The sequence below is a fragment of the Flavobacterium sp. HNIBRBA15423 genome, from assembly GCF_052655965.1.
Genome location: NZ_CP199751.1, coordinates 2,133,845 through 2,249,187, shown reverse-complemented (window position 1 = coordinate 2,249,187; position 115,343 = coordinate 2,133,845). Strand labels below are relative to the sequence as shown.

At 30.0% G+C, this 115,343-nt stretch carries 79 protein-coding genes and 1 other RNA gene (2 of these 80 running past the window's edge); 53 read left to right on the top strand and 27 right to left on the bottom strand.

Annotated elements, in window-relative coordinates; translation table 11 throughout:
• The 10 genes from sbnA to ACULEV_RS10120 all read left to right on the top strand — a co-directional run.
• A protein-coding gene (gene sbnA, locus ACULEV_RS10165; RefSeq protein ID WP_445454943.1) for a 2,3-diaminopropionate biosynthesis protein SbnA crosses the window boundary here: on the top strand, nt 1-813 show its 3' portion. 156 nt of this gene lie to the left of the window's left edge; the window shows 813 of its 969 coding nt (coding positions 157-969); its start codon lies beyond the left edge, outside the window; the stop codon is at nt 811-813.
• A gap of 194 nt (nt 814-1,007) precedes the next feature.
• Nucleotides 1,008-1,979: a 2,3-diaminopropionate biosynthesis protein SbnB gene (locus ACULEV_RS10160; protein WP_445454942.1), complete on the top strand. Its 972-nt coding sequence runs from the start codon at nt 1,008-1,010 to the stop codon at nt 1,977-1,979.
• A gap of 129 nt (nt 1,980-2,108) precedes the next feature.
• A complete protein-coding gene (locus ACULEV_RS10155) occupies nt 2,109-4,037 on the top strand; it encodes a cyclic peptide export ABC transporter (protein ID WP_445454941.1) in 1,929 nt (642 codons plus the stop codon).
• Nucleotides 4,038-4,896: 859 nt separating this feature from the next.
• Nucleotides 4,897-11,256, top strand: coding sequence for a type I polyketide synthase (locus ACULEV_RS10150; RefSeq protein ID WP_445454940.1), 6,360 nt, complete (start codon nt 4,897-4,899; stop codon nt 11,254-11,256).
• Nucleotides 11,257-11,274: 18 nt separating this feature from the next.
• The gene (locus ACULEV_RS10145; protein ID WP_445454939.1) at nt 11,275-19,566 is read left to right on the top strand and encodes an amino acid adenylation domain-containing protein; all 8,292 of its coding nucleotides are present in this window, start codon (nt 11,275-11,277) and stop codon (nt 19,564-19,566) included.
• A 314-nt stretch (nt 19,567-19,880) separates the two neighbouring features.
• Nucleotides 19,881-29,717, top strand: a complete 9,837-nt coding sequence (locus ACULEV_RS10140; protein WP_445454938.1) for an amino acid adenylation domain-containing protein — start codon at nt 19,881-19,883, stop codon at nt 29,715-29,717.
• A complete protein-coding gene (locus ACULEV_RS10135) occupies nt 29,714-43,102 on the top strand; it encodes an amino acid adenylation domain-containing protein (RefSeq protein WP_445454937.1) in 13,389 nt (4,462 codons plus the stop codon). The genes ACULEV_RS10140 and ACULEV_RS10135 overlap by 4 nt, the downstream gene beginning before the upstream one ends.
• A 24-nt stretch (nt 43,103-43,126) precedes the next feature.
• A complete protein-coding gene (locus tag ACULEV_RS10130) occupies nt 43,127-43,861 on the top strand; it encodes a thioesterase II family protein (RefSeq protein WP_445454936.1) in 735 nt (244 codons plus the stop codon).
• A 137-nt stretch (nt 43,862-43,998) separates the two neighbouring features.
• Nucleotides 43,999-46,449 carry an outer membrane beta-barrel protein gene (locus ACULEV_RS10125; RefSeq protein WP_445454935.1) on the top strand — a complete coding sequence of 817 codons (2,451 nt, stop codon included), beginning with the start codon at nt 43,999-44,001 and terminating at the stop codon, nt 46,447-46,449.
• A gap of 370 nt (nt 46,450-46,819) precedes the next feature.
• Nucleotides 46,820-47,755 (top strand): ornithine carbamoyltransferase, encoded by a 936-nt coding sequence (locus tag ACULEV_RS10120; RefSeq protein WP_445454934.1) that lies wholly within the window; start codon nt 46,820-46,822, stop codon nt 47,753-47,755.
• Between the two features lie 622 nt (nt 47,756-48,377).
• Here the strand turns inward: ACULEV_RS10120 and ssrA are convergent.
• Nucleotides 48,378-48,776, bottom strand: a transfer-messenger RNA (tmRNA) gene (ssrA, locus tag ACULEV_RS10115).
• A 182-nt stretch (nt 48,777-48,958) separates the two neighbouring features.
• Between ssrA and ACULEV_RS10110 the strand changes: the two genes are divergently transcribed.
• The 10 genes from ACULEV_RS10110 to ACULEV_RS10065 all read left to right on the top strand — a co-directional run bounded on the left by ACULEV_RS10110 (nt 48,959) and on the right by ACULEV_RS10065 (nt 65,875).
• Nucleotides 48,959-50,164 (top strand): NAD(P)-dependent oxidoreductase, encoded by a 1,206-nt coding sequence (locus ACULEV_RS10110; protein WP_445454933.1) that lies wholly within the window; start codon nt 48,959-48,961, stop codon nt 50,162-50,164.
• 95 nt (nt 50,165-50,259) lie between these two features.
• On the top strand, nt 50,260-53,013 hold the full coding sequence (locus tag ACULEV_RS10105) for a histidine kinase (RefSeq protein ID WP_445454932.1): 2,754 nt from the start codon (nt 50,260-50,262) through the stop codon (nt 53,011-53,013).
• A 253-nt stretch (nt 53,014-53,266) separates the two neighbouring features.
• A complete protein-coding gene (locus tag ACULEV_RS10100; RefSeq protein ID WP_445454931.1) occupies nt 53,267-56,266 on the top strand; it encodes a SusC/RagA family TonB-linked outer membrane protein in 3,000 nt (999 codons plus the stop codon).
• A gap of 10 nt (nt 56,267-56,276) precedes the next feature.
• Nucleotides 56,277-57,755, top strand: coding sequence for a RagB/SusD family nutrient uptake outer membrane protein (locus ACULEV_RS10095; RefSeq protein ID WP_445454930.1), 1,479 nt, complete (start codon nt 56,277-56,279; stop codon nt 57,753-57,755).
• Nucleotides 57,756-57,811: 56 nt separating this feature from the next.
• A complete protein-coding gene (locus ACULEV_RS10090) occupies nt 57,812-58,681 on the top strand; it encodes a LamG domain-containing protein (RefSeq protein WP_445454929.1) in 870 nt (289 codons plus the stop codon).
• A gap of 46 nt (nt 58,682-58,727) precedes the next feature.
• Complete coding sequence (locus ACULEV_RS10085) at nt 58,728-60,092, top strand: glucoamylase family protein (RefSeq protein WP_445454928.1); 1,365 nt, start codon at nt 58,728-58,730, stop codon at nt 60,090-60,092.
• 22 nt (nt 60,093-60,114) lie between these two features.
• Nucleotides 60,115-60,789 (top strand): carboxylesterase family protein, encoded by a 675-nt coding sequence (locus tag ACULEV_RS10080; protein ID WP_445454927.1) that lies wholly within the window; start codon nt 60,115-60,117, stop codon nt 60,787-60,789.
• Nucleotides 60,790-60,792: 3 nt separating this feature from the next.
• On the top strand, nt 60,793-63,090 hold the full coding sequence (gene bglX, locus ACULEV_RS10075; protein WP_445454926.1) for a beta-glucosidase BglX: 2,298 nt from the start codon (nt 60,793-60,795) through the stop codon (nt 63,088-63,090).
• A 186-nt stretch (nt 63,091-63,276) separates the two neighbouring features.
• Nucleotides 63,277-65,040, top strand: a complete 1,764-nt coding sequence (locus ACULEV_RS10070; RefSeq protein ID WP_445454925.1) for a discoidin domain-containing protein — start codon at nt 63,277-63,279, stop codon at nt 65,038-65,040.
• A gap of 1 nt (nt 65,041) precedes the next feature.
• Nucleotides 65,042-65,875, top strand: a complete 834-nt coding sequence (locus ACULEV_RS10065; RefSeq protein WP_445454924.1) for an endonuclease/exonuclease/phosphatase family protein — start codon at nt 65,042-65,044, stop codon at nt 65,873-65,875.
• Nucleotides 65,876-65,914: 39 nt separating this feature from the next.
• Here the strand turns inward: ACULEV_RS10065 and ACULEV_RS10060 are convergent, their stop codons facing one another.
• Genes ACULEV_RS10060 through ACULEV_RS10020 form a run of 9 tightly spaced genes read right to left on the bottom strand, consistent with a single transcriptional unit; the run spans nt 65,915 to nt 71,351 of the window.
• Nucleotides 65,915-66,229 carry a potassium transporter KefB gene (locus tag ACULEV_RS10060; protein ID WP_445454923.1) on the bottom strand — a complete coding sequence of 105 codons (315 nt, stop codon included), beginning with the start codon at nt 66,227-66,229 and terminating at the stop codon, nt 65,915-65,917.
• Nucleotides 66,230-66,240: 11 nt separating this feature from the next.
• Nucleotides 66,241-67,599 (bottom strand): cell envelope integrity protein CreD, encoded by a 1,359-nt coding sequence (gene creD, locus ACULEV_RS10055; protein ID WP_445454922.1) that lies wholly within the window; start codon nt 67,597-67,599, stop codon nt 66,241-66,243.
• A gap of 29 nt (nt 67,600-67,628) precedes the next feature.
• Nucleotides 67,629-67,937: a hypothetical protein gene (locus tag ACULEV_RS10050; RefSeq protein ID WP_445454921.1), complete on the bottom strand. Its 309-nt coding sequence runs from the start codon at nt 67,935-67,937 to the stop codon at nt 67,629-67,631.
• Nucleotides 67,924-68,577 carry a DUF1361 domain-containing protein gene (locus ACULEV_RS10045; RefSeq protein ID WP_445454920.1) on the bottom strand — a complete coding sequence of 218 codons (654 nt, stop codon included), beginning with the start codon at nt 68,575-68,577 and terminating at the stop codon, nt 67,924-67,926. The genes ACULEV_RS10050 and ACULEV_RS10045 overlap by 14 nt, the downstream gene beginning before the upstream one ends.
• A gap of 1 nt (nt 68,578) precedes the next feature.
• The gene (locus ACULEV_RS10040; RefSeq protein ID WP_445454919.1) at nt 68,579-69,034 is read right to left on the bottom strand and encodes a hypothetical protein; all 456 of its coding nucleotides are present in this window, start codon (nt 69,032-69,034) and stop codon (nt 68,579-68,581) included.
• A 52-nt stretch (nt 69,035-69,086) separates the two neighbouring features.
• A complete protein-coding gene (locus ACULEV_RS10035; RefSeq protein WP_140958964.1) occupies nt 69,087-69,383 on the bottom strand; it encodes a winged helix-turn-helix domain-containing protein in 297 nt (98 codons plus the stop codon).
• 9 nt (nt 69,384-69,392) lie between these two features.
• Complete coding sequence (locus ACULEV_RS10030) at nt 69,393-70,013, bottom strand: SanA/YdcF family protein (protein ID WP_445454918.1); 621 nt, start codon at nt 70,011-70,013, stop codon at nt 69,393-69,395.
• 56 nt (nt 70,014-70,069) lie between these two features.
• Nucleotides 70,070-70,729, bottom strand: a complete 660-nt coding sequence (locus tag ACULEV_RS10025; RefSeq protein ID WP_445454917.1) for a YiiX family permuted papain-like enzyme — start codon at nt 70,727-70,729, stop codon at nt 70,070-70,072.
• Between the two features lie 10 nt (nt 70,730-70,739).
• On the bottom strand, nt 70,740-71,351 hold the full coding sequence (locus ACULEV_RS10020; RefSeq protein WP_445454916.1) for a hypothetical protein: 612 nt from the start codon (nt 71,349-71,351) through the stop codon (nt 70,740-70,742).
• Nucleotides 71,352-71,498: 147 nt separating this feature from the next.
• Here ACULEV_RS10020 and ACULEV_RS10015 point away from each other — a divergent pair, with 147 nt between their 5' ends.
• Complete coding sequence (locus ACULEV_RS10015; RefSeq protein ID WP_445454915.1) at nt 71,499-72,875, top strand: M28 family peptidase; 1,377 nt, start codon at nt 71,499-71,501, stop codon at nt 72,873-72,875.
• Nucleotides 72,875-73,225 carry a DUF1801 domain-containing protein gene (locus ACULEV_RS10010; RefSeq protein ID WP_445454914.1) on the top strand — a complete coding sequence of 117 codons (351 nt, stop codon included), beginning with the start codon at nt 72,875-72,877 and terminating at the stop codon, nt 73,223-73,225. Before ACULEV_RS10015 ends, ACULEV_RS10010 begins: the two co-directional genes overlap by 1 nt.
• Before the next feature lie 53 nt (nt 73,226-73,278).
• Here the strand turns inward: ACULEV_RS10010 and ACULEV_RS10005 are convergent, their stop codons facing one another.
• The 4 genes from ACULEV_RS10005 to ACULEV_RS09990 form a co-directional block, all read right to left on the bottom strand.
• Nucleotides 73,279-74,127, bottom strand: a complete 849-nt coding sequence (locus tag ACULEV_RS10005; protein ID WP_445454913.1) for a hypothetical protein — start codon at nt 74,125-74,127, stop codon at nt 73,279-73,281.
• Between the two features lie 110 nt (nt 74,128-74,237).
• Entirely contained in the window at nt 74,238-75,056 is an 819-nt protein-coding gene (gene kdsA, locus ACULEV_RS10000) for a 3-deoxy-8-phosphooctulonate synthase (protein WP_445454912.1), read from the bottom strand.
• 95 nt (nt 75,057-75,151) lie between these two features.
• Nucleotides 75,152-75,610 (bottom strand): 2-dehydro-3-deoxyphosphooctonate aldolase, encoded by a 459-nt coding sequence (locus tag ACULEV_RS09995; protein ID WP_445454911.1) that lies wholly within the window; start codon nt 75,608-75,610, stop codon nt 75,152-75,154.
• 3 nt (nt 75,611-75,613) lie between these two features.
• Complete coding sequence (locus ACULEV_RS09990) at nt 75,614-76,096, bottom strand: DUF4199 domain-containing protein (protein ID WP_445454910.1); 483 nt, start codon at nt 76,094-76,096, stop codon at nt 75,614-75,616.
• An 89-nt stretch (nt 76,097-76,185) separates the two neighbouring features.
• Here ACULEV_RS09990 and ACULEV_RS09985 point away from each other — a divergent pair, with 89 nt between their 5' ends.
• From ACULEV_RS09985 to ACULEV_RS09975, 3 genes are all read left to right on the top strand, one after another.
• A complete protein-coding gene (locus tag ACULEV_RS09985) occupies nt 76,186-76,743 on the top strand; it encodes a YeeE/YedE family protein (protein WP_445454909.1) in 558 nt (185 codons plus the stop codon).
• A gap of 1 nt (nt 76,744) precedes the next feature.
• The gene (locus ACULEV_RS09980) at nt 76,745-77,158 is read left to right on the top strand and encodes a DUF6691 family protein (RefSeq protein ID WP_445454908.1); all 414 of its coding nucleotides are present in this window, start codon (nt 76,745-76,747) and stop codon (nt 77,156-77,158) included.
• A 176-nt stretch (nt 77,159-77,334) separates the two neighbouring features.
• Entirely contained in the window at nt 77,335-77,754 is a 420-nt protein-coding gene (locus tag ACULEV_RS09975) for a lipocalin family protein (RefSeq protein WP_445454907.1), read from the top strand.
• Between the two features lie 64 nt (nt 77,755-77,818).
• Here ACULEV_RS09975 and ACULEV_RS09970 read toward each other — a convergent pair whose 3' ends face one another.
• Nucleotides 77,819-78,094 carry an ATP-dependent Clp protease adaptor ClpS gene (locus ACULEV_RS09970; RefSeq protein ID WP_445454906.1) on the bottom strand — a complete coding sequence of 92 codons (276 nt, stop codon included), beginning with the start codon at nt 78,092-78,094 and terminating at the stop codon, nt 77,819-77,821.
• 111 nt (nt 78,095-78,205) lie between these two features.
• The gene (gene prmA, locus ACULEV_RS09965; protein ID WP_445454905.1) at nt 78,206-79,039 is read right to left on the bottom strand and encodes a 50S ribosomal protein L11 methyltransferase; all 834 of its coding nucleotides are present in this window, start codon (nt 79,037-79,039) and stop codon (nt 78,206-78,208) included.
• A 94-nt stretch (nt 79,040-79,133) separates the two neighbouring features.
• Here prmA and ACULEV_RS09960 point away from each other — a divergent pair, with 94 nt between their 5' ends.
• From ACULEV_RS09960 to ygiD, 9 genes are all read left to right on the top strand, one after another.
• Entirely contained in the window at nt 79,134-80,351 is a 1,218-nt protein-coding gene (locus tag ACULEV_RS09960) for a porin (RefSeq protein ID WP_445454904.1), read from the top strand.
• A gap of 38 nt (nt 80,352-80,389) precedes the next feature.
• Nucleotides 80,390-81,226: a CvfB family protein gene (locus ACULEV_RS09955; RefSeq protein WP_445454903.1), complete on the top strand. Its 837-nt coding sequence runs from the start codon at nt 80,390-80,392 to the stop codon at nt 81,224-81,226.
• The gene (locus ACULEV_RS09950; RefSeq protein WP_445454902.1) at nt 81,226-81,507 is read left to right on the top strand and encodes a hypothetical protein; all 282 of its coding nucleotides are present in this window, start codon (nt 81,226-81,228) and stop codon (nt 81,505-81,507) included. The genes ACULEV_RS09955 and ACULEV_RS09950 overlap by 1 nt, the downstream gene beginning before the upstream one ends.
• Before the next feature lie 2 nt (nt 81,508-81,509).
• Entirely contained in the window at nt 81,510-82,478 is a 969-nt protein-coding gene (locus ACULEV_RS09945) for a YheT family hydrolase (protein WP_445454901.1), read from the top strand.
• Nucleotides 82,479-82,556: 78 nt separating this feature from the next.
• Nucleotides 82,557-82,970 (top strand): hypothetical protein, encoded by a 414-nt coding sequence (locus tag ACULEV_RS09940; RefSeq protein WP_445454900.1) that lies wholly within the window; start codon nt 82,557-82,559, stop codon nt 82,968-82,970.
• 166 nt (nt 82,971-83,136) lie between these two features.
• Nucleotides 83,137-84,219, top strand: a complete 1,083-nt coding sequence (locus ACULEV_RS09935) for an efflux RND transporter periplasmic adaptor subunit (protein ID WP_445454899.1) — start codon at nt 83,137-83,139, stop codon at nt 84,217-84,219.
• A gap of 24 nt (nt 84,220-84,243) precedes the next feature.
• Nucleotides 84,244-87,432: an efflux RND transporter permease subunit gene (locus ACULEV_RS09930; protein ID WP_445454898.1), complete on the top strand. Its 3,189-nt coding sequence runs from the start codon at nt 84,244-84,246 to the stop codon at nt 87,430-87,432.
• Nucleotides 87,433-87,462: 30 nt separating this feature from the next.
• Nucleotides 87,463-88,896, top strand: coding sequence for a TolC family protein (locus ACULEV_RS09925; protein ID WP_445454897.1), 1,434 nt, complete (start codon nt 87,463-87,465; stop codon nt 88,894-88,896).
• Nucleotides 88,897-89,065: 169 nt separating this feature from the next.
• Entirely contained in the window at nt 89,066-89,899 is an 834-nt protein-coding gene (ygiD, locus tag ACULEV_RS09920; protein ID WP_445458537.1) for a 4,5-DOPA-extradiol-dioxygenase, read from the top strand.
• A 66-nt stretch (nt 89,900-89,965) separates the two neighbouring features.
• Here ygiD and ACULEV_RS09915 read toward each other — a convergent pair whose 3' ends face one another.
• From ACULEV_RS09915 to ACULEV_RS09895, 5 genes are all read right to left on the bottom strand, one after another.
• Nucleotides 89,966-90,757 (bottom strand): carbonic anhydrase family protein, encoded by a 792-nt coding sequence (locus ACULEV_RS09915; protein ID WP_445454896.1) that lies wholly within the window; start codon nt 90,755-90,757, stop codon nt 89,966-89,968.
• 854 nt (nt 90,758-91,611) lie between these two features.
• Nucleotides 91,612-92,019 carry a hypothetical protein gene (locus ACULEV_RS09910; protein ID WP_445454895.1) on the bottom strand — a complete coding sequence of 136 codons (408 nt, stop codon included), beginning with the start codon at nt 92,017-92,019 and terminating at the stop codon, nt 91,612-91,614.
• A gap of 61 nt (nt 92,020-92,080) precedes the next feature.
• Entirely contained in the window at nt 92,081-93,250 is a 1,170-nt protein-coding gene (locus ACULEV_RS09905) for a serine hydrolase domain-containing protein (protein ID WP_445454894.1), read from the bottom strand.
• On the bottom strand, nt 93,240-93,686 hold the full coding sequence (locus tag ACULEV_RS09900) for a PH domain-containing protein (protein WP_445454893.1): 447 nt from the start codon (nt 93,684-93,686) through the stop codon (nt 93,240-93,242). The genes ACULEV_RS09905 and ACULEV_RS09900 overlap by 11 nt, the downstream gene beginning before the upstream one ends.
• A 1-nt stretch (nt 93,687) precedes the next feature.
• Complete coding sequence (locus ACULEV_RS09895) at nt 93,688-94,806, bottom strand: C1 family peptidase (RefSeq protein ID WP_445454892.1); 1,119 nt, start codon at nt 94,804-94,806, stop codon at nt 93,688-93,690.
• A 176-nt stretch (nt 94,807-94,982) separates the two neighbouring features.
• Between ACULEV_RS09895 and ACULEV_RS09890 the strand changes: the two genes are divergently transcribed.
• The 8 genes from ACULEV_RS09890 to ACULEV_RS09855 all read left to right on the top strand — a co-directional run bounded on the left by ACULEV_RS09890 (nt 94,983) and on the right by ACULEV_RS09855 (nt 102,818).
• A complete protein-coding gene (locus ACULEV_RS09890) occupies nt 94,983-95,816 on the top strand; it encodes a 1,4-dihydroxy-2-naphthoyl-CoA synthase (protein ID WP_445454891.1) in 834 nt (277 codons plus the stop codon).
• Between the two features lie 25 nt (nt 95,817-95,841).
• Nucleotides 95,842-96,450, top strand: coding sequence for a PH domain-containing protein (locus tag ACULEV_RS09885; protein WP_445454890.1), 609 nt, complete (start codon nt 95,842-95,844; stop codon nt 96,448-96,450).
• Nucleotides 96,443-97,945: a PH domain-containing protein gene (locus tag ACULEV_RS09880; protein WP_445454889.1), complete on the top strand. Its 1,503-nt coding sequence runs from the start codon at nt 96,443-96,445 to the stop codon at nt 97,943-97,945. Before ACULEV_RS09885 ends, ACULEV_RS09880 begins: the two co-directional genes overlap by 8 nt.
• Nucleotides 97,946-97,962: 17 nt before the next feature.
• On the top strand, nt 97,963-98,352 hold the full coding sequence (locus ACULEV_RS09875) for a hypothetical protein (RefSeq protein WP_445454888.1): 390 nt from the start codon (nt 97,963-97,965) through the stop codon (nt 98,350-98,352).
• A gap of 7 nt (nt 98,353-98,359) precedes the next feature.
• A complete protein-coding gene (gene menA, locus ACULEV_RS09870; protein ID WP_445454887.1) occupies nt 98,360-99,247 on the top strand; it encodes a 1,4-dihydroxy-2-naphthoate octaprenyltransferase in 888 nt (295 codons plus the stop codon).
• Nucleotides 99,248-99,275: 28 nt separating this feature from the next.
• Nucleotides 99,276-100,991 carry a T9SS type A sorting domain-containing protein gene (locus ACULEV_RS09865; RefSeq protein ID WP_445458504.1) on the top strand — a complete coding sequence of 572 codons (1,716 nt, stop codon included), beginning with the start codon at nt 99,276-99,278 and terminating at the stop codon, nt 100,989-100,991.
• 30 nt (nt 100,992-101,021) lie between these two features.
• A complete protein-coding gene (locus ACULEV_RS09860; protein ID WP_445458503.1) occupies nt 101,022-101,699 on the top strand; it encodes a metal-dependent hydrolase in 678 nt (225 codons plus the stop codon).
• Nucleotides 101,700-101,777: 78 nt separating this feature from the next.
• Entirely contained in the window at nt 101,778-102,818 is a 1,041-nt protein-coding gene (locus ACULEV_RS09855; protein ID WP_445458502.1) for an o-succinylbenzoate synthase, read from the top strand.
• A 60-nt stretch (nt 102,819-102,878) separates the two neighbouring features.
• On the opposite strand, the gene ACULEV_RS09850 is transcribed toward ACULEV_RS09855, so the two are convergent.
• On the bottom strand, nt 102,879-103,112 hold the full coding sequence (locus ACULEV_RS09850) for a hypothetical protein (protein ID WP_445458501.1): 234 nt from the start codon (nt 103,110-103,112) through the stop codon (nt 102,879-102,881).
• Nucleotides 103,113-103,256: 144 nt separating this feature from the next.
• Between ACULEV_RS09850 and ACULEV_RS09845 the strand changes: the two genes are divergently transcribed.
• Both ACULEV_RS09845 and ACULEV_RS09840 read left to right on the top strand, forming a co-directional pair.
• A complete protein-coding gene (locus ACULEV_RS09845) occupies nt 103,257-103,715 on the top strand; it encodes a hypothetical protein (RefSeq protein ID WP_445458500.1) in 459 nt (152 codons plus the stop codon).
• Between the two features lie 41 nt (nt 103,716-103,756).
• On the top strand, nt 103,757-104,338 hold the full coding sequence (locus tag ACULEV_RS09840; protein ID WP_445458499.1) for a tRNA-(ms[2]io[6]A)-hydroxylase: 582 nt from the start codon (nt 103,757-103,759) through the stop codon (nt 104,336-104,338).
• A 100-nt stretch (nt 104,339-104,438) separates the two neighbouring features.
• Here ACULEV_RS09840 and ACULEV_RS09835 read toward each other — a convergent pair whose 3' ends face one another.
• On the bottom strand, nt 104,439-105,674 hold the full coding sequence (locus ACULEV_RS09835; protein ID WP_445458498.1) for a glycosyltransferase: 1,236 nt from the start codon (nt 105,672-105,674) through the stop codon (nt 104,439-104,441).
• 95 nt (nt 105,675-105,769) lie between these two features.
• Between ACULEV_RS09835 and ACULEV_RS09830 the strand changes: the two genes are divergently transcribed.
• A complete protein-coding gene (locus ACULEV_RS09830; protein WP_445458497.1) occupies nt 105,770-106,288 on the top strand; it encodes an NUDIX domain-containing protein in 519 nt (172 codons plus the stop codon).
• A gap of 230 nt (nt 106,289-106,518) precedes the next feature.
• Here the strand turns inward: ACULEV_RS09830 and ACULEV_RS09825 are convergent, their stop codons facing one another.
• Together ACULEV_RS09825 and ACULEV_RS09820 are read right to left on the bottom strand one after the other, a co-directional pair.
• Nucleotides 106,519-107,127, bottom strand: coding sequence for a YkgJ family cysteine cluster protein (locus ACULEV_RS09825; protein ID WP_445458496.1), 609 nt, complete (start codon nt 107,125-107,127; stop codon nt 106,519-106,521).
• 69 nt (nt 107,128-107,196) lie between these two features.
• On the bottom strand, nt 107,197-108,279 hold the full coding sequence (locus tag ACULEV_RS09820; RefSeq protein ID WP_445458495.1) for a hypothetical protein: 1,083 nt from the start codon (nt 108,277-108,279) through the stop codon (nt 107,197-107,199).
• 300 nt (nt 108,280-108,579) lie between these two features.
• Here ACULEV_RS09820 and ACULEV_RS09815 point away from each other — a divergent pair, with 300 nt between their 5' ends.
• The gene (locus tag ACULEV_RS09815) at nt 108,580-108,963 is read left to right on the top strand and encodes a hypothetical protein (protein WP_445458494.1); all 384 of its coding nucleotides are present in this window, start codon (nt 108,580-108,582) and stop codon (nt 108,961-108,963) included.
• An 86-nt stretch (nt 108,964-109,049) separates the two neighbouring features.
• Here the strand turns inward: ACULEV_RS09815 and ACULEV_RS09810 are convergent, their stop codons facing one another.
• Nucleotides 109,050-110,117 carry a branched-chain amino acid aminotransferase gene (locus ACULEV_RS09810; RefSeq protein ID WP_445458493.1) on the bottom strand — a complete coding sequence of 356 codons (1,068 nt, stop codon included), beginning with the start codon at nt 110,115-110,117 and terminating at the stop codon, nt 109,050-109,052.
• A gap of 193 nt (nt 110,118-110,310) precedes the next feature.
• Between ACULEV_RS09810 and ACULEV_RS09805 the strand changes: the two genes are divergently transcribed.
• From ACULEV_RS09805 to ACULEV_RS09790, 4 genes are all read left to right on the top strand, one after another.
• Nucleotides 110,311-110,814 (top strand): DUF4920 domain-containing protein, encoded by a 504-nt coding sequence (locus ACULEV_RS09805; protein WP_445458492.1) that lies wholly within the window; start codon nt 110,311-110,313, stop codon nt 110,812-110,814.
• Nucleotides 110,814-111,242 (top strand): hypothetical protein, encoded by a 429-nt coding sequence (locus ACULEV_RS09800; RefSeq protein WP_445458491.1) that lies wholly within the window; start codon nt 110,814-110,816, stop codon nt 111,240-111,242. The genes ACULEV_RS09805 and ACULEV_RS09800 overlap by 1 nt, the downstream gene beginning before the upstream one ends.
• A gap of 57 nt (nt 111,243-111,299) precedes the next feature.
• The gene (gene mnmD, locus ACULEV_RS09795; RefSeq protein WP_445458490.1) at nt 111,300-111,965 is read left to right on the top strand and encodes a tRNA (5-methylaminomethyl-2-thiouridine)(34)-methyltransferase MnmD; all 666 of its coding nucleotides are present in this window, start codon (nt 111,300-111,302) and stop codon (nt 111,963-111,965) included.
• Between the two features lie 164 nt (nt 111,966-112,129).
• The gene (locus tag ACULEV_RS09790; RefSeq protein ID WP_445458489.1) at nt 112,130-112,324 is read left to right on the top strand and encodes a hypothetical protein; all 195 of its coding nucleotides are present in this window, start codon (nt 112,130-112,132) and stop codon (nt 112,322-112,324) included.
• Nucleotides 112,325-112,351: 27 nt separating this feature from the next.
• Here ACULEV_RS09790 and ACULEV_RS09785 read toward each other — a convergent pair whose 3' ends face one another.
• Nucleotides 112,352-113,293 carry a LysR substrate-binding domain-containing protein gene (locus ACULEV_RS09785; protein ID WP_445458488.1) on the bottom strand — a complete coding sequence of 314 codons (942 nt, stop codon included), beginning with the start codon at nt 113,291-113,293 and terminating at the stop codon, nt 112,352-112,354.
• A 108-nt stretch (nt 113,294-113,401) separates the two neighbouring features.
• Between ACULEV_RS09785 and ACULEV_RS09780 the strand changes: the two genes are divergently transcribed.
• The 3 genes from ACULEV_RS09780 to ACULEV_RS09770 all read left to right on the top strand — a co-directional run.
• Complete coding sequence (locus tag ACULEV_RS09780) at nt 113,402-113,875, top strand: Dps family protein (protein ID WP_445458487.1); 474 nt, start codon at nt 113,402-113,404, stop codon at nt 113,873-113,875.
• A gap of 102 nt (nt 113,876-113,977) precedes the next feature.
• Nucleotides 113,978-114,229, top strand: a complete 252-nt coding sequence (locus ACULEV_RS09775) for a hypothetical protein (RefSeq protein WP_445458486.1) — start codon at nt 113,978-113,980, stop codon at nt 114,227-114,229.
• A gap of 43 nt (nt 114,230-114,272) precedes the next feature.
• Nucleotides 114,273-115,343, top strand: partial view of a SulP family inorganic anion transporter gene (locus ACULEV_RS09770; protein ID WP_445458485.1) — the 5' portion only. It continues 510 nt past the right edge of the window; the window shows 1,071 of its 1,581 coding nt (coding positions 1-1,071); its start codon is at nt 114,273-114,275; its stop codon lies beyond the right edge, outside the window.

Here is a 115,343-nt window from a genome sequence, read left to right as displayed (position 1 = left end):
TTAAATCAGGGAGTTATAAATTCGGAAACAACAATCATAGAGTCTTCTTCTGGCAATTTTGGAATTTCATTATCTGCTTATGCCAAACAAAAAGGGTTAAAATTTATTTGTGTTATTGATAATACTACCTTACCCGTCAATGAAATGATGATTAGATTGCAAGGAGCAGAGGTTATAAAAATATCAGAACCCGATGAACGTGGAGGTTATTTATTGAATAGAATTAGAAAAGTTAAAGAAATTGTTGAAAATACCGATAATATATACTGGGTAAATCAATATGAAAATCCATTAAATGCTCAAGCCTATTATAACTCACTTGGGAATGAAATTTGTCTAGAAATACCAAGGCAAAAATTAGATTATTTATTTATGGGAGTAAGTTCTGGAGGAACAATAACAGGAGTCTCTCAAAAAGTAAAGAAACAATATCCAAACGCAAAAATTATTGCAGTAGATGTGGAAGGATCTGTAATTTTCGGAGGACAATCTAGAAAACGATTTATACCCGGTATAGGTTCAAGTTTAAGACCCAAAATATTAGATTCCGCACAGATAGATGATGTGATAACAGTCGATGAAAGAGAAACGGTGAGTGCTTGTATTGAATTATTAGAAAAATATAATATATACGCTGGAGGCTCTTCTGGATCTGTTTACGCTGCAGTGAATAAATATTTTCAAATGCATAAAGTAGATAGATCTGTAAACATAATGTGTGTATTTGCAGATAAAGGAGAAAGATATATAACGACCATATATAATCCTGAATGGAGAGAGATGATTGAGTCTTATAATTTGACACTTGCCTAAATCTAAATCATCAATTATAAGTCTTCTAGGAAAGATCGTTACTATAAATTTTTTCAATACTCATTTTTGCGTCCCCATTCTAGCTTTTGTAGGTAAATAAATCTGCATTTGACTACTATTTTGCTACAATTGTTCCTAAAATAAACTAATTTGGATAATAAATATAAACTCTTTAAAAAATAAATTAATACAAGATGATATACTTAAATGATAAAAACGTTCGAGAATTAAACTTAGATTGGAATAATAATATTAAGGTAATTGCAGATGCAATTAATTGTTTAAGTTTAAATGATTCAGCACAACCAATTAAACCCTATTTGCGTTATGGGAATGCTAAAAATAGAATAATAGCTATGCCAGCATTTGTTGGAGGTAATATCAATAAGGCTGGTATTAAATGGATTGCAAGTTTCCCAGATAACATTAATAAAGGAATCGCAAGAGCACATAGTGTTATAACCTTGAACGAAGCGGAAACAGGTATTCCTGTTGGTGTTATAAATAGTGGAGCTATTTCAGCAATTAGAACAGCATCTGTAAGTGGCTATATTATGAAATTATTCATAGAACAACGAAAGTCACAAAATTTTAAAATAGGTATTATTGGTTTTGGTCCAATTGGACAAATGCATTTGGCAATGTGTAATGCCTTACTTGGTGAAAATATTGAAAGTATAATGCTTTATGATTTAAAAGGTGTAGATAGAGATTTAATCGATGTAAATTTAAATAAAAATGTTACTGTTGTTTCTAGCTGGGAAGAAGCCTATGCCGATGCTGACATATTTATTACATGTACAGTATCTAATGATCGATATATTGATAAACAACCCAAAGCAGGTTCTTTGCATTTAAATGTTTCTTTGAGAGATTATAAGTCGGAAGTATTCCCTTGGTTTTCAAAGGCTATAATTGTTGATGATTGGGATGAAGTGTGCAGAGAAAATACAGACATAGAGATGTTTCATAAGACTAATGCATTACAAAAGGAAGCTGTGATAGAAATTAAAAACCTTTTAACGGAAGAGTATTTTTCCTCGTTAGATAACGAACAAGCTTTTATGTTTAATCCTATGGGAATGGCAATTTTTGATATTGCTATAGCAAATAATTTTTTAAAATTGGCAGACCAGCGAAAAATTGGTGTCTTGCTTGAAGATTAATTTTTTGAAAAGCACATTTGATTTGTTTTCTCGAAAATTAGATAACATTTTTATTCTAATTTGTTGATTAGGATGGATATTTATAATTAAAAAATCAAAATAATATTAACAACTCTAAAGAAAAACTTGATGGAAAAAACAGTTTTCACAATTAAAATATTAATTACAGTACTTGCTTTAATTGGTGTTGTATACTCAACAATAGCAATTATTCAAATGAAAAATAAAAAGCGGAAAAAAGAGATATCGCTTGCGAAAGCGACAGATTATTTTTTAGGTTTTGTAGCCATTTTGCCTTTGTTTTTATTCTTATACATTTTGCCAATTGCAATGTTTGATGAAAATTTTTGGAACATTCAGTCTGAAACTTATCTTGCCTTGGGTAATGCTATTAAATTATTAGGAATTGTAGTGTCAGCATTTTATTTTTTAACCAGAGTCACTTTATTCTTTCCACACAAGAATGAATACCAAAACGTTCTTTCGTCGTTACTTCTCATGTCATTAATTCCTGGAATTGCAAATGCATTGATTGTGATGATTATTGGAGAATTTGTGGGAGGAAATACAGAAACTAAATATTTATTAATGTTTTTCACATTAGCCACATATTTTTATATAGTTACAATTAGACTTAGTAAAAGAAAAACGGCTTATTTAGGCTCTTTAGTTGCAAAAAGTTTTAATTCAATGATTCTTAAGAATGTGTTTAAAATTCCATTTCAGAAATATGAAAAAATTGAAAGTGGAAAAATTTATACTATTTTGGATAGAGACATTGGTGACATATTTTATTTCTCGCAAGTTGCTATTCATATCTTCTCTCACATGCTTACAGCAATCATCATATTTATATACCTCTTCACTTTAGACATTTTAAATGCTTCTGTTTTAGTTGGTTCAATGGCTTTTGTTTTTGTTCTTTATAGTTTTTTAGGAGCACCTTTAAATAAGGCTATTTTAGATACTAGAGATAAAAGAGAAAGTTTTACAAATTTAGTTACTGGGTTGGTTAATGGTTTTAAAGAATTAGTATTGCATAATATTAAACGAGTAGAGTATCATAAAGATATGGAAGAAAGAAACACAACTCTTTATCAATACCAACTTAAAACAGCATATATTGAGATAAACAAGACGCTTCTTTCAGAGCTCTCATTCACGGTTGCTGTTGGGGCTACCTGTTTAGTTTCGCCAATGATTTTTGAATTTGACAAAAGACTTATTACAACTTTTGTGGTGGGAACACTGTATTTGTGGGGGCCTTTCAATAATATGCTAGCAGGAATACCAGGAATTATTAATGCAAAAATTGCTTGGCAAAGAATTAGAGAGTTTCTTAAAAACACAGACACAAAGGATCTGTTACTTTCTGAAGATGAAGTAGCTTTTAATGTTTCGTCTGTTGAAAAATTGGAAGTGAAAGATGTGTATTTCAATTATGAAAAAACCGATCAACGAGAAGAAAATACCTATGGAATTGGACCTATTAATTTTGAAGTTTCCCAAGGTGATATAGTCTTTATAATTGGAGGGAATGGTAGTGGAAAAACAACTTTTTTAAAGACATTAACTGGACTTTATCCTGCTGATTCTGGACAAATTTTAGTAAACGGAAAATCAGTAGAACCAAAAATGCTTGGAGAACATTTTTCAGTAATCTATAGTGATTTTTATCTATTCAAAAAAATATATGGTATTAAGACAGAGCGTTTAGGTCAAGTATATGAATGGTTGGAAATGTTTGGACTTTTAGATAAAGTGACAATTAAAGACGGTGCATATAGTACTATTGATCTTTCTAAAGGACAGCGTAAACGATTGGCAATTTTAAAATCTTATTTAGAAGATCGCCCTATCTATTTCTTCGATGAATGTGCAGCTGATCTTGATCCAGATTTTAAAGATTTCTTCTATAATGAATTGCTTGTGAAAATGAGAGATGAAGGTAAATTATTAATAGTAATTACCCATGATGACAAATATTTTTATGTAGCAAACAAAGTTTATAAAATGGAAATGGGAACGATTTTAGAGCTTGAAAGTAACCTGATATAGTTATTTCTCAATATCGTTTCATGTTTTAAAAAAACAAGCAAAAAAACAAGCAAATAATTATCAAAAAATATAACAATTTGAAAAATAATTTTTTAGTATAGATTATATATCAGAAATTTAAAAATGAAACTACCAAAATGGTTTTATATTATATGATTTTCTATCTGTAACCTTTAGGAACCTCCTTTTATATTGTCACTCAAGACATCTATAATTGATCGTTTAATTTTTTACAATCTATTTGGAGAGTATAATTTTCAATATTTTTGATTAAAATTGCATCTTCTTAATCAGGATTTTAAAAAAAAATCTTAATTGAATTTTCAATATGTGAATTAAATCTAATTGAGGAATTAAAAATTGCTAAGAAAAATTATTATTTAATTTTTGTTTAGTATTCCATCTTCATTTCTTAATATTCCAATTGTGATTAAAGATTATTCTTTAATATTCAGCAATTTAAAATAGAAAATATAGTTGGTAAAGACTTAAATAATGATTGCTTTATTATTTGTAATTTTTATGTCAAAAACTACTATTTCTATACTTTGAAAATAGACTAAGTACCCTAATCTCACTTTTTAAATAAATTACAAAAGCGTAAAACCTACTAATTGTTTTACAGTGATTATTATGCATGGTTAAAAAAGTAAGGATTGTTTTTCAATGCATGATAATGAAATTTTGCTATAGAAAATATTACTAAGGTTAAAATATTAGTATGTGGGTTATAGCATAATCTATTCATTTGAACATTTGCTTCATTTCGGAATTTCATATTCCATTACAAAAATAAAATAGCACTGTTCCAAGTGGTTTTAAATTAAAAAAAGTATAAAAAAAAATAATTATTTAAATTATGAATACTAAAAATCAACCAATAGCAATTGTAGGTATAGGGTGTAAATTCCCTGGATCAAGTTCATCTGCGGAGAAGTTTTGGGAAATGATGATGAATGAAACAGATGCTATTATAGACGTTCCTCAGGATAGATGGGACAGTAAAAAATATTACAGCAAAAATGATGCACGATCAGGAAAAATAAGAGCACAACAAGGTGGATTTCTAACAGAAAACACTTTTGAGTTTGATTCTTTGTTTTTCGATATGTCACCAAGAGAGTCAGAATCTTTAGATCCTCAGCAACGAATGCTTATGGAAGTTGCATATGAAGCTTTAGAAAATGCTGGAATGACATTAGAAAGTGTTAAAGGTAGCAATACGGGTGTATTTGTTGGAGGATTTATGCTTGATAATTTATTGATACAAACATCTTCAAAAAACAAATATCATATTGATTCACATACCATTAGTGGTGTTGCTATGACTATGTTATCTAATAGATTGTCTTATGTTTTTGATTTGAAAGGGCCATCCTTAACGATTGATACAGCATGTTCGTCTTCATTAACAGCTGCTCACTATGCCTGTCAAAGTATTTGGAATGGAGAATCATCAATGGCAATGGTTGGAGGTGTAAATTATATGCTTTCACCCGAAAGTTCTGTTCTAATGAGTAAAGGAAAATTTCTTTCAAAACACAGTCGTTGCAAAGCTTTTGATAAAGATGCGGCAGGTTATGTTAGAGGGGAAGGAGCAGGTATTGTAATATTAAAACCACTTGCAGATGCTATAAAAGATAATGATAGAATTTATGCAACAATTGTTGGAACTGGAGCAAATCAAGATGGTAGAACTAACGGAATTACTGTCCCTAATCCAGATTCTCAATTGGAATTAATTCGTAAAATATATAAGGAAAATAATATAGACAGAAATAAAATACATTACGTAGAAGCACATGGAACTGGAACTGCGGTAGGAGATCCAATAGAGTTTAAAACTTTAAACAAAGCCCTTTCTGAGCATGGTAATAGAGATTCTAAATGTTTATTAGGTTCTGTAAAAACAAATATTGGCCATTTAGAAGCCGCTTCAGGTATTGCAGGACTTATAAAAACTGCATTATGTCTTAATAATAATAAAGTTCCGCCGAACTTACATTTCAAGAATCCAAACCCTGCGTTAAACTATGAAGAAAGTAATCTAAAGATCCCAATAAGTATCACATCCTTACCAGAAGGTGAAGATTCATATGCTTCTATTAATTCTTTTGGTTTTGGAGGAGCAAATGCACATCTGGTATTGAAACAATATAATACTAGTGTTGCAGAAATAAATGAAAACAAAATAAAAAAGGACCAATTCCTATTTCCAATTGGTGCTAAAAGTATACCAGCACTTAAAGAACTTGCTTCAAAATATAAAGAGTATATTTTAAACAACGAAGATAAGTTTGAACAAGTACTCAGTAACGTTATCTATAGAAGAAGTAACCATCAGGAACGGTTAACTATTTTTGCAACTTCCAGAGAAGATCTTATTGAAAAATTAGAGGCTTATGAAGAAGATATTTTATTAAAAGGTGTACATCAAGGAAGTTCCTTAGATAAAAAGCCTAAAATAGTTTTTGTATATACTGGTATGGGACCTCAATGGTGGAAAATGGGAAGAGAACTCATGGAAACTGAACCGGTTTTTAAGAATGCAATAAAAGAGTGTGACGCTGAGTTTTTTGCTATTTCTGGTTGGTCTATTTATGAAGAATTATTAAAACCAGAGGAAAGTTCAATTATTAAAGAAACAAATGTTGCTCAACCTGCAAATTTTGTTATTCAAGCAGCACTCACGCAATTACTTGCCCATTATGGTGTTACTCCAGATGCGGTTGTGGGACACAGTGTTGGGGAAGTTGCTTCGGTATATGCATCTGGTGTTTTATCATTGAAAGAGGCATTGATTGTGAGCTATTATAGAAGTAAATTGCAACATTTGTTAACGCAAGGAAAAGGAACCATGTTGGCTGTAGGGCTTTCAGAATCTGTTGTACTAGATAGTATTAGCTCATATGAAGATGTGTCGATCGCAGCTATTAACGGTCCAACCTCTATAACCATATCGGGTAACACGGATTCACTGAATGAATTGCATGCAAAGTATAATGAAATGGGGGTATTTAATCAATTATTAGATGTAAGTGTTCCTTATCATAGCCCAATAATGAAATTAGTTAAAGAACAATTATTAGATTCTTTAAAAACCATTAGAGGAAACAAATCAAACATTGCTCTATATTCTACCGTAACAGGACATTTAATCGAAGGAGAACAAATAGATAATAATTATTGGTATGACAATGTGCGTGAACCAGTCTTATTTTCAAAGTCAATAGAAACGATTCTAAAAGATGAATATAAAGTTTTTGTAGAGGTAGGACCTCATCCTGTACTGAGAAACTCAATACTTGAATGTCTTAATAACAGAAAAGATTGCCATATATTACAAACATTAAACAAAAGAGAAGGGGAACAAATTAACTTTTTTGAAAATCTTTCAAAACTTTATACACTTGGTTATCCAATTGCTTGGAATAACTGGATTGATAAGTTACCGTTTATGCCTCTACCTACTTATCCTTGGCAAAAAAAACATTTATGGAGAGCATCTATGACACTATCTCTAGATAAATTTAATGGTATTGATAGTTTATCTTTCAGAGAAAAAGTTAATAGTCCTTTAAATGCCTATGTCTATGAATTGAATGAGTATCTTTTTCCTTTTTTAAATGATCACATAGTTCATGGAAAAGTTGTTTTTCCTGGTGCAGGATATATTGGTGTTGCAATAGATATGTTTCAACATGATATAAACCAAAAAGTGCCTTTCATATTAGAAAATATACAATTTCTTCAGGTACTAGTCATAGATGAAGACGAAATTCAAAAATTGCATATCTCTATGCACCCTCAAAACGGTAAATATAGTCTTCAAAGTAAAAATGGAGATGAAGAGGCCTATTGGACAGAAGTTTCATCTGGGAAGTTTGCTATAGGAAATTTTGAAGAGAAGACTCCTGTTATTGCTATAAAAGACATAATGGAACGTTTAGATACTATTATAAGCGAAACAGATGTTTATGATAGATTGAGTGAATCAAAACTTGACTATGGGCCTCATTTTAGATGTATTAAAGAAATAAAACAAGGAAATGAAGAATTGATTGCTACAATCAAAATCCATGAAGAAATGGTTGAATCTTCCCAAGATTATTTCATTCATCCCACATTACTTGATGCTTGCTTCCAAACAACAATTGCTCTTGTAAGTAAGGACGTTGTGCCAGTATCAATCAATAAAGTTCAATGCTATGCAAAACCTAAACATGAAATATTTTGTCATTCTGTATTAAAATTTGCTGATGACAACTGTATCATTGCAGATTTAACTATCTGTAATGAATTGGGAGATGTTTTAATGTTCTTAGAAGGATTTAAATGTAAACAACTTGTTAAAAATGAATCCCAAACAGATGAGGTGTTAACAAAAAACTTATTCGAAACTAAGTGGATACAGGAAGAAAGAATTTTAGACTATAATGAAGTTCCAAAAGATAGTCTAACCTATATTTTTATTAACGATTATGTAACTAATTTGCCTTTTCAAGAATTATTGAGGGGAAATAAAATCACACTAGAATTAGGAAGTGAATATAAAGAACTAGGTGAAAATCATAATGTAATAAATTTAGGAGATAAAAATGCCCTTAGTTCTATATGGAATGATGATTATAAAGAAGTTAACATTGTTTTGATGCCATCTGTTGGTTTTCATCCCATTGAAAATCAATTGCAGATGAGTGAAAAGTGTTTACATCAAATAATGCCACTTTTTAATATTGTTAAGTTTTTGTCTCAAAAAAATGATATTAAAATTAAATTATCCATTCTTACTAAAGCAAGTCAAATGGCTATCGAAGGTGATATAATATTATCCTTAGAAGATAGTGCACTTCATGGAATGGGAAGATTAATTGTAAATGAGTTTTCTAATTGTCAAGTTCAAATGATAGACATTGAAGATAACCTATCTCGCGAGGCTGCAGAAAATATGTGGGAAACAGTTGCAAACATTATCAATAATAGTCATGCTTCTTTTGAAGAAATAGCCATTCGAAATGGTGATATTTATAATAAGAAAATGGTGAATTTAGAGATTGATGAGAAAAACAAGTTAAAAACAATCAATTTTGATTCAAAATCACTCAAATTAAAAAACCCTACGACACCTGGATTTGAAAATTTACTCTTTGAAAATCTACAACGTCGAGAGCCGAGACCAAATGAAATTGAAATCTTAGTTAAAAATACTGTATTTAGTGATTTTGATTGTCAAAAACTGGATAACAAAATTACAGATGAGCTCATTGAAGGCACATTTGCTGGAAAAAATTTAGGTTGTGAATGTTCAGGAACAATTGTAAGAGTAGGCTCTGAAGTTACTAATTTTAAAGTAGGAGATAACGTATTAGCATTAGCTTCAGGCACTTTTCAATCGTTCGCTGTAACTTCGGAACATCTAGCAATAAAATGCCCTTCTAACTTAAATGTTGTAGAATCTGGTCTACTTATGAGTTACTTGACAGCTATTTATTGCTTGAGAGATAAGGCTGGTTTAGGAAAAGATGATACGATACTTATTCAAAATGCTACTGACGCCATCGGTTTAGCTGCGATTAATTATGCCAAACATGTTGGAGCAGAAATTTTTGCCACAACGAACTCTACTGATAAAAATTCATTATTACAATCATTAGGAGTGAGTCATATTTATAATTCTGATAATTTAGATTTTCCAGCTCAAATAAAATCTGTTACAAATGGTAAGGGAGTTAATGTAGTTTTAAGTTCTCAATCCGGAGAAATAGCTTTTCAGAATTTTTCATGCTTGGCACCTTGCGGAATTTATGTAGATATCAGTAAAAAAGATATTATTAGTAATACTTCTATAGATATGAAGTTTTTTAATCATAATCTATCTTATATCGCAGTTGATATTGATAAAATGCTGATTGAGAAAAAGGAAAAAATAGCTAATCTCATGAATGATTTATTAAATTATTTAGAAACAGGTGTATTGTCTTCTATACCTGTGACTGTTTACTCAGTTAATAATATTTATGAAGCATTTAATCAAATTAAATATAATAAACCACTTGGGAATGTTGTAATTGATTTTTCGAATCAACCAGTTCAAGTTATTAATACTAATGAAAGTAGTATAAAAGCAAATGAAACTTATTTAATTACTGGAGGAACTAGAGGTCTTGGATTAGTGATAAGTAAATGGCTTGTTGAAAAAGGAGCCAAAAATCTTGCACTACTTAGTAGAAGCGGATTAAAAACTGAAAACGCTATAGTTGAAGTTGAAAAAATGAAGAAGAAAGGAGTTAATGTGAAAGTATATACTGCTGATATTGCTAAGTTGGATGAAGTGCAACAGGTATTTAATAGCATAAAAGAGGACTTACCAACTCTCACTGGAATTTTTCATGGTGCTATGGTCTTAGATGATGGCTATCTTTTAGACATGGATGAAGATAGATTTAGGAAAGTGCTACAACCAAAAGTAGATGGAGCGATGCATCTTCATCATTTAAGTAAGGGAATGAATCTCGATAATTTTGTAGTATTTTCTTCAATATCTTCATTAATTGGAAATATTGGTCAAGCAAACTATGTAGCTGCTAATGCTTTTTTAGACGCCTTTGCTCACTGGAGAAAATCTATGAATTTGGCAGTAACTACAGTAAATCTTGGAGTTTTAAAAGAATCTGGTGTTGTTTCTAGAAATGAAAATATAGAAAAAATCCTAGAAGGTACAGGAATTCATGGTTTTACTGATAAACAAGTAATGCAAGGAATTGATTTTATAATTAAAGAAAAGCCAACACAACTTGGGTTTTTCGATCTGAATTGGAGTGTAATCTCAAAAAGTTTTGGAAAAAGTGGGATAGCACTTTTTAATGAAATTGATAAACTGCACACAGATGAAGAGTTAACCCTAACTGAAATTCAGGCAACTAATAGGGAAAAAATTGCAAACTTAGATCCAACTGCTCAACACGAATTTATACAAACACTATTAAAAGAACAATTAGGAAAAATTCTGAGAATTCCAATTGCAAGTATAAAATCGGATAAAGGAATAAATTTATTAGGAGTGGATTCAATTTTAACCATAGAATTCATGAGAATGATTAAAGAGAGTCTTGCCGTAGAAATTGCACCAATAGAATTTCTTACAGGACCATCCGTGAGACAATTATCTAGTAAAATAATCGAAAATTCCTTTCAAATAGTAAGTGAGGAATTGGTTTAATCTACATGTATATAAAAAATGGTAAAACAATTAACGATACAAGAAATCTTTGAAAAGAATATTAAATTAGGTGATCAAGCAGGGATTACCTTTTTAGAGAGTGAAAACAACATGGAATACATATCGTATAAAAAACTCTTCATGGAGGCGAGATGTATGCTACATGTTTTACAAGAAAAGGGAATTCGACCTGGTGATGAATTAATTTTTCAGTTTTTATCGAACAAAAACTTCCTAGTTACTTTTTGGGCATGTGTTTTTGGAAAAATTATTCCAGTTCCAATTGTTTTTGGAGTGACGGTTGATATTATGAAAAAAATAGGTAAAGTTTGGGATAAATTAGAAAACCCATACTTAATTACAGATTTAGAAACGTTAAAAGATAGCTGGAAAGAATATATTGAAAGTCAGTCAGAAACTTCTATTGATGTTGATAAGAAATTCATTTCTTTTAATGAAATAACCTATTCAAAGCTAGCTAAAGTTTTGCCAGGAACTATTGATGATATTGTGTTTATTCAATTTTCTTCTGGTTCAACAGGTAACCCAAAAGGAATTGTTAACAAGCAAGATAGTATTCTTTACAATGTAGAGACAATGACTAATTTAATTCAGTTAACAGAAACAGACTCATTTCTTGGATGGATGCCATTAACGCACGATTTAGGATTAGTATTTTTTCACATACTACCTTTATTAAGAAATGTGCCTCAGTTTTTGATGCCACCAATGGAATTTTTTGCATATCCTAATTTATGGTTAAAAAGTTTAGCCAAAAACAATATTACCATTTCTGGTTCTCCAAACTTTGGGTTTAAACACACTATTGATAATGTAGTTACCAAAGATTTGGATGGATTATCTTTTGAAAGTTTAAGATTAATCATTAATGGAGCAGAACCTGTGTCTATTGCGATTTGTGATGAATTTGAACGTATGCTTGCTCCTTATGATTTTGTAAAGGGGACTATAGGTCCTGCCTATGGCTTGGCTGAATCTGTTCTTGGTGTATCTTTTACATTGAAGAACAGACAGCAAACTAGAGAATATATTTTAAATCGACACAAATTAAAAGTTGGAGATGAAATAGAAGAAGTAGATGCAGATTCTGTAAATGCTGTTTCATTTGCCAATTTAGGATCTTATACTGGTACGGACATAAAAATAACGGATAGAAATTTGCAGACGCTATCAGAAAGAAAACTAGGGATAGTACATTTAAAAAGTAAAGCAGTCACATCTGAATTTTATAATGATCCAGAAAAAACAGCAGCAACAATATCTGAAGATGGTTGGTTAAATACCGGAGATTTAGGTTTTATAGATGATAATCATTTGATCTTGACAGGTAGGGAAAAAGAAATGATTTTAATAAATGGACAAAATTATTTTCCAAATGATCTTGATGATTTAATTGATGAGTTACCAGAAATACAGTTTCAGCAAGCCGTTACTTGCAGTTTGTTTAATGAAGAAAAATTTCAAGATGATATATATGTATTTGTAGTTTATAACGGTCTAGTTTCAGAATTTTTGTCACTTGAAAAATCGATAAAAGAACATTTAGGACAAAGAACAGGATTAACAGTCGAAAAAGTAATTGCAGTGGATAAAATCCCTAGAACAACAAGTGGGAAAATTCAACGCTTTGTTTTGCTTAATGATTATTTGGAGGGTAAAAATGACAATTTTTTAAAAGAACTAGAAACTGAAAAAATCAAGCTAAAGAGCGCTTCAAAAGTAAATAATGATGAGGGTGTAGCATCAGATTTTCAAATTACTTCAGATTCAGATATTGAGCAAAAATTAGTTAACATTTGGAAAGAAGTATTAGGTGTTACTTCTATAGGTTTACAAGATGATTTTTTTCAATTAGGCGGAAACTCTCTAAATTTAATTAGACTAATATCTAGAATTCATCAATCTTTTGGGATTGAACTCAATATTGGTGATGCTTTTAAAAACCGAACTATTAATAATCAATTATTACTTATTACAAATGCTCCAAAAGTAAATTTTGATCCTATACCTGCCGCAGAAATCAATGACTATTATCCACAGTCTGACACTCAAAAAAGAATGTTCATTATGGATCAAATGAATCCTGAAATGGTTGCATATAATGTCCCAATAGTCTTTAAAATAGTAGGTGATATTGATATTGATTTATTAGAAAAAGCATTTAGACGTATCATAGATAGACATGAAGCTCTAAGAACGTCATTTGAATTAATAAACGGAGAAGCATATCAAAGAATTCTTGATGTTGTTAGCTTTACTATAGAAAACATACCAAATGCGAGAAGTTTAGATGAATCAATGAATGTATTCATCAGAAGTTTTGATTTGAGCGCACCTCCTTTACTTAGAGTTGGAATCAAAAGAGAAGGAAGCGATGTTGCATATTTATTAATAGACATGCACCATATTGTATCTGATGGAGTCTCTTATGTTAATATGATGCAAGAGTTGATGGATATTCTCAATGATCAGCCATTAAAATCATTAATAATTCAATACAAAGATTATGCAGTTTGGCAACAAAATGAAGAAATAGCACATCTACTAGAGAAACCGAAAGAGTTTTGGATTAATCAGTTTAAAAGTTTACCAGTAGGACTTCATTTATCAACTGATTTTGCTAGGCCTCCAATTAACAGCTTTAAAGGAGCTACCGCAACTTTCACATTAAATGAACAAGAAATGCAGGTGTTAGCAGATGTCTGTTCAAACCAGAAAGTTACCATGTACAATTTACTACTAGCGTCTTTTATAGTTTTATTATCCAAATTATCTGGTCAAGAAGATGTCGTTATCGGTACTTCAACAGCTGCTCGTCAACATATAGATTTGGAAAAATTGATAGGAGTTTTTATCAATACATTAGCCATAAGAAACTTTCCCAAAGGCAATTTAAATTTTTCAGATTTCCTTGAGAAAGTAAAAGAGAATATCATTAGCTGTTTTGCAAACCAAGAATATTCATATGAAAAGTTAATTGCTCAGTTAGGGTTAAAAACGGATTTAAGTCACAATCCCTTGTTTGATATAATGTTTGAATATTACAATTTTGATTTGTCAGAATTTAAATCTGATAATCTACATTTAACACATGTAGATTATAATAATATAAGCTCTAAACTCGACTTATCATTTCGAATTTTCGAAAAAGAAAACAGTCATACATTTTACATAGATTATAGAACAGACCTTTTCAAAAAAGAAACAATAGAGCGCTTTGTTTCATACTACAAAAATATTTTAAAAGCAATTGTAAAAAATATAGATATTAGATTATCAGATATTAATATGTTACCAAATGAAGAGTATAAACTATTAATTGAAGATTACAATGCAACAAAGTTAAACTATGCATCAACAACCAATTTGGTATCTTTATTTGAAGAAGAGGTGCATAGACATCCAAACCGACTTGCAGTATGTTTTGGAGAGCAAAAATTAACCTATGAGGAGTTGAATGAACAGTCTAATAAAATTGCCAATTATTTAATTTCCCAAGGAATTGTTCATGGAAATACTATTGGTCTTATGTTTGAACGCTCTGTAAATATGATAGTTTCTATTTTTGGAGTATTAAAAACAGGAGCAGCTTATTTGCCAATAGATCCAGGACTACCAGAACAACGTATTGGTTACATGTTAAATCAAAGTAGAGCTAATTATTTATTAACACAGAATAATTTTATAGATCGATTCACAGCCTATCTACCAGTTCAAGCAATAGATTCGTCAAAAATCAAGTCACAAAGTTCAAAAAATCCTTCAGTAGAAATTCATTCTACCGATATGGCCTATTGTATATTCACTTCCGGCTCTAGTGGAAAACCAAAAGGAGTAATGATGAATCATCAAAGTGTAGTTAATCTAGTGAAAGGTTTGGAGGAGAGAGTTTATGATTCTTATGAAGACAAGATTCTGAATGTCGCTTTAGTCGCTTCTTTTTCTTTTGATGCATCTGTGCAACAAATTTACGGTTGTTTGTTACAGGGACATAGTTTATATGTTGTAGATGATGAAAGTCGTAGAGATGGTTTTAAGTTAAAATCATACTATAGAGTTAATAGCATTGATGTATCAGATGGTACTCCAACACATCTCCGTTTGCTTCTTGATACTTTAGAAAAAGGAGAAACATTAGGAAATCTTTCTTCATGGATTTTAGCAGGTGAGGCGTTACCTAAAGAATTAGTAAAAAAATTCTATGATATAGTAACTGACAATATTATACTTTATAATTTCTATGGTCCAACAGAAACCTGTGTAGATTCTACAAGTTATAAAGTAGAAAGAGAGAGACTAGATGATTATTCCTTCATTCCAATAGGGAAACCACTACCAAATGAACGCATTTATATTGTTGATGCATATGGTAATTTAGTTCCTAAAGGTGTTATTGGAGAACTTTGTATTGCTGGAGATGGCTTAGCACAATACTATGTTGGTGATATTGATACAAGTTCAGAAAAATTCAGAAACGATTGGATTACTGCAGAAGAACGGGTATATCTTACGGGCGATATGGCTCGATGGTTGCCAGATGGAAATTTGGAATATTGTGGTCGTATAGATGATCAGATTAAATTAAGAGGCTATAGAATTGAACTATCTGAAATAGAACATCAACTCAACACATTCAAAGAGATCATGCATTCTGTGGTAGTATTAAAAGAATCTGAAGATGATAAATATTTAGTTGCTTACTATGAATCTTCAACAACATATCGAGTAGGTGAACTTCGAAATCATTTGTCGGAATATTTGCCAGATTACATGGTACCGCTGTATTATGTTCAACTCGAAAAATTACCATTAAATTCTAATGGGAAAATTGACCGCAATTCATTACCTGAATATAAAATAGAGATTGAAGATAATTATGTAGCTCCTGAAACAGAAACAGAGGCAAAGTTAATAGCAATATGGGCAGAAGTTTTAAAACTTGATAGTAAAGTAATTGGAACCAAAAGCAACTTCTTTGATTTGGGAGGACAATCTTTAAAGCTAGTGTTTTTAGCAAATCGCATTAAGGAAGCATTTAAAGTCACTCTTAGTTTATCAAAATTAATTACTATTAAAAACATTCAAGAATTAGCTAAAAACATTGAGGCAAGTTTGCAAGATGAATATTTAAAAATTCCACAAGCACCAAAAATGGATTTTTATCCGTTGACTACTACTCAAAAAAAGTTTTATTTTCTAAATCTGCTCAATAAAAAATCAACGGTATATAATCAACCGTTAGCTTTCATGGTAACAGGGGCTATTAATAAAGAAAAATTAACTAAAGCTTTTCAAGAAGTTATTAAACATCATGAAATTTTTAGAGTTAGTTTCACCTTATTAGATGATTCACCAGTACAGTTTTTCACAGAAAATGTATTTTTCGAAATAGAGTTTTTTAGAGCTACATTAGAAGAAAGCACAAAAATAGTTTCAGAATTTATTCGTCCATTCGATTTAAGTAAAGCTCCGCTTTTACGAGTAGGATTAATTCAGATAACAGAGGATAAACATCTTTTAATTACAGATAGACATCATATTATTTCAGATGGGGTGAGTCTGGAAATTTTTATCCGTGATGTAATGCGTTCTTATGAAGGAAAAGAATTATTACCAATTAAATTAAATTATAAAGACTATTCAGTTTGGCAACAAAGTAAATTTTTCAAGGAGAATTTAGAGCGTCAAAAACAATATTGGAAAACAATATTTGAAACACCACCAACAATACTGAAACTACAAACAGATTTTGAACGTCCATCGGTAATTAGCTATAACGGTGCTGGATTTAATTTTGAAATTGGACTTCAACAAACCAAAGAGTTATATGATTTAGCAAAAGCATTGAATACTACTATATTTTCAGTAATTCTTGGGGCATTTAAAGTAATGCTATACAAACTTACTAATCAAAAAGATATTATTGTTGGAACTCCAGTTGCTGGACGTAGGCATGCAGATTTAGAAGGAATGATGGGCGTTTTTATTAATGTACTGGCATTACGCAACCATATTGATGATAATGATACTTTGCACACATTCTTAAAAAGAATACATCAAACTTCTATTAATAGTCTAGAATTTCAGGATTATCCTTACGAAAAATTAGTAGAAGATTTAAATGCTACTAGAGACACAAGTCGTAATCCCTTATTTGATGTAATGTTCGTCTATAAAGATGCGATACCGATAACGATGAAGACTTCTAATTTAGAACTTAAAGAACATACACTCGAAGCAGATACTTCTCAAATGGACTTAATTTTCCATGTGAATACTACCGAAACCAATATTCAACTAAGTTTTCAATATGCCACTGATTTATTTGAAGAATCAACCATTAAAAAGTTTGCAAAATATTTCAAAAAAATAATTAGTCAAATTCGTTCAAACATGTCTTTAGGAGATGTAAGCATACTTGATGAAAAAGAAATATCACTCATCAGAGAATTTAGTAAATCTGAAATTTCTGTTGAGGTAAAAGATACTATTGTTGCAGCATTTGAAAAACAAGTGCAATGTTTCCCAAACAAGATGGCATTGGTGCATAACAATTCTAGCTTAACCTATAAAGAACTCAATGAACGCAGTAATCAATTAGCTGATTATTTAAGGAAACAAGGTGTAAGAAAAGGAGATTTAATAGGGTTAATATTAAATAGATCCGAAGAAATCATTATTGGTATCTTAGGGATACTTAAAAGTGGTGGTGCTTATTTACCAATTGATTCTAAATTACCCGAAAATAGAATAACCTATATGTTAGAGTCTAGTAATGCTAAATTATTGCTTGGACATGCAGAACATTTAGATACATACAAAAATATTATTCCTACTCATGATATTCTAAATGAAAATATTAAAGAGTATTCTATAGAGAATATAGTTAGTGATCGATCTATTTCAGATTTAGCGTATTGTATTTTTACTTCGGGTTCAACTGGAATGCCTAAAGGTGTTTTAATGGAAGACAATGCTGTAATTAACCTCGTAGAAGGACTTTCACAAACGGTTTACAAAAATTTTGAAACAGGACTTCGTGTAGGGCTTATTGCTTCCTATTATTTTGACGCCTCTTGCCAACAGATTTTTGCTGCCCTTTTAAAAGGACATTGTTTATATGTCTCGAACGAAAAAGAGCGAATGGATGGAGAGGAACTCTACAATTTTTACAAAAGTAACAAGATCGAGTTGAGTGATGGTACCCCAACGCATTTAGGAATGTTGCTAAGAAGTAAACAAGGGGCAATAGACTTACCAGAATTTAAAGTATGGTTATTGGCAGGGGAGGCATTACCAAAAGGTTTGGTTAGAGATTTTTATGAACGTTTAGAGTTATCAGATACTATTATATATAATTTATATGGTCCAACAGAAACTTGTGTAGATTCTACTTTTTATAAAGTAACACCAGAAAACCTAGATAAATATGACACAATACCAATTGGGATTCCACTACCAAATGAGCGAATTTATATTGTAGATAGTTTTGGAAATATAGTACCTCAAGGAGTTGTTGGTGAACTTTGTATTGCCGGTTCAGGTCTTGCACGTGGATATCTTGGTAATGGAGTTGAAAACCAGAAATTTATCACAAATTGGATTGTTGGTGAAACAAGGGTATATCGAACAGGAGACTTTGCATGTTGGTTATCAGACGGAAATATAGCTTACAAAGGCAGAATAGATAATCAAATAAAATTAAGAGGTTATCGCGTCGAGATTGAGGAAATTGAACACATTTTGTCTGCTCATAGAGCAGTTGTTTCAAGCGCTGTTACTTTACAAAATATTGATGGAGAAATGTATTTATCTGCTTTCTATGCTTCTAATCAAGATTTAGATGATGAAACACTAAGAGCCTATCTTAATAATAGTTTGCCAGATTATATGATCCCTTCTTTTTTTACTAAATTGGACAAGATGCCTTTAACTTCCAATGGTAAATTAAATAAAGCTGAATTACCAATTCCTAGCAGAATAATAAGAGATCTGCACGTACAGGCATCTACTGAAATTCAAAAAAAACTTGTTGAAATTTGGGCAGAAGTTTTAGGTCTAGAGGCACAATCTATAAGTGTTAATCAAAGTTTTATTCAACTAGGAGGACATTCATTAATGGCTGTTCAAATTGCTAATAAAATTAAAAGAATATTCAATCTAGAAATTAAACTTGTGGAGCTTTTCCATAATGTAACGATTATAAAACAAGCAAATTTTATAGAGGCAAACTTATGGATTAAAGAAGAAAACCTAGTAGAAGAAGGAAAAACTGAAATCAGTATCTAAAACTTGTAACACATTACAAGATTGTAGATATTAAATTATCTACATACATCTAATCTAAAAGGTATTTTGAATATTTCACAACATTAGCATTAGTCAAAAATATTTAGGTATATTTCTCATTATACCTAAATTCTTTCTCTAAAGGTGTTTTCACTTTAAACGTGAACCTAAGGTAAACAAATGCTTTTTTGTTTTTCCTCACAAAAGTACAAAGTTAAACTGTCCCAACTTTTTTAAACAGTTAGCCTACAATAAACCAATATTAACAAAACATTAGACGCATAAGTCAAACAAACATTAAAATATTTTCGAATATGGAAGAGTTACTATTAAAATTAAAAGAGTTAGAAATTAAACTTAAAGTTGTTGATAAAAATTTAAAAATTGTTGTTCCAAAAAATTTTGACAATCCTAATATAATTAAAGAGCTAAAGGAAAATAAAAGTAATTTAATTAATTATTTAGCCAACAGAGAAGGTCTCAATAATACTACTACTGAAATACCAAATGCAGCTATTAAAGCGACTTATCCACTCACGCCAGCACAATTTAGATTATTTCTAGTAAACCAATTTAATGAGTCATCTTTGGCATATAATCAATCAGGGGTTTTAAAGGTTACTGGAGAGTTGAGCACTGAAAAGCTTGAAAATGTTTTTGAATCTTTAATAAAACGACACGAATGTTTTCGAATGAGTTTCAGTTTAGATGCTAATAATTCACCAGTACAAAAAGTTTTAGAGCAAGTTAATTTTGAAATTGAATATATTAAAGGACATGAAACTAATATAGACACTATCATTCATGAATTTATTAGACCTTTTGATTTAAGTAATCCACCGTTAATCAGAGTGGCAGTTATGGAAGTTTCAAAAGATACTCATTATATTTTGATAGATATGCATCATATTGCTTCTGACGGTGTTTCTGTTCAAATTCTTATGAAGGAATTTACTCAACTCTATGAAGGTGAGTATTTAGCACCTCTGCAAATACAATATAAAGATTATTCGGAGTGGTTTTTAAGTGATCAGCATCAAACATCAGTACAAAACCAAAAGAGTTTTTGGGTCAATCAGTTTAATAGAGAATATAACATATTAGAATTACCCTATGATTTTCCTAGACCAAAAGAAAAATCATTCAAAGGGAGTGTAGCAAAATTTAATGTTTCTCTTGAGGAAAAAGATAAACTCAATCACATTATTAAAAATAGCGAGATTACTCTGTTTACAATGTTAATTGGAGTATATGGTATATTACTCTCTAAACTAAGCAGAAATAATAATGTGGTTATTGGTACACTTGTTGCGGGAAGAAAGCATCATCAATTAGAAGATATCATAGGGATGTTTGCTAATACATTAGCATTGCCAATATCCTTAGATAATACCTTAAGTTTTAAAATGTATGCTCAATTGCTTCACAGTAAAATACTTAATTATCTAGACAATGATGAATATCCTTATGAAGATTTGATTAATGATTTAAGGATAGAAAGAGACCTAGGAAGGAATCCTTTGTTTGATTGTGTATTTGTTTTGCAAAATAATAAACAAGAAGCTTTTAAGATTAAATCTGCCACTATTGAAGAGTACAAATTCGAATCCAAAACTTCTAAATTTGACCTTACATTAGGAGCAAAAGAAGAATCCTCGGGATTAAGTTTTGAATTAGAGTATGCAACAGATCTTTTTACTGAAAATACTATTGAAAGGTTTATTGGTTACTACAAAAAAATATTGGAACAGATTATTCAATATCCAGAAATCCCTTTGTCAGAAATAACGTTGCTTTCAGAAAATGAAATACAACAAACATTAGAATTAAACAACCTTATTAATGTTTCATATCCCGAAAAAGCTACAATTATAGATTTGTTTGAAGCACAAGTAGAAGAAAGACCAAATGCAGTTGCGGTTGTTTGTGAAGGAGAGTCATTGACATATGAAGAGTTAAACAATCTTTCCAATCTATTAGCTTATAAATTGCGTTCACAAGGCATTGGTCGCAATGATATTGTTGGTTTATTGGTAGATAAAGACCTATACACTGTAGTAGGAATGTTAGGTATTCTAAAATCGGGTGGTTGCTATATGCCATTAGATCCAAACTATCCTCAAGGGCGCTTAAACTATATGCTAGAAGATAGTAGAGCAGAAGTTCTTGTTACCAATAGAGAGTATGAAGAGCTTATAGCAGGAACAAATGCTAAAAGAATATTATTAGAAAATGTGATTGACAAAAATCAACAAGTATCTAATATTGAGCAGATGAATCGCCCTGAAGATTTATGTTATATCATTTACACTTCTGGTACTACAGGAAACCCTAAAGGAGTTATGGTCGAACACCGCAATGTGGTTCGTTTGTTTTTTAATGATGCATTTCAATTCAATTTTGGAGTAAATGATGTTTGGACCATGTTCCATAGTCACTGTTTTGATTTTAGTGTTTGGGAAATGTATGGTGCATTACTTTTTGGAGGTAAAGTCATTATAGTTCCATCATTCATAGCAAGAGATCCTTCACGATATATTCAATTACTTAAGCGACATAAAGTAACGGTATTGAACCAAACACCAACAGCTTTTAACAATTTAATGGAAGAGTGCGACCGAAAAGCTATCACATTTAATGATTTGCGCTATGTCATTTTTGGAGGAGAAGCATTAGTTCCCTACAAATTAAAATCATGGAAAGCACAATATCCAAATGTGAAGTTGGTAAATATGTATGGAATTACAGAAGTAACAGTCCATGCTACCTACAAAGAAATAGGGCAAAAAGAAATAGAAGAAAACATAAGTAACCTAGGAAAACCAATCCCAACAACTTCTATATATATATTAGATGAAAATAAAGCGCTAGTACCTCAGGGAGTAATTGGAGAAATCTACGTTGGAGGAGCAGGAGTAGTAAGAGGATATTTGAACAAGGAAGAATTAACCAATTCTAGATTCATAGCGAATCCCTATCGCAAAGGAGAATTATTTTATCGTTCAGGCGATTTAGGCAGACTATTAGAAAATGGAGATTTAGAATACTTGGGGCGCATAGACAATCAAGTACAATTAAAAGGATTTAGAATAGAATTAAAGGAAATAGAACATCATTTACTACAGCACGATACTATCAATGATACTGTAGTCATTAAACGTGATTCAGAAGAGGGACATCCTTATTTATGTGCCTATTATACAGGTATAGAAACCTTAGAAGTGTCTGCAATTCGTTCTCATTTAGGAGAACATTTACCAAATTATATGATTCCGTCCTATTTTGTTAAACTGGACGAATTCCCAATGACATCGAATAATAAAATTGCCATTTCAAAATTACCATCACCAAGTAAAGATTCATTGGGAGAATCATACACAGCTCCAAGAACAAAGGAAGAACTACAAATGGTAGCCATTTGGGAAGAAGTATTGCAAATATCGAAAGTTGGAGTTAATGATAATTACTTTAGTTTGGGAGGAGACTCTTTAAAGGCTATTGGTTTAATTTCTAACATCAATAATAAATTGGAAACTTCATTTACTATTGCAGATTTATATTCATATCAGACCATTGCAGAATTGGCAGATAAAATGGTAGATTCTCAAAAAAATGAGGAGAGTAAGCGAATATTACAAGAAGTAAAAGAAGAACTACGTGCATTTGCTGAAGCATACCTTGAAGAAGGGAAATTTTTAGACAGCTATGAGGCTGTTTATCCAATGAATGGAGTTGAAAAAGGAATGGTTTTTCACTCACTTAAAAGTAAACCAAAAAGTGTTCATGAAATTGTCTATCATGAACAAAACATCTATAATTATCCAGTAAAAGATTTTGATTTTGAATTGTTTAAGTATGCTGTAGGTCTAATGACTGAAAAACATGATACTTTACGTAAGATTTACGACTTAGAAAAGCTTGTTCACATTATTATGAAAAAAGTTTCTCCAGAAGTTAATCTTATAGATATCTGCCATTTAGAAACTAAAGAGCAAGAAGCTTTTATAAACAAGAAATTACTGGAAGAAAAGCAAAGACAAACAGAATTATCGTTTTCATTATTGTGGCGTATCAATATTATTAAAGTAAGAGACGATTACCAATACATGTTACTAGATTTTCATCATTCTTTATTTGATGGATGGAGTCTTTCATCATTCGTTACCGAATTATCTTCTACATATTCATTTTTAGCAAATGATCGTAACTATATTCCTGAACCCTTGCAAAGTACATATAGAGATCAAATAATTGGAGAATTAGTTTCTGTAAAAGAACAATCTTCAATTGAATATTGGCAACAGGAATTGAAAGATTATACTCGATTTAAATTACCTACCACAGGAAAAGAGCATCAGTTTAATTGTGAGTGGTTTAATTATGGTAGAGAATACAGAACTCAATTAGAAAAAATAGCATTAGAATACAATACGAGCTTTAAACACCTTTGTTTTGCTGCATATATCTATGCTATGAATATGTTGAGTTTTGAAGACGATATTACATTAGGTGTAGTAACAAATAATAGACCTTTAACGCCCGATGGTGAGCAACTTTTGGGTTGTTTTCTAAATACAATTCCTTTTAGAGCAAAAATTCCAAATAATATTACTTGGGGAGAATACATTAATTTTATAGAAGACAAATTAAGAACGTTAAAGTATCATGAGCGAGTTCCTTTCTATAAAATATTAGAAATTATAAAAGAACCTGCTACAGAACACAATCCAATTTTTGATATGTCTTTTAATTACATAGATTTTAGACGTTATACAGAAATTCAAAATGAAGATAGTATTGTAAGGCCTAATGATTTTAAAGAATCTAATTTCTTTATGAATAACAACACAAGCATTGATTTTCATATTTATGCACGTGACAATGATTTTAGACTAGCTCTAACACATTCAACTGCAACTTTTAGTATGGAAGATGTAGTTAAATTATCAAGTTATTTTAAATCGACTTTAGATCAATTTTTAGACGCTGTTACAAAACCTTTAAAAAAAGAAACAATACTATTAAATTCAGATAAGGTAAAAATTCAAAAATTAAACAACCTTATTAATGTTTCATATCCCGAAAAAGCTACAATTATAGATTTGTTTGAAGCACAAGTAGAAGAAAGACCAAATGCAGTTGCGGTTGTTTGTGAAGGAGAGTCATTGACATATGAAGAGTTAAACAATCTTTCCAATCTATTAGCTTATAAATTGCGTTCACAAGGCATTGGTCGCAATGATATTGTTGGTTTATTGGTAGATAAAGACCTATACACTGTAGTAGGAATGTTAGGTATTCTAAAATCGGGTGGTTGCTATATGCCATTAGATCCAAACTATCCTCAAGGGCGCTTAAACTATATGCTAGAAGATAGTAGAGCAGAAGTTCTTGTTACCAATAGAGAGTATGAAGAGCTTATAGCAGGAACAAATGCTAAAAGAATATTATTAGAAAATGTGATTGACAAAAATCAACAAGTATCTAATATTGAGCAGATGAATCGCCCTGAAGATTTATGTTATATCATTTACACTTCTGGTACTACAGGAAACCCTAAAGGAGTTATGGTCGAACACCGCAATGTGGTTCGTTTGTTTTTTAATGATGCATTTCAATTCAATTTTGGAGTAAATGATGTTTGGACCATGTTCCATAGTCACTGTTTTGATTTTAGTGTTTGGGAAATGTATGGTGCATTACTTTTTGGAGGTAAAGTCATTATAGTTCCATCATTCATAGCAAGAGATCCTTCACGATATATTCAATTACTTAAGCGACATAAAGTAACGGTATTGAACCAAACACCAACAGCTTTTAACAATTTAATGGAAGAGTGCGACCGAAAAGCTATCACATTTAATGATTTGCGCTATGTCATTTTTGGAGGAGAAGCATTAGTTCCCTACAAATTAAAATCATGGAAAGCACAATATCCAAATGTGAAGTTGGTAAATATGTATGGAATTACAGAAGTAACAGTCCATGCTACCTACAAAGAAATAGGGCAAAAAGAAATAGAAGAAAACATAAGTAACCTAGGAAAACCAATCCCAACAACTTCTATATATATATTAGATGAAAATAAAGCGCTAGTACCTCAGGGAGTAATTGGAGAAATCTACGTTGGAGGAGCAGGAGTAGTAAGAGGATATTTGAACAAGGAAGAATTAACCAATTCTAGATTCATAGCGAATCCCTATCGCAAAGGAGAATTATTTTATCGTTCAGGCGATTTAGGCAGACTATTAGAAAATGGAGATTTAGAATACTTGGGGCGCATAGACAATCAAGTACAATTAAAAGGATTTAGAATAGAATTAAAGGAAATAGAACATCATTTACTACAGCACGATACTATCAATGATACTGTAGTCATTAAACGTGATTCAGAAGAGGGACATCCTTATTTATGTGCCTATTATACAGGTATAGAAACCTTAGAAGTGTCTGCAATTCGTTCTCATTTAGGAGAACATTTACCAAATTATATGATTCCGTCCTATTTTGTTAAACTGGACGAATTCCCAATGACATCGAATAATAAAATTGCCATTTCAAAATTACCATCACCAAGTAAAGATTCATTGGGAGAATCATACACAGCTCCAAGAACAAAGGAAGAACTACAAATGGTAGCCATTTGGGAAGAAGTATTGCAAATATCGAAAGTTGGAGTTAATGATAATTACTTTAGTTTGGGAGGAGACTCTTTAAAGGCTATTGGTTTAATTTCTAACATCAATAATAAATTGGAAACTTCATTTACTATTGCAGATTTATATTCATATCAGACCATTGCAGAATTGGCAGATAAAATGGTAGATTCTCAAAAAAATGAGGAGAGTAAGCGAATATTACAAGAAGTAAAAGAAGAACTACGTGCATTTGCTGAAGCATACCTTGAAGAAGGGAAATTTTTAGACAGCTATGAGGCTGTTTATCCAATGAATGGAGTTGAAAAGGGGATGGTTTTTGAGTTTTTAAAAAGTAAATCAGATGATATTCATGAAATCATTTATCATGAGCAAAATATGTATGATTATCCTGTGAAAAATTTTGATTTTGCATTATTTGAACATGCATTAAATTTGATGATTGATAAGCATACTACACTTCGTAAGGTATATGATTTGGAGTATTTTGCACATATCATTATGAAAAAAATAACTCCAGAAGTTAACTTTATTGACATTCGTCATTTAGATAAAGAGGGACAAAAATCTTTTGTAAAAAATAAATTATTAGAAGAAAAAAGGAGAAAGACAGACCTATCATTTTCATTAACTTGGCTTATCAATATTATCAAAGTAAGAGACGATTATCAATATTTGTTATTAGATTTTCATCATTCTTTATTTGATGGATGGAGTCTTTCTTCTTTCTTGACAGAATTACTGAACATGTATACCATTTTGACAAAAAATGCAGATTATGTTCCAGAGCGCTTACAAAGTACATACGAAGATCAAATTATCGGAGAATTGTCTGCAGGAAAAAACCAAGCCTCTTTAGAGTATTGGCAAGAAGAGTTAGACGGATATTCTCGATTTGAATTACCATCTACAGAAGATGAACACATATTTATAAGTGATGTGTTTGAGTTTCCTATTGAATTTAGGGAAGATTTAGAGAAACTAGCTTTACGATACAACACCAGCTTTAAACACCTTTGTTTTGCTTCTTATATTTATACAATGAATATATTGAATTATGAAAATGATTTAACACTTGGTATTGTTACTAATAACAGACCATTAACACCAGATGGAGGCAAACTTTTAGGTTGTTTTCTAAATACTATTCCTTTTAGAGCAAAAATTCCAAAAAATATCACATGGGGTGAATATATCAATTATATTGAAGACAAATTAAGAACGTTAAAGTATCATGAGCGAGTTCCTTTCTATAAAATATTAGAATTTACTAATGAACCAGCAGGTCACCATAACCCAATTTTTGATGTTGCGTTTAATTATTTAGATTTCCAAATTTTTAAAGAATGGGAAGCATATGATTCTTCAATCGATTTGGAAGGAGAAGAATCTTTGTCAGAATTTTATTTAAATGAACATTTTCCTTTCGGCTTCCATATTGAAGCACATGATCTTAGACAGGAACACGGGGGTGTTTACAACAAAAGCTTCCGATTATTATTACGATATTCAACAGCGGTTTTCAGTAGAGATCAAGTAAAAAAATTAGCAGCATATTTTAAGCTGACATTAGATCAGTTTTTATATAGTGAAAATGCTTTAATAGATAAAGAAATCATACTTTCAGAAGCTGAAAAAGAAGATCGTAAGTTATTAAAAGAGTTTAATAATACTACTATAGATTATGCTAGAGATCAAACCGTATTAGATTTATTCAATACACAAGTACAATCTAATCCAGGAAAAGATGCAGTTCATTTTAAAGATAAAAAATTAACCTATAAAGAACTTGATGTCGTTTCAAATCAATTAGCCAATGTGTTGCTTAATAAAGGGGTAACAACAGATACTTTAGTACCTATTTGTGTAGATAGATCGTTAGAAATGATAATAGGGATATTAGGTATTTTAAAAGCAGGTGGGGCCTACGTGCCAATAGATCCAAGATATCCACAAAATCGCATTGACTATATTCTAGATGATGTAAAACCAACTATCATATTGACAGAAAGTAGTTATAAACCTTTTTTTAATAGCATAGAATCTCTTAATCTTGACGATGTGGCTATATATAAAAATGCACTAACATCTTCTCCAAATATTAAGATACCTAAAAATTCTTTAGCATATGTTATTTATACTTCTGGGACTACGGGTAATCCTAAAGGTGTAATGAATCAGCATGATGGAATTTATAATCGATTAGTTTGGATGTGCGACTATTTAAATGTAACTGAAGCAGATGTTATTTTACAAAAAACAACTTTTTGTTTTGATGTTTCGGTATGGGAGTTATTATTACCGTTAATGACCGGAGCAAAATTAATATTTGCCATTCCAGACGGAGAGAAAGATCCTTTATATTTACAACAACTCATAGAAAAAGAACGAATAAATATCATGCATTTTGTCCCTACAATGTTAGATGTTTTTATTAGTGAATTAGATGAGAGTTTAAATTTTGGGAATTTGCAACAAAAAGTGATTTGTAGTGGAGAAGCATTATCCAATTCAACTTTACAAAAATTTCAGAAGAAGTGTCCAAATGCACAAATTTTCAATCTGTATGGTCCTACAGAAGCAGCTATTGATGTGACTGCAATTGAATTGACAGATTATAAAGGAGATACAATTCCAATTGGAAAGCCTGTAGCAAATACACAAATTTATATAGTAGATCAAGACAATATTCAACAACCTATTGGCGTTGTTGGTGAACTAGTTATTGGGGGAATTCAAGTGTCTCGTGGTTATCTCAATAAACCAGAATTAACTTCAGAAAAATTTATAACAAATATTTTTGACGATAATAGTTCACATAAATTATATAAAACTGGAGATCTTGCTAAATGGACTCCTGAAGGAAATATTGAATTTCTTGGAAGAAACGATCATCAAGTAAAACTTAGAGGTTATAGAATTGAATTGGGGGAAATAGAGCATGTCCTTTCAAGTCATCCACAAATCAAAAATGCAATTGTAGATTTTAGATATTTAGATCAAGAACCTCTAATAGTGGCTTACTATATAGATAATGGAATTGAAATATCAATTCAAGAAATACAAGATTATCTAAAAAAACGATTGCCAGAATATATGGTACCTTCATTATTTATGAATGTAGTAGAGTTTCCTTTTAACGCTAATGGTAAATTAAATAAAAAAGAATTGCCTTTGCCAAACATCACGCTAAATAAGCAATTTATTGCACCTTCAAACGAGGTGGAAGCTCAATTAATCACAATTTTGTCTGAACTTTTAAAAATAGAAGTTTCTACTCTAAGTACGAATGAAAATTTTTTCAACATTGGAGGAAATTCGTTAAAAGCCATGGCATTTATTAATCGAATGAACAAAGTGTTTTCTGTTGAAATCTCTTTAAAGGAGTTATTCTTAATGCATGATATTAAAGGAATTGCAGATTATATTCTTACAGTGAAACAATTAGCTGATGAATCAGACATCAATCTTGAGAATGCAAAATTAATCATATGAGAATCGCTGAATATATTACGAATCTGAGAAATAACAATATCATTGTTACTGTTCGTGAGGAGCAATTAATTGTTAACGATCCTAATGAAATGTTAACACAACAAGTAATTGAAGAATTAAAAAAGAATAAGCAAGAAATTATTGATTTTTTCAATTCAATGAAGCGTAAAGAATCTTCAAAGGCTATTCCTAAAGCTCCTAAAAAAGAATATTACACTCTATCTTCTGTTCAAAAGCGCATGTACTTCTTATATGAGTTTGATAAAAATGGGGTTAGTTATAATATGCCTTTGTTTTATAGACTTGGAAGATCATTAGATAGGATTAAATTTGATAAAGCTGTTAAACAACTTGTAGCTCGTCATCAAAGCTTACATACTGTATTTAGTATTCAAAATGATATTCCAGTTCAAAGTTTGCTAGATATTTCTGAATTTGAGATAGTTTACAAACAAATTCAAGCTAATGATATTGATAAATTAGTTTCAGAATTTGTACGTCCATTCAATTTATCTCAAGAATTCCCTTTTCGAGTAACTTTAGTAGATGTTATTGATGAAGACTATTTGTTGATGACAGATACACATCATATTATTAATGATGGAGTTTCGAATGAAATTTTGACACATGATCTTTGGGCATTGTATGCTGAGAATAACTTACTAGAATTAAATATTGAATATACTGATTATGTGGAATGGCAGCAAAGTGAATCATATCAAGAATCAGTATCTGAGCATAGAGAATATTGGTTAGAGATTTATAATGAAGATGTTAATACTTTAGAATTACCGTTAGACAATCCAAGACCATTAATTCCAAGCGATGAAGGAGGAACTTGTATGGTAAAGTTGTCTAAAATACAGAGTGATCAACTTCGCGCTTTAGCTAGTTTTCAGGGAGTAACCATGTATGCGTTGTTTTTATCGTTATATAACGTACTATTGAGTAAATTATCCAACCAAACAGACATTATTGTTGGGACACCAACAGCAGGTCGCAACCATGCAGATCTAGAAGGAATTGTGGGTATGTTTGTTAATACTTTAGCACTTCGTAACAAAGTAGATTCAAAGATGAAATTCGATGAATTGCTTGTTGCAGTTCAAGAAACTACCTTAGCCGCTTTTGATCATCAAATGTTTCAATATGATGAATTGGTAGATGCGCTGGAGATTTCAAGAGAAGCCAACAGTAATCCATTGTTTGACGTTTTCTTTTCCTACAGCCAAGGAATTGAAGCTTCTAGTTACCAAGATTTACAGATAATAATTACAGACCACAAAGTTGCTTCAAACATTGCGAAATTTGATCTTAGTTTGGATGTGGTAGAATCCGAAGAAATTAATTTGTGTTTTGAATACAGAAAAGATTTATTTACAGCGTCAAGTATTACTAGATTTTTAGATTATTTAGTTCGAATGATTGATGAAATTATAAAGGATAAATCGCAAACGATAAAGGATATTGATATTCTTTCAAAAGAAGAGAAGAGCAAATTACTTTTCGATTTCAATAACACCAAAACAGCCTATGATTTAGACCAAACGGTATTGGATTTGTTTAAAAATCGAGTAGAAGAAACGCCAAATTCCGAAGCATTAATCATGGATGATGTTGTGCTTAGTTATAAGGAGTTAGACAATCGTTCAGCATTGTGGGCACATCATCTAGTTGATTATATTGAAAAAGGAGAAATTGTTGGCTTAATGATGACTCGCTCTGTAGAAATGATAGTTGCAATTATTGCAATTATGAAGTCAGGAGGAGCATATTTACCCCTCAATCCAGAGCAGCCAATGTCACGAACATTAGTGATGTTGGAAGAATGTGAAGCGTCATTGATATTGAGTAATTTAGAAAATATAGGGACTAATTTCATAGAAGGTTATACTTATATTACTCCAAAAGACTTAGACGAAAAAAGCCAAAGTAATAATCAACCTCTACGTAGGCTTGGTGCTGATGATGTGGCATATATTATCTATACTTCAGGTTCTACAGGAAGACCTAAAGGTGTAATGGTTAATCATCGAGGTGTTTCTAATTTGATTCAGCATCAAGTAGAACTTTATGATGTTAACCAAGAAGAAAATATATTATTGTTTTCACCATATTATTTTGATGCATCTGTATCACAAATTTGGTTAGCATTAGTAAGTGGTGAAAGATTAGTTGTTTTTAAAGAAGAGGATATATTAGATGTCAATAGGTTTAATTCGAGTTTAAAAAAATACAATATTACACACCTAGATTGTACACCTTCTTTTTTAGAAACGATTGAGTTAGAGGAAGGATTAAATTTAAAAAGAATCATTGTAGGCGGAGAAGCTTGTAAGTTAGGATTGGCAGATAAGCTTTTAAAAAAGTATGATTTATATAATGAATACGGACCTACAGAAACTACTGTAACATCCACTTTTAAAAAAATCGAACAGGCAGATGTTGAGATGGGTAAAATACCCATAGGCCGTCCAATTGCCAATACACAAGTTTATATTTTAGATAAGGATATGAACTTATTACCAGAAGGAGTTGCTGGAGAGTTGTATATAGGAGGATTAGGGATTACTAATGGTTACATCAATAATGAGATGTTTACAAAAGAGCGTTTTATAGATAATCCATTTGATGAAGGATTTCTTTATAAGACAGGAGATTTAGTGAAGTGGCTTCCAGAGGGTATGTTAGAATATTTGGGTAGAAATGACAATCAAGTAAAAATAAGAGGGCATCGAATAGAGCTTGGAGAAATAGAGGCAGAGCTGGAATTAATTTCGGAAGTGAATCAGGCATTAGTGATGGCTCATGGCGAAAAATCAAACAAGCAACTAGTGGCTTATTTGTGTTTAAATGAGGAAAAAGATACGGAAGAAATTAATAGTTTTTTATCAGACAAGTTACCATTGTATATGTTGCCTTCTCATTATGTTAAATTAGATCGTTTTCCAGTAAATGCAAATGGCAAAATAGACAAGAAATTATTACCTAGTCCAGATTTTACAATTGTAGAAGAATATATAGCCGCCGAGAATGATACTCAAAGAAGATTAGTTACAATTTGGTCACAAGTTTTGGATATAGAAGAAGAGAAAATCAGTATTACGTCCGATTTTTTCAAACTAGGAGGGCATTCTTTGTTGGCTATTACATTGATTAATAAAATTAGGAAAATATATAATGTAGATATTGCAATACGTGATTTTTTTGCACATCGCACTATAGCAGCGTTATCCCTGCATATTTCAAAGATGGATCAGGTTACTTTTTTAACGATTCCTAAGGCAGAATTGGCTCATTATTATCTGTTATCTTCAGCGCAACGCAGAATGTATTTTCTTTATGAATTTGATAGAGAGAGTACAGTATATAACATGCCTACATTTTTTAAGCTTACAGGAGTTATAGATACAGTTCGTTTAGCATCTGCGCTTAAAAATTTGGTAATACGTCATCAAAGTCTTCGCACTACATTTAAGATTGTTAATGATGTTCCTGTTCAACACATTTTAGATGCTTCAAATTTTCATATAGATTTTCAAAAAGGGAATATTTCCTTGATTGATGTTTCTATAGTTGATTTCATCCGTCCATTTAATTTATCGGAGGATTTTCCTTTTCGAGCATCATTACTAGAGATTTCAGCAGAAGAGTATCTATTAATGATAGACATGCACCATATTATTAGTGATGGAGTTTCATTTGAAATATTAATGCGAGAATTATGGATGTTATATCAAGGAGATGCATTAAGCGATTTAACGCTTGAATATGTGGATTATGCTGTGTGGCAACAGAACGGGTCACAAGAGGAATTAGCATTGAAGCATAAGAGTTATTGGATGAATGTGTTTTCGGAGGAGATTACACCACTGGAACTTCCTAAAAATCGTTCAAATAGAGGAAAGAACCACAATGAAGGAGAAAACCATACAGTTCGTTTAGATAAAATCATCAGCAATAAATTAAAAGCAATTGCACAAGAAGAAGGAGTAACCATGTATGCGTTGTTTTTATCATTATATAACGTATTATTGAGTAAATTATCCAACCAAACAGACATTATTGTAGGGACAGTTACAGCAGGTCGCAACCATGCAGATCTAGAAGGAATTGTGGGTATGTTTGTTAATACTTTAGCACTTCGTAACAAAGTAGATTCAAAGATGAAATTCGATGAATTGCTTGTTGCAGTTCAAGAAACTACCTTAGCCGCTTTTGATCATCAAATGTTTCAATATGATGAATTGGTAGATGCGCTGGAGATTTCAAGAGAAGCCAACAGTAATGCTTTGTTTGACGTTTTCTTTTCCTACGGTCAAATTGAGGATAATTCTAGTTTTCCAGATTTACCTTTAACAATTACAGATTACAAAATATCCTATAATACTGCGAAATTTGATCTTAGTTTGGATGTAGTAGAATCTGAAGAGATTAATTTATCTTTTACTTATCGAACTGAATTGTTCGATGCATTGCTTATAGAACGTTTTATGAGCTATTTAGTTCGAATGATTGATGAAATTATAAAGGATAAATCGCAAACGATAAAGGATATTGATATTCTTTCAAAAGAAGAGAAGAGCAAATTACTTTTCGATTTCAATAACACCAAAACAGCCTATGATTTAGACCAAACGGTATTGGATTTGTTTAAAAATCGAGTAGAAGAAACACCAAATTCCGAAGCATTAATCATGGATGATGTTGTGCTTAGTTATAAGGAGTTAGACAATCGTTCAGCATTGTGGGCACATCATCTAGTTGATTATATTGAAAAAGGAGAAATTGTTGGCTTAATGATGACTCGCTCTGTAGAAATGATAGTTGCAATTATTGCAATTATGAAGTCAGGAGGAGCATATTTACCCCTCAATCCAGAGCAGCCAATGTCACGAACAGCATATATGCTACAGGATTGTAATGTGAATATTATTATAAGCAATGTTTCACCAGAATTAGAAGAAGCAACCCGTTACACTTTGATGGACATTAGTATTTTAGATAATACAGAAAGCAAACATAAAGAGTTACCTTATGTAAACGCATTAGATATTGCTTATGTAATCTATACTTCGGGTTCTACAGGACTTCCTAAAGGTGTATTAATACAACATGAATCTGTGTCAAATTTAATTCAGTGTCAAAAAGAATACTTTAATATTGATAAAGATGAACGCATTGTTCAGTTTTCACCTTACTATTTTGACGCATCAGTAGAACAAATTTGGTTAGCCTTATCAAGCGGTTCTGCCTTGGTAGTTCTTGATGGAGAAACGCTTTTAGAAATGGATTCCTTCCACTCATGTTTAAGAGAAAATAAAGTGACCCATTTGCATAGCACACCTTCTTTTTTAGAAGAAGTAGATTTTAATAATTTGCCAAGTCTAAGAAGAGTAATCTCAGGAGGAGAAATATGTAAGCCAGGATTGGCAAAAAAAATAGCATCACAATATTTATTTTACAATGAATATGGACCTACAGAAACTACGGTAACCAGTACAACATATCAAGTGAATAATGCCATCGAGGGATCAAAAGACAAAGTATCTATTGGTCGTCCTATAGCCAATACATCATTATACATATTGTCAGATAACTTGGAATTGTTACCAGAGGGTGTTGCAGGAGAACTGTATATAGGCGGAAAAGGATTGGCTCAAGGTTATTTAAAGCGAGAAGACTTAACGGTTAAAAGTTTCATTTCTAATCCGTTTGGAGAAGGAAGGATTTATAAAACGGGAGATCAAGCAAGATGGTTACCCGACGGTACAATTGAGTATTTAGGACGTAATGATGACCAAGTAAAGCTTCGAGGTTATCGTATAGAATTAGGAGAAATAGAATTTTATTTAGAAGAAAGTGCTTTTATTAATCGAGCAGTGGTATTAGTTTCAGGAATTGGAATTCATAAAAAACTGATAGCTTATGTTTGTGGAGATGAACCAATAGAGGTTACCAAAATAAAAACATATTTATCCTCTAAAGTGCCAGATTATATGATTCCTTCAGCTTTTATTTGGATGGACAATTTTGTGTTGAATGCAAATGGCAAAATAGATAAGAAATTATTACCTAGTCCAGATTTTACAATTGTAGAAGAATATATAGCTGCCGAGAATGATACTCAAAGAAGATTAGTTACAATTTGGTCACAAGTTTTGGATATAGAAGAAGAGAAAATCAGTATTACGTCCGATTTTTTCAAATTAGGAGGGCATTCTTTGTTGGCTATTACATTGATTAATAAAATTAGGAAAATATATAATGTAGATATTGCAATACGTGATTTTTTTGCACATCGCACTATAGCAGCGTTATCCCTGCATATTTCAAAGATGGATCAGGTTACTTTTTTAACGATTCCTAAGGCAGAATTGGCTCATTATTATCTGTTATCTTCAGCGCAACGCAGAATGTATTTTCTTTATGAATTTGATAGAGAGAGTACAGTATATAACATGCCTACATTTTTTAAGCTTACAGGAGTTATAGATACAGTTCGTTTAGCATCTGCGCTTAAAAATTTGGTAATACGTCATCAAAGTCTTCGCACTACATTTAAGATTGTTAATGATGTTCCTGTTCAACACATTTTAGATGCTTCAAATTTTCATATAGATTTTCAAAAAGGGAATATTTCCTTGATTGATGTTTCTATAGTTGATTTCATCCGTCCATTTAATTTATCGGAGGATTTTCCTTTTCGAGCATCATTACTAGAGATTTCAGCAGAAGAGTATCTATTAATGATAGACATGCACCATATTATTAGTGATGGAGTTTCATTTGAAATATTAATGCGAGAATTATGGATGTTATATCAAGGAGATGCATTAAGCGATTTAACGCTTGAATATGTGGATTATGCTGTGTGGCAACAGAACGGGTCACAAGAGGAATTAGCATTGAAGCATAAGAGTTATTGGATGAATGTGTTTTCGGAGGAGATTACACCACTGGAACTTCCTAAAAATCGTTCAAATAGAGGAAAGAACCACAATGAAGGAGAAAACCATACAGTTCGTTTAGATAAAATCATCAGCAATAAATTAAAAGCAATTGCACAAGAAGAAGGAGTAACCATGTATGCGTTGTTTTTATCATTATATAACGTATTATTGAGTAAATTATCCAACCAAACAGACATTATTGTAGGGACAGTTACAGCAGGTCGCAACCATGCAGATCTAGAAGGAATTGTGGGTATGTTTGTTAATACTTTAGCACTTCGTAACAAAGTAGATTCAAAGATGAAATTCGATGAATTGCTTGTTGCAGTTCAAGAAACTACCTTAGCCGCTTTTGATCATCAAATGTTTCAATATGATGAATTGGTAGATGCGCTGGAGATTTCAAGAGAAGCCAACAGTAATGCTTTGTTTGACGTTTTCTTTTCCTACGGTCAAATTGAGGATAATTCTAGTTTTCCAGATTTACCTTTAACAATTACAGATTACAAAATATCCTATAATACTGCGAAATTTGATCTTAGTTTGGATGTAGTAGAATCTGAAGAGATTAATTTATCTTTTACTTATCGAACTGAATTGTTCGATGCATTGCTTATAGAACGTTTTATGAGCTATTTAGTTCGAATGATTGATGATATTATAAAGGATAAATCGCAAACGATAAAGGATATTGATATTCTTTCAAAAGAAGAGAAGAGCAAATTACTTTTCGATTTCAATAACACCAAAACGGCCTATGATTTAGACCAAACGGTATTGGATTTGTTTAAAAATCGAGTGGAAGAAACGCCAAATTCCGAAGCATTAATCATGGATGATGTTGTGCTTAGTTATAAGGAGTTAGACAATCGTTCAGCATTGTGGGCACATCATCTAGTTGATTATATTGAAAAAGGAGAAATTGTTGGCTTAATGATGACTCGCTCTGTAGAAATGATAGTTGCAATTATTGCAATTATGAAGTCAGGAGGAGCATATTTACCCCTCAATCCAGAGCAGCCAATGTCACGAACATTAGTGATGTTGGAAGAATGTGAAGCGTCATTGATATTGAGTAATTTAGAAAATATAGGGACTAATTTCATAGAAGGTTATACTTATATTACTCCAAAAGACTTAGACGAAAAAAGCCAAAGTAATAATCAACCTCTACGTAGGCTTGGTGCTGATGATGTGGCATATATTATCTATACTTCAGGTTCTACAGGAAGACCTAAAGGTGTAATGGTTAATCATCGAGGTGTTTCTAATTTGATTCAGCATCAAGTAGAACTTTATGATGTTAACCAAGAAGAAAATATATTATTGTTTTTTCCATATTATTTTGATGGATCTGTAGAACAAATTTGGTTAGCATTAGTAAGTGGTGAAAGATTAGTTGTTTTTAAAGAAGAGGATATATTAGATGTCAACAGGTTTAATTCGAGTTTAAAAAAATACAATATTACTCATTTAGGATGCACACCTTCTTTTTTAGAAACGATTGAGTTAGAGGACGGATTAAATTTAAAAAGAATTATGGTGGGCGGAGAAGCTTGTAAGTTAGGATTGGCAGATAAGCTTTTAAAAAAGTATGATTTATATAATGCATATGGACCTACAGAAACTACAGTAATTTCCACTTTTAAAAAAATCGAACAGGCAGATGTTGAGATGGGTAAAATACCCATAGGCCGTCCAATTGCCAATACACAAGTTTATATTTTAGATAAGGATATGAACTTATTACCAGAAGGAGTTGCTGGAGAGTTGTATATAGGAGGATTAGGGATTACTAATGGTTACATCAATAATGAGATGTTTACAAAAGAGCGTTTTATAGATAATCCATTTGATGAAGGATTTCTTTATAAGACAGGAGATTTAGTGAAGTGGCTTCCAGAGGGTATGTTAGAATATTTGGGTAGAAATGACAATCAAGTAAAAATAAGAGGGCATCGAATAGAGCTTGGAGAAATAGAGGCAGAGCTGGAATTAATTTCGGAAGTGAATCAGGCATTAGTGATGGCTCATGGCGAAAAATCAAACAAGCAACTAGTGGCTTATTTGTGTTTAAATGAGGAAAAAGATACGGAAGAAATTAATAGTTTTTTATCAGACAAGTTACCATTGTATATGTTGCCTTCTCATTATGTTAAATTAGATCGTTTTCCAGTAAATGCAAATGGCAAAATAGACAAGAAATTATTACCTAGTCCAGATTTTACAATTGTAGAAGAATATATAGCCGCCGAGAATGATACTCAAAGAAGATTAGTTACAATTTGGTCACAAGTTTTGGATATAGAAGAAGAGAAAATCAGTATTACGTCCGATTTTTTCAAACTAGGAGGGCATTCTTTGTTGGCTATTACATTGATTAATAAAATTAGGAAAATATATAATGTAGATATTGCAATACGTGATTTTTTTGCACATCGCACTATAGCAGCGTTATCCCTGCATATTTCAAAGATGGATCAGGTTACTTTTTTAACGATTCCTAAGGCAGAATTGGCTCATTATTATCTGTTATCTTCAGCGCAACGCAGAATGTATTTTCTTTATGAATTTGATAGAGAGAGTACAGTATATAACATGCCTACATTTTTTAAGCTTACAGGAGTTATAGATACAGTTCGTTTAGCATCTGCGCTTAAAAATTTGGTAATACGTCATCAAAGTCTTCGCACTACATTTAAGATTGTTAATGATGTTCCTGTTCAACACATTTTAGATGCTTCAAATTTTCATATAGATTTTCAAAAAGGGAATATTTCCTTGATTGATGTTTCTATAGTTGATTTCATCCGTCCATTTAATTTATCGGAGGATTTTCCTTTTCGAGCATCATTACTAGAGATTTCAGCAGAAGAGTATCTATTAATGATAGACATGCACCATATTATTAGTGATGGAGTTTCATTTGAAATATTAATGCGAGAATTATGGATGTTATATCAAGGAGATGCATTAAGCGATTTAACGCTTGAATATGTGGATTATGCTGTGTGGCAACAGAACGGGTCACAAGAGGAATTAGCATTGAAGCATAAGAGTTATTGGATGAATGTGTTTTCGGAGGAGATTACACCACTGGAACTTCCTAAAAATCGTTCAAATAGAGGAAAGAACCACAATGAAGGAGAAAACCATACAGTTCGTTTAGATAAAATCATCAGCAATAAATTAAAAGCAATTGCACAAGAAGAAGGAGTAACCATGTATGCGTTGTTTTTATCATTATATAACGTATTATTGAGTAAATTATCCAACCAAACAGACATTATTGTAGGGACAGTTACAGCAGGTCGCAACCATGCAGATCTAGAAGGAATTGTGGGTATGTTTGTTAATACTTTAGCACTTCGTAACAAAGTAGATTCAAAGATGAAATTCGATGAATTGCTTGTTGCAGTTCAAGAAACTACCTTAGCCGCTTTTGATCATCAAATGTTTCAATATGATGAATTGGTAGATGCGCTGGAGATTTCAAGAGAAGCCAACAGTAATGCTTTGTTTGACGTTTTCTTTTCCTACGGTCAAATTGAGGATAATTCTAGTTTTCCAGATTTACCTTTAACAATTACAGATTACAAAATATCCTATAATACTGCGAAATTTGATCTTAGTTTGGATGTAGTAGAATCTGAAGAGATTAATTTATCTTTTACTTATCGAACTGAATTGTTCGATGCATTGCTTATAGAACGTTTTATGAGCTATTTAGTTCGAATGATTGATGAAATTATAAAGGATAAATCGCAAACGATAAAGGATATTGATATTCTTTCAAAAGAAGAGAAGAGCAAATTACTTTTCGATTTCAATAACACCAAAACAGCCTATGATTTAGACCAAACGGTATTGGATTTGTTTAAAAATCGAGTAGAAGAAACACCAAATTCCGAAGCATTAATCATGGATGATGTTGTGCTTAGTTATAAGGAGTTAGACAATCGTTCAGCATTGTGGGCACATCATCTAGTTGATTATATTGAAAAAGGAGAAATTGTTGGCTTAATGATGACTCGCTCTGTAGAAATGATAGTTGCAATTATTGCAATTATGAAGTCAGGAGGAGCATATTTACCCCTCAATCCAGAGCAGCCAATGTCACGAACAGCATATATGCTACAGGATTGTAATGTGAATATTATTATAAGCAATGTTTCACCAGAATTAGAAGAAGCAACCCGTTACACTTTGATGGACATTAGTATTTTAGATAATACAGAAAGCAAACATAAAGAGTTACCTTATGTAAACGCATTAGATATTGCTTATGTAATCTATACTTCGGGTTCTACAGGACTTCCTAAAGGTGTATTAATACAACATGAATCTGTGTCAAATTTAATTCAGTGTCAAAAAGAATACTTTAATATTGATAAAGATGAACGCATTGTTCAGTTTTCACCTTACTATTTTGACGCATCAGTAGAACAAATTTGGTTAGCCTTATCAAGCGGTTCTGCCTTGGTAGTTCTTGATGGAGAAACGCTTTTAGAAATGGATTCCTTCCACTCATGTTTAAGAGAAAATAAAGTGACCCATTTGCATAGCACACCTTCTTTTTTAGAAGAAGTAGATTTTAATAATTTGCCAAGTCTAAGAAGAGTAATCTCAGGAGGAGAAATATGTAAGCCAGGATTGGCAAAAAAAATAGCATCACAATATTTATTTTACAATGAATATGGACCTACAGAAACTACGGTAACCAGTACAACATATCAAGTGAATAATGCCATCGAGGGATCAAAAGACAAAGTATCTATTGGTCGTCCTATAGCCAATACATCATTATACATATTGTCAGATAACTTGGAATTGTTACCAGAGGGTGTTGCAGGAGAACTGTATATAGGCGGAAAAGGATTGGCTCAAGGTTATTTAAAGCGAGAAGACTTAACGGTTAAAAGTTTCATTTCTAATCCGTTTGGAGAAGGAAGGATTTATAAAACGGGAGATCAAGCAAGATGGTTACCCGACGGTACAATTGAGTATTTAGGACGTAATGATGACCAAGTAAAGCTTCGAGGTTATCGTATAGAATTAGGAGAAATAGAATTTTATTTAGAAGAAAGTGCTTTTATTAATCGAGCAGTGGTATTAGTTTCAGGAATTGGAATTCATAAAAAACTGATAGCTTATGTTTGTGGAGATGAACCAATAGAGGTTACCAAAATAAAAACATATTTATCCTCTAAAGTGCCAGATTATATGATTCCTTCAGCTTTTATTTGGATGGACAATTTTGTGTTGAATGCAAATGGCAAAATAGATAAGAAATTATTACCTAGTCCAGATTTTACAATTGTAGAAGAATATATAGCTGCCGAGAATGATACTCAAAGAAGATTAGTTACAATTTGGTCACAAGTTTTGGATATAGAAGAAGAGAAAATCAGTATTACGTCCGATTTTTTCAAATTAGGAGGGCATTCTTTGTTGGCTATTACATTAAGGCATCTTATCAAAAAAGTCTTTGAAATAGAGTTGCCAATTTCTGAAATTTTTCTAACCTCTAATATTATTTCTTTGGCTGAAAAAATCAGTAAATTAGAAAACAAAGCGCTGGCAGATGAAATGGTAATACCAATTAATACTGTTAAAGGGAAAGAAAAATTATTCATGATACATGATGGAAGTGGAGAAATTAATGGTTATTTGGAACTTTCCAGAAAAATTAAAGCATATTCTTGCTATGGAATTAGGTTTGGATTATTCAATAATATGAAGGAAGCTCCAAGTATTTCTTCAATAGCTTCAGAATTTATTAAAGAAATGAAGAAGATACAAGAAGTAGGACCATACCGTATATTAGGTTGGAGTTTAGGAGGCGAAATTGCTGTAGAAATGGCAACTCAGTTAGAAAGCCAGAATGAATATGTAGATCAGCTTATTATTATAGATTCTTCTTTGAAATTTGAAAGATCTTTAGAGACTTCATCTTTTGATATTGAATCGGAAGGAATTTTTTTAGAATTCAACTTCAATTATAAAGAGACTAATCTAAAAAACATTCATTCTTTATCTGAATTATGGTCAACCTTCTTTAATTCTGAAACATTTAAAAGTATATCAATTAATACATTAAGAGATTTATTATCTGATGAAATTAAACAGTTAATTCCAGATTTTTTGCATTTGAACAAAAGAGAGCTTTTTGAAGCAGTAAACAAAATAAGACTCCTATTGAATGCATCAAACAAACATTACATTCAAGATTCAATACAGGCTAAAACATTATATGTCTGGCCGAATGAATCAAGGGCTATTTACAATAAAGAAAGATTAAGTGAATTTTTTATAAATTTTGATATACAAGAAGTTTCTGGGAATCATTTCTCAGTAATGAAAAGTAATAATGTTATATCACTTTCACAAATTGTAAATAATCTATTAGATAGTAAAATGGTTAATATATAATGTTACAATATAAAATATAATTTAATGAAACAAGTTGAAAAAAAAATTAAATTATTTTGTTTGCCTTATGCAGGAGGAGCGTCAAGTATATATAATGACTGGGAAACAAAATTAGCCAAAAACATAGAATTATGTCCAATTAGTTTGGCAGGACGAGGAAATCGTTTTACAGAGAAACCTTATTCAAATTTAGAAGAAGCTGTAAATGATATATTTAATATAGTAAAAAATGATTTTTTTGAATCAGATTATGCTATTTTTGGACATAGTATGGGCGCTCTATTGGCTTATGAATTGATTCAAAAAATTCAAACGCAAGGCAAAAAACTTCCCTTGCATGTATTCTTTTCTGGAAGAAAACCCGTACACATTCCAAAAACAGAAAAATTTTATAGAGATATGACCGCATTAGAATTTCAAGAAGCAGTTTTGTCTTTAGGGGTAACACCACCAGAAATTTTTAAAAATCCTGAATTAAAAGCTATTTTCAGTCCTTTATTATTAAGCGATTTTACAATCGCAGAAACTTTTGTTGACAGACCAACTATTGTTCCTTTACAGTGTAACATAACTGCACTCATTGGACAAGATGAAGAAATAACTAGAGAAGAAGCTGAGCAATGGAAATTTCATACTACAAAGGAATGTGATATTCACTACATTAAAGGAGGGCATTTCTTTTTGTTAGATCAACAACAAGCTGTTATAGAAAATATTAACGATAGTTTAGGTGTTGAAAAGCACGTCATAAAATATTAATAAATATAAAAATGCTAGATTAAATGAATTTTAGTTAGTAAAATAATTTTTATAATAAAACACATCACTTATTTACTAATACTATAATTATATACTAAAAAGTTTAAGGGTTAGAAACTCTCTTTAAAAAAATAAACATGAAAACACCAAAAAAAATAGTCTTATCAAATATATTATTATGTCTTCTAATTCTTTTAACTAATGAAGTAGTAGGACAAACTACACCAAGTATTAAGTTGGTAGGAAAAGTAACGACTATTAATAATGAAACCTTACCCTATGCTAATGTGATCTTATTTAATTCTTCAGATGCAAGTATTGCAAAAGGATCCATAACAAATGAAGAAGGCGTTTTTGCTTTAGAAAATTTATCCTCTGGTAATTATTATTTATCTATAAGTATTATTGGATTCAAAACGTATCAATCAGAGGTTTTTGTGCTTGAACAAAATCAACAAAAAGATTTTGGTACTATCAAGTTAGAAGAAGAAAGTATTATGTTAAATGCTATTTCATTAACAGGTAAGAAAGCATTAATTCAGAACAAAGCAGACAAAATTGTTTTAAATATTGAAAATAGCATATTAGCTTCTGGAAATACAGCATTAGATATCTTAAATAAAGCACCAGGAGTGAGTAACAGAAATGGAACGCTTAGTTTGGTGGGAAAAACGAATGTGTTAATTTTAATTAATGGCAAGCAAACTTATCTTTCACCAGAACAATTAACTACTCTTTTAGAATCTACACAGTCAAGCAATATCAATTCCATCGAGATCATGACAAATCCTCCTGCTAAATATGACGCAGCAGGAAATGCAGGAATTATTAATATTATTATGAAAAAAAATAAAGATGAAGGAACTAATGTTAATGTCAATTTGGGTTATGGTCAAGGAGTGTACAGAAAGACAAATGGGGGAATAGCTATGAATCATAGAAACAAATCAGTCAATCTTTTTGGGAGCTACGATTACTCAGACAATGTAAACTTTGGAACTATAGATATTGATAGATTTACCCAATTATCAGGAGAATCACTTTTCTTTACCTCATCGTCTTTTGAAAGATATCGATTCAAAATACATAATTTTAAAGTAGGAACCGATATCAATGTAACTCCAAAAAGTACTTTAGGCTTCATGGCAAGTGGCAATTTAGTTACAGGAAACTCTAGAATTAGAGCTAGAAACGATATAGGGTCACAAATGCAACAATTGGATTCAACTGTTGTAGGTTCAACAGTTGGAAGATATCCAAACAAATATTTAACGTTTAATTTAAATTACGAATTAAAACTTGATACAATTGGTTCAAATCTAAACATGAGTTACGATTATACACTTTCCAATAAAGATGAAAGTTTTGAATTTGGAAACCGTTTTTTAGACGCTAATGGAACAGAGTTTCGTGATCCAAATAATTTCAGAAACTTAACACCACAAGACGCAACTATTCATGTTGGAAAAGCAGATTTGTCTCTTCCTTTGAATGAAAAATCAAAATTAGAATCGGGATTAAAATTTAGTTCAGTAGAAACTGATAATGTACTTCAGTTTGATACTTTAGAAATGGACGGAAGTTATGTAAATGATGAAAGCCGTAGTAATCAATTCATATACAGAGAAGAAATTACAGCTGGATATGTAAACTATAATTCACAATTTGGCTCCTACTCAATGCAGGTAGGATTGCGTGCAGAAAGAACACAATCGAAAGGTAACTCTGTTACCAATAACAATATAGTGAGTAAAACCTATACTAATCTTTTTCCTACTCTTTCTTTACAAAAAAAGATTGATGAAAACAATACAATAAATGTAAGTTATGGAAGAAGAATTGACCGACCTAATTATGCTTCTTTAAATCCTTTTGTGTATTATATTGACGAATATACTTTCCGTTTTGGAAATCCGTTTTTAAATCCACAATATACAGATTCCTATACTTTAAGTTATATGTTAAAAAATAAATATAAATTGGATCTAAATTACAGTAATACAGAAGATGTTATTGCAAATATAATTTTAACTGATCCAGTAACAAATTCAATCTCACAAACAGATGCAAATCTTAACGGATTCAAATCTTATAGTTTAAATATAAATGCTCCTATAAAAATTGCCAATTGGTGGGAAACTTATAATAATTTTTCAATGTTTTATAACCAATATAACTCTAATAATATTGAAGGTGCCCCAGTACAATTAGAAAAAATGGCATGGCAAGCAAGTAGTAATCATTCTTTTACAATAGATAATCGATCATCGGCAGAATTTAGAGCAAATTATATATCACCAAATGTATATGGAGTGTTAAATCTAGAAGCTTTCTATGGGATCGATTTAGGAGTTAATAGGAAATTTTTAGATAATAATATGAACGTACAATTATCTGTTAGTGATATACTGAATACATGGGGCGGTAGAGGCGTTAATAGTAGCCAATCTGGAAGTAATTTCAACGTATTTAGAACCTATGATAGCCGTGTTATTCGATTAAGTTTGACCTATAAGTTTGGAAATGTCAAACTTGAATCTGCAAAAAAGAGAGATACTGCAAGAGAGGAGAAAAACAGATTGAATTAATGGTTTATATTAATTGCTGAAAAGTGGAAATTTCTTGAAAAATAAGTAAAGCCAATTGCCTATTTAGAACTTTTTGCAAAGTGTAACTTCATATTAATCTGTTTTCAATCCTAAACATTCAATATGACTAATGCAATAGTTGTGAAGTGAAATTTTTATGTTTCTCTGTTGTTTTGGATTAATTTTATTAATACTAAACAAAATCAGTAATCTAAAATTAAAAATAACTCCATTACATATAACAAAATATTTTTTAAACAAAAGAATATATTAATATTCAATCTCAAACTTACATTTCTATTTAAAAAATACTTATTGATACCATCACATAAAGTGTGGTTCATAAATACTAATTAAAAACTAAAAAACAATGAATTCACTAGCAATAAAAAAAAGAAAGCATGTTATTTCTTTAACAGATTTATCTCCACAAGAAACACTCGATATTATAAATAGAGGCATCGAATATTCAGATGGACATATACCTTTAGGGGAACAATTAAAAGGAAAAGTAATAGGAATCTATTTTAAAAAGACTTCTACAAGAACAAGAACTGCTTTCACGACTGCTGCGTTACGATTAGGAGCTCAAGTAATTACTTATGGTCCAAATGATTTACAATTGAATACAGGGGAAACTATGGATGATACTTTGAATGTTCTTTCTAGAATGTTAGATGGTTTGGTGTTGCGAACTGCAGAAAGTCCAGATGTATTGAGAGCCTTTGCAAATCAAGAAAGTATGTCTATTTTGAATGCAATGACAGCAGACGAACATCCTACACAAGCACTAGCTGATTTAACAACTATGAAACAACATTTTGGCACATTGTCTGGACTAGAAATTTTATATTTTGGTGAAGGTAACAATACAACTACAGCATTGGCATTAGCAATAGCTAAATTTCCAAATATGAAAATTCGTTTTTTTACGCCTCCGAATTATAATATAGATCCATTACTTTTAAAATATGCTAAAGAAGAAGGTGCCAAAAGAAATACAATTATAGAAGAATTTCACGATCTTAAATTATTACCTAATTATACAGATATTGTATATACAACTCGTTGGCAAACAACCGGAACTGTCAAGTCGGATCCAAATTGGAGAACAATATTTGAACCATTTGCTGTAACAGATCAATTAATGTTAAAATATCCTAATGCTATTTTTATGCACGATCTTCCTGCTCATAGAGGTGATGAAGTTGAAGCCTCTGTAATTGATGGTGATAAAAGTATTGTGTTTAAACAAGCAGAAAATAAATTGCATAGTGCAAAAGCAGTTCTTGAATGGTGTATTTAATTGTTTACTCAATAAACTTTTAACCCAGATTACAGATTAGACTTTGTAATGAGAGAAATAGATTCAAAATAGTTCTGAAGTATGGAAGTTTTGACCTAGAAATTTAGCATTAGCTACATTGAAGATGTAAAGTTAAGTACTGAAGCAAATATAAAGTAGTTAATTATGGGTAATAGAATTCTAATGATCAATTTGGGTTTAAGCTTTGAATACAGCTATAGTAATATTTTAGTTTAAAAATTCTGTGTTTTGCATATTATTTTCACTAAAAAGTCTAATGCATATTTGTAATAAAAAGGCAAATTCAGAAGTAAACCAATGAAGCCTCTACACTTCAATAAATAAAAATTTCAAGTATAAGTTTTCAAATATCCAAAGGAAAGTGAAGTTTAAATATCTTTTTTAATGCTTTAATGTTTGATATAGTATCCATCAAATTATCTCAAAAAAAAGTAACCTCCGTTTTCAAGTCTTTTTGCTCAAAAAACGGGGTTTAATTCAGAAGTAAGAAGGCTGTAAGCCTTTATTTTATTGATAAATTTTATTTGTGAATGTGCCTAAAAAACAAAAAAGCCTTTAAATCGTATGATTTAAAGGCTTTTAGCTTAAAATGAATTTTAAAATGTGGAGTCGGAGAGAATCGAACTCTCGTCCAAACAAGCAATCGAAGAGCTTTCTACGCGTTTAGTTTCTGTTTCGATTTTCGACAAAAAGCAAGACCAGAAACAGCCACTCTTTGCTTAGCTTTATCAATGTCAGAAAGGATTTAAAGCTTTACCTTTCCTAGGTTTACTTTTACGGTTCACCTAAATCAAACTCCATAAACCAAGGATGTTGAGGTGAATCTAGCTTTCCAACCTTGTTGGAACTAGGCAAATCTTACTATAATTCAGATTAAGCAGCTAAAGCGTAATTATTTTCGCCGTTTGTGTGTTTGTACGATTATTATTTACGAGCCAAAAGTACAATGCTCGACGTGCTTACTTCTCAATTCCACTCGCTGTCAAAACCAGTCGACCCCAAATGAAGTTAGAATTTAGAAATCAGAATTTAGAAATTACTTCTTTCTTTTTGTTCTGTTTATCTTTCATCTAAAACTGTGCCAAAATTACACTATTTTTTCCATTAAAAAAAAGTTGTTTTTAGAAATCTATAAAGTTATATTTGTAACATTATTGGAAAAACTTAATATAAAAATAACAAATGAAATTAGGAATTATTAAGGAGCGTAAGAATCCACCAGATAGACGAGTGGTTTTTTCTCCAGATGAGTTAGTTAATTTAAAAAATCAATTTCCAGATACAAATATAAAAATAGAATCTTCAGATATTAGAATTTTTCCAGATGCTAAATACATAGAAAAGGGATTTGAGGTAACAGATGATGTTTCTGATTGTGATGTATTATTGGGCGTTAAAGAAGTTCCAATAAACGCTTTGATTCCTAATAAAAATTATTTTTTCTTCTCTCACACCATAAAGAAACAACCTTATAATAGAACCCTTTTAAAAGCTGTATTAGATAAAAATATAACGTTATATGATCATGAAACCATTGTTGATTCCAAGAATAGTAGGCTTATAGGTTTTGGTCGTTATGCAGGAATAGTTGGTGCTTACAATGGTATAAGAGCCTTTGGAATTAAATTTGACTTGTTCAATTTAGCTAAAGCTGAAACATTACCAGATCAAAAAACTTTAATTGAAAGATTAAAACGTAATCATTTGCCCTATATTAAAATTGTCTTAACTGGAAGTGGTAAAGTTGCGCATGGTGCAAAAGAAATGCTTGATGCCATGAAAATTAAACAAGTTTCTGTGGAAAATTATTTAGCTAAAAAATATACGGAACCTGTTTATACCTTTATTGATGCTCTAGATTATAATAAAAGAAAGGACGGACAACTATTGGGTAAAAAAGATTTTTATACGAATCCTACCGAATATGAGTCTGATTTTGAAAAATTTGCAGAAGTTTCTGATATTTTTATAGCAGGTCATTTTCATGGCAATAATGCTCCTACTATTTTATCGAAGGAGATGCTTCGTTCTTCTAAATGTAGTTTAAAAGTAGTAGCTGATGTGTCTTGTGATATTGATGGACCAATTGCTTGCACTTTAAGACCAAGTACTATTGCAGATCCTGTTTATGGATATTTACCTAGTGAACACAAGGAAGTTTCATTATCTCATCCTGCTGCAATTTGGGTTATGGCTGTAGATAATTTGCCTTGTGAACTTCCTAAAGATGCTAGCGAAGGTTTTGGAGAAATGTTTTTGCAACATGTAATTCCAGCTTTTTATAATAATGATGCTGATGGTCTTTTGGCTAGAGCCAAAATAACCGAAAATGGTAAACTGACACCTCGTTTTGCCTATTTGCAAGATTATGTAGATGATAAAGAATAAACTTTTATAATTCTTAAATTATTTAATCCTGATATAAATCAGGATTTTTTGTTTTAAAAGCGCTAGTGTTATGCTATATTTGATTCTAAAATAGAATGATGAAAATTAAACACGTTTACTTTGTTTTAATATTTTTTTGTTCATTTAGAGGCTTTACTCAAGATATTTTGCCATTTGTTGAGAATTTCTCTAAAGCAAACTATAATGGAGACAATCAAGTGTGGAGTGTTACTCAAGGAAATGATGATGCCATGTATTTTGCGAATAATCGTTTTTTGCTTCGGTATAATGGAGTAACTTGGGAAAAATACACATTGCCAAATAAAACAATAATTAGAGCAGTATTCTCAGATGAGGATAAAATATACACAGGCTCCTACAATGAATTAGGATATTGGAAAAGGGTAGCTGGGAAAATGGTCTATTATTCTTTATCTAAAGAGAAGAATCTATTTAAAGGAAAGCTAATTAATGAGGAAATTTGGAAAATTTTTAAGTTTAAAGATAAAATATATTTTCAATCATTCAATGAATTATTCGTTTTTGACGGTAAAACAATAAAAAATCTTAATATTCCATACCAAATTTCTTATTGTTTTATTGTGGAAGATATTTTATATGTAGCGACTGTTAATAAAGGAGTTTTTATATTAAAAAGTGAAAAATTTATTCCACAATCTAATTGGAAAGATTTAGAAAACAAGATTATTCATTCTATTGAAAAGCAAAATGATATAACCTATTTTTTTACTAGAAAGAATGGTGTTTATATTAGTGAGAATACTATTTTGAAACCATGGAATAATAATCCTTTAAATGATTTATTAAAGAATGAAATAATTAATACTGCTCGTTTTATTGATAAGAATAGACTAGCAATAGGAACTGCTTTTAAAGGTATATATATAGTTAATCTAACGGATTATTCTTTTATAAATATTAACAGAAATAATTCTTTTTTAAATAATTCGGTATTAAGTATCGGTTTTGATAAAGAAAATGATTTATGGTTAGGTATGGATAATGGAATCTCGCATATTGAAATTAATTCTCCCTATTCCATTTTTTCAGATAATACGGGTATTTTAGGATCTGTATATAGTGTTTCAAAAACAAATGACGGGTATATATTAGGAACTAATCATGGGGTGTTTAATTATGAAAATAAGGAGATAGAATTTATAAAAGGTTCGCAAGGTCAAGTATGGCAAATAGATAAAATAAATAACAAGTACATAATAGGTCATAATGAAGGAACCTTTTGTTATGAATCTAATAAAATTGAAAAGATAAACCATATAAACGGAGGTTGGAAACTACTAAAAAACAATAATTCCGCACATTATTTTCAAGCAAATTATTCAGGAATTGTTGTTTATGAAAATGATGATTTTAAAAAATACAAAAGGATTGAAGGCTTAACTAAACCAATTAAAAACATAGCTCAAAACAAAAATAATGAGTTATGGGCTGTTGATAATTATAAAAGTTTGTATAGAATTGAATTTGATACTGCTTTTAGAGCAACAAAGATTGATAATATTACACAGCTTAATGGCATTGAAAATGATTACAATGTTAAGCTTTTTACTTTTAAAAACGAGATGTTATTCTATATTGATAATAATTGGTACAAGTTTAATGCTATAACAAATAAATTAGAAGATTCTCAGCTATTCAATTCTAAATTCAAAAATATTTCAGATATAATACCAATTGATGATTCTAAATTTTTAGTAATCCAATCCGGAGTTTTTTATTTAATTGAATATAATAATAACAACTTCTATTGGAAACTTTTGCCTAAAAAATATTATCAAGGAAAGATTATAAATGAAGATACTAAGGTTATTAAATTTGAAGATAAGCTTATTATAAATTTAGATGACGGTTTTTTTTCTTACACACCTGGAAAACTTGATGAGGTTGATTATACTGTTACTGTAGAAGGGTTTTACAAAGATGAATTAATTACTGAAAAGACTAAGATTAAGTTCAATCAATCCATAGAATTACAAGTTATAGTTCCTTTTTATGGATACAATAAAAAAAATCTTTTTTATAAGATAAACGAAAGTCAAGAATTTTTACCTATAATTGATGGAACTATTTTACTTAATAATCTAAATAGTGGACCACAACAAGTAGATATTTATTCATTAAAAGAAGATAATTATAAAAAAATAAAGAGCTATTCTTTTACTATATTAAAGCCTTGGTATTTTTCGTTTTGGATGATAGTTGTTTACCTATTAGTTGTTTCTGGAGCCTTATTTTTATACTATAAATGGAATAAAATAAGATATATAGAAAAAATAAAATTAAAAGAAGAAGAATTAAGGCATCAAAAACAAATATTGCAATTAGAAATGGATGCTGAAAACCGTTTAAAAATGCAAGAGTATGAGAAACATATTCTTGAGATTCAAGTCCAAACTAAAGCATCTGAAGTTGCTGGTAAATCATTGTCCATTGCTAAACAGACAGAAATGATTGAGAGTATTCAAAATATTTTAGATTCTGAAAGCAATATTAATGTGGTGAAATCTCAGATTAGTAAAGTTATAAAAATTAATTCACTCAATAAAAATGAATGGAAATCTTTTGAGAATAATTTACTAAAAAGTAACGAAGATTTTGTTCAAATACTTACTTCAAAGTTTACAAACTTAACAGCAAAAGATATTAAGCTTTGTATTTACCTAAAAATGAATTTATCTTCTAAAGAGATAGCTCCTTTATTGAATATTAGTTATAGAGGTGTAGAATTACATCGCTATAGATTGCGTAAAAAACTCAAATTAGACACAACAGTAAATCTTAATTTGTTTATGAATAATTTAAAATAAGTAGTGTTTTTTTTTAAATGAGACATTTTTTTAATACTTTTTTTTAATTATCATTATGCATCATTTCTACATCATTTTGTTTTATGCTTGTTGTATTATCTTTGTTTGATATTAATATTAATTATTTGATTAACAATTGTTTATATTTTAAAATTATTGTTTTGATGTAGTAATGTAGTATTTGTATTTAGCTTAATTATAACGTTATAGTTCGTACTTTAGTCTGAAATAACCTTAACAATATCTAAACAAAATGAGAAAAAATCTATTAATCATTACAATGCTCATTTTGCCTTTACTAATTTATTCACAAAATTTAATTAAAGGTAAGATTACAGATGAATTTGGGAATTCCATGCTAGGAGTTACCATTCATTCTATTAGCTCCAATAAATATTCAACATCTGATTTTGATGGGAATTTTGAAATTGAAGCTCAAATTGGAGAAGAAATTTCATTTACGATGGTTGGAATGAAAGAGCTTGTTGTAGTGGCAAAAAATCCATTAAATGTAATAATGCAGGAAGACATAACACAATTGGAAAGTGTAGTTATGATTGGTTATGGTGTAGCAAAGAAAAGAGATCTTACTGGTTCTATAGTTAGTATTAAAGGCGAAGAAGTTGCTGATAAGCCTAATAACAATGTTTTAAGTTCTTTGCAAGGTAAAGTAGCTGGTTTAACAGTTGTAAATAGTGGACAACCTGGACAAGAACCAGATGTGCGGATTAGAGGGACAATTAGTTTGTATCAAACTAAACCCTTGTATGTAATTGATGGAATTTTTTCTGAAACAATGGATTTTGTCAATCCTAATGATGTTAATTCTATTGAAGTTTTAAAAGACCCTTCCTCTTTATCAGTATTTGGAGCTAGAGGAGCAAATGGAGTAATTCTAGTAACTACAAAAAGAGCTAGAAGTGGAGAAACACAAATTAATTACAATTCTACTGTTGGATTTAAAAATATTACAGGAAAACCAGATATGACAAATGGAGAAGAATTTAAGTATTTGTATGATATGCAGAGAGCGAATCAAAGTGCTTCTCCATATCCTTATTATAATTTGTACAACGCTAATACAGATTGGGTTGATGAAATAGCTAATGATAATGCATTATTTTATAATCATAATATTTCTTTTAATAATGCTACTGATAAAAATTCTTTTTATGCTGGATTCGGTTATTCAAGCGAGGAAGGTTTGATAAAAAATGAATTATATAAAAAATTTACAGCTACTCTAAATGATGAATTACAAGTTACAGATTTTTTAAAAATGGGCGTAAATGTTACTTTTTTAGATGCACGATTACCCAGATTAGGAGGTTTTAATAATGCATTAAATACAACTCCACTTGTTGAGCCATTTAATAGCGAGTTAGGTGTTTATAATCAGTTGCCTTCTGATATGGGAGCCGCACAATTAGGTAATGCAGTACTGGAAATTGAAGGTAAGAAAGGAACACAATTGAATAGAGATACTAAAATAGTAGGTAACGTATTTGCTGAGTTTACTTTTTTGAGAAATTTTAAATTTAAGGGCTCTTACATGGCCAATTTGGATTTTAATAGAGGAAGAGGATATTTACCAGTATTTAATGTTTATGCGGCAGAAACGGATGAATTTACTCCTTATTCTGGAAATGTATTAACGAAGGTAAATCAATATACCAATTATAAACAAAATTTACAGCAGGATTATACTTTGACTTATCAAAAAGAATTTGGTCAACATAATATCACCCTTTTAATAGGGAATACAAGATATGATGAATACTTTTCTGCCATGAGTGGAACGGTTTCACAATATGCACCTAGTTATAATGATGAGGGAATAGATACAAATCAAATTCCAAATAATCCTAGGTGGTGGTATTTAAATGTATTTCCTTATGGAGATCCAGAAACGAGATTTTCTAATTCTAGTCAATGGGATAGAGCTACGATGTCTTATTTAGGACGTATTTTATATAATTATGATGGTAAATATATTTTAAATGCTTCTTTCAGAAATGATGATTCGTCAGAATTAAGAAAAGCACAAAATTTTTGGGCTGTTGGTGCTGCATGGGAAATTTCGAAAGAAGGTTTTTTTAATAGTAAGTTTATTAATTTCTTAAAATTAAAAGGTTCTATGGGAGAACAAGGGAATCAGTTTACCTCTTTAAATTACCCCACATATCCCTTGTATGTTCCTGGACAAAGTGCTGTTTTTGGAGAAGATTTAGTGCCAGCCTATATTTTAGCTTTTAGGGTTAATCCTAATCTAGTATGGGAGACTGTTTTATCAAAAGAAGTGGGTTTTGAGCTAGCTGCATTTGATAATAGACTTTCTTTTGAAGCAAATTATTATAATAAAGCCACAAAGAATCTTTTAAATTTTGTGGATAGAGATGATAGATTTTATTTTAATTCTGGAGAAATAATAAATAAAGGGTTGGAATTTGTGGTGTCTTGGAAAAATAAAGTGAGAGATGGTTTTGATTATTCAGTATCTGCAAATTTGACAACGATAAATAATGAAGTTGTAAGTTTATTTGATGAGAATTATGAAATAATTAATGGACCCAATAAGACTTATGCAGGAAATCCTGTCGCGAGTTTTTATGGTTACGAGGTAGAAGGTGTCTATCAATCTTATGCAGATATTTTAAACTCACCTATTAGTACTGTGGGAGATTATACCGTAGGAGATTTGAAATATAGAGATGTAAATGGAGACGGACAAATTACACCAGCGGATAGAACTACAATTGGTAATCCCACTCCTGATTTTACCTATGGTTTTTCAGGAAACGTTACCTATAATAAATGGAGTTTTGGAATTGATTTTCAAGGTGTTTATGGGAATGAAGTATTTAGAGCATGGGGAAATGGTTCTTCTTTTGCTCAATTTAATTATAGGTCAGACCGTTTGGGAGCTTGGACTGGACCAGGAACTTCAAATTGGGAGCCAAGAGTTTATGATGGTTCTGGCTATAATAGATTAAATTCCTCCTATATGGTTGAAGATGGAAGTTATTTAAGATTACGCAATGTACAAATTGCCTATAATTTTGATTCGGAATTTTTACATAAAATGAGTATTAAAAACCTTAAAATATTCATTAATGCTCAAAATATAGTGACTTGGAAAAACAATTCTGGTTTTACACCTGAATTTGGTGGTGGGCCTACTAGTTTTGGTGTAGATAATGGTTCCTATCCAGTGCCTGCTATTACTACACTTGGTTTAAATGTTACATTTTAAAAAAAGGATTATGAAAAAAAATAATATTTTAAAAATATCAGTTTTAGCTATACTTTTTGCTTTGGTAATTACTTCTTGTGATGATGATTTTTTAGATAGGAAGCCATTAGGAGTTGCTGCTCAGGGAGATTTAGGTGCAGGTGGCTTTGAGGAATCTGCTTTTGGTTTGTATGGTAAATTAAGAACTGAAGCAGGAATAACAGATTTTTCTAGAGTATGGTTTGAAAGCGTCCGTTCTGATGATGCTGCAAAAGGGAGTACAGTTACTGATGCCGCTTCACTAGGAAATATTTTTGAATCTTTTAATTATGATGCTGCTGAAGGATGGATTACTAGAGGAAACTGGCAAGGCCATTATAGGTTAATTTATGCTTGTAATGATTTATTGGTTGCCATTGAAGAATCAGGTTTGAGTGATGAAGGAACTTTAATTAATAAATCTGAAGCGTTAGTAATAAGAGCTTTTGCCTATTTTGATTTGAGAAGAGATTTTGGTGAAGTCCCTCTAATTTTACATAAAGTTGTAAGTCCTATTGATGAAATTGCTCCAAAATCGACAATAGCTGAAGTGGATGCACAAATAATTGAAGATCTAACTTTTGCAAAAGAATATTTGCCAATGAATTGGGCTAGTTATCCTGGAAGAGCAACAAAAGGTTTTGCACAAACTTTATTAGGAAAACTTTATTTATACCAACAAAATTGGTCTGCGGCGGCTAACGAATTAGCAGCAGTACTTAGTTATGGATATGTATTACATAATGATTTTGCAACTCTTTTTTTGCAAGAGGGAGATAATTCTTCTGAATCTATATTTGAAATTCAATTTTTGCGATTAGCGGGTGTAAATTATTCCAATAATTATTGGGAATCACAAGGCGTTCGTGGTTCTGGGTCTTGGGATTTAGGCTGGGGTTTTAATGTACCTACGCAAGGCTTGGTCGATGCTTTTGAAGTAGGTGACCCTCGGAAAGAAGCTACTATTTTATTTTCGGGTCAAACAGATGGTCATGGTTTAATGGTTCCAACTAGTCCTCCTTTAGCACAACCCTATTGGAATAAAAAAGCGTATTCATTGCCAAGTGAAAGAACTGCCTATTCAGAAAATAAAAATCATTGGGCAAATATTAAAATTCTAAGATATGCAGATGTATTGCTAATGTATGCAGAAGCTTTAAATGAATCAGGACAATCTTCTTTAGCAGTTGATTATATAAATCTAGTGAGAGCAAGAGCAAGAGGAGTGAATGCTTCAGTTTTACCAGACATAATTGCTACCGATCAAGCTTCTGTGAGAAATGCCATTAAACAGGAAAGAAGAGTTGAATTTGCTATGGAAGGAGAACGATTTTATGACTTAGTTCGTTGGGGTGATGCTATAGCAGTTTTAGGCCCATTAGGTTATCAAACTAAAAATGCCTTGTATCCTATTCCTCAATATGCAATAGATCAATCTGGAGGAGTTTTAATACAAAATCCAAACTATTAATAAATAACAGTAAGCAATAGATTTTTAGCTTCTATTTCTAAATAAAATATTTCACTATGAAAACAACACTAATAATCATTTCTTTAAGAAAAGTGAGTTTATTTATATTCACATTATTTTTATTTGTGGGATGCCAAAATATGAATGAACCAACAGTTGGGGATTATCCAATTGATGAAAATCCAGCTGGTGGACCTTTAAAATTTTATGTTCCTTTTGATTTTCAAAAAGAAAGTAATCTTTTTAATGCAGTAGATGTGATTAGAGCCAAATATCCTACAGAAAATGGATTTAATCAAGTTGAAGGAGTTTCAGGTAAAGCATTTTATGGAGTTACAGATGCAAAAATCCAATATGCAAAACCAAACGATTGGGCTTCGACGGTAGGTAGTTTTACTGTTGCTTTTTGGGAAAAGCATGATGGTCAAACAATGAATGGTGGAAATCCAGGTGCTGAACATATTTTTAGTATACCTTCTTCAAATGGACATTGGTCCAGTGGAACTATGTTTTTAATATTTGATCAATATTCTTCTTCTACTACAGCAACAGCTATTAAATTTGTAGCCATTGATGCAGATATGACAGACAATTGGTTTACTTGGGAAAATGCTGAATCCATAGAAGGTGTTTTGGATAATCAATGGCATCATTTTGCTTTCGTTTATGATGAAAATACTTCGGGCTTAATCCTGTATATTGATGGAATTAATAGGGGAACCAAAACATGGGGAACACATGGGGCTATAACTCTTGATGATTCTAAAGTTTCGTCTTTTAGAATTGGTAATGGTCCACAATCTCAAAACGCTAACGGTGATAATTGGCTTTATTCTAATTGGAAAGGTGCTTTAGATCAATTTAGATTATATAATATCGCTTTAACACAAAATGAAGTGCAAGAATTGTATACAAATAATCAATAATTATTTAGAAGCGAACTTATTTAAAACCTGAAGATATTATTTTATTATGAAATTACTTGAGCTTATAGTTATATATATATTATTTTCCTCAGTAGGTTGTACTGAAAATCCTTCCAATTCGAAAGCACCTGAGGTTGAAAATCCAACATTAACAAATGACGAACTAATGTCTCAAGTTCAAAAAGATGCTTTCAAGTATTTTTGGAATTATGCAGAAGTAAATTCAAAATTAGCTAGAGAACGTTACCACACAGATGATAGTTCTTTTGAATCTAACAAAGTGACTACTGGAGGTTCAGGTTTTGGATTAATGACCATACTTGTAGGAATTGATAGAAATTTTGTTTCTCGTTCAGAAGCTGTCTCTCGATTGACAACTGCATTGAATTTTCTTGAAAATGCTGATCGATTTCACGGTGCTTGGCCTCATTGGTTAGATGGCAATACAGGAAATGTAATCCCATTTGGAACTGTTGATAATGGTGGTGATTTAGTAGAAACTTCATTTTTATGTCAAGGTTTTTTATGTATTAGAGAATATTTTAAAAATGGTAATTCTGAGGAACAAGCTTTAGCTCAAAAAGCAGACGATTTATGGAAAGGAGTAGAATGGGATTGGTATACAAGAGGCGAAAATGCTTTATATTGGCATTGGTCTCCAAGTTATGGATGGCAAATGAATTTTAAACTAGAAGGTTATAATGAATGTTTAATAACCTATATTATGGCTGTGGCTTCACCAACTCACCCTATTTCTCCTTATGCATATCATGAAGCATGGGTAAGAAATGGAGCAATTGTTACTTCAGGAACAAAATATAATATCCCTCTTATTTTTAATCATAATGGAGCATCAGGAAATGTAGGACCTATGTTTTGGGCTCACTACTCTTATTTAGGATTAGATCCAAGAGGATTAACCGACCAGTATGCAAATTATTGGGATTTAAATAAAAATCATACAGATATTATTTATACTTATTGTGTTAACAATCCTCAAGGATGGACTGGTTATAATGATAAATGTTGGGGTTTAACAGCAAGTTATACAAGAAATACTGATGGCACAACAGGTTATACTGCACATCAACCTAATAATGATAAAGGAGTTATAAGTCCAACAGCTGCTTTATCCTCATTTCCCTATTCACCTACAGAATCCATGCGTTTTTTACGTTACTTATATGAAGAAAAAAAGGATCAATATGTAGGAATAGCAGGTCCGTATGATGCTTTTTCACCTCAATTTAATTGGGTTACACCAAGATATTTAGCTATTGATCAAGGAACGATTGCACCAATGATTGAAAATCACCGAACAGGTTTATTGTGGAATTTATTTATGCAAGCTCCAGAAATTAAATCTGGATTGCAAGCTTTGGGTTTTACATCAACACAACACGGATTTTAACATGAATAAACATTTATTTTTAATGCTTATATTTTCGAGCTTGCATTTATTTGCTCAAGATAGTAAAGGCTCTTTTAAAACAGAAATAAAGCAAAATATTAGTTATCAATATGCTTTACATAAACCAAATGGGAATAATAAAAAACCACTCCTTGTTTTTCTACATGGATCTGGTGAAAAAGGTTCAGATATTGAAAAGGTCAAAGTTTATGGTCCTTTTAAATATTTAAAAGCGAATGATTTAGATGCCTATGTGTTAGCTCCTCAGTGTCCCGAAAATACTTATTGGGAATCAGAATCTTTATATCAATTAATTCTGAAAATCTGTAAAGAGAATAAGAATATTGATACTAATCGAATTTATTTGACAGGATTAAGTATGGGAGCTTGGGGAGCGTGGAATTTAGCTTTTACGCATCCAGATATGTTTGCAGCACTTGTACCAATTGCAGGTTTTGTAGATAGAATTCCCATGATTGAAAATTGCAAAATTAAGAATATACCTACGCGAATTTTTCATGGTTTAGTAGATGATGTAGTTTCAGTAAATTATTCTATTGAAATTTATAAAAAATTAAAACCTTGTAGTGTTGATCTTGAATTGACCATTTTTGACGATGCTAATCATGATAGCTGGTCTAGGGTTTATGATAATGAACAAATTTATAATTGGATGTTCCAACAATCAAAAAAATAAGAAATGAATTTTAAATACCTCACAACTCTTTTATTTGTTAGTCTATTTTTTAGTTGTACACAAAATAAAGAAGTAGAAAATTTAGAAAAATCTAAAAAGGTTTTTATTGATGAATTGTTATCAAAAATGACCTTAGAAGAAAAAATTGGACAGTTAAATTTGCCAAGTCTTGGCGATTTTACAACTGGTCAGGCTACAAATTCTAATATTGGAAAAAAAATTGAACAAGGTTTAGTAGGTGGTTTATTTAATATTAAATCGGTAGCCAAAATTAAAGAAGTTCAAAGAGTAGCTGTTGAAAAGAGTCGTTTAAAAATCCCATTGCTTTTTGGAATGGATGTGGTACATGGTTATGAAACAACGTTTCCAATTCCTCTAGGAACTTCTTGTTCGTGGGATATGGATTTGATAAAAAATATGGCTAAAATGGCGGCTAAAGAAGCAAGTGCAGATGGTATTTGTTGGACTTTTTCACCCATGGTCGATATTAGTCGTGATCCAAGATGGGGAAGAGTTGCAGAAAGTGGAGGAGAGGATTCCTATTTAGGGAGTCAAATTTCAAGAGCTATGGTTCAAGGATACCAAGGTAATACTCTTGCAGACAAGCAAACTATAATGTCTTGTGTAAAACATTTTGCATTATATGGTGCTCCAGAAGCAGGTAGAGATTATAATACTGTAGATATGAGTAGAGGAAGAATGTTTAACGATTACTTTCCTCCTTATAAAGCTGCGGTCGATGCTGGTGTAGGTTCTATTATGGCTTCTTTTAATGAAATTGAAGGTATTCCTGCCACTGGAAATAAATGGTTAATGACTGATATTCTTAGAGATAAATGGAAATTTAACGGTTTTGTTGTTACAGATTATACAGGTGTAAATGAAATGATAGACCATGGAATGGGTGATTTGCAAACGGTATCTGCTTTGGCATTGAATGCAGGAATTGATATGGATATGGTAGGTGAAGGTTTTTTAACTACTTTGAAAAAATCAATTGATGAAAATAAAGTTTCAATCAATCAATTAGATGCTGCTGTACGTCGCATTTTGGAAGCTAAATATGATTTAGGATTATTTGATGATCCCTATAAATATTGTGATGAACAAAGAGCAAAGACAGAAATTTTTACTCCAGAAAACAGAGCTTTTGCTCAAAAAGTAGCTACAGAGTCATTTGTATTATTAAAAAATGACAATCAAGTTTTACCTTTAAAAACTACTCAGAAAGTGGCTTTAGTGGGTCCTTTAGCTGATGCCAAAGAAAATATGCCTGGAACTTGGAGTGTAGCAACAGATTTTTCCAAAGCAATTTCCCTAAAAACCACTTTATCAGAAAAATTGGGAAGCAATTTATTGTATGCCAAAGGAAGTAATTTAGATTATAATCAAGAATTTGAAAAGAGAGTTGGTGTTTTTGGAAAATCAATAAATAGGGATGGAAAAACTGATGATGTACTTAATAATGAAGCAATAGCAATTGCAAAAAAGTCAGACATAATTCTTTTTGCAATTGGTGAATCTGCCGAGATGAGTGGAGAATCGAGTAGTAGAAGTAATATTGAAATTCCACAAGCTCAAAAGGATTTATTGAAAAAATTAAAAGCATTAAATAAGCCAATTGTTTTGGTATTATTTACAGGAAGACCATTAGCTCTTACAGAAGAATCACAATTAGCAGATGCAATTTTAAATGTGTGGTTTCCAGGAACTGAAGCTGGTCCAGCTATTACTGAAGTTTTATATGGAGCTGTAAATCCTTCTGGAAAGCTTTCTATGACTTTTCCTAGAAATGTAGGACAAGTGCCCATTTATTACAGTCATAAAAATACAGGACGTCCTTTAAGTGATGAAAAAAGGGAGAAGTGTGAGTTTGAAAAATTTCGTTCCAATTATTTAGATGTTTGTAACACACCTTTATTTCCATTTGGTTATGGATTAAGTTACACTACTTTTGAATATTCATCAGTAAAAATTTCTACCACTAAGTTGTCAAGAAAAGAAAGCTTGGAAGTTACAGTTGATGTAACTAACACTGGTGATTTTGATGGAAAAGAAGTAGTTCAATTATATATAAGAGATTTGGTAGGTTCAGTTACTAGACCAGTAAAAGAATTAAAAGGTTTTCAAAAAGTATTCCTTAAAAAAGGAGAAGTAAAGACTGTCAAATTTATAATTACGGAAGAAGATTTAAAGTTTTATGATTTTAATTTAGATTTTGTAGCCGAATCAGGAAAATTTGAGGTTTTTATAGGTACTAATTCCGATACCAGAAACAAGATTTTATTTGAGTTAATTTAAGTTAAATTGTTTTTAGTTAATTTTAAAGAGGCTGTCCGAAGGGTTTGGAAACCTATCATTCTGTTCGCCTAGGCGAATCAGAATCTTATATGATTGGTTTTTAATGTTATTTAGAATCTGAAACAAGTTCAGATTGACAAAAAATATACTTTTCGGACAGTCTCTTTTTTAAAAGATTGTCTAGTTATGAAAAGATCCAATTTCATTTTTGGTTTCATATTATTTTTTACCTCATTAGGTTTTTCTCAACAAAAAACATATTGCAATCCTATTAATGTAGATTATGGGTATTGTCCTATTCCTAATATGATTACTCAAGGTAAGCATAGAGCAACTGCTGACCCAGTTATCGTTAACTTTAAAGGAAAATACTTTTTATTTTCTACTAATCAATGGGGTTATTGGTGGAGCGATAATATGCTAAATTGGAATTTTGTATTTCGCAAATTTTTAAAACCAGATGCTAAAGTTTATGATGAATTATGTGCACCAGCTGCTTTTGTGATGAAAGATGAAATGTATTTAATTGGTTCAACTCATGGACCTTATTTTTCACTTTATAAAACGAAGGATGGTACTACAGATGATTGGGAAGTAGCTGTGGAAGACTTTAAAGTTGGAGCTTGGGATCCAGGTTTTTTATATGATGAAGAGAAAGATAAACTTTATTTATATTGGGGATCAAGTAACGAATTCCCTATTTTAGGAACAGAAATTAATACAAAAACATTACAATCGGAAGGATATGTAAAGCCCATGATATCTTTGCACCCTGAAGATCATGGTTGGGAGCGTTTTGGTGAGTATAACGACAATACTTTTTTACAACCTTTTATGGAAGGTGCTTGGATGACAAAATATAACAATAAGTATTACTTGCAATATGGTGCACCAGCAACTGAATTTAGTGGTTACGCAGATGGTGTTTACACCAGCAAAAATCCATTGGATGCATTTGCATATCAATCGCATAATCCTTTTTCATATAAACCTGGAGGTTTTGCTCGTGGAGCAGGTCACGGAGCAACTTATCAAGATAATTTTGGAAATTGGTGGCACGTTTCTACTGTTATTTTAGGGCAAAAGAATAACTTTGAAAGAAGAATTGGTATTTGGCCTGCTGGTTTTGATAAAGATGATGTAATGTATTGTAATACGGCTTTTGGTGATTATCCCACGTTTTTACCAGAATTTGCAAAAGGAAAAGATTTTACTAAAGGATTATTTTCAGGATGGATGTTGTTAAATTATAACAAACCAGTACAAGTTTCATCCACTTTAGGTGGTTTTCAGCCTAATTTTGCTGTTGATGAGGACATGAAAACGTATTGGTCTGCTAAAAGTGGAAATAAAGGAGAATGGTTTCAAACTGATTTGGGAGAAATTTCAACTATTAATGCTATCCAAATTAATTATGCCGATCAAGATACTGAATTTATGGGAAAAAGTTTAAATGTTTTTCATCAATATAAAATAATAATGTCTAATGATGGAAAAAAATGGACAACTTTAATTGATAAAAGCCAAAATAAAATTGATGTTCCTCATGATTATATAGAACTCGAAAAACCAGTAAAAGCTAGATTTCTTCGTTTAGAAAATATCAAAATGCCAACTGGAAAATTTGCGCTAAGTGGTTTTAGAGTTTTTGGAAAAGGAGTTGGAGAAAAACCTAAAGAAGTTGAAAATTTTATGGTTTTAAGAGCAGATAAGCATAAATTTGGAGAACGAAGAAGTTCATGGATGCGTTGGCAACAAAATAACGAAGCTGATGGCTATGTGATTTATTTTGGAAAATCTCCTGATAAATTATATGGAAGCATTATGGTATATGGTGTAAACGATTATTTTTTTACAGGAATGGATAGAACAGATGCTTATTATTTTCAAATTGAAGCCTTTAATAACAACGGAATTAGTGCTAGAACAGCAGTTATAAAAGTAGAGTAATATGAAACAATTTTTAAGTGTGTTTTTTCTTGTTTTTGCAATGAGTCTTTTTGCTCAAAATGATTTAAATGTAATGTCCTATAACATTCGATTAGGTTCTGCACAAGATGGAGAAAATAGTTGGGATTTGAGAAAAGAAAAACTAGTAGCCTTATTAGAGTATTATGAAGCTGATTTTATTGGTTTACAAGAAGTACAAAAATTTCAGTTGGATTATATTTTAGCTAATTTACCTGAATATAGCTCAATTGGTTTGCCAAGAGAAGAAGGAGAATGGGCAGAATATTCTTGTATTTTATATAGAAAAAAAAGTTTTGATGTAGTGGAGCAAAAAACACTTTGGCTTTCTGAAAATCCTGAAAAAATGACTAAAGGTTGGGATGCAGTGTGTTACAGAATAGTTACTTATGGGAGGTTTAAAAATAAAAATTCCAATAAAGAATACTGGATGGCAAATACGCATTTTGACCACCAAGGGTTACAAGCCAGAGAAAATTCGGCTAAGTTGATTGTTGATTTGTGTACCAACTTATTAAAAATTAAAACAATTCCTTTTATTCTAACAGGCGATTTTAATGCACCTAAAGAAGAGAAAACAATTTCAATTCTAAAAAACAATTTTTTTGACAGTTATGAAACTTCCCTTAAGAAACCTTATGGACCAAAAGGAACTTGGAATGCATTTCGTTTCCAAGAAGAAAGCAACGATCGAATTGATTATGTTTTTTATTCTAGAAAATCAAATTTAAAAGTAAATAAAATAGCTATAATTGACGATTTTTATGATTCCAAATATCCAAGTGATCATTTACCTGTATTAGTAAATTTTGAATAAAAGAAAACCTGATTTTTAAAATCAGGTTTTCTTGCTTTATTAGTCCCAAAGTGTACCATCTAACCCTAAAACCGTTCCTATCCAAAGGAAGAAGATAAAAACTAGAACACTAAAGAAAAATAAAAGCAAATTTAAAATTTTTGAATCGGTTTTCTTTAAATTAATCAAGTATAGAAAGACACCTCCAAATGAAGTTACCAATGGAGTAACTATAAGAGGTCTTACAAACCAATTTTTTCCCCAAGCAGGATTGGGTGTATCAACACTAAATACTAAAATTGAAATTAATACAAATGCTATAATTGCACCAGCAATCGCAAATTTTAAAACGTTTGATAATTTTATTGAATTCATATTATATTTTTTTAATTATTCCAATCAATTTTTCGTGAAAAATACATTATTGCTCCTAAAATTAAGAATAATCCAACACTTCCTACCAATAAAGCATAATTTTCTAATTGTATAATAACAAAGATAAAACTATACAAAACAATTAATGATGCACAAATAAACAATGGAAATTTCTTTTCTTTCAAGACCGAAATAGAATAGAGTAGAAGCATAATGATTACCGCACTTGCAGCAATTGCATAAGCAATAGTAAAACTAGAATGTTCAGTAATTGAAATTAATAAGGTATAAAACATAATTAAAGCCAAACCAATCATGGTATATTGAAAAATATGAATACTTTTTTTGCTGATGGTTTGTATCAAAAAGAAGATTAAAAAGGTTAACCCAATAACCAAAAAACCATATTTTGAAGCCCGTTCGTTCTGCTGATATTGGTCAACTGTTTCAATCAATTTTACACCATAAGAGTAATTTTTTAAATCTGGAATTTTGTTATCATATTGTTGAGAAAAAGGTCTATTAATATGTAGAATTTTCCAATCGGCATGAAAGTTTTCATTGGTTATCTCTTTAGTAGTATCGTTTGCTGCAAAACTACCTATAAAACTAGGTGAATCCCAATTAGCGTTGATGCTACTTACTGTAGTTTTTCCTACTGGTATGAATTGAATGCTATTACTTCCGTTATAGTTCATATTAAAATTAAAATCAATTTTTTCTCCAGATTTGTAAGTGAAAGTTTCAGTTTCTAGTGTACCAAAATAGTTGTCTTCATCTGCTTTAGATTCTAAACTGTAATTTTTTTTGTTAAGTACAATTTTTAAGTCGCTTTTAATACTCTTTAAATTGGTTGTTTTAACTAAAATTGTTGCTTTGTCCCAAAGAATATCTTCCGATTTAATATTTAATTTTTCAAATGCTACATCTTGAAATGATCCGCTGAATTTCATATTGGCTTTAAAAACAATAGGATTATATAAACCTCGTTTTATATCATCTACTTTTTCAACAGTAGTTTTGTTTTCTAAATCATTTGGAAAGAAATATGCATTTTGAATTGAAGCATTCTTCTGAATGATTGTCTCTCTACTTTTTTCATCAACAATGGCAGTTTCTGTATAAGTTTTGTACGGAATTTTAAGAATAGGACCATAAAAATGAATTTCACTTCCCCAAGATTCATTAACGTCAAAAACGACTTCATTCTTGCGTTCAGAACGTTCGCGAACAAGACTTTGAACTAGAGTAAGAGGAATTAATAAAAATAAAGTAAGCATACCAACCATAATCATTTTGGCTGTATTGCTTTGTAAAAAGGAAGGTTTTGGACCTTGAGTTGGATTTTGATGTTGAATAGGATTTTCCATGAGTTATATATTAAATTAATTAGATTGATTTATAATTTTCTAAAAACAATTTCTAAGTAGAACAGAGTAATAGGAATATTTAAGAGCAGTATAGCAATGTTTCCTAGTTGAAAAGCGTATTTTTTCTGATATATGAAAAGGTTATATAGCAAGTTTAAAAACAATATAGAATTTAGAAATAAGGCTATGAGGACATAATAAAAACCTATTACTACTAAATTATTTTCATTAGTTATTTTGTACGTTACTAAAATTAATGTTCCAATGAGAAATGAACTTAATGCTACTATTCTAGCCAATTTTCCATCGCTGATAATTTTGTCTTTATAATCTTCCATACATATTATTTTTAATTTGATAAGTGATATAAATAAAACTGCCATATAAAGCAGAAAACAAAATAGCTTCAATTGAAAGTAATGACTGAAAAGAATCGATAATTAATTGGAAAGGATTTGTAAGAATGTTCCAACTATTGAATCGTAGAAAACGACCTAAATAAATTCCGAAACCACTTAGTAAACAAATAATTGGAATACTAACTTTGATGATAGTATTGGAATGAAATAATGAGAAACAGTTTTTAAATTCTTGTATTGCTAATAATCCAAATAGAAATCCAAGGCTAGAAAATGAAAATAATAGTATTAAGTCAAACCAAAAGAAAGTTGGATTTCCTTTTTGTAGATGAACAAAATCAGTTAGAATATAGAACGAATTGGGTAAAAACAATAGCCAACTTAAAAAAAGGAGTACTCTGGTTTTTACATTTTCAAAAAGTCGAATTCTTTGTTTAGCAAATTGTAAAAGCAAGTAAGGAATAGCCGCAAGAAGCAAATTCCATACTAAGAAAAAATAAAAGATAGAATGAGTTAATTTAGCACGACAAAGCAATAAAATTCCACAATAAATAGATAGGCTTAAAAGTAAACTATTTGTTTTTTTATTTGATAGATAAGTGTTTATTATAGACTGCATATTATATGATATTAAAAGTTTTTCTAATAGTTTTTACAGGAATAGTTAGCATTTTTTGAAAATCTAAATCATAGAATTGATGTGCTTTTTTACCTTTGTCATATTGATTCAAATAATAGTGAAATTGTCTAGGGTAGAATAAAAAACCAGTTGTAACGACCATAAATAAGTATAAACTTCGTTTTCCATTGCCCAATAAATAATATTGCATTCCTATTTCTTCTACAACAGAAACACCCGTATTAGTAAGTACATGAAATACATCATGATCTTCTAATTTTTCTTGGATTTCAAAATTGTAACGCAATAAGAAACTACCTAGATGAAATCCTAGTGATTGTTCTGGTAATTCAATTAATTCTTGACTTGTTGTCTTCCAAGGCTCGTTTTTCTTAAACCATTTCTGATATGGCTTTTTACTGATTTCGTACATTTTTTCGATGATTTTATCTTTCATAATTATTTTTAAAGTACTTTGAATTTCAAAGTAAATGAATAAAAAAATAGAGTTACGTATTTGATATTAATTTTTCAAGAGCTTCAATATGTTCCTGAAATGCTTTTTTTCCTTCTTTTGTGGCTATATATTTAGTATTAGGCTTTCTTCCTATAAATTGTTTTTCAACAGTAATATAATTTTCATTTTCTAAGGCTTTGGCATGGCTAGCTAAATTACCATCTGTAACTCCTAATAATTCTTTTAAAGTAGAAAAATCTGCATCTTCATTCACCATTAAAATCGACATGATACCCAAACGAATTCGGTGATCAAAGGCTTTGTTAATATTTTGAATGATATTTTTCACAAACTGTTTTTAAATTATTTTAATTTTTGGGCCAATAAATTTTGGTTTAACCTTAAAAAGAATGTCGATAAATACCTTTGTTCTAGCAAAATATTCTCTAATTTTTACTTTAATTCCGTATTTATTTGGTACATCTTTAGCATTATAAGCAATAGCATTAATTCCATTTTTTCTTGCTAAATATAATGCTCTTTCGTTATGAAATTGCTGCGAAATTAGAGTAAAATTATTTAAGCCAAAAACCAGTTTTGCTCTTACCACAGAATCTAATGTTCTGAAACCAGCATAATCCAAAAATATTTTATTTTCAGGAATTCCTTTGCTAATTAATTCATTTTTAAAATCGGTTGGTTCATCATAATCTTCCTTACTATTATCACCACTTATAAGAATGCATTCAATTTTGTTATTTTTATACAATTCTACAGTTGCATCAATTCTATATTTAAAGTATAAGTTAACCGTTCCATTTTTTAAATATTTAGATGTTCCAAGTACTAAACCCACTTTGTTTTTCTGTATCAAATTTAAATCGGAAAACACTTTATTTTGTACACTTCTCTTAATTGAATTGTTGGCAACACAAATAAAAAATACAATAAAAACAGAAAGAGGAAATAGGTATTTCATATATGTACTTTTTTAAATTTTTTCTTTACTCTATTCTCTATTCTCTATTCTCTTCTTTAATAATTATCAAAAACGGTTATTACTAATTCCGAATCATATAATTGTGATGGAGCAACCACATCTTCTTCATAAGGAATTTTTGCTCCATAACGTTTTTTCATTATACTTTGAACAACTGGATGTTTTAAATTGAAATCTTTTAGTTTTTTGGTTGGACATAATTCTATGTCAGCACCTTCTTTGTATATTTTCCAAACTAGTTCTGAACAATATATTTTATCATTAGACCATTCGAAATACAAATCATAATTTTTATTATTCAATGTTTTTCCATAGGATTTCATTTTTTCTAAAACTGACTTTGTTAAAACTTTATCAGCGTTTTTCAAACGTTTTATTACATATTTACTTTCTTTTCCATGCTGAATCCATTCATTTAATAAAGTCATTTTTACAGGTTGAACTGCTTCATAAACATAGGTTTTACCATTTTCAATAAAGATAATTCCACAATGAGAAAAATTCGAATTGGTAGCAATTCTTACCGCTTCACACTGTTCCGATTCTGAAGTTTGGAAAATTATATCACCATCTTTAAAACTACTTTGAGTTTTCTTATTACTTATTTTAAATGAAGTATCAACTTCGTTTGACAAATACAATAATGAAATTGTCAAAAAAGCTATAATTGTAAATAGTGTATATTTCTTTTTCATTTTCTAAATTCTAATTTTTTCTATCGTATTTATAATGCATAATACTACCATATAAAATGTGACACAATCCAAAGCCAATTACCCAAAAATACAACCCATATCCTGAGAATTCAACAGCGATTAATCCTAATATAATTTGAGTAATTCCTAAATAACGTACATCTCGTAAGGTATATTTACTTGCATTCAAACAGGCTAAACCATAGAATAATAAGGTTACTGGAGCAATAAGTCCATAATACTTGTTTTTTAATAATAAGACAGCAAAAATGCCTCCCGTTATTAAAGGCAACGCAAAATTTATTAAAACTCTTTTAGAGGCTGGATTCCAAATTTTTTCCCCTAGTTTTTTAGCTTTTTTTGCAGTAAGAATGTAAGCTGTTCCAACTGAAAGGACTAATACAATAAAAGCTGTTAGTAAAATTAATTTAAAAGTTTTGCTTTCCAATGTAATATAACGACCATAATGATTCACAATTAGGTAATTTACATAAGCAGCACCTAATAAAGCATAGATTCCTGCTAAAATTCCAGATAAACCACTCAAAGATATAAACTGAGTAGATTTGCTCATCATTTCTTTAATATCTTGAATGTCTTTTAAATATTTACTTGCTTCCATTTTAAAGTACTTTGAAATACAAAGTAAATAATAATTTTACTATAAACCAAAACTTATTTTGTTAAAAAAAATGGTTTTATGAATTCTCTTACTGAAAATTAAAATAATTGCGATATTTTTAAGGTTTAATTTTATAATTCATTTATAATGCGAATTTCTATAGTTTTAATACTGTTTTTATTGGTTAGTTTTTCAGTAACAGCACAATCTGAAGATGAAAAAATGTTAAGAAATATTTATAACGAGGCTTTAACACATTCAAAATGTTATTCTTGGTTAGATCATTTGTCAAATACTATTGGTTCAAGATTATCTGGTTCAAAATCGGCTGAAAAGGCTGTAAATTATACAAAAGTTGAATTAGAAAAATTAGGCTTAGATAGAGTATTTCTTCAGGAAGTGATAGTGCCACATTGGGTTAGAGGAGAAAAAGAACAAGCTTACATTGAAAATAATGGAAAGAAAATTGAAGTTCCAATTTGTGCATTGGGTAGTTCGGTGGCAACCCCAAAGAAAGGTTTGAAAGCATCTGTAATTGAGGTTCTAGGAATTGATGAAATGATTGCATTGGGTTCAGAAAAAATAAAAGGTAAAATAGTTTTTTTTAATAGACCTATGACACCCATTCATATTGAAACTTTTAAAGCTTATGGAGGTTGTATTGATCAACGCTCTTCGGGTGCTAGAGAAGCGGCAAAATTAGGAGCAGTAGGTGTAATTATACGTTCTATGAATTTACGCTTAGATGATTATCCGCATACAGGGAATACTAATTATGGAGATTTACCTAGAGAAAAATATATTCCCGCAGCAGCTATTAGTACAAATGGGGCAAATTTATTGAGTGAAAAATTAAAAGAAAATGCGTCTTTAGAATTTTATTTTAAGCTTTCTTGTGAAACTTTTCCAGATGTTTTATCTTACAATGTAGTGGGAGAAATTAAAGGAAGTGAAAATCCAGATAAAATAATGGTTATAGGAGGTCATCTAGATTCATGGGATTTAGGAGATGGTTCTCAAGATGATGGTGCTGGAGTGGTTCAAAGCATGGAAATTCTATCTATTTTTAAAACTTTAAAATATAAACCTAAAAATACACTTAGAGTTGTCTTATTTATGAATGAAGAAAATGGAAATAGAGGAGGACATAAATATGCTGAATTAGCTACTACTAATAATGAAAATCATATTTTTGCTTTAGAAAGCGATGCTGGTGGTTTTTCTCCAAGAGGATTCTCATTAGAAGCAGATGAAGCTAATTTTTTAAAAATAACCAGTTGGAAAAATTTGTTTGAACCCTATTTCATCCACCGTTTTGTAGAAGGACATACAGGTGTTGACATTGGTCCATTACAGTCAAAACATATAGTTAAAGCTGGATTGCAACCAGATTCACAGCGTTATTTTGATTATCACCATGCTGCTAATGATATTTTTGACTCAGTTAATAAAAGGGAATTAGAATTAGGAGCAGCAACTATGGCATCTTTAGTGTATTTGGTGGATAAATATGGAATTGATTAATGAAACCAGCTGAAGAATACATAGTTAGACAATTACCAGAATATCAAGAGATATTATTTTATTTGACTGGAGTAGTGGAACAAGAATTTCCTAATGTTGATTTATTGTACAAATGGAAGCTTCCATTCTTCTATTTTAGTGGAAGGCCTGTTATTTATTTTAATGTAAATGCTAAAAAGAAATATGTTGATGTTGGTTTTTTTTATGGAAGTAAAATGAAACAGAATATGCATTATTTTATAGTAGAAAACAGAACAGTAGTAAAGTTATTGCGCTATTATGAAATGGATACCATTCCAGACTATATTTTGAGAGAAGCTATAAGAGAAGTAAAAGAATTGTATAAATAAAAAAAAGCACTCTTTATAAAGGAGTGCTTTGGCTGTTATTTTGTTATTTTAATTTAGATTCTAAAAATTCCTCCAAGAGCAATAGTTCTTTGGAAAAACCAAAAATCTTGTGATGCTTTATCAATAGGATCTTTTGTAGTTCTAATATCATTCATATTTATGTAGCCACCTTTCAATTCTGCTTGGATAAAAAAGTATTTAAAAAAGGTGATATTTAGACCAGCTTTTGCAGATAATCCATATCCAGAAATATGGAAATCATCATGTCTTTCTTTCTCTAATAAAGTAGCGTTTGTTTTTGGATATAAAAAACCACCACCAAGACCTTCAGTTATATTAATTTGAAATTTATCGGTATTAGGCAATCCAATGTATTTTGAAATATCATCAACTCTAGAAACCTCAGTGCTAATATAATTTAATCCATCAGTGTGTTCAAATAACAAAAAATCTTCTGTTAAAGTTAATTGATCATTTGTTGGGTTTTCATCATAACTACCTGCATTTGGATAATAACCAGAATAATTTACTCTTTTATTATTATTCATTACATATTTCATGTGATCAAGACCAATTGAAATATTGTAATGATCATTGATGAAATAACCAATTCTAAAATTTGTTTGAGGAATTGTCATTCTAGCTGGATTAACATAATCAAGATTCCAACCTTTTGGCTTATCATGTGCTTCTACATCATAAATGGTAAAATTGTAATCGGATCCTTTAAAATTAATATCAGATTTTGAGTATGTTTCTCTATTTCCACCCCAAAAGATATAAAATTTTCCTTTGTTGTGAGCGGTGTATTTTTCAGGCGTTTCAACTGTCTCTTGGGAAAGGGCGTACTGTGAAAAAACACAAAAAGTTAGTACAACCATTAAAAATGATTGTTTTTTCATTAGTAATAAAAAAAATGAGAATTAAAATTGGTTAATAGTCTTTCTAATAGCAATAAATTACTTTATCATTAAGTTTTACACTCAATCTAAAGCAATAAAAATAGTAAGAATTAAAATTGGTTAATAGTTTTTCTAATAGCAACAAGCTTTGTCATTAAGCTTTCAAAGTAATCTAAATGTAACATATTTGCTCCATCACTTTTAGCATTTGCTGGATCAAAATGAGTTTCAATAAAAATACCATCAACACCTACAGCAATTCCTGCTTTTGCGATAGTTTCTATCATATCTGGTCGACCACCTGTTACTCCAACTGTTTGATTTGGTTGTTGTAAAGAATGTGTTACATCTAATACTGTTGTCGCATATTGTTTCATTGTAGGGATTCCTCTAAAGTCAACAATCATATCTTGGTAACCAAACATTGTACCTCTATCGGTCACCATTACATTTTCATTTTTGCAATCTAAAACTTTTTGGACAGCATGTTTCATACTTTCAGGACTCATAAATTGTCCTTTTTTTAAGTTCACTGTTTTTCCTGTTTCTGCTGCAGCAATAACTAAATCCGTCTGACGAACTAAGAAAGCAGGAATTTGTAATACATCAACATATTCAGCAGCCATGGTAGCGTCTTCATTGGTATGAATATCGGTTACTGTTGGTACTCCAAATTCTTTTGAAATTTTTGCTAGGATTTTAAGTGCTTTTTCATCACCAATTCCAGTAAAACTGTCAATTCTAGAACGATTTGCTTTTTTGAATGACCCTTTAAATACATAAGGGATTTCTAATTTATCTGTAACTGTTACAATTTTTTCAGCAATTCTCATAGCCATTTCTTCTCCTTCTATAGCACAAGGACCAGCTAATAAAAAGAAATTACCGCTTTTTGTATGTTTAATTTGAGGAATATTTTCTAAATTCATTATGTTGTATTTTTTCGTCCGCAAAGATAGAAATAAAAAACTTTTAAATTACAGTTTAAATGCTTAGTTAAGATAGTTTTAAGATTCTAACTTTATTAATTCTGTAGTGTTGTTTTTTTTATTTTTAAACCTTTTGGGCATAAAATTTGTCCTTTTTCATAAATATTAAAATAAAGAGCTATTTTTTTAGGAATTCCTTTAAAATTCACTTCATATATAGATAAAGTTCCTGCACCTATATTATTTGTATTTGAAGGAAAAGGACAACAAGTTTCCGTTTTTGTATATGTGATTGTTTCACCATTTTCTCCCTCTAGTGCGTTAAAAAACAATTTAATATTTGCTTCTTCTTGTTTGTCTAATAAAGGACCCAAATTAATGGGATAATCGGCATCATAACCATAATTTGAATCATTTGCATATTCAGTTATTTCAAATGCATTATTAACTATTTTAGGTCTTTTTGCATTAGGATCAATGTTTTTTATTGTTGATTTTGTACTAGTACAAGCTAAGAAAAGTAAAGAAAATATACCTAGAATTAGTAGTCTCATAGTTTAATTATTTTTGGTTCTAATGAAATAGCTTACCGCTGCTGAAATAACTACTCCAAAAGATAATTTATCAAAAACACTATTAGAAATAGCTGTATTTAAATTATATTGTGCCTTTGCTTTTTCTAATGGAAAGCCTTCAGATACATATGCATTAATTGCATTTTCAAAAAAATCTGGAGAAATGTAGTTATAAGTGATGTATAAAACTACAGGATTTAAAACGGTTATTAAAACGGATAATATAATTCCAGAAACAAAACCTTTTTTCCAATCCATTTCATTTTTATAATGATTTCTTTTTTTGTCAAATATGGCAAGTCCAATAAGTAAAATACTAATAGGTAAAAATAAAAGATTATACAAAGGTTGAAGACCTATTTTGGCATCGTGCCAACCCATTTTACTTTCAAAGTACATCCATATGGTGTAAGCAATAGAATATAATATTGCCCATTTGATTTCAATTTTGAAAGATTGTATCATGTTTGATTTATTAGAATTCAAAATTAATATAAATTATTATAATTGGAATTAAATGATGTGATTTTTTATCTTTGCCAAAAATTAGTTTTATGGAGTTACTTTATGGTACTTGGCATTGGTCTATATCAGGTTTTTTGATAGGGATTACTATGTTAATGTTAATTTATTTTGGGAAAACCTTTGGGATGTCTTCTAATTTAAGAACATTATGTACTATTTTGGGTGCCAAACGGAAATCCAATTATTTTAATTTTGATTGGAGAGAACAAAAATGGAATTTGGCTGTAGTTTTTGGAGCTATTTTAGGAGGTTATTTTGCCACTCATTTTTTAAATGGTGCTCACATTGTAGAATTAAATCCTAAAACATTACAACAATTACAACAATTGAATATAGACATTCCAAATGGAAAAATTGTTCCAGATGCTATTTTTAGTATAGATACTATGTTTTCAGTAAAAGGGTTTATGATTTTATTATTAGGAGGTCTTTTAATAGGTTTTGGAACTCCTTATGCTGGTGGTTGTACTTCTGGTCATGCCATAACTGGTTTAAGTAATTTACAATTACCGTCGTTAATTGCTGTTATAGGTTTTTTTATTGGTGGTTTGATAGCTTCTTATTTTTTAATTCCTTTATTTTTTTAAGATGAAATTATTACGATTTGTATTAGTAGGTTTTATTTTTGGAATTGTTCTAACTAAGTCAGAAGCTATTTCTTGGTATCGCATTTATGAAATGTTTCAATTTCAATCTTTTCACATGTATGGTATTATTTTTACAGCAATAGTAACAGGTGTAGTAGGAATTAGATTCTTTAAGGAAAGGGAAATAAAAGATTATAAAGGATTACCAATTGAAATTCTAGACAAAGAAAAAGCAAGGTTTCGTTATATTGTTGGAGGAACAATGTTTGGATTAGGTTGGGGAATAGTTGGTTGTTGTCCTGGGCCTATTTTTGTACTTTTAGGTGCTGGTGTAGCTTCTATAGGCGTTGTTTTATTAGGTGCATTAATAGGAAACTTTCTGTACGGAATTTTAAAAGATAAAATTCCTCATTAATTTCATTTTTCATATTATCAAATTCTTGATTTTTATTGAAATTAAATTCAAATTAATAATTATTTTGTTTTAAAATTAATAATTTCATTATTCTACAACGTTATCTTGTGAATTATTTTCAAAATTAATTTTTTTATTGTTTTTTTGATATAAACTTAACAGATAAACTATTGATTATGAAAAAAATAACGATTATGTTCATTTCGGTTATAGCATTGAGCTTAGCTATGTCATCATTTAAGAAAGTTGACACTACAGAAGTAACAGTTATAGGTAAATGGAAGTATTATCAAGAGGGAAAGAAAGTTAGTGAAGCCGAACTTTTATTTTCTTATGAGCATGAAGAAAGATGTGGGAAAGATTATGTAGAATTTTTTGAAGATGGAAAAGTAAACGATGTCTTTTATTATGGAACAGATAACTGTGAAGTATCTATTGATAGTGGAATCTGGAAAAAAGAAGAGAATAATTTAATCATTGAGTTTCCTTATGCTGGTAAAGAAAAAGCTGAAATACTTTTGTTAGATGCAACTACTTTAAAAATAAAGGCAGAAGTTGAAGGTAAAGAAGTAATTTATATTTATAAAAAACTATAAGGAATACTAGTCAAATTTTAGTTATAAAAAAATCCCGATAAAATTTTTATTGGGATTTTTTATTTTATTGAATTTCTGCACTTAAACCAGCGTCAAGTAAAGCTGAACATTGTGGTTTGAGTTCATCATAACTTCCAGTTTTAACAGCACATTGTCCTTTGTAATGAACTAATAAAGCACATTGTTCTGCTTGTAAAGCTTCATGGTCGCAAACGCGAATTAGTGTATCAATTACATGATCAAATGTATTTACATCGTCATTGTATAAAACAATTTCATTATTTAAACCAACTAATTCTTCAACTAAAACTTCCTCTTGTATTTTTTCTATCGTGCTCATTTTCTTTATTTTAAAAGGTTAAGAGTCTTAAAATTTAAGTAATGCAAATTTATTAAAAAAATAATTATTTGTAGAATTATATGTCAAGATTATTAATTAACAACTAACTACTTACTTAGTATATTTTAAAGCAACCCAGTTATTCTTTTCAAATTTCTTATTATATGTTAATCCTTTTTCTGTACATGAGGCATCAATTACTGGAATATCTTCCGTATAAAAGCCACTTAAAAAAAGAGTTCCATTGGTATTCAAACAATCTACATATTGTTGCATATCATTCAACAGAATGTTACGATTAATATTCGCAATGATAATATCATATTTTTTATCCACTAAAAGAGAGGCATCACCTTCATAAACTGAAATATGCTTGCAATTATTTCTTTCAGCATTTTCAATCGAATTTAAATAGCACCAATTGTCAATATCAATAGCATCAATTGGTTGTGCACCTTTCATTTCTGCTAAAATAGCGAGAATTGCAGTTCCGCAACCCATGTCTAAAGTTTTTTTATTTGTAACATCAGTTTCCAAAAGATGTTGAATCATCATATGTGTAGTTTCATGATGTCCAGTTCCGAAACTCATTTTTGGCTCTATAACAATGTCATATTTAGCATTTGTTTTTTCATGAAAAGGTGCTCTTACATGACATTTTCCGTCTACCTCTATAGCTTCAAAATTTTTTTCCCATTCTTCATTCCAATTTACTTGATCTATTTCCTCAAAAGTATATGAAATTGTAAATTCATTATTTCCAAGAATATAAATATCATCTAAAATATTTTCGTTCCAAAGTTCTTTTTGAACATAAGCAGAAAGACCAGTTTCTGTTTCCACAAAGCTTTCAAAAGCTGTTTCTCCTAATTCTGCTAATAATATTTCTGACCCTAATTCTCTTGGCTCAATAGTGAAATAATATCCTATATATATGTTTGACATGCTATAATTTTTTGCAAAGGTAAATAAAGCGTAAGATATTCTTTAAAATATTTTAAATTTGCGGCAAAATAACAACACAACAATTTTACTTTAGATGAAAAAATTAATTACAATCATTTTATTCTTTTTCTATTTATGCTCTTTTTCTCAAATTAAAAAAGATTCTACTAAGAATAATGATTTAAAACTTGCTGCATTACCATATTATAGTTACGGAAAAGGTTTAGGAGTAACTACACCCGATAGTTTATTTCAATTTAATATTCGTTTTAGAATGCAAAATAGAGTTTCTTATATTGATGAAGAAAACGAAGATAATAGATATGAAGCTCAGATAAGAAGATTACGTTTACGTTTTGATGGTTATGTAGGAAGTCCTAAATTTTTGTATGCCATTCAGTTATCATTCGCTCCTGGAGATGTAGGAGTTATAGAAGATGGTGAAAATATAAATATTATTAGAGATGCTGCATTTTTTTATAGACCAAATAAAAACTGGAATTTAATCTTTGGTCAAACTAAATTGCCTGGAAATAGACAACGTGTAAATTCTTCTGGTGCTCTCCAACTTACCGATAGAACAATTAACAATGCAAGATTCACTATAGATAGAGATTTTGGTTTTCAAGCTTATTATTTACATGAATATAAAGATAAATTTTCCTATAATTTTAAAACAGCTATCTCAACTGGTGAAGGTAGAAATTGGACTAAAACTTCAGACGATGGAGTAGCTCTAACAGGAAAGGTTGAGCTTTTTCCTTTTGGTACTTTTAAAAGAGATGGTATCTATTTTGAAGGTGATATCCTTAGAGAAGAAAAACCAAAATTAATGTTATCAGGTGCATTTCAGCAAAATAATAGAGCTGTTAGAACACAAGGGCAGCTTGGAAATGAGCTTTTTGCTCCTAGGACTTTGCGTTCTCTTTTTTTTGATGCGCTTTTAAAATATAATGGTTGGAGTTTAATGAGTGCTTACATGAAACGTGATGCAAAAGATTTAGTAACTTATGACCCAGATGATATTACTAATTTTAATTATGTTTTCGCAGGAGATGGAATGGATTACCAATTAAGTTATGTTTTTCCTAGTAATTATGAAATTATAGGACGATTTTCAACTCAAAATGTTGATGAAGAAATTAAAGCATACACTCCAGATTCTAAACAATATAGTTTAGGATTAACACGCTATTTATGGGAACATACTTTTAAATTGCAAGCAGAAATGACCTATAATGAATTGAAATATCAAGTTGGTGAAACTAAAAATAATTGGTATGCTCGTTTTCAAATTGAAATAGGAATTTAATCGTTTTAGATTACCTTTGTATCCAATTAAAGATAATTATGTTACACATAGGACAATATAATACACTAAAAATACTAAGAGATACTAAAGTTGGTCTTTTTTTAGGAAGTGAAGAAACACAAGATGATGACGTTTTATTACCTAATAAATATGTACCAAAAGAATTCCATATAGGAGACGATTTAACAGTTTTTATTTATTTAGATCACGAAGAAAGACCAGTAGCAACAACGCTTAAACCATATATCAAACTTAATGAATTTGCTCATTTAAAAGTGAATTACATAAATAAGTTTGGTGCTTTTATGAATTGGGGTTTAGAAAAAGACCTATTTGTTCCTTTTAAAGAACAAGCTCGTCCTATGGAAGAAGGAAAACGTTATTTAGTATATTGTTTTATGGATGAGAAAACCAATCGATTAGTAGCTTCAAGTAAAACCCAACAATTCTTAAATAACGAAGAAATTTCTGTTGAAAATGGAGAAGAAGTAGATTTAATTGTTTCTCATATTACTGAAGCTGGAATTAATGTAATCATTAATGAAAAACACAGAGGTTTAGCTTATAAAAATGAAGTTTTTGAAGAAGTAAAACCAGGTATAAGAATGAAAGGTTACATCAAAAATATAAGACCAGACGGTAAGATTGATGTTTCCTTACGTAAACTTGGAGTGGAAGCTATTGAGCCTTCTTCTCAAATCATTTTAGACGAATTAAAATCGAATAGAGGTTTTCTAGGTTTAAATGATAATTCGCATCCAGAAGATATTCGAACGGTTTTAAAAATGAGTAAAAAAGTCTTTAAAAAAGCCGTTGGAAATTTATACCGACAAAAATTAATTGAAATAAAAGAAGATGGTATTTATCTATTATAATGAGTACAAAAAATAAAATAATACTAGTAGTAAGTGTTTTACATTTTCTAGCAGTTTTAATAGCTATTTTAAAATCATTTGGTACAATTATTCTATTTGATGTTCCAATAGAACCAGTGTGGTTGATAATTTGGTGTTTTGCTCTTTTATTACCGATTGTTAATTTAGCTGAAATTATAAACAATAGAGATAATTGGAATAAATATTATTGGATTGGTTTACTGTTTAATATTTTGTCGATAGTTTTTATAATTCGACATTATAAAATAGATTTATTTTAATTATGCCACTTATAAATTACTCTTCTTATAATCAATCTGTTTCGTTTCTTCATAAACACAAGCATATTTCAACAATATATGCAGGCATGTTTAAGAAATTTCCAACACCAGATTATAAACGTGAAATCTTAGAATTACAAGACGGTGATTTTTTAGCAATAGATTACAACTTAAAAAACACTAATAAAGCCATTATTTTATGTCATGGTTTAGAAGGAAATTCACAACGAACCTACATGAATAGTTGTGCTACTTATTTCTTACAGCGTAATTTTTCAGTTTTTGCATGGAATAATAGAAGTTGTAGCGGTGAAATGAATCGTTTGCCAAAATTATACCACCATGCTGCGATTGAAGATTTAGATGCAGTAATACAATTTGCATTAACAAAAGTTGATGAAGTCTATTTAATCGGTTATTCAATGGGTGGAGCTCAAACTTTAAATTATTTAGGTAGAACTAACAATATTAATGAACGTGTTAAAGCAGCAATAGCTATTTCTGTTCCCATTGAAGTAAAATCGAGTGTAGAATCATTAAAGAAAGGTTTCAATAAAGTATACATGAAAAATTTCACTAATGATTTAATTCCAAAATTAAAATATAAAGCAGAACAATTTCCAGAACTTCTTAATTGGGATAAAATTAAAGACATTAAAGGTTTTGATGATTTAGATGATTATTTTACAGCTCCTTTACACGGATTTAAGGATAGGGAAGATTACTATTTTAAAGTATCACCAGCAAGAAGTATTACCAATATTATTAAACCAGTTTTAATTATTAATGCTTTAGATGATCCTTTTTTAGGGGAGGATTGTTATCCAAAGGAATTTGCAAAAAATAGTACTACAGTTTACTTAGAAATTCCTAAATATGGAGGACATTGTGCTTTTCCTATGAAAAATGTTCCACATTCTTATGCAGAAATAAGAGCTTTTACTTTCATAGAATCATTGTCTAATGTATAGTTTTTTTGAATTATTAACAGTTTATTAAACCTATTATTATTTGCTGTAATAAAAAAATGATTTAATTTTACCAGCTGTATGACCAAAAATATAATAAGATATTTTTTATTAGCTTCTATTGCAGTCCTAATAGGTTATGCACAATTGTTTGCTGGTGCAAATACTTTCTCATTAGACCAAAAAATAAGTAAGAATGGAGAATCTAATTTTGTAAAAGAACAAAATGATTCCTCTTTCATTTTTGATTATTTCCATTCTTCATTTGAAATCGATTCTCATAAAATTCTTGGAATTGATATTGAAATTGAAGAAGATGAAATAACAAGTTCAAAAAAAAGTATAGACGGTAGAAATTACTTTAGTAAATCTCTATACCAAATACAACATAGTGATTTAAAATTTTGTATTAGAAAAGATACATCCTTTTTAGACTCTCTTTCAAATTTTACCTCTAATAAACTATTTATCATATTCAGCGTCTTCAGAATATGATTTTTTCTTCTAGGCTAGTATAAGTAGTCTTTTCTTGGTTTTATCAATTTATCAAGTGTATTATTTTCCAAAAGATAACGGAATTTAAGAAGTAATCTGCTATTATTTCTTTTCAACTTATTTCTTAAATACCAATAATCAATTCAATTTATTAAAATATATTATTATGAAGAAAGTTCTCATATTCATGAGTAGCTGCGTCTTGTTAGTAAATACAAGTTGCAAAAAAGAAATCGAAAAAAAAGAAGAAGAAACAAAATTTTTAGTGACTAACCCTATAAAAAAAGACACCTTAATTACAAAAGATTATGTATCTCAAATTCAATCAAGCCGTCATATTGAATTAAGAGCTCAAGAAAGAGGGTATTTGCAGAAAATTTTTATTGATGAAGGACAATTTGTTAAGGAAGGACAAATATTGTTTCAAATCATGCCAAAATTATATGAAGCAGAAATGGAAAAAGCAAAAGCTGAGGCTAGTTTTGCGGAAATTGAATACCAAAACACAAAACGCCTTGCAGACAGTAATGTTGTAGCACCTAATGAATTAGCTATGGCTAAAGCCAAATTAGATAAAGCTAAGGCAGAATTAGCACTGTCTCAAGTTCATTTACAATTTACACAAATTAGAGCTCCATTTGATGGAATTGTAGATAGATTTCATGTTCGATTAGGTAGTTTAATTGAAGAAGGTGATTTACTTACTAATCTTTCTGATAACAGTAAAATGTGGGTGTATTATAATGTCCCTGAAGCAGAGTATTTAGATTTTAGAGCTGAGCAAGTTGAAAATGCTAAACCTAAAGTTAATCTTTTAATGGCTAATAATAAATATTTCGATTATCCTGGAATAGTAGAAACAATTGAAGCTGATTTTAATAACGAAACAGGAAATATCCAATTTAGAGCAACTTTTCCCAACCCAAAAGGTCTTTTAAGACACGGAGAAACAGGAAGTATACATGTAACTATTCCTTTTAAAGATGCGATGCTAATTCCTCAAAAAGCCACTTTTGAAGTTCTTGATAAAAAATATGTTTATGTAATTGACAAGAATAACGAAGTAAAATCAAGAGAAATTACTCTTGCAGCAGAATTACCTCATCTTTTTATAGTGAAAGAAGGTTTGAATGAGAATGATAAAATCCTTCTTGAAGGATTACGTCTTGTGAAGGAAAATGAAAAAATTGAGTATAAGTTAGAAAAGCCAGAAACAGTTTTGTCGCATTTAGAACTTTATGCAGAATAATCGAATAAATTAAAAAGAGAAAACATGTTTAGTAAATTTATACATAGACCCGTTTTTGCAATAGTAATCTCGATTATTATTGTTTTTATGGGGTCACTTTCAATTTTGAAATTGCCAACGTCACAGTTTCCTGATATTGCTCCTACAACCGTAAACATATTTATTGCCTATCCTGGTTCAAGTGCAGATGTTTTGGTTAAATCTACTCTTATTACTTTAGAAAATGCTATTAATGGAGTAGAAGGAATGCGATACATGGCAACAGATGCCACTAGTGCTGGTGAAGCAACTCTTAGAATTATTTTTGAACCAGGTACAGATCCAAATCAAGCGGTAGTAAGGGTAAAAACTAGAGTAGATCAAGTAATGCCTCTTTTGCCTGAACTTGTGCAGCGAGAGGGAGTTGTAATTACACCAATTCAACCTAGTATGTTGATGTATGTCAACTTATATGCAAAAGGTAAGAATATGGATGAAAAATTCCTGTATAATTATGCAAACGTTAAAATGCTACCTGAAATTAATAGGATTAAAGGAGTTGCAAGGTCACAAATATTAGGAAGTAGAACCTATGCTATGCGTATTTGGTTAAATCCTGATCGTATGAGAGCTTATAATGTTTCTACTAATGAGGTTATGGATGCTTTAGCCGAACAAAGTATTGTAGGTCGTCCAGGACGCATAGGACAAAGTTCAGGAATTGAAGCACAATCGTTAGAATATGTTTTGACTTATAAAGGAAGGTTTAGTGAACCAGAACAATATGAAAATGTTATTATTCGTGCCAATGCTAATGGTGAGAGTATACGTCTAAAAGATATTGGTAGAGCAGAACTAGGGAGTGAATTTTTTGATATTTATTCTAACTTAGACGGTCATCCTTCTGCTTCTATTGTATTAAAGCAAAATTATGGAAGTAATGCTAACGATGTAATTGAAAAAGTAAAAGAGAAATTAGAGGAAATGAAAGAAACTTTTCCTCCTGGATTAGATTATAAAATTAGTTATGACGTTTCTAAATTTTTGGATGCTTCAATAGAACAAGTAATAGATACATTAAGAGATGCATTTATATTAGTAGCTTTAGTTGTATTTATTTTCCTAGGCGATTGGCGTTCAACGTTAATACCAATATTAGCGGTTCCTGTTTCATTAATTGGTGCTTTCTTTGTAATTCAGTTTTTTGGAATAACTATTAATCTTGTAACTCTATTTGCACTTGTATTAGCTATTGGTATTGTTGTGGATGACGCTATTGTCGTCGTTGAAGCTGTGCATGCTAAGTTTGAAGAATTTCCACATATTACACCCTATCAAGCAGTAAAAAAAGTATTAGGTGAAATTAGCGGTGCTATTATAGCTATTACAGCTGTTATGGTGTCGGTATTTGTGCCTATTTCTTTTATGTCTGGTCCAGTAGGAACTTTTTATCGTCAGTTTTCTATTACTATGGCTAGTTCCATTGTGATTTCTGCGATTATTGCATTAACACTTACACCAGTTTTATGTGCTATGTTATTAAAAAATAATCATGGTAAAGAAAAGAAAAAGAATTTACTTACTAACTCTTTAGATAGTTTTAACCGAGTATTTGATAAGCTTACTGGTAAATATGTAACCTTACTAAAATCTATTGTAAGCAGAAGATGGTTGACTTTTTTCATATTACTTGCTTTTTGTGTGGGAACATTCTTTGTAAATAAAATTCTTCCATCTGGATTTATTCCTAGTGAAGATCAAGGAACTATTTATGCGATTATCCAAACACCTCCAGGCTCAACACTAGAAACTACTAATCAAGTTTCACAACGACTGCAAAAAGTTTGTGAAGAGATTGATGGAGTTGAATCAGTATCTTCTCTAGCAGGTTATGAAATTATGACTGAAGGTCGTGGTTCTAATGCTGGAACATGTCTTATTAACTTAAAACCATGGTCGGAAAGAGAACATAAAGTTACTGAAATCATGGAAGAGTTAGAAGAGAAATCTAAGAATCTGGGAGCAAAAATCGAATTCTTTGAACCACCAGCAATTCCTGGATTTGGTTCTTCTGGTGGATTTTCTATGCGTTTATTAGATAAAAGTACTACTGTTGATTACAAAGATTTTGATGAAATCAATAAAAAATTCATGGAAAATTTAGAAAAACGTAAAGAATTAGCTGGGCTATTCTCTTTTTTCGCGGCTAATTATCCTCAATATGAATTGGAAATTGACAATCAGTTAGCTATGCAAAAAGGAGTTTCTATAGGAAAAGCCATGGAAAATCTTGATATTTTAATTGGTAGCACATATGAACAAGGATTTATTAAGTTTGAGCGCTTTTTTAAAGTATATGTTCAATCTGATCCTAAATTTAGAAGATTGCCATCAGATGTTTTGAATCTCTATATAAAGAATGATACTGGAGAAATGGTTCCTTATTCTGCCTTTATGAAGTTGAAAAAAACTCAAGGACCAAATGAAATTACACGATTTAATATGTACAATTCTGCCGCTATTCAAGGGCTTCCTGCAAAAGGTTATACCACTGCTGAAGCTATTGAAGCAGTTCGTGAAGTGGCTAAGGAAACCTTACCAAAAGGATATGATATTGCTTGGGAAGGTCTTTCTTATGATGAAGCTAGTAGAGGTAATGAATCTATTTTTATTTTCTTAATTGTACTAGTGTTTGTCTATTTTGTATTAGCAGCACAGTATGAGAGTTTTATTATTCCTTTATCGGTGGTGCTCTCTTTGCCTGTTGGTGTTTTTGGCTCGTTTTTATTATTAAAAATTATGGGACTACAAAATGATATTTATGCACAAATAGGGTTAATCATGCTCGTTGGATTACTAGGTAAGAATGCTGTATTAATTGTTGAATTTGCTGTTCAGAAACACCATGAAGGGTTGTCTATTCTTGAGTCAGCTATTGAAGGTGCTAAAGTGCGTTTTCGCCCAATTTTGATGACTTCTTTTGCTTTTATAGCAGGATTAATTCCATTAATGCTCGCTTCTGGAGCTGGAGCTATTGGTAATAGAACTCTCGGATCTGCAGCACTTGGTGGAATGCTTTTTGGAACTATTTTCGGAGTAATTATTGTGCCAGGTTTGTACTTTATTTTTGGTTCATTGGCAAACGGTAGAAAATTAATTAATGACGAGGATGATAGTTCATTAACTGAAGATTTTGTGCATCAGTTTGATCGTTTTCCCAAAGAGGAAGAATAGAAGAATAAAATGAATATAAAATTAATAAATATGTTTCGTAACAAGTTTTATATATATACAACTGTCTTTTTAGTTTTACTAAGTTTGACAGGTTGTAAAACTACAAATTTGGCTCAAAAAGAAGCCAATAAAAATGTTCCTGAAGGTTTTACAGTTTCTCGGGATACAATCAATTCTGCGACAATTAAGTGGAAAGATTATTTTGTGGATGCTCCATTAAATTCTTTGATAAAAACAGCTTTACAAAACAACCAGGAATTGAATATTACTTTACAAGAAATTGAAATTTCAAAAAATGAGATTAGAACTCGTAAAGGAGAATATTTGCCATTTATTGGTCTTAAAGGTGGAGCAGGAGTTGAGAAAGTAGGAAGATATACTAGCCAAGGGGCTAATGATGCTAACACAGAAATAAAACCTGGTATTGAAACTCCTGAACCTTTACAAGATTATATGATAGGAGCTTATGCTACTTGGGAAATTGATATTTGGAATAAACTGCATAATGCTAAAAAATCGGCGATAAGTAGCTATTTAGCTACTGTGGAAGGAAAAAATTTCATGGTAACTAATTTGATTTCAGAAATAGCTAACTCCTATTACGAATTGTTGGCTTTGGATAACCAATTAGAAATTGTGCATCAAAATATTGATATTCAAGAAAATGCACTTAAAATTGTAAAACTGCAAAAAGAATCGGCAAGAGTAACTGAACTAGCGGTAAAACGATTTGAAGCACAAGTTTTTGATACTAAAAGTTTAGAATTTGAAATCCAACAAAAAATTATTGAAACTGAAAACAAAATCAATTTTTTAGTAGGACGTTTTCCTCAAAAAGTAGAAAGAAGTGCTAGCCCGTTTATAGATTTAGTGCCTAATACTATTCATGCTGGAATTCCTGCTCAATTATTAGAAAACAGACCAGATGTAAAACAAGCTGAGATGGAATTAGCAGCGGCTAAATTAGATATAAAAGTTGCTAAAGCTCGTTTTTATCCATCTTTAGGAATTTCTGCTGGTATTGGTTTACGTGCTTTTGATTCTAAGTATTTGTTCAAAACTCCTGAATCTTTATTGTATTCGTTAGCCGGTGATTTAGTTGCTCCTTTGATTAATAGAAATGCCATAAAAGCTACTTATAATACTGCAAATGCAAAGCAAATACAAGCCGTTTTTAATTATGAAAAAACTATTTTGAGTGCTTATATCGAAGTGGCTAATCAATTAGCTAAAATTGATAATATGAAAAATATTTATGATTTAAAATCGAAACAAGTGGAAGCTCTTAATACTTCAGTTACAATTTCTAATGATCTTTTTAGATCGGCTAGAGCCGATTATATGGAAGTGTTACTTACACAACGTGATGCTTTGGAATCTAAATTTGATTTAATCGAAACCAAAGTGCAACAGATGAATGCAATGGTTAATATTTATCATGCTTTAGGAGGTGGATGGAATTAAATATTTTTCTTCAATAATTATATTTTAGTTTTTAATGAACCATTTTACTTTTAGTAAAATGGTTCATTTTTTATACATATTTTTAAAATATCATTTGTATATTTGTATATACAAATGTTTGACTTTGAGAAGAGAAAATTTCATCAAATTAATTACAAGAGGAATTATTATGGTCAGTAACAATACATTTTATAATTGGACAAAAGAATTACTTGATGTAGACCAAAAAATGCCTGTTTTATTTATAGGGCATGGTTCGCCCATGAATGCCATTGAAGATAATGTGTTTACAAAACGTTGGAAAGAAATGGGAAAAGAAATTCCAGTTCCAAAAGCGGTTGTTGTAGTTTCTGCTCACTGGTTAACAAAAGGAACTTTTGTTACTGCAATGCCAAATCCAAAAACTATTCACGATTTTGGTGGTTTTCCTCAGGCTTTGTTTGATGTGAACTATCCTGCACCTGGTAATCCTGAATTAGCTACTGCTATTCAGAAATTAGTAACAAATCCTGCTGTAGAACTAGATCATGAATGGGGTTTGGATCATGGTACTTGGTCTGTGGTAAAACAAATGTATCCTAAAGCCGATATTCCTGTTTTACAATTGAGTATCGATTATTATAAACCAGCAACTTATCATTATGAATTGGCTAAACAATTGCTTTCGCTTCGTAAAAAAGGAGTTTTGATTATAGGTAGTGGTAATATGGTGCATAATTTGCGTATGATGGCTTGGAATAAATTAAACGAACCTGAATATGGCTTTGATTGGGCTTTAGAAATGAATGCTATTTTTAAGGATAAAATTACCAATGGTTTTCACAAAGAACTTATCAATTATGAAAAATTAAACAAAGCTGCAACACTTGCTATTCCTACACCAGATCATTATTATCCTTTGTTGTACATTTTAGCTTTGCAAACGGAAAACGATAAAGTAACTTTTTTTAACGATAAAGCTGTGGGTGGTTCTTTAACGATGACTTCTGTAAAGATAGGATAGCTTTTTAATAGAAGAGACTGTCCTTGTTTTTCGGACAGTCTCTTAATCTTAAACAAATTAAAATAATTATCTAATGTTCTCGTATACCTTTCTATTGTTTAAAGGTTGGATAACTCGAAAATTTTCTTCAGTATATTTCGTCGCATAATCATTTAATTGCGGAACAGTCAATTCGATTTCATTCTTGAAAACAATCCAAGTCAATGGTCCTTGATTTGGAGTGAAATCTAAATTAGGAGTTGTTAATGATCCACTATATGAATAATATTTACCTGTGTCTGATGGTAAAATAGAATTCAAATAAAAAGTATCTGTTAATGTATTAGTACCTGTTGTAGTGGGTGATGCATCAAAAAGTGTTTGTAAGGCATCATTAACTGATCCTGTTTTAACTAAAACACCTAAAACAGCATAAGCACCTGAATCTGATTTGTTTACAAAATGAATTTCCATTGTTTCATATTCACCATTTACATCGTGTTCACTATGACGGTGAAAATGAAACTGTTGTAACTCATATTTATAACCTTTTATCGTAATGTAATTATTTGCTTTATCAGTTGTTGATAAATTTACTTTTAAATTGTCATCAGTATGTTCCACACTACTCAAAGTGATCGCATTATAATGAATAACTGGATCAACAGTATTCATTTTTTCAGTTGCTGATGTATTAATACTAATAGGTGATTGCCCTTCTATGTTAGTTGTACCTAGCGGAAAATTATAACTTATTATGCTTTCAGGAAAATCTGTTGTTTCATTTATTATTGTTGAATTACTATCATCATCATTACAAGAAAAAAGGAGTATTGATGTTAGTAATAATAGGCTTATTTTTTTGAAATTTGTTTTCATTTTATTTTAAAATTATATTAATTGACTTTTAATATTTATGTACCATCGTATAGCACAAAATATTTTGAACTTTTGAACTCTTATCTTAAATAGTGTGAATTTGATATAAAATAGCTAAGTTTCAGTATTCCTATGGTATAATAGGAATGTATTGAAAAACAAGTTTCAATTAAAAGCATAACTTTCTATAAGTTTTCTTCGTTTTGTTATGAAGAATCACTCAATTTGACGTTTTTTTATTTTGTAAATCCTTATGTAGAACTCACTTTAAATAAGATAGTCTTACTAAATAATTTTAAATATTTGGTGGACGAAAAACAGAAGTAATATATTTGAATGTGTAGAAAAAACCTTTGTAATCTATGATTTTTATACAGTTTGAACTCGAAATTAACACATTGTTATTTTGTTCGAAAATATTTAGCAAATTTTTTGAGATTTTTTGAAGTACTCTGAAATTATTTTTATTACGATTTCGTCTTCTAGAATTTCGTTTGTTATTTGCCTTATGCTTTATACAATGATGTTGATTTATTGAGTAATCATGTTTGGAAAAATTATTGTGCTGTACACAATTAAAAGATTGATTTAAGTTAAAAGATTGATTTGAAACCATTAAAAAAAATAGTATCCCAATATAATGGAATAATATAATGAATATTTTTAATAATTTTTTCAATGACTTTTTGATAAATTAATGCGATACAAATCTCTTTTAAATTTACTAGATTGAGAAGAATTTTAACATTTGTTTAATAGCTATTTGAAGTTACTCTTTTTGCTATTCTTTCATTTTCCAAAAAACTAAGTAAAGTCTGTTTTTCTCATACTACCAAATATTATAAACTTTTGGATTATTCTTTTTTAAGTTCAATACGTTCCATCCAAGATATTTTAGATTTGTAGAACCTAAAAATAGTTTTGTTTTTATAATCAAAACGTGCAGTTGAATTATTGAAGTCTAAGGTATATTTTTCATCAAAATCTTTTTCAGCAGTGGAATGAAAATGAATGATATTTTTAGTTACTGTCCAAGTGCCTTTTCCATAGAAATTCCTTTCTTGAGGTATACCATTGAGAAGTTTATTATAGGAATGAAATTCAAAGGTGCCATCATTAAATAATTCTAAATTATATTTTATCGTGTGATCTCCTTTTGTGGTTCCCAAGATTCGCGTATAACTACCTACAAAATTTTCGGATTGTGCATTGACAAGGAAAGAATTGGCTATAGCAAATAAAAGAAATACTATTGGTTTCATTTGATTTAAAATTTAGTTGTATTTTTTAGTAACAAAATTTGTTCCAAAAGATTGGTGAAATTTATTCTTCATCATCAATAGTAAAAGGATAGTTGCCAAATAAACTCGATAAGCGTTTTATTTGATATACTTTGCTAGTGTATTTGTTAGATAAAGCAATGAGAGTAACTGTATCTTTTTTTAAGGTAACATAGGAAGTTTTGTTTCCATGCCACCAACCGTTGTGATAAAACATAATAGTTTCATCATCCCATTCTCTTAACCGAATGCCTAATCCATAATTATTGATTCCTTTTTTTTCATAACTATATCCTTTATAAGCTTTTTCTTTAATTTCTTTACTTAAAAAATCATCAGAATAGGTAGCTAAATCTAATTTGAGAATGTCTCTGGCTGTGGAATAAATATTTTTATCTCCATAAATTCCATCTTGAAAATTAAACGGAATTTCTTCCCAAGTGCTTTTGTAGTTTTTACTAACGGTATCTTTTTGTTTTTCTATTTCAAATACAAAGGTACTTTTCATATCTAAAGGTTCAAAAAGCAGTTTTTTCATTGCTTCAGCAAAGGAAAGTTGGGTTATTTTTTCAATTACTAAAGCTAAAAGAGTATAATTGGTATTGTTGTAACTAAATTTAGAATTAGGTACAAAATCCAATTCGACTTTTTTAGTAGTAATAAGTTTTAAAATATCTTTGTTGGTAAGGGTTTTGGATTTATCCCAAATAGTATCATTATCTGTAAAATAAAGATAATTAGGCAAACCACTTCTATGATTTAATAATGTTTGGATTGTTACCTTTGGATATGGGAATTCTGGGAAAAGTGTTTTTAAAGAAGTATCTAAAGTTATTTTTTTTGTATCAATCAACTTTAAAATTACAACTCCAGTCATAACTTTACTTATTGAAGCCAAATGAATAGGAGTAGAAGGAGTAATTTTATTTTTTTTACCGTAATTGGAATAACCAGTATACTTTTCTAATAGTACTTGGCCATTTTTAGCAACTAAAAAAGAACCACTGAAATCATCTGTAGCTATGTTCTCTGTATAAAAAGTATTAATTTCTTTCCTTTTCTTTTTTTTATAATTTTCATCTAGAACATTAAATTTTGGAAGAAGAATGCCCTTTTTAATTTCCACTTTTGTTTCTTTAATGGGAGCAACAATTTCTTGTTTGCAGGAGAAATGACAAAATAAAATTAGAAATAAAAGAGGTTTAAAGTTCATTCTTTAAAGGTATTATTTTTATATTTGAATTAGTTCGTGCTAGAATATCAATAAATTCATTTTCGTTTTCAGGAGAAATATAAATCTGATCATAGAAATTGTATGTAATAATTAACCCAATATGACTTAAAGCTGGTTTAAAAGCAACAGGAACAATAATTCCATTATGATGCATAATTTTTTTGATGTTGGCAATAGGTATCGTTTTTTGAAACGGTCCTGATTTACAATATAGATTTGTTTTATCGATACGATATTCGGTATCAGCTAATATCCAAGCTAAAAAAAATAAAGTAATGAGATTTATAGAAATAACTATTATAAATGGAGTTAAATCATTACAATAAAAAACAGGAATAGTGGCTAATATGATTATTAAAAAGACAAAACCAAACACTATTTTATTAGTTTTACTTATAGAAGACTTATAAATCATGTTACAATCCTAAATTCTTATTTGTTTTTTTATCGATTCCGTCTTTGTGAAGAAGAACAGATATAGCTTTTAACTTCATGTAAGGAACACTCATATAAACAAAACCACCATTCTTAACTTTACTTTCATCTGTTCCCCAAGAGTTTTTAATTTTATAGTAAGTATTTCCTTTCTGGTCTTTCACTTTTCCAACAATATGCATTAAATGATCATCTGTAGTATTGTAATTCTCAAATTCTTGCTGACGATAAGTTGGAGTAATGTTTTTTTCGGAGATAATTTCTCCAAGTCCAGTTTTTTCATCTTCTTTATTTTCAGGAATAAAGGCAACTCCATATTTTGCTGAGAAAGTAGTTTCAGAAACATCACAATCTAAAGCTAAAGTAAATCCTTTTTCTAAAGCATAATCAATAGAAGTAATGAATTCGTCTAGAGGTAAGTTGTACATACTTCCGTTAGAAAAATTATCTGGAATATTCAAAATAAAAGGTTTGTAAAAAGGCTGGTGAGTAAAAGAAGTTAAAGTAACATAATCTTCCGCTTTTATTTTAGTCATATCCATGAAGGTTTTCGGACTATATTGTTTTCCTTCAAAAGTAAATTCAGTTGGAATTTCTCCTAAATAAGTATCCAAAACGTTATTAATAGCAGTTTTCCATTTTGTAGATAACTGCTTTCCAGGATTATCAACATAAGTTTTTACCATTGCTTCTAAAACAGCCACTAGTTCAGCATGATTATGTTTTTTTTCATCTTCAGATAAACCAGTATAAGTGGCAACAGGAACTAATCCATAAGTAGCAACACTATTAATAACATCATGACTTAAACCACCTTCACTAAATTGTGTTTTTCCTTGACGCATTACAAAATTTTCTGCTTTTTTAGGATAAGTGGTTCTAACTTGATACATTTCTGATAAATCAATTTTTTTTCCCGTCAAGCGAATGATTTCCGATTCTAGGAATGAAGATGTAGAAAAGCTCCAGCATGTTCCAGTTTTGTCTTGAGAAATAACTGGTAAACTTTCTAGATTGATAACTTCTTGAAATTCATAATTTTGTGCATTGCTAGACAAGATTCCCGCAGTTAAAAGAAATCCTAAATATAGTTTTTTCATGATAGTATTTGTTTTGATTGTGCAATATAATGTAAAAAATGAATTATTTTTACCTGAAATTAGAGAAATTGAATTTCAAAAAACAATTTTTAAGATCATTACTGAAAGTTTTACACGAAAGTCAATTGCAACTTAAATTTGAAATAAAATTAACTTGAAACAAAAAACACATAGTTATGATAAACTGGAAAACAGTAAAACAATTTGAAGATATTACTTATAAAAAATGTGATGGAGTAGCGCGCATAGCTTTTAATAGACCTGATGTTCGTAATGCTTTTCGTCCTCATACTACAAAAGAGTTAATAGAAGCCTTTTATGATGCACAAGAAGATACTTCAATAGGAGTAGTATTACTTTCCGCTGAAGGACCTTCTACAAAAGATGGAATTTGGTCTTTTTGTAGTGGTGGTGATCAAAAAGCACGTGGCCATCAAGGTTATGTAGGGGAAGATGGATATCATCGTTTAAATATTTTAGAAGTTCAACGTATGATTCGTTTTATGCCTAAAGCTGTTATTTGTGTGGTTCCAGGTTGGGCAGTAGGTGGAGGACATTCGCTTCATGTGGTTTGTGATTTAACCTTAGCAAGTAAAGAACATGCTATTTTTAAACAAACTGATGCTGATGTAACTAGTTTTGATGGTGGTTACGGTTCTGCTTATTTAGCCAAAATGGTAGGACAAAAGAAAGCACGTGAGATTTTCTTTTTAGGTCGTAATTATTCGGCACAAGATGCTTTTGAAATGGGAATGGTAAACGCAGTTATTCCTCATGCTGAATTAGAAGATACAGCTTATGAATGGGCGCAAGAAATATTAGCAAAATCACCAACTTCTATTAAGATGTTGAAATTTGCCATGAATTTAACTGATGATGGAATGGTTGGGCAACAAGTTTTTGCTGGAGAAGCAACCCGTTTAGCTTACATGACAGATGAAGCAAAAGAAGGGAGAGATGCATTCCTAGAAAAACGTAAACCTAATTTTGAGAAGAAATATTTACCATAGAAAATTAGAATTTTAAAAAAACCAAATGCAAGAATTTAAAAACGAAACCATAGATATTTCCACTTTGCCTAAATTTGAGGAAGCAAAATTACAACCGCTCCAAAAGGGTTATTTTAAAGTCATGTTAATTCAGCGTGCTATATTTTATGGATTACTTTTAATTCCCATTTTAGTTTTATTTTTTATAGATACTAATGATTTTTTTGAAGAAAATGTAATATACATAGTCATTACTTGGCTGGTTTTAATCATTCTAAATTTTTTCTTTTTAAAACTGAGTTTTGCTAAAAAAGGATTTGCTTTACGAGGACATGACGTGATTTTTAAGTCAGGTGTTATTAGTGAAACGACAATAATTGTCACAAACAATAGAGTACAACATGTAGCTTTACATCAAGGAATGCTTTCTAGAATTTTTGGTTTAGCTTCTATAGAATTATTTACAGCTGGAGGAAGTGCAAGTGATTTGAAAATTAATGGTTTATTATTAGATGATGCTAAAAAAATAAAAGAAAGTGTTTCTGAAAGAATCATTGAAATTACTGAAGAGGCAAAACAAGAACCTGATGTATTAGATATTGAAAATCATATTCATATAGAAACATCTAATTTAAAAGAAGAATCAGATGATTAAATCTAATTTCGATTTTTCTATTCCACAAAGACAATCATTAGTTGGTGTTTTGGTATTATTTGTAAATACCTTACAAAAATCGATTAGAGCTTTGTGGCCTATGATTCTTGTTTTTATTTTCAATAATAAAAATTATGAACCTTATGTAATTTATTTAGGAATTTTTGGAATATTTAGTTTAATAGCTATAACCGCTTTTGTTCGATTTTGGTTTTTTAAATTTTATATTGATTATAAATTAAAAGAGTTTGTCATTGAAAATGGTATTTTTAATAAAACAAAAACTACTATTCCGTTTCATAAAATTCAAAAAGTAACCATTGATCAGAGTTTAATTCAAAGAATATTTAATGTTCATAAACTAGAATTGGATACAGCGGGTAGCGATAAAAAAGAAGCTTCTATTAAAGCTGTTTCCCAAGAGATGGCAGTCGAATTAAAAAGAAACTTATTAGAAAATGTAAAAGAAGAATCTTTATCAATTGCTGAATCAAAACTAGTTGAAAATCAACCCAAATCTTTTATTACTATTAGTTTGCCTAGTTTATTAAAAATAGGAATTACCTCAAATTATCTGATAAGTTTTATTTATTTAATTGGTATTTTTTCTACAATTTCAGAAAATTTAAAACAAATAGGAAAAGAAAGTTTAATTGAGGATAATATTAATCAATTAGAAAAATTACCAATAGCAAGTTTGATGTTAGGGTTTTTGCTTTTCTCATTAACCGCTATTATTGTAACAAATTTGGTAATAACTGTTGTTAAATATTTTAATTTTACTATTAAAAAAGACGGAAAATCGTTTGTATTAACTTATGGATTGCTGAATATAAAAAACACGATAATTAATCCAGAAAAAGTTCAAATTATAAAACTTACACAAAACTTTTTTCAGAAAAAACTGAATATCAATACAGTTGAAGTTTTTCAGGCTTCTAGTGATATGAAAAGAGCTAGTGCTAAAGATAAAACGAAAATTCCTGGATGTAATAAAGCAGAAAAAGAACAAATTGTACAATTAATAATCAATAAATTACCAATTCATGAAGTGATTCTTTACCCAAATATTCGTAAATTGCTTATTAGTGTATTTTTCTTTATTGTTTTACCTGTTTCAATAGGTTTTTTTGTGAATGATTTTATCAATAGATTTTCTCTAAACACAATATTGTTATTCACAAGCTTATATGTAGTATTTATGGGATTAATTTTGTTCTTTTCATATAAAAATTACCGATTATTTATATCTAATGAGTTTATTGTGAAACAAAGTGGTGCTTGGGATATTGATCATGAAATTATAATGCCTTATAAAATACAAGCAATAAAAACACAACAGTTTTTTTGGCAAAAAATGACTAATATTGGCTCAGTCGTTTTGTATACAGCAGGAGGAAGAATTTCAGTTTCTACTACAAATTATAGAAAGATAAAAGAACAAGTAAATAAATGGTTGTACCAAGTTGAGGTTTCTAAAGAAAATTGGATGTAAATTATGAATTTAATACTATGATCTTAATTGCAAAATATATAATACTTCTGTTTGGAATATTTTTAATGTTTTCCAGTTTTTTAATGTTTTTTAATCCTTTAAAAGCAAAAGAAACAATTGGTAAAGCTGGAAGTACTTATTTAATTAATTATTCAGAACTTGGGATTAGACTTATAATAGGTATTGCATTTGTGCTTTCTTCAAAAATAGCTTTATATGAATTGCAATTTAAAATTGTGGGTTATTTTTTAATAGTTTCAGCTTTAATTTTAATGGGCGTACCTATTAAAAAACATAATAAATTTTCCAAAAATGCGGCTGACAAATTAAAACCCGTTTATCTTAAATTTTGTGCTCCTTTTTCGCTTTTCTTTGGAATTGTACTACTAATTGCTTTTAAAAATTAATTATAAAATGAAACATTGGATACAAGCAGCAAGATTAAGAACATTACCATTATCACTTTCAGGAATAATTGTAGGAAGTGCTTATGCTTATTATCAAGGATTTTTAGATAACAAAATTCTTATTCTGGCTTTTTTAACAACTTTAGGGCTTCAAATTTTATCTAACTACGCTAATGATTACGGAGATGGAGTTAAAGGTACAGACGCGAATAGAATAGGAGAGAAGAGAATGGTGGCAACTGGAGTTATTTCTGCTAAGCAAATGAAAAAAGCAGTCATTAGTTTATCAATAATTACTTTGCTATTAGCTTTATCGTTAATATATGTTGCTTTTGGAAAAGAAAATTTTGCATTAAGTATGATTTTTATTTTGCTAGGTATTGGTGCCATTGGTGCTGCCATAAAATATACGGTTGGAAGTAATGCTTATGGCTATAACGGATTAGGTGATTTATTTGTGTTTGTCTTTTTCGGATTAGTTTCTGTAATAGGATCTAATTTTTTATTTACTAAAATGTTAGATTGGAAATTATTTTTACCAGCTATTGCAATTGGCTTATTAAGTGTAGCTGTGCTAAACTTAAATAATATGAGAGACATTCAAAACGATAAGATTGCAGGTAAAATGACTTTAGTAGTTAAAATGGGTTTTACAAATGCAAAATATTATCATTATTTTTTAATAATTTGTTCTATTATACTTTTATTAGTTTCGGAATTATTGAGAAATGATTATCCAATAACTGGTGTTTTTTGTTGTTTATTATTTGTGAAACACTTGTTGTTTGTTAAAAATACTATTGAACCTCGTAATCTTGACTCTCAATTAAAAATAGTTGCCTTAAGCACTTTTTTAATTAGCTTATTTTTTTCTCTAAATATTTTTTATATTTAAAGAAAATTAAACTAAAACATTCAAAATCATGGCTAATAGGTACACAATTTTATTTTTATTTTTTATTTTTTTATCATTTGGACAAGTTGTTGAACCTATGTTTCAATGGGGAGATAATGTGGGTTCTACTAATGCAGAAGTGATGGTAGGTGTAGTGAGTGATTCAGACGGTAATGTATATTTAAATGGAAACTTTCAAGGAACTGGTAATTTTGGTATTGGTGGAGAAACCCATACCTTGAGTACTACTACACGTTCTCCATTTATTATTAAATATAACACAAATGGAGAAGTAGTTTGGAGTGGTCAATATATAACTTCCTATTTAGATTGTACAGGGATTGATATTGGAATAGATAATAACAATAATCTATATGCTACAGGACGTTTTTACGGAAATGTTGATTTTGATTTGGGATTGGGAACATATTATATGAGTGCCAATATGACTCCAACACCTAATATGGATATTTACCTTACCAAGTTGAATAATGATGGTGGTTTTTTATGGGCTAAACAGATAAGAGGAGAAGGGGCAAAAACAATAGAAGGATTTACTGTTGATGAACTAGGTAATAGCTACATAACTGGTTGTTTTAACAAGCCGATAACTTTTCCTGATGGTACTATTTTAACTCCTCAAAACCCTATTTGGACTGGAGCAAATTATGATATTTTTATTGCAAAGTTTGATACTAACGGTAACATTCTATTTGTTAAGCAAATTGGTTCAGGACCCTATACCCAACGACCTACTGCTATAAAAGTGGATGCACAAGGAAATATTTATACAGGTGGTATTTTTGTTAATTCTACCGATTTTGATCCTAGCAGTTCTGAATTTATAATTTCTCCTCAAACACCAAATAACATTGCAAGTTTTCTTTTAAAATTAGACCCTAACGGAAATTTTATTTGGGCAAAAAACATAGGAAGTACTGGGCATATGGAATTCTCAAGTATGCTGGTTGATAGTGCTAATACTATTTATGTCTCTGGTTCTTTTACAGGTACAGCTGATTTTAATCCAAGTGTTAATGTTGACAATTTGATAACAGCACTAGGGAGTAATTTTTTTCTTTTAAAATTAGATGACAATGGGGATTTTCAATGGGTTAGGGTAATGGAAGCTGTAGGAAAGGGAAAGAAAATACAAGAAAGCGCTATAAATAGAGTTTTAATTGCAGGAGAATTTGCTGGGACTTGTGATTTTAGTGGAGGTAATAATACCAGTTTATTTTCTTCTCAAAGTGGTAGTAATGATGCTTTCTTAGCTGAATATGAATCCAATGGTGATGTAAATTGGGTAAAAACTTTTGGAGGAGTAGATGGTGCAGATGTTGCTTCTTTGGATTATAATGCATCTGGAGCTGTTCATTTAGCTGGTAATTTTGAAGGAACTGTTCAATTTGGAACCACTACCGATATTTTTTCAACTACTTCTTATGGTAGTTATGACGGCTATCTGATGAAATTTGATAAATATGTATTAGGGAATGAGGATTTTGGAATATCAGATTCAGAACTTATGATATACCCAAATCCTTCTACATCTACAATTAATATAAGTTTTCCTGATACTTTTGAACAAGGGAGTTATAAAATTTTCTCTGTTAATGGGCAATTAATCATGCAAAATGAATTGCAAAGAAATATCAATGTTAGTTCGCTATCTTCTGGTTTTTATTTTATCACTATTTTGAAAGATGATAAAAGTATAACTGCAAAATTTTTAAAGAAATAGAAAATTATAGTAATTAAAAAAATTGAAAGAATGAAAATTACATTTTACGGTCACGCTTGTTTAGGTATCCAAATAAACGATGTAAATATTTTAGTGGATCCGTTTATTTCTGGAAATCCCAAGGCTTCTCATATAGACGTAAATTCGCTTAAAGCAGATTTTATTTTATTGACGCACGCTCATCAAGATCATACTTTAGATGTAGAGACGATTGCTAAACGTACTGATGCAATTATTGTTTCTAATTTTGAAATTACGGAGTATTATGGCAATAAAGGCTTCTCTTTTCATCCAATGAATCTTGGAGGAAGTTGGGATTTTGAATTTGGAACAGTTAAATATGTAAATGCAATTCACACTTCTTCTTTTCCAGATGGAATTTATGGTGGACAGCCAGGAGGATTTGTAATTGAAGGTGAGCACAAAAACATTTATATCGCTGGTGATACAGCATTAACAATGGATATGAAATTAATACCCATGCGAACAAAATTAGATTTAGCAATTTTACCTATTGGAAGCAATTTCACAATGGATGTAGATGATGCTATTATTGCATCTGATTTTGTACAATGTGATAAAGTGCTGGGTTGTCATTTTGATACTTTTGGTTACATAGAAATAAATCATGATGAAGCGAAACGTAAATTCTTTGATAAAAACAAAGATTTGATGCTTTTAGAAATAGGAGAAAGTATTGAGTTATAACACAAATTCATAATAAATTCAATTTTAACTATTCATATTACACTTGAATTTAGTTATTAATTGTATTGCTATTAAAAAATGGAAGCAACCTTCAAAAAATATACTCTTAATTTTAAAAGACCAAGTGGAACTTCTCGTGGTATTTTAACGGAGAAAGAAACTTGGTTTTTAATCTTGGAAGAAAATAATAAAATTGGAATAGGTGAGTGCGGAATTTTAAGAACACTTTCTATTGATGACCGACCAGATTATGAAGAAAAACTGCAATGGGTTTGTGCTAATATTCATTTAGGGAAAGACGCTTTATGGGAAGCACTTTTAGAGTTTCCTTCTATTCAATTTGGTGTAGAGATGGCTTTCCTTTCTTTAACTTCAAAAACCCCTTTTAATCTGTTTCCGTCCGACTTTACTTTAGGTAAAAAAAATATAGAAATTAATGGCTTGGTTTGGATGGGTGAAGCCCAATTTATGAAGCAACAAATTGAAGAGAAAATAGCACAAGGTTTTCGCTGTATTAAATTGAAAATTGGAGCTATAGATTTTGAAAAAGAATTGGCATTATTACATTTTATTCGTCAGCATTTTGATGAAAAGACTATTGAAATTAGAGTAGATGCTAATGGTGCTTTTGCTTTAAATGAAGCTTTAAGTAAATTATATCAATTATCTGAATATAAAATACATAGTATTGAACAACCTATTCAAAAAAGCAATACTGACAGTATGGCAGAACTCTGTAAAAAGACCTCTTTTCCTATTGCTTTAGATGAAGAACTTATTGGTGTGTTTGGAATTGAAAATAAGACGAATTTGCTGCAAAAAATCCAACCACAATACATCATTTTAAAGCCAAGTTTAGTAGGTGGTTTTAGAGGAACTTTAGAATGGATTTCAGTAGCTGATGAATTAAATATTAAATGGTGGATTACATCTGCTTTAGAAAGTAATATTGGGCTAAATGCCATTACACAATTTACCTATACTTTGCAAAATACTTTACCTCAAGGTTTAGGAACAGGAGGATTATATACCAATAATTTTGATTGTCCATTAGAGATTCAAAAAGGTCAGATTTGTTATAATCCTGAAAAGGATTGGAACATTCAAATATTGGCATAAAAAAAGCCAACAACTGTTGACTCTTTTATTATTTCGCATTGTAATAGTTTATACTATTTTTTATTTCTCAGTTTCAATTTCGACTTCTGTTTTTTTATCTCCATCTTTAGTAGAAAATTCAACTCCATCATTGTCGATGCTTAATGAAGTTCCGTTTTCTTCTTTAGGAGGCGTTTCTTTTTCGATTACAATTGTTTCCGTCTTTTCAATCACTATAGGCTCTTCTTTTTGTTCTTTACAGCTTACACTAGCTAAAATAACTAAAGAAGCAATAATTACTGTTACTTGTTTCATAATATTTGTATTTAAAATTATAGGTGCAATTTAGGTTGCCTTTAGAGTTTATACATTATGCTATTCTAATATAGTTTTATATAATTACCATTTTATAAATACTAAAAAACCTTTAGTTACTGTTATATATAAAAGTAGCTTATTATGGATAGAAGAATAAAACGATTTGTTGTACTCTTATCAATTGGAATTTTTGGATTATTACTATTTGGAATAATATCTTTTATAAAAGCTATTAAGAAAGAAAGAGGTTGTGATTTTGCAAATATCGATAATGTGGAAATATATGCTAAAATTGATATTCCTAAAATTGAAAGTTCAGATTGTAGCTATAATGTGAGTTTGAATAGAAAAACAGTTTATTTTAAATTAAAAGAATTAACAGCAGCTACTTATATTAAAAAAAATAAGTTGAAGCAATCTAATCAATTAAAAGAAATAGATTTTGAAAAAATGAAATTTTTTCTTGGAGATATTACAGCTATAAAAGTAAATAAAGAGGCTATTTATTATAAAACAATTCAGAATAAAAAGAGTTCAAGTTTTGTTGTTTATTGTTCAGAGACTAATGAGATTTGGGTTCTTATTGATTATAAAGATTAATTAGAATAGTGTATTTTTGTATTTTAACAAATGAATTAAAAATGTTTCGATTAAAACTACCTACAGACCCAAGATGGGCAAATATAGCAGAAGGAAATCTAGAAGAAATTCTAACTGATCATGCTTGGTGTGAGCAAAAAGCAGCTTCTAATGCTATTATGCTAATTACCATGTTGCCTGAGTTTACAGAAATAACAACTGAATTGATCAAAATTGCGAAGGAAGAACTAGATCATTTTGAGCAAGTTCACGAAATTATAAAAGCTAGAGGTTGGGTTTTAGGTCGTGAACGAAAAGATAGTTATGTAAACGATTTGTTTAAGTTTATGAAACCAGGAAATCGAAAACATATCATTGTGGAACGAATGCTTTTTGCTGCTATGATTGAAGCAAGAAGTTGCGAACGATTTAAAGTGCTTTCTGATAATATAAAAGACCAAGAATTAGCTACTTTTTATCGCGAATTAATGATTAGTGAAGCCAATCATTATACTGCTTTCTTACAATTTGCTCATGATCTAGCCGAAAAAGGTTACGATGTTAAAAAACGTTGGGAAGAATGGTTAGAACATGAAGCTAAAGTAATTGCTAGTTATGGTAATAGCGAAGCAATACATGGGTAGTTTCTGTTATGCTGAACTTGTTTTAGCATCTTGTTGTTGGTAATACATTTTCAGATAAAAGATTCCGAAACAAGTTAGGAGTGATAAACTGAAAACTGCTTCACTGACCACTATTCTTCAACTCAATCCATTTGCTCATAAATTTTGTACTTTGAAGCGTTTGATGTTGGAAAATTTGTCCAAGAAAATTGCAGTTTCTATGTTGGTTTAGATTTTCTAGTAAATTATTTACTTTGGCAATAAAATCAGTTTCAAATAAAGATTTTTCAAAACATTGGTTAATTAGTTTTATGCCGTTTTCTTGCGATTTTTTCCAAAACATTTCATTTTTATATAACTCTATAGCTTTTTCAATAAATTCTTCATCTGTTGATGTTATAAAACCATTCCAATCTAAATTATCAGACATAGCTTCAGCACCCATTAAAGTAGTAACATTGGGTAAACCAAAACGCATACTTTCTAATAGTTTTCCTTTTAAACCAGCACCATAAGGAATGGGAGCAAGTAATACTTTGGAAGTGTTAAAAACTTCTTCAACACTTTCAGCACGACCTTTTACAAGGAAACCTTCTTTTTGATTATGCAATTGTTGGGCTTTCTCAGAAATATATGAACCGTAAATGTGTAATTCAGCCTCAGGAAGGGCTTTTTTAATAGATTTCCAGTGTTTTTTTAGTTGCAATACTGTTTGCCAATTCGGTTCGTGTAAAAAGTTGCCTATGCTTACAAAATGCTTTCTATCAGAAAAAGCAGAATAATTGTTTAAACACTCATTTGAAATTGGGTCAACCAAAAAAGGAATATAATGTAAAATGGAAGGATTAATTTTAAATGTGTGTGTTAATAATTCCATTTCGTATTCTGAAATTAGTAAGCTTAAATCGCACCGATAAATTGCAGCTAATTCTCTTTTGAAAATATCTGAAAGATAATCTTGAAAAGTCAATGTTCTGGCTTGCTTAAAAGCTGTTTCTCTTGCTTTTCTGAGAAAATGTAGGTCTTCAGTGTCTAATATTCGTATGGCATTGGGACAATTTTCAGCAACTCTCCAACCATATTGTTCTTCTATCATAAAGCGATCAAATAAAACAATTGAAGGATTTAATTGGGTAATTAAAGCATCAAAACTGTTGTTATTTAACTTTATATGATGCGTGGTAATATTTTGATTTTCTAATGGATAAGAAAAATCAGATTTACTAGCAGAAGATAGAAATGTAATTTTGTAATTCACTTTTTGGAACAACGTTATAAGTTGAAGCATTCTACTTCCAGCAGCAGTAGAAGTTGGTTCTGGCCAAACAGTTCCTATAATTACTAAATGATTTTGCATGTAACAAAGATAAAATTAAGAATCAATAATTTTGACTTGGAATTTGGAATTTAATGTTTGAAATTTGAAGGAATTATATTTATAAAAAAAATTGAATGAAATCTTTTTTTACTTATTGTCCCAATTGTCAGTCTACTCATTTTATTTTTGAAAATAATTTCCGTTTTCATTGTCAAGATTGTGATTTTACTTATTATCATAATATTGCCGCAGCTGTAGCAATTGTCTTTACATTTGAAGATAAGGTATTATTTACAGTTCGTAATGTTGATCCAGACAGAGGGAAATTAGATTTACCAGGTGGATTTATTGATCCCAATGAAACTGCGGAAGAAGCATCTTGTAGAGAAATAAAAGAAGAATTGGGGTTAAATTTATTTCCAAAAGATTTAAAATACATTACTACTTCACCTAATAATTATTTGTATAAAAATGTTCCCTATCGGACAATGGATATTTTTTATGAATGTAATTTAGAATCTGATAGTATTTCTGTAGTGGCTAAAGATGAAATTCAAGAATTAGTTTGGATAAAGCGTTCAGAAATTGATTTGAATAAGATAGGTTTTGTTTCTATAAGAAAAGTAATTGGAAATTATTATTTGTATGATTAAAATTACTTTTACTTGTTTTATGTAACTTTTTTAGGTTTTGATAATGAAGAGCCAATGCCTGTAAAAGTTTCTTATTTAGAAGGTTCAGAACATATTTTATCAGTCAATTAAAATATGACATGGTGGAAAAGAATAAAAGTTTAATTGAAGAAAACAATATGGTACAGTTTCAAATTTTTCAGACAGTCTCATTTTATAAATTTAGGTTAAGTTTTTTTCTTTTTAAAACTTTATGCACAATTATGAAAACCATTTGGCATAGGTCTATAAGAATAGTATTGTAATACTTCTTCAATGGCAAATTGTAAAGCTTTATTTATAGGTAATATTAAATTTCCTAATTTAAAATCTATTTGTGAAAGATTCATGTAATAATCTGTAAAAATGGGAACTGAAAGACCATTATTAATTTCTTCATTTGATTTTTCAAAAGCTTCTTTTTGTCCCTCTTTAATAATTTTACATGTAGCTAAACGATATTGTCCATATTTATCTTTATTAGCACCAAAACCAAATAACCTACATATTAAACCTCTATATTTATAATCATTACAACTTCCTGTGTTTTTATCCATAATCGATAACGGAGCATAAATAAAACAGGTTGCTTTTTTGTTTTTTTGCAGTTTGTTTAAAACTTCCTGTGCAGTTCCATTTAAATAGAGATGAAATGCCCATGGCAAAAACTCCAGAGGAGAGGCATCTATTTCAGGATTTGTGCAGCATTTTCCACAACCAGCTACACAACTTAACTTAGTATGTTTTTGAAAGCTTATAATTTCTAATTCAAGTTTAGAAAATAATGCTTCCACTAATAGCACTCGCTTTTCTATAGACATATTTTTTATGCAAGGTACGTTTAAAAGCAGGTTATAAATATTTTTTTATGAAAGTTTTAGATATTGATTTTAATTAATCGAATCTGTTTTTTGTATTACAGTTGGTTTAGGAATAACAACTGGTGTTGCAACAATTTTTGGTTTATTATTTTTATCTTTAACTGGAATTAAAATTTCTGTAATAAACTCAGAAGGTTTAGTCGTGTTTGAACGGTCTTTTTTATGAATTTCAGTAATTTTATAATCTTTATCTAAAATATACTCTTCATTTTGTTCTATAAATGCTAAGGCTTTTGTCCAAACTTCTTTTCTGTGACTATAACTTCCTTTCAAGGTTATTTTTAAAGCACTATATTCTTCTTGATAATGACCAGTAATATCGCTTAATGGTGTGGTTAAGATTTCTTCCTCTATTGGAATACAAGCAGCAAAATATAATGGTTCATCGTTAATGTTCCAAGATGCAAATTGAATAAAGGCATCTCCATTAATAACAATATCATTTTGTTTTACAAATTTTTGTAAGTTCTGTAAAGCATTGTTACTTCTTATAGGAAACTCCGTTAAACTACAAGAATCTTTTTGTTGAATATAATAACTGGCATGACTGTTAACAACTCCATTGATTAAAATATTAAAATTACTTATTTCGTTAATTAAGTATTCATTAATATTTTCAAGTCCGTGTTCTATTTTTGAAGTAAACATAAACTCGTTACCACCTTTTAAGAATGAAAGTAATTTTTCATTAAAAGTTAAACTTCCTTTTATTCCCCAAATTACTTTTGTTTCTCCTTTTTCTTCATGAAATTTCCAATACAAGTTGTACTTTTTATCTCCTTCTTGTTCCAATTGGTAAATAGAATCAGTGCCAAAAAGTTGTGTAGTTGTTATTTTAGTTGCATCCCAATTTATGAATGCTCCTTCTCCATAAGTAATTTCAGAAAGTGAGGTTTTTGTATTTGAATTTAATTCAGGATACCAACTATTCCAATTTTTATAATCATTAATATATTGAAAAATAGTGTTTTTAGAGCTAGCAATTGTTTTTTCACTTTTGTAATTAAACTCATTAGGTTGAGTGGCAATAAATACAATGAAAGCGATAGATAATAGTAATAAAAGTAGAAAAATATATTTTGCTATTCTCATTTTTTTGGCAAATTAGGGTTTTCCAAATATATAAAATTAATCCTTTAAATAGAATTTTATGAAAAATAATAAGCCTATAAATAATAGAAAGCCAAATAGTATCCAATAAATGCCTTTATATTGAGATTTTAACTCTTTTAAATCTTTACGATATACATATATCATGACAAAAATAAAAGCAATAACGAAAAATATAGCAAAATACCATTGACCTGTTGAAAACATGATTATAATTTTTTTACAAAAGTAAGAAATGAAACAAGCATTTAAATAAATTTACTGGAATAAAATAGTGTAAAAATGAAAAAACAATTAGAAGCAGTTGCTTTATTTCACAAAACCTATAATTTAGGAATTAGTCATGAAGTAAAAGCAGCTATAAGTGAGCAAAAAAAGCAACTTCGTTATGATTTAATGAAAGAAGAAAATGAAGAATATTTTGAAGCAGCTCAAAAGAATGATATAGTAGAAATAGCAGATGCTCTAGGCGATATGTTATACATTTTATGTGGAACTATTTTAGAACATGGTTTGCAATATAAGATTGAAGAAGTTTTTGACGAAATTCAAAGAAGTAATATGAGTAAACTAGGAGAAGACGGAAAACCAATCTATAGAGAAGATGGAAAGGTAATGAAAGGGCCTAATTATTTTAAACCTAATTTTGAGCCTATATTGAAATAAAGGCAATATTTTCAAAACTACTATAAAAAAGAAGCGATTTTCAAAATGAAAATCGCTTTTTATCATTAAACTTTAAACACTGAACACTAAATCTTCACTGTCCATCCAAAAGTATCTTCGTCTATTTTATATTGAATATTGTTTAGTTTCTCTTTTAATTCTAAAGCTAAAGGATTGTCTAATTTTGGTAATTCATAGTAAGTATCTTTATATTCAAAGCCTACTATAGGATTTATTACAGCAGCAGTTCCTGCTCCAAAAATTTCTTGTAAAGTTCCATTTTTTGCAGCAGCAACAAGTTCGTCTACAAGAACAGATCGCACTTCTACATTTACATTTTCTCTTTTTGCTAAATCAATAATGCTTTTTCTTGTAATTCCATCCAGAATTCTTTCACTTGTAGGGGCTGTGTATAAAGTATCATTAATTCTAAAGAAAACATTCATGGTTCCAGCTTCTTCCAATTTGGTATGAGTAGCATCGTCTGTCCAAATGATTTGTTGATAACCTTTTTCATTTGCTAGTTTTGTTGGATAAAATTGAGCTGAATAATTTCCAGCAGCTTTTGCAGCTCCAATTCCTCCATTAGCAGCTCTACTAAAATGTTCTGCAATTAGAACCTTAACTTCACCAGAATAATATGATTTTGCTGGAGAAAGAATAATCATAAAACGGTAATAAACAGCAGGAGCAGCAACAACACCTTTACCGGTAGCAATCATAAACGGTCTTATGTATAAGGAATTACCTTTTCCTTTTTTTACCCATTCTTTTTCTATTTCCAATAATTGCTTTAAACCGCCCATGAAAACTTCTTCAGGAACTTCTGGCATTGCCATTCTAACAGCACTTTTGTTAAAACGTTGGTAGTTTTGATCTGGTCTAAAAAGCCAAACTGCATCATTCTCATCTTTAAAAGCCTTCATTCCTTCAAAAATGGCTTGACCATAATGAAATACTTTTGCAGAAGGATCTATCATAAATGGAGCATAAGGTTCTATAGATGGTTTTTTCCAAACCCCGTTTTCATAATCACAAACCAACATGTGATCAGTAAAAGTATTTCCGAAACTTAATTTTTCAAAATCAACTTCATTAATCTTTGATACAGAAGCTAGTTTTATATCGATATCTGCTATAGTTTTAATTTCCATTTTTTAGTTGTTTATCTAGATTTATTAAAAAAAAACCAAAGGAATCTGCACCTTATGGATTTTCGTTGCAAATTTAACAAAAAAAGATTTGTTCTTTAATAATGTTAAAGAAAATAAATAATGATATTATCAGCAAAAAAATTTTATTTTTAAACAATTAATTTATTTTTGTAATAAATAAAATTTAATAATGATGAAAAAAATATTTTTTGTTGCAGCCTTAACACTATTACTAGTAAGTTGCCAAGATAAAAAACAAACGGAAGTTGTAGTAGAAGAGACGCAAAATGAGAATCCTTATGCTTCTTTTGGTGATTCAATTGTTTCAGAAGGAGCTTTATCTTCAACTGAAATGATGCAAAAATTTGAGACATTAAAAGAGGGTGATACTTTAGATGTTAAATTTAAATCTTCAATTAATAGTGTATGTAAGAAAAAAGGTTGTTGGATGACTTTAGATTTAACAAATGAAAAAGAAACTTTTGTAAAATTTAAAGATTATGCTTTTTTTGTTCCTAAAAATGCTGAAGAAAAAGAAGTTATTGTAAATGGGAAAGCTTTTGTGAGTATCGAAAGTGTAGCAGATTTACAACATTATGCTAAAGATGCTGGAAAATCTAAAGAAGCTATAGATAGTATTACTGAGCCTAAAGTAACTTATTCTTTCCTAGCAGATGGAGTTTTAATTGCTAAATAATGAAGAATTATCTTTTACTATTTGTTATTGTCTTTTATTTCGGCTGTAACCAAAAAGAAGAAAATGCTGAGGTTGGGCTAGAAAATACAGAATTTGACATGTATGAATTCTCTGAAATGGCAGGATTAATGGAGCAAATGTATGCTGAAAACAAAAAAATAAAAGAAAGTATTGAAAAAGGGGAATCAATTGGGAAGTTTCCAAACTATTTTTCAACTATTTATGAAGCCGAGTTAACCGATAAAAATGATAGAGATACTTTTTTTAATGAACAGGCAAAAATATTTATTGAAGCACAGCAAATGATATATGAGGATAATAAAGATGTTAAAGATCATTTTAACCGTGCAATTGATGCATGTATTCAATGTCATCAACAAAAATGTTTAGGTCCAATTCCAAAAATAAAGAAATTGTACATAAAATAAATAAGACAAAGAGTTTAGGATTTTCTTAAACTCTTTTCGTTTTAAACTAATTCTATTATGAAAAGAGAAATTATAACTACTAATGACGGTTCTTCTAGTATTTTTTTACCAGAATGGAACGAGAGTTATCACTCTAAATTTGGAGCTATTCAAGAAGCTAAACATGTTTTTATAAAGAATGGACTAGATTTGTTTCATAAGGAAGATAGTATTTCTATTTTAGAAATAGGTTTTGGCACAGGTTTAAATGCATTTATAACTTTACTTGAAGCAGAAAAAAGAAAGCAAAAAACAAATTATGTTGGAGTAGAGGCTTATCCTGTTTCATTAGAAGAAATTAAGCTGTTGAATTACCCAAATCAATTAGAAGCTATGGAAAAAAACGATTTGTTTATTAAAATGCATCAAACAGATTGGGAAATGGAGCATTTGATATCAAATTATTTTATAATTAAAAAGAGAGAACAATTTTTTAATACTATAACAGATGAAAATGCATTTGATTTAATTTATTTTGATGTTTTTGGATTTCGTGTGCAGCCCGAGTTATGGACAGAAGAAATATTTCAAAAAATGTTTAATGCTTTAAATCCAGAAGGAATATTAGTAACTTATGCTTGTAGAACAGTTATTAAAAATGCTATGCTTGCGGCTGGCTTTACTGTTGAAAAATTACCAGGAGCACCCGGTAAACGAGAAATGTTGCGTGCAAAAAAAGTCTAATTCCGTATAAATAACTGATAATTAAGTAGTTGTGGTTTTGGATTTTAAATTTAGTATAATATTAGCAATATTTTCACATTTCATAACGTTCTAATATTAAAAAAAAAGAGTATATTTACATTAAGTTCTTATACCAGAGTCTAACAAATATTAATTGAATTAGAATGACTAGATCGATGTATTCCTATTCAAAATCTATACTTGAAAGAGTAAGTTTTGATCCAAAACTATTTTGTAAAGAGTTAGAAAAAGCAATAAAAATATTATTGCCTTATGAAATTGACCAATTAAGAGATTGGTTAATACAATTTACTGAAGAAAAACCAGAATTGAGGCAGTGTTTAATTTACATAAACTAAAATAAAAGGAGCAATTTGCTCCTTTTTTTATTTTTTAGCTTTTGGGCTTATTATTTCTACATCATGGAAAGCAATTGCACCTCTTATAACTCCTGCAATTGTATCTCTTAAAGCTTCAATTATATGTATTTTTAGTTCACTTTTTGGATAAATTAGACTAACTTCCCTAGATGGCTTAGGATTTTTAAATTGTCTAAGTTTAAATTTGTTTTTATCATTTAAATCTAAACTGTGTAAATAAGGTAATAAAGTTGTTCCCAAACCTTCATCAGCTAATTTAATTAATGTTTCAAAACTTCCACTTTCAATTTGAAAATGATTTTCATTTAGATAAGCATTGTTCTTACAAAGATTTACTATTCCATTTTTAAAGCAATGTCCATCTTGAAGTAAAAGAATATGGTCTAAATCTAAATCACTAACTTCAATTTCTTTTTTATCAAAACTTTTATGATTATCTGGAATGTATGCTACAAAAGGTTCATAATATAAAACTATTTCTTTAATATTTTCCTCTTCAAGTGGTGTAGCAGCGATAGCACAGTCTAAATGACCATTTTTAAGTTTTTGGATAATATCTTCTGTTGTATTCTCTTCAATTACAAGATTTACTTTAGGGTATTTAGTAATAAAATTATTAAGAAACATAGGTAACAAAGTTGGCATTATAGTTGGAATAATTCCCACTTTAAATTCTCCTCCTACATAACCTTTTTGTTGGTCTACAATATCTTTTATTCTTCCTGCTTCATTTACTATATTTTTAGCTTGGTTGACAATTTTATGACCTATTTCTGTTAATAAAATTGGTTTTTTACTTCTATCAAAAATTAAAATATCTAATTCGTCTTCTAATTTCTGAATTTGCATGCTTAAAGTAGGTTGTGTAACAAAACATTTTTCAGCTGCCAGAGTAAAATTTTTATGCTCAGCTACAGCTAAAACATAATATAATTGCGTAATAGTCATTGTATAAGTATTTTTGATAAAAATATAAAAACTATCAATTTGATTTATAATAAATTTGATTTTTTTTGGAATAAATTTGACAAAAATTAAACTATTAAAATTATAATCATGGAAATTAATGCATTAGGATTATCAATCAAAGATTCAGAAAAAGGAATAGAAAAGTTAAATATCTTATTATCTAATTTTCAAATTTATTATCAAAATTTAAGAGGTTTACACTGGAATATTAGAGGAAAGCGCTTTTTTGATTTGCATGTTAAATTTGAAGAGATGTATAATGATAGTCAGTTAAAAATTGATTTAATAGCAGAGCGAGTACTTACTTTAGGAGGTAGACCAATGCATACTTTTGCTGAATATATTGAGAATAACAGCTTGAAAATTGGGAAAAATATTTCAAAAGATACAGAAGCTATCCAATTAATAGTAGATTCACTTAGTAAATTATTAGAAATTGAAAGAATAATTTTAAATGAATCTGCTGAAAATAATGATGAAGGGACAAATGCAATGATGAGTGACTTTATAAAAGAACAAGAGAAAACGATTTGGATGATGCATGCTTGGATGGAAGAATAAATTAAAAATTATATAAATTTTAAGAAATCATACTTAAAATCATTTTATATTTGCTTTATGAATTTTTTGAGTAAAATAGTTTTATTTTTTTTCATTACATTTTTGATAACACCTACTATTATTAGTGTTGTTAATCAGGATGTAGATATTTCTTCTTTCTATAATCTTTCAGAGGAAGAGGAAAAGAATGGAAGTAGTATATCATTTGAAGAAATAAAACTAATTGCAAAAACGGATTCATATTTTCTTTTCTATTATTCAAGAATAAAATTTGGAGTTTTTAACTTGCAAGATGATTTAATTATATGCAATTATAAAGCGTCTATATTTATTCCACCTCCAGATTTAATTTAAGAAACAGTTTATTTTAGTACTATTTTTTAAATTAATTATTTTTATGTTTAAATATTTAAAAAACGATATTCCTGCGAGTATTGTTGTCTTTTTTGTTGCATTACCACTTTGTTTAGGAATTGCTTTAGCTAGTGATGCTCCTCCTTTATCTGGATTGATTGCTGGTATAATTGGTGGTATCGTTGTAGGTTCTCTTAGTAAATCAAAAATAGGAGTGAGTGGTCCAGCAGCTGGTTTAGCAGCTATTGTGGCAAGTGCCATTAGTTCTTTAGGTAGCTTTGAGTTGTTTTTATCTACAGTTGTTTTAGCTGGAATAATTCAAATTCTTTTTGGAGTTTTAAGAATGGGTGTTATAGGTTATTATTTTCCTAACAGTGTTATTAAAGGAATGTTAACTGGTATTGGAATTATTATTATTTTAAAACAAATTCCACACTTTTTCGGTTATGATTTAGAGGCGGAAGGAGCAGATAGTTTTTTTTGGGGAGTTTCTGGAGAAAATACTTTTTCTGCTATTGTGCATGTACTCGATAATATTACTTTAGGTTCTTTAATTATAGGTTTGTTTGGGTTAATACTTATTTTATGCTGGGATAATATTTTATCAAAGAAGCATACTTTTTTTAAAATTATTCAAGGTTCTTTAGTAGCTGTTTTTCTTGGAACTATTTTGCAAGTTATTTTTAGTAAAACAAGTAGTTTTGTTATTGAAGGAAAACATTTAGTCCAAATTCCAGTTCCAGAAAAAATTTCAGAATTTGCTTCACTCTTAAGTTTTCCCGATTTTAGTCAGGTTTTTACAATGGATGTTTTTACAATTGCATTTACATTAGCTTTGGTAGCCAGTTTAGAAACTTTATTAAGTGTTGAAGCTACTGATAAGTTAGATCCAGATAAGAACATAACTCCTCCTAATAGAGAATTATTTGCTCAAGGGTTGGGTAATATTTTTTCTGGTTTAATAGGTGGTTTACCTATTACTCAGGTTATTGTAAGAAGTTCTGCAAACATACAATCTAATGCAAAAACAAAATTATCAGCTATCATACATGGTATATTGTTGTTAATTGCTGTTTTAGCTATACCAATGCTTTTAAATCACATTCCTAAATCA

Bases quoted from the DNA above. Each gene is read 5' to 3' on its own strand.
- ACULEV_RS10160 (WP_445454942.1), top strand. From the start codon at position 1,008: ATGATATACTTAAATGATAAAAACGTTCGAGAATTAAACTTAGATTGG.
- ACULEV_RS10155 (WP_445454941.1), top strand. From the start codon at position 2,109: ATGGAAAAAACAGTTTTCACAATTAAAATATTAATTACAGTACTTGCT.
- ACULEV_RS10150 (WP_445454940.1), top strand. From the start codon at position 4,897: ATGAATACTAAAAATCAACCAATAGCAATTGTAGGTATAGGGTGTAAA.
- ACULEV_RS10145 (WP_445454939.1), top strand. From the start codon at position 11,275: ATGGTAAAACAATTAACGATACAAGAAATCTTTGAAAAGAATATTAAA.
- ACULEV_RS10140 (WP_445454938.1), top strand. From the start codon at position 19,881: ATGGAAGAGTTACTATTAAAATTAAAAGAGTTAGAAATTAAACTTAAA.
- ACULEV_RS10135 (WP_445454937.1), top strand. From the start codon at position 29,714: ATGAGAATCGCTGAATATATTACGAATCTGAGAAATAACAATATCATT.
- ACULEV_RS10130 (WP_445454936.1), top strand. From the start codon at position 43,127: ATGAAACAAGTTGAAAAAAAAATTAAATTATTTTGTTTGCCTTATGCA.
- ACULEV_RS10125 (WP_445454935.1), top strand. From the start codon at position 43,999: ATGAAAACACCAAAAAAAATAGTCTTATCAAATATATTATTATGTCTT.
- ACULEV_RS10120 (WP_445454934.1), top strand. From the start codon at position 46,820: ATGAATTCACTAGCAATAAAAAAAAGAAAGCATGTTATTTCTTTAACA.
- ACULEV_RS10110 (WP_445454933.1), top strand. From the start codon at position 48,959: ATGAAATTAGGAATTATTAAGGAGCGTAAGAATCCACCAGATAGACGA.
- ACULEV_RS10105 (WP_445454932.1), top strand. From the start codon at position 50,260: ATGATGAAAATTAAACACGTTTACTTTGTTTTAATATTTTTTTGTTCA.
- ACULEV_RS10100 (WP_445454931.1), top strand. From the start codon at position 53,267: ATGAGAAAAAATCTATTAATCATTACAATGCTCATTTTGCCTTTACTA.
- ACULEV_RS10095 (WP_445454930.1), top strand. From the start codon at position 56,277: ATGAAAAAAAATAATATTTTAAAAATATCAGTTTTAGCTATACTTTTT.
- ACULEV_RS10090 (WP_445454929.1), top strand. From the start codon at position 57,812: ATGAAAACAACACTAATAATCATTTCTTTAAGAAAAGTGAGTTTATTT.
- ACULEV_RS10085 (WP_445454928.1), top strand. From the start codon at position 58,728: ATGAAATTACTTGAGCTTATAGTTATATATATATTATTTTCCTCAGTA.
- ACULEV_RS10080 (WP_445454927.1), top strand. From the start codon at position 60,115: ATGCTTATATTTTCGAGCTTGCATTTATTTGCTCAAGATAGTAAAGGC.
- bglX (WP_445454926.1), top strand. From the start codon at position 60,793: ATGAATTTTAAATACCTCACAACTCTTTTATTTGTTAGTCTATTTTTT.
- ACULEV_RS10070 (WP_445454925.1), top strand. From the start codon at position 63,277: ATGAAAAGATCCAATTTCATTTTTGGTTTCATATTATTTTTTACCTCA.
- ACULEV_RS10065 (WP_445454924.1), top strand. From the start codon at position 65,042: ATGAAACAATTTTTAAGTGTGTTTTTTCTTGTTTTTGCAATGAGTCTT.
- ACULEV_RS10060 (WP_445454923.1), bottom strand. From the start codon at position 66,229: ATGAATTCAATAAAATTATCAAACGTTTTAAAATTTGCGATTGCTGGT.
- creD (WP_445454922.1), bottom strand. From the start codon at position 67,599: ATGGAAAATCCTATTCAACATCAAAATCCAACTCAAGGTCCAAAACCT.
- ACULEV_RS10050 (WP_445454921.1), bottom strand. From the start codon at position 67,937: ATGGAAGATTATAAAGACAAAATTATCAGCGATGGAAAATTGGCTAGA.
- ACULEV_RS10045 (WP_445454920.1), bottom strand. From the start codon at position 68,577: ATGCAGTCTATAATAAACACTTATCTATCAAATAAAAAAACAAATAGT.
- ACULEV_RS10040 (WP_445454919.1), bottom strand. From the start codon at position 69,034: ATGAAAGATAAAATCATCGAAAAAATGTACGAAATCAGTAAAAAGCCA.
- ACULEV_RS10030 (WP_445454918.1), bottom strand. From the start codon at position 70,013: ATGAAATACCTATTTCCTCTTTCTGTTTTTATTGTATTTTTTATTTGT.
- ACULEV_RS10025 (WP_445454917.1), bottom strand. From the start codon at position 70,729: ATGAAAAAGAAATATACACTATTTACAATTATAGCTTTTTTGACAATT.
- ACULEV_RS10020 (WP_445454916.1), bottom strand. From the start codon at position 71,351: ATGGAAGCAAGTAAATATTTAAAAGACATTCAAGATATTAAAGAAATG.
- ACULEV_RS10015 (WP_445454915.1), top strand. From the start codon at position 71,499: ATGCGAATTTCTATAGTTTTAATACTGTTTTTATTGGTTAGTTTTTCA.
- ACULEV_RS10010 (WP_445454914.1), top strand. From the start codon at position 72,875: ATGAAACCAGCTGAAGAATACATAGTTAGACAATTACCAGAATATCAA.
- ACULEV_RS10005 (WP_445454913.1), bottom strand. From the start codon at position 74,127: ATGAAAAAACAATCATTTTTAATGGTTGTACTAACTTTTTGTGTTTTT.
- kdsA (WP_445454912.1), bottom strand. From the start codon at position 75,056: ATGAATTTAGAAAATATTCCTCAAATTAAACATACAAAAAGCGGTAAT.
- ACULEV_RS09995 (WP_445454911.1), bottom strand. From the start codon at position 75,610: ATGAGACTACTAATTCTAGGTATATTTTCTTTACTTTTCTTAGCTTGT.
- ACULEV_RS09990 (WP_445454910.1), bottom strand. From the start codon at position 76,096: ATGATACAATCTTTCAAAATTGAAATCAAATGGGCAATATTATATTCT.
- ACULEV_RS09985 (WP_445454909.1), top strand. From the start codon at position 76,186: ATGGAGTTACTTTATGGTACTTGGCATTGGTCTATATCAGGTTTTTTG.
- ACULEV_RS09980 (WP_445454908.1), top strand. From the start codon at position 76,745: ATGAAATTATTACGATTTGTATTAGTAGGTTTTATTTTTGGAATTGTT.
- ACULEV_RS09975 (WP_445454907.1), top strand. From the start codon at position 77,335: ATGAAAAAAATAACGATTATGTTCATTTCGGTTATAGCATTGAGCTTA.
- ACULEV_RS09970 (WP_445454906.1), bottom strand. From the start codon at position 78,094: ATGAGCACGATAGAAAAAATACAAGAGGAAGTTTTAGTTGAAGAATTA.
- prmA (WP_445454905.1), bottom strand. From the start codon at position 79,039: ATGTCAAACATATATATAGGATATTATTTCACTATTGAGCCAAGAGAA.
- ACULEV_RS09960 (WP_445454904.1), top strand. From the start codon at position 79,134: ATGAAAAAATTAATTACAATCATTTTATTCTTTTTCTATTTATGCTCT.
- ACULEV_RS09955 (WP_445454903.1), top strand. From the start codon at position 80,390: ATGTTACACATAGGACAATATAATACACTAAAAATACTAAGAGATACT.
- ACULEV_RS09950 (WP_445454902.1), top strand. From the start codon at position 81,226: ATGAGTACAAAAAATAAAATAATACTAGTAGTAAGTGTTTTACATTTT.
- ACULEV_RS09945 (WP_445454901.1), top strand. From the start codon at position 81,510: ATGCCACTTATAAATTACTCTTCTTATAATCAATCTGTTTCGTTTCTT.
- ACULEV_RS09940 (WP_445454900.1), top strand. From the start codon at position 82,557: ATGACCAAAAATATAATAAGATATTTTTTATTAGCTTCTATTGCAGTC.
- ACULEV_RS09935 (WP_445454899.1), top strand. From the start codon at position 83,137: ATGAAGAAAGTTCTCATATTCATGAGTAGCTGCGTCTTGTTAGTAAAT.
- ACULEV_RS09930 (WP_445454898.1), top strand. From the start codon at position 84,244: ATGTTTAGTAAATTTATACATAGACCCGTTTTTGCAATAGTAATCTCG.
- ACULEV_RS09925 (WP_445454897.1), top strand. From the start codon at position 87,463: ATGTTTCGTAACAAGTTTTATATATATACAACTGTCTTTTTAGTTTTA.
- ygiD (WP_445458537.1), top strand. From the start codon at position 89,066: ATGGTCAGTAACAATACATTTTATAATTGGACAAAAGAATTACTTGAT.
- ACULEV_RS09915 (WP_445454896.1), bottom strand. From the start codon at position 90,757: ATGAAAACAAATTTCAAAAAAATAAGCCTATTATTACTAACATCAATA.
- ACULEV_RS09910 (WP_445454895.1), bottom strand. From the start codon at position 92,019: ATGAAACCAATAGTATTTCTTTTATTTGCTATAGCCAATTCTTTCCTT.
- ACULEV_RS09905 (WP_445454894.1), bottom strand. From the start codon at position 93,250: ATGAACTTTAAACCTCTTTTATTTCTAATTTTATTTTGTCATTTCTCC.
- ACULEV_RS09900 (WP_445454893.1), bottom strand. From the start codon at position 93,686: ATGATTTATAAGTCTTCTATAAGTAAAACTAATAAAATAGTGTTTGGT.
- ACULEV_RS09895 (WP_445454892.1), bottom strand. From the start codon at position 94,806: ATGAAAAAACTATATTTAGGATTTCTTTTAACTGCGGGAATCTTGTCT.
- ACULEV_RS09890 (WP_445454891.1), top strand. From the start codon at position 94,983: ATGATAAACTGGAAAACAGTAAAACAATTTGAAGATATTACTTATAAA.
- ACULEV_RS09885 (WP_445454890.1), top strand. From the start codon at position 95,842: ATGCAAGAATTTAAAAACGAAACCATAGATATTTCCACTTTGCCTAAA.
- ACULEV_RS09880 (WP_445454889.1), top strand. From the start codon at position 96,443: ATGATTAAATCTAATTTCGATTTTTCTATTCCACAAAGACAATCATTA.
- ACULEV_RS09875 (WP_445454888.1), top strand. From the start codon at position 97,963: ATGATCTTAATTGCAAAATATATAATACTTCTGTTTGGAATATTTTTA.
- menA (WP_445454887.1), top strand. From the start codon at position 98,360: ATGAAACATTGGATACAAGCAGCAAGATTAAGAACATTACCATTATCA.
- ACULEV_RS09865 (WP_445458504.1), top strand. From the start codon at position 99,276: ATGGCTAATAGGTACACAATTTTATTTTTATTTTTTATTTTTTTATCA.
- ACULEV_RS09860 (WP_445458503.1), top strand. From the start codon at position 101,022: ATGAAAATTACATTTTACGGTCACGCTTGTTTAGGTATCCAAATAAAC.
- ACULEV_RS09855 (WP_445458502.1), top strand. From the start codon at position 101,778: ATGGAAGCAACCTTCAAAAAATATACTCTTAATTTTAAAAGACCAAGT.
- ACULEV_RS09850 (WP_445458501.1), bottom strand. From the start codon at position 103,112: ATGAAACAAGTAACAGTAATTATTGCTTCTTTAGTTATTTTAGCTAGT.
- ACULEV_RS09845 (WP_445458500.1), top strand. From the start codon at position 103,257: ATGGATAGAAGAATAAAACGATTTGTTGTACTCTTATCAATTGGAATT.
- ACULEV_RS09840 (WP_445458499.1), top strand. From the start codon at position 103,757: ATGTTTCGATTAAAACTACCTACAGACCCAAGATGGGCAAATATAGCA.
- ACULEV_RS09835 (WP_445458498.1), bottom strand. From the start codon at position 105,674: ATGCAAAATCATTTAGTAATTATAGGAACTGTTTGGCCAGAACCAACT.
- ACULEV_RS09830 (WP_445458497.1), top strand. From the start codon at position 105,770: ATGAAATCTTTTTTTACTTATTGTCCCAATTGTCAGTCTACTCATTTT.
- ACULEV_RS09825 (WP_445458496.1), bottom strand. From the start codon at position 107,127: ATGTCTATAGAAAAGCGAGTGCTATTAGTGGAAGCATTATTTTCTAAA.
- ACULEV_RS09820 (WP_445458495.1), bottom strand. From the start codon at position 108,279: ATGAGAATAGCAAAATATATTTTTCTACTTTTATTACTATTATCTATC.
- ACULEV_RS09815 (WP_445458494.1), top strand. From the start codon at position 108,580: ATGAAAAAACAATTAGAAGCAGTTGCTTTATTTCACAAAACCTATAAT.
- ACULEV_RS09810 (WP_445458493.1), bottom strand. From the start codon at position 110,117: ATGGAAATTAAAACTATAGCAGATATCGATATAAAACTAGCTTCTGTA.
- ACULEV_RS09805 (WP_445458492.1), top strand. From the start codon at position 110,311: ATGAAAAAAATATTTTTTGTTGCAGCCTTAACACTATTACTAGTAAGT.
- ACULEV_RS09800 (WP_445458491.1), top strand. From the start codon at position 110,814: ATGAAGAATTATCTTTTACTATTTGTTATTGTCTTTTATTTCGGCTGT.
- mnmD (WP_445458490.1), top strand. From the start codon at position 111,300: ATGAAAAGAGAAATTATAACTACTAATGACGGTTCTTCTAGTATTTTT.
- ACULEV_RS09790 (WP_445458489.1), top strand. From the start codon at position 112,130: ATGACTAGATCGATGTATTCCTATTCAAAATCTATACTTGAAAGAGTA.
- ACULEV_RS09785 (WP_445458488.1), bottom strand. From the start codon at position 113,293: ATGACTATTACGCAATTATATTATGTTTTAGCTGTAGCTGAGCATAAA.
- ACULEV_RS09780 (WP_445458487.1), top strand. From the start codon at position 113,402: ATGGAAATTAATGCATTAGGATTATCAATCAAAGATTCAGAAAAAGGA.